112 protein-coding genes, 4 tRNA genes and 1 riboswitch (2 of these 117 running past the window's edge) are annotated in these 110046 nt (G+C 70.9%); of the genes, 62 read left to right on the top strand and 54 right to left on the bottom strand.

The window, feature by feature from the left end; all coding sequences use genetic code 11:
• The 5 genes in view from RFN52_RS15245 to RFN52_RS15225 are tightly spaced (at most 18 nt apart) and all read right to left on the bottom strand, a layout consistent with a single transcriptional unit that may run on beyond the window.
• Positions 1-565, bottom strand: the 5' portion of a protein-coding gene (locus RFN52_RS15245; RefSeq protein WP_184846890.1) for a glycine betaine ABC transporter substrate-binding protein. 401 nt of this gene lie to the left of the window's left edge; only the first 565 of its 966 coding nucleotides appear in the window; its start codon is at positions 563-565; its stop codon lies beyond the left edge, outside the window.
• On the bottom strand, positions 562-1368 hold the full coding sequence (locus RFN52_RS15240) for an ABC transporter permease (protein ID WP_184846887.1): 807 nt from the start codon (positions 1366-1368) through the stop codon (positions 562-564). The genes RFN52_RS15245 and RFN52_RS15240 overlap by 4 nt, the downstream gene beginning before the upstream one ends.
• Positions 1365-2624 carry a betaine/proline/choline family ABC transporter ATP-binding protein gene (locus tag RFN52_RS15235; RefSeq protein ID WP_184846885.1) on the bottom strand — a complete coding sequence of 420 codons (1260 nt, stop codon included), beginning with the start codon at positions 2622-2624 and terminating at the stop codon, positions 1365-1367. The genes RFN52_RS15240 and RFN52_RS15235 overlap by 4 nt, the downstream gene beginning before the upstream one ends.
• Entirely contained in the window at positions 2617-3264 is a 648-nt protein-coding gene (locus tag RFN52_RS15230; RefSeq protein WP_102911187.1) for an ABC transporter permease, read from the bottom strand. Before RFN52_RS15230 ends, RFN52_RS15235 begins: the two co-directional genes overlap by 8 nt.
• An 18-nt stretch (positions 3265-3282) precedes the next feature.
• Positions 3283-3753: an Lrp/AsnC family transcriptional regulator gene (locus RFN52_RS15225; RefSeq protein WP_033308172.1), complete on the bottom strand. Its 471-nt coding sequence runs from the start codon at positions 3751-3753 to the stop codon at positions 3283-3285.
• A 123-nt stretch (positions 3754-3876) separates the two neighbouring features.
• Between RFN52_RS15225 and hppD the strand changes: the two genes are divergently transcribed.
• Positions 3877-5022 carry a 4-hydroxyphenylpyruvate dioxygenase gene (gene hppD, locus RFN52_RS15220; RefSeq protein WP_184846883.1) on the top strand — a complete coding sequence of 382 codons (1146 nt, stop codon included), beginning with the start codon at positions 3877-3879 and terminating at the stop codon, positions 5020-5022.
• Between the two features lie 751 nt (positions 5023-5773).
• Here hppD and RFN52_RS15215 read toward each other — a convergent pair.
• A complete protein-coding gene (locus RFN52_RS15215; protein WP_184846881.1) occupies positions 5774-7195 on the bottom strand; it encodes a tetratricopeptide repeat protein in 1422 nt (473 codons plus the stop codon).
• Positions 7196-7287: 92 nt separating this feature from the next.
• On the opposite strand from RFN52_RS15215, the gene RFN52_RS15210 reads away from it, so the two are divergent.
• The gene (locus tag RFN52_RS15210) at positions 7288-8703 is read left to right on the top strand and encodes an FAD-binding oxidoreductase (RefSeq protein WP_184846879.1); all 1416 of its coding nucleotides are present in this window, start codon (positions 7288-7290) and stop codon (positions 8701-8703) included.
• 11 nt (positions 8704-8714) lie between these two features.
• Here RFN52_RS15210 and RFN52_RS15205 read toward each other — a convergent pair whose 3' ends face one another.
• Positions 8715-9125 (bottom strand): SsgA family sporulation/cell division regulator, encoded by a 411-nt coding sequence (locus RFN52_RS15205; protein ID WP_184846877.1) that lies wholly within the window; start codon positions 9123-9125, stop codon positions 8715-8717.
• Positions 9126-9370: 245 nt separating this feature from the next.
• Between RFN52_RS15205 and RFN52_RS15200 the strand changes: the two genes are divergently transcribed.
• Both RFN52_RS15200 and RFN52_RS15195 read left to right on the top strand, forming a co-directional pair.
• Positions 9371-11119: an RDD family protein gene (locus RFN52_RS15200; protein ID WP_184846875.1), complete on the top strand. Its 1749-nt coding sequence runs from the start codon at positions 9371-9373 to the stop codon at positions 11117-11119.
• A gap of 59 nt (positions 11120-11178) precedes the next feature.
• The gene (locus RFN52_RS15195; protein WP_184846873.1) at positions 11179-11874 is read left to right on the top strand and encodes an RDD family protein; all 696 of its coding nucleotides are present in this window, start codon (positions 11179-11181) and stop codon (positions 11872-11874) included.
• Between the two features lie 34 nt (positions 11875-11908).
• Here the strand turns inward: RFN52_RS15195 and RFN52_RS15190 are convergent, their stop codons facing one another.
• Entirely contained in the window at positions 11909-12187 is a 279-nt protein-coding gene (locus RFN52_RS15190; RefSeq protein WP_184853900.1) for a hypothetical protein, read from the bottom strand.
• Between the two features lie 415 nt (positions 12188-12602).
• Between RFN52_RS15190 and RFN52_RS15185 the strand changes: the two genes are divergently transcribed.
• Together RFN52_RS15185 and RFN52_RS15180 are read left to right on the top strand one after the other, a co-directional pair.
• A complete protein-coding gene (locus RFN52_RS15185; RefSeq protein WP_184846871.1) occupies positions 12603-14951 on the top strand; it encodes an immune inhibitor A domain-containing protein in 2349 nt (782 codons plus the stop codon).
• Positions 14952-15073: 122 nt separating this feature from the next.
• The gene (locus tag RFN52_RS15180; protein WP_107455229.1) at positions 15074-15418 is read left to right on the top strand and encodes a hypothetical protein; all 345 of its coding nucleotides are present in this window, start codon (positions 15074-15076) and stop codon (positions 15416-15418) included.
• Between the two features lie 28 nt (positions 15419-15446).
• Here RFN52_RS15180 and RFN52_RS15175 read toward each other — a convergent pair whose 3' ends face one another.
• Complete coding sequence (locus RFN52_RS15175; protein WP_184846869.1) at positions 15447-16037, bottom strand: nicotinamidase; 591 nt, start codon at positions 16035-16037, stop codon at positions 15447-15449.
• A gap of 114 nt (positions 16038-16151) precedes the next feature.
• On the bottom strand, positions 16152-17498 hold the full coding sequence (locus RFN52_RS15170) for a nicotinate phosphoribosyltransferase (protein WP_184846868.1): 1347 nt from the start codon (positions 17496-17498) through the stop codon (positions 16152-16154).
• A gap of 185 nt (positions 17499-17683) precedes the next feature.
• Between RFN52_RS15170 and clpS the strand changes: the two genes are divergently transcribed.
• The 7 genes from clpS (at position 17684) to RFN52_RS15135 (ending at position 22531) form a co-directional block, all read left to right on the top strand.
• Positions 17684-18001, top strand: a complete 318-nt coding sequence (clpS, locus tag RFN52_RS15165; protein ID WP_031102986.1) for an ATP-dependent Clp protease adapter ClpS — start codon at positions 17684-17686, stop codon at positions 17999-18001.
• 32 nt (positions 18002-18033) lie between these two features.
• Positions 18034-18639, top strand: coding sequence for a DUF2017 domain-containing protein (locus RFN52_RS15160; RefSeq protein WP_184846867.1), 606 nt, complete (start codon positions 18034-18036; stop codon positions 18637-18639).
• A 364-nt stretch (positions 18640-19003) separates the two neighbouring features.
• Positions 19004-20431 carry an amino acid permease gene (locus RFN52_RS15155; protein WP_184846866.1) on the top strand — a complete coding sequence of 476 codons (1428 nt, stop codon included), beginning with the start codon at positions 19004-19006 and terminating at the stop codon, positions 20429-20431.
• A 131-nt stretch (positions 20432-20562) separates the two neighbouring features.
• Entirely contained in the window at positions 20563-20985 is a 423-nt protein-coding gene (locus tag RFN52_RS15150) for a M67 family metallopeptidase (protein ID WP_184846865.1), read from the top strand.
• A gap of 98 nt (positions 20986-21083) precedes the next feature.
• The gene (locus tag RFN52_RS15145) at positions 21084-21179 is read left to right on the top strand and encodes a putative leader peptide (protein ID WP_311125941.1); all 96 of its coding nucleotides are present in this window, start codon (positions 21084-21086) and stop codon (positions 21177-21179) included.
• 116 nt (positions 21180-21295) lie between these two features.
• Complete coding sequence (locus RFN52_RS15140; RefSeq protein ID WP_184846864.1) at positions 21296-21574, top strand: MoaD/ThiS family protein; 279 nt, start codon at positions 21296-21298, stop codon at positions 21572-21574.
• Between the two features lie 6 nt (positions 21575-21580).
• Entirely contained in the window at positions 21581-22531 is a 951-nt protein-coding gene (locus tag RFN52_RS15135) for a PLP-dependent cysteine synthase family protein (RefSeq protein ID WP_161366201.1), read from the top strand.
• A 60-nt stretch (positions 22532-22591) separates the two neighbouring features.
• On the opposite strand, the gene RFN52_RS15130 is transcribed toward RFN52_RS15135, so the two are convergent.
• Positions 22592-23041, bottom strand: coding sequence for a type II toxin-antitoxin system PemK/MazF family toxin (locus tag RFN52_RS15130; RefSeq protein ID WP_184846863.1), 450 nt, complete (start codon positions 23039-23041; stop codon positions 22592-22594).
• A 214-nt stretch (positions 23042-23255) separates the two neighbouring features.
• On the opposite strand from RFN52_RS15130, the gene RFN52_RS15125 reads away from it, so the two are divergent.
• Positions 23256-24008, top strand: a complete 753-nt coding sequence (locus tag RFN52_RS15125; RefSeq protein WP_184846862.1) for an MBL fold metallo-hydrolase — start codon at positions 23256-23258, stop codon at positions 24006-24008.
• Positions 24009-24078: 70 nt separating this feature from the next.
• Here RFN52_RS15125 and RFN52_RS15120 read toward each other — a convergent pair whose 3' ends face one another.
• The gene (locus RFN52_RS15120) at positions 24079-25341 is read right to left on the bottom strand and encodes a PTS transporter subunit EIIC (RefSeq protein WP_184846860.1); all 1263 of its coding nucleotides are present in this window, start codon (positions 25339-25341) and stop codon (positions 24079-24081) included.
• Between the two features lie 174 nt (positions 25342-25515).
• On the bottom strand, positions 25516-26829 hold the full coding sequence (locus RFN52_RS15115; RefSeq protein ID WP_184846858.1) for a PTS transporter subunit EIIC: 1314 nt from the start codon (positions 26827-26829) through the stop codon (positions 25516-25518).
• A gap of 160 nt (positions 26830-26989) precedes the next feature.
• On the opposite strand from RFN52_RS15115, the gene RFN52_RS15110 reads away from it, so the two are divergent.
• The 4 genes from RFN52_RS15110 to rdgB all read left to right on the top strand — a co-directional run bounded on the left by RFN52_RS15110 (position 26990) and on the right by rdgB (position 29359).
• Positions 26990-27223, top strand: coding sequence for a PTS sugar transporter subunit IIB (locus RFN52_RS15110; protein WP_033308152.1), 234 nt, complete (start codon positions 26990-26992; stop codon positions 27221-27223).
• 105 nt (positions 27224-27328) lie between these two features.
• Positions 27329-28066, top strand: a complete 738-nt coding sequence (gene rph, locus RFN52_RS15105) for a ribonuclease PH (RefSeq protein WP_033308151.1) — start codon at positions 27329-27331, stop codon at positions 28064-28066.
• Positions 28067-28227: 161 nt separating this feature from the next.
• Complete coding sequence (locus RFN52_RS15100) at positions 28228-28626, top strand: hypothetical protein (RefSeq protein ID WP_184846856.1); 399 nt, start codon at positions 28228-28230, stop codon at positions 28624-28626.
• A gap of 130 nt (positions 28627-28756) precedes the next feature.
• A complete protein-coding gene (rdgB, locus tag RFN52_RS15095) occupies positions 28757-29359 on the top strand; it encodes an RdgB/HAM1 family non-canonical purine NTP pyrophosphatase (protein WP_184846853.1) in 603 nt (200 codons plus the stop codon).
• 4 nt (positions 29360-29363) lie between these two features.
• Here rdgB and RFN52_RS15090 read toward each other — a convergent pair.
• Both RFN52_RS15090 and bcp read right to left on the bottom strand, forming a co-directional pair.
• Positions 29364-29450 (bottom strand) — tRNA-Leu (locus RFN52_RS15090).
• A 39-nt stretch (positions 29451-29489) separates the two neighbouring features.
• Positions 29490-29957, bottom strand: a complete 468-nt coding sequence (gene bcp / locus RFN52_RS15085; protein WP_184846852.1) for a thioredoxin-dependent thiol peroxidase — start codon at positions 29955-29957, stop codon at positions 29490-29492.
• 95 nt (positions 29958-30052) lie between these two features.
• Here bcp and RFN52_RS15080 point away from each other — a divergent pair, with 95 nt between their 5' ends.
• The 3 genes from RFN52_RS15080 (at position 30053) to RFN52_RS15070 (ending at position 31273) form a co-directional block, all read left to right on the top strand.
• Positions 30053-30382, top strand: a complete 330-nt coding sequence (locus tag RFN52_RS15080) for a DUF3618 domain-containing protein (protein ID WP_033308145.1) — start codon at positions 30053-30055, stop codon at positions 30380-30382.
• A 44-nt stretch (positions 30383-30426) separates the two neighbouring features.
• Positions 30427-30783 (top strand): GroES family chaperonin, encoded by a 357-nt coding sequence (locus tag RFN52_RS15075; protein WP_097216896.1) that lies wholly within the window; start codon positions 30427-30429, stop codon positions 30781-30783.
• A gap of 67 nt (positions 30784-30850) precedes the next feature.
• Positions 30851-30918: riboswitch (guanidine-III (ykkC-III) riboswitch) on the top strand.
• Positions 30919-30952: 34 nt separating this feature from the next.
• A complete protein-coding gene (locus RFN52_RS15070; RefSeq protein WP_033308144.1) occupies positions 30953-31273 on the top strand; it encodes a DMT family transporter in 321 nt (106 codons plus the stop codon).
• A gap of 22 nt (positions 31274-31295) precedes the next feature.
• Here the strand turns inward: RFN52_RS15070 and RFN52_RS15065 are convergent, their stop codons facing one another.
• Entirely contained in the window at positions 31296-33722 is a 2427-nt protein-coding gene (locus RFN52_RS15065) for a transglycosylase domain-containing protein (RefSeq protein WP_184846850.1), read from the bottom strand.
• A 478-nt stretch (positions 33723-34200) separates the two neighbouring features.
• On the opposite strand from RFN52_RS15065, the gene RFN52_RS15060 reads away from it, so the two are divergent.
• The 4 genes from RFN52_RS15060 to RFN52_RS15045 are packed head-to-tail and all read left to right on the top strand — an operon-like array spanning position 34201 to position 37568.
• Positions 34201-35001 carry an ABC transporter permease gene (locus RFN52_RS15060; protein WP_184846848.1) on the top strand — a complete coding sequence of 267 codons (801 nt, stop codon included), beginning with the start codon at positions 34201-34203 and terminating at the stop codon, positions 34999-35001.
• The gene (locus tag RFN52_RS15055; RefSeq protein WP_184846846.1) at positions 34994-35815 is read left to right on the top strand and encodes an ABC transporter permease; all 822 of its coding nucleotides are present in this window, start codon (positions 34994-34996) and stop codon (positions 35813-35815) included. The genes RFN52_RS15060 and RFN52_RS15055 overlap by 8 nt, the downstream gene beginning before the upstream one ends.
• Position 35816: 1 nt before the next feature.
• Positions 35817-36833 carry an ABC transporter ATP-binding protein gene (locus RFN52_RS15050; protein ID WP_184846844.1) on the top strand — a complete coding sequence of 339 codons (1017 nt, stop codon included), beginning with the start codon at positions 35817-35819 and terminating at the stop codon, positions 36831-36833.
• Between the two features lie 33 nt (positions 36834-36866).
• Entirely contained in the window at positions 36867-37568 is a 702-nt protein-coding gene (locus RFN52_RS15045; RefSeq protein WP_184846842.1) for a DUF1707 SHOCT-like domain-containing protein, read from the top strand.
• Between the two features lie 60 nt (positions 37569-37628).
• On the opposite strand, the gene RFN52_RS15040 is transcribed toward RFN52_RS15045, so the two are convergent.
• Positions 37629-38963, bottom strand: coding sequence for an SGNH/GDSL hydrolase family protein (locus RFN52_RS15040; RefSeq protein ID WP_184846840.1), 1335 nt, complete (start codon positions 38961-38963; stop codon positions 37629-37631).
• Between the two features lie 194 nt (positions 38964-39157).
• Here RFN52_RS15040 and RFN52_RS15035 point away from each other — a divergent pair, with 194 nt between their 5' ends.
• Positions 39158-40501: a DUF445 domain-containing protein gene (locus RFN52_RS15035; RefSeq protein ID WP_373308487.1), complete on the top strand. Its 1344-nt coding sequence runs from the start codon at positions 39158-39160 to the stop codon at positions 40499-40501.
• 67 nt (positions 40502-40568) lie between these two features.
• The gene (locus RFN52_RS15030; protein WP_184846836.1) at positions 40569-42089 is read left to right on the top strand and encodes an MFS transporter; all 1521 of its coding nucleotides are present in this window, start codon (positions 40569-40571) and stop codon (positions 42087-42089) included.
• 121 nt (positions 42090-42210) lie between these two features.
• On the opposite strand, the gene RFN52_RS15025 is transcribed toward RFN52_RS15030, so the two are convergent.
• The 3 genes from RFN52_RS15025 to RFN52_RS15015 form a co-directional block, all read right to left on the bottom strand.
• A complete protein-coding gene (locus RFN52_RS15025; protein ID WP_184846834.1) occupies positions 42211-42639 on the bottom strand; it encodes a hypothetical protein in 429 nt (142 codons plus the stop codon).
• 321 nt (positions 42640-42960) lie between these two features.
• Entirely contained in the window at positions 42961-44370 is a 1410-nt protein-coding gene (locus tag RFN52_RS15020) for an alginate lyase family protein (RefSeq protein WP_184853899.1), read from the bottom strand.
• Positions 44371-44652: 282 nt separating this feature from the next.
• Complete coding sequence (locus tag RFN52_RS15015) at positions 44653-44964, bottom strand: hypothetical protein (protein ID WP_184846832.1); 312 nt, start codon at positions 44962-44964, stop codon at positions 44653-44655.
• A 181-nt stretch (positions 44965-45145) separates the two neighbouring features.
• Between RFN52_RS15015 and RFN52_RS15010 the strand changes: the two genes are divergently transcribed.
• The 5 genes from RFN52_RS15010 to RFN52_RS14990 all read left to right on the top strand — a co-directional run bounded on the left by RFN52_RS15010 (position 45146) and on the right by RFN52_RS14990 (position 47715).
• The gene (locus RFN52_RS15010; RefSeq protein WP_184846830.1) at positions 45146-45571 is read left to right on the top strand and encodes an Hsp20/alpha crystallin family protein; all 426 of its coding nucleotides are present in this window, start codon (positions 45146-45148) and stop codon (positions 45569-45571) included.
• Positions 45572-45685: 114 nt separating this feature from the next.
• Positions 45686-46144, top strand: coding sequence for a DUF2267 domain-containing protein (locus RFN52_RS15005; protein WP_184846828.1), 459 nt, complete (start codon positions 45686-45688; stop codon positions 46142-46144).
• Between the two features lie 114 nt (positions 46145-46258).
• A complete protein-coding gene (locus tag RFN52_RS15000; RefSeq protein WP_184846826.1) occupies positions 46259-46744 on the top strand; it encodes a winged helix DNA-binding protein in 486 nt (161 codons plus the stop codon).
• 72 nt (positions 46745-46816) lie between these two features.
• Entirely contained in the window at positions 46817-47203 is a 387-nt protein-coding gene (locus RFN52_RS14995) for a VOC family protein (RefSeq protein WP_184846824.1), read from the top strand.
• Between the two features lie 161 nt (positions 47204-47364).
• Positions 47365-47715 carry a hypothetical protein gene (locus RFN52_RS14990; RefSeq protein WP_184846822.1) on the top strand — a complete coding sequence of 117 codons (351 nt, stop codon included), beginning with the start codon at positions 47365-47367 and terminating at the stop codon, positions 47713-47715.
• A 12-nt stretch (positions 47716-47727) separates the two neighbouring features.
• On the opposite strand, the gene RFN52_RS14985 is transcribed toward RFN52_RS14990, so the two are convergent.
• Entirely contained in the window at positions 47728-47937 is a 210-nt protein-coding gene (locus RFN52_RS14985; protein WP_184846820.1) for a DUF397 domain-containing protein, read from the bottom strand.
• A gap of 5 nt (positions 47938-47942) precedes the next feature.
• Entirely contained in the window at positions 47943-48788 is an 846-nt protein-coding gene (locus tag RFN52_RS14980) for a helix-turn-helix domain-containing protein (protein ID WP_191845964.1), read from the bottom strand.
• A 214-nt stretch (positions 48789-49002) separates the two neighbouring features.
• On the opposite strand from RFN52_RS14980, the gene RFN52_RS14975 reads away from it, so the two are divergent.
• Positions 49003-49650, top strand: coding sequence for an ATP-binding protein (locus RFN52_RS14975; protein WP_184846815.1), 648 nt, complete (start codon positions 49003-49005; stop codon positions 49648-49650).
• Positions 49651-49654: 4 nt separating this feature from the next.
• On the opposite strand, the gene RFN52_RS14970 is transcribed toward RFN52_RS14975, so the two are convergent.
• Positions 49655-52825: a DEAD/DEAH box helicase gene (locus RFN52_RS14970; RefSeq protein ID WP_184846813.1), complete on the bottom strand. Its 3171-nt coding sequence runs from the start codon at positions 52823-52825 to the stop codon at positions 49655-49657.
• Between the two features lie 276 nt (positions 52826-53101).
• On the opposite strand from RFN52_RS14970, the gene RFN52_RS14965 reads away from it, so the two are divergent.
• Together RFN52_RS14965 and RFN52_RS14960 are read left to right on the top strand one after the other, a co-directional pair.
• Positions 53102-54109 carry an MrcB family domain-containing protein gene (locus RFN52_RS14965; RefSeq protein ID WP_184846811.1) on the top strand — a complete coding sequence of 336 codons (1008 nt, stop codon included), beginning with the start codon at positions 53102-53104 and terminating at the stop codon, positions 54107-54109.
• 167 nt (positions 54110-54276) lie between these two features.
• Positions 54277-54636 (top strand): DUF6193 family natural product biosynthesis protein, encoded by a 360-nt coding sequence (locus RFN52_RS14960; RefSeq protein WP_184846809.1) that lies wholly within the window; start codon positions 54277-54279, stop codon positions 54634-54636.
• 36 nt (positions 54637-54672) lie between these two features.
• Here RFN52_RS14960 and RFN52_RS14955 read toward each other — a convergent pair whose 3' ends face one another.
• Both RFN52_RS14955 and RFN52_RS14950 read right to left on the bottom strand, forming a co-directional pair.
• Positions 54673-55689: an SEC-C domain-containing protein gene (locus RFN52_RS14955; protein WP_184846808.1), complete on the bottom strand. Its 1017-nt coding sequence runs from the start codon at positions 55687-55689 to the stop codon at positions 54673-54675.
• Between the two features lie 123 nt (positions 55690-55812).
• The gene (locus RFN52_RS14950; protein ID WP_184846806.1) at positions 55813-57288 is read right to left on the bottom strand and encodes a glycoside hydrolase; all 1476 of its coding nucleotides are present in this window, start codon (positions 57286-57288) and stop codon (positions 55813-55815) included.
• A gap of 223 nt (positions 57289-57511) precedes the next feature.
• Here RFN52_RS14950 and RFN52_RS14945 point away from each other — a divergent pair, with 223 nt between their 5' ends.
• From RFN52_RS14945 to RFN52_RS14935, 3 genes are all read left to right on the top strand, one after another.
• Positions 57512-57823: a DUF6412 domain-containing protein gene (locus RFN52_RS14945; protein ID WP_184846804.1), complete on the top strand. Its 312-nt coding sequence runs from the start codon at positions 57512-57514 to the stop codon at positions 57821-57823.
• 111 nt (positions 57824-57934) lie between these two features.
• Entirely contained in the window at positions 57935-58645 is a 711-nt protein-coding gene (locus RFN52_RS14940; RefSeq protein WP_184846802.1) for a YidC/Oxa1 family membrane protein insertase, read from the top strand.
• Between the two features lie 143 nt (positions 58646-58788).
• Positions 58789-59646: a fumarylacetoacetate hydrolase family protein gene (locus tag RFN52_RS14935; protein WP_184846800.1), complete on the top strand. Its 858-nt coding sequence runs from the start codon at positions 58789-58791 to the stop codon at positions 59644-59646.
• Between the two features lie 328 nt (positions 59647-59974).
• On the opposite strand, the gene RFN52_RS14930 is transcribed toward RFN52_RS14935, so the two are convergent.
• Positions 59975-60352 (bottom strand): MerR family transcriptional regulator, encoded by a 378-nt coding sequence (locus RFN52_RS14930; RefSeq protein ID WP_184846798.1) that lies wholly within the window; start codon positions 60350-60352, stop codon positions 59975-59977.
• Positions 60353-60426: 74 nt separating this feature from the next.
• Between RFN52_RS14930 and RFN52_RS14925 the strand changes: the two genes are divergently transcribed.
• Positions 60427-61155 carry an SDR family oxidoreductase gene (locus RFN52_RS14925; protein WP_184846796.1) on the top strand — a complete coding sequence of 243 codons (729 nt, stop codon included), beginning with the start codon at positions 60427-60429 and terminating at the stop codon, positions 61153-61155.
• Positions 61156-61327: 172 nt separating this feature from the next.
• Here the strand turns inward: RFN52_RS14925 and RFN52_RS14920 are convergent, their stop codons facing one another.
• The 3 genes from RFN52_RS14920 to RFN52_RS14910 form a co-directional block, all read right to left on the bottom strand.
• On the bottom strand, positions 61328-62194 hold the full coding sequence (locus tag RFN52_RS14920) for an LLM class F420-dependent oxidoreductase (RefSeq protein WP_184846794.1): 867 nt from the start codon (positions 62192-62194) through the stop codon (positions 61328-61330).
• An 89-nt stretch (positions 62195-62283) separates the two neighbouring features.
• Positions 62284-62805, bottom strand: coding sequence for a heme-degrading domain-containing protein (locus tag RFN52_RS14915; protein ID WP_184846792.1), 522 nt, complete (start codon positions 62803-62805; stop codon positions 62284-62286).
• Positions 62802-63869: a Gfo/Idh/MocA family oxidoreductase gene (locus tag RFN52_RS14910; protein ID WP_184846790.1), complete on the bottom strand. Its 1068-nt coding sequence runs from the start codon at positions 63867-63869 to the stop codon at positions 62802-62804. The genes RFN52_RS14915 and RFN52_RS14910 overlap by 4 nt, the downstream gene beginning before the upstream one ends.
• Positions 63870-63964: 95 nt before the next feature.
• On the opposite strand from RFN52_RS14910, the gene RFN52_RS14905 reads away from it, so the two are divergent.
• Positions 63965-65146: an ROK family transcriptional regulator gene (locus RFN52_RS14905; protein ID WP_184846788.1), complete on the top strand. Its 1182-nt coding sequence runs from the start codon at positions 63965-63967 to the stop codon at positions 65144-65146.
• Between the two features lie 53 nt (positions 65147-65199).
• Here the strand turns inward: RFN52_RS14905 and RFN52_RS14900 are convergent, their stop codons facing one another.
• Positions 65200-66027 carry a TetR/AcrR family transcriptional regulator gene (locus RFN52_RS14900; protein ID WP_229856314.1) on the bottom strand — a complete coding sequence of 276 codons (828 nt, stop codon included), beginning with the start codon at positions 66025-66027 and terminating at the stop codon, positions 65200-65202.
• Positions 66028-66150: 123 nt separating this feature from the next.
• Between RFN52_RS14900 and RFN52_RS14895 the strand changes: the two genes are divergently transcribed.
• From RFN52_RS14895 to RFN52_RS14870, 6 genes are all read left to right on the top strand, one after another.
• The gene (locus tag RFN52_RS14895) at positions 66151-66369 is read left to right on the top strand and encodes a hypothetical protein (protein ID WP_184846786.1); all 219 of its coding nucleotides are present in this window, start codon (positions 66151-66153) and stop codon (positions 66367-66369) included.
• 96 nt (positions 66370-66465) lie between these two features.
• Positions 66466-67266 carry an LPXTG cell wall anchor domain-containing protein gene (locus tag RFN52_RS14890; protein WP_184846784.1) on the top strand — a complete coding sequence of 267 codons (801 nt, stop codon included), beginning with the start codon at positions 66466-66468 and terminating at the stop codon, positions 67264-67266.
• Between the two features lie 108 nt (positions 67267-67374).
• Complete coding sequence (locus tag RFN52_RS14885; RefSeq protein WP_184846782.1) at positions 67375-68154, top strand: HAD-IIA family hydrolase; 780 nt, start codon at positions 67375-67377, stop codon at positions 68152-68154.
• A gap of 121 nt (positions 68155-68275) precedes the next feature.
• A complete protein-coding gene (locus RFN52_RS14880) occupies positions 68276-69073 on the top strand; it encodes a hypothetical protein (RefSeq protein WP_184846780.1) in 798 nt (265 codons plus the stop codon).
• Positions 69074-69093: 20 nt separating this feature from the next.
• A complete protein-coding gene (locus RFN52_RS14875) occupies positions 69094-69753 on the top strand; it encodes a class F sortase (protein ID WP_229856313.1) in 660 nt (219 codons plus the stop codon).
• Between the two features lie 182 nt (positions 69754-69935).
• Positions 69936-70973 (top strand): glycoside hydrolase family 6 protein, encoded by a 1038-nt coding sequence (locus RFN52_RS14870; protein WP_184846776.1) that lies wholly within the window; start codon positions 69936-69938, stop codon positions 70971-70973.
• Between the two features lie 71 nt (positions 70974-71044).
• Here the strand turns inward: RFN52_RS14870 and glxA are convergent, their stop codons facing one another.
• From glxA to RFN52_RS14850, 4 genes are all read right to left on the bottom strand, one after another.
• Complete coding sequence (gene glxA / locus RFN52_RS14865; protein ID WP_184846774.1) at positions 71045-72985, bottom strand: radical copper oxidase GlxA; 1941 nt, start codon at positions 72983-72985, stop codon at positions 71045-71047.
• Complete coding sequence (locus RFN52_RS14860) at positions 72982-74982, bottom strand: glycosyltransferase family 2 protein (RefSeq protein ID WP_184846772.1); 2001 nt, start codon at positions 74980-74982, stop codon at positions 72982-72984. Before RFN52_RS14860 ends, glxA begins: the two co-directional genes overlap by 4 nt.
• A 325-nt stretch (positions 74983-75307) precedes the next feature.
• Positions 75308-76021, bottom strand: a complete 714-nt coding sequence (locus RFN52_RS14855) for a FadR/GntR family transcriptional regulator (protein ID WP_184846769.1) — start codon at positions 76019-76021, stop codon at positions 75308-75310.
• 86 nt (positions 76022-76107) lie between these two features.
• Positions 76108-76181, bottom strand: a tRNA-Lys gene (locus RFN52_RS14850).
• A gap of 200 nt (positions 76182-76381) precedes the next feature.
• On the opposite strand from RFN52_RS14850, the gene RFN52_RS14845 reads away from it, so the two are divergent.
• The 5 genes from RFN52_RS14845 to RFN52_RS14825 all read left to right on the top strand — a co-directional run bounded on the left by RFN52_RS14845 (position 76382) and on the right by RFN52_RS14825 (position 81878).
• Positions 76382-77692 carry a peptidoglycan-binding protein gene (locus tag RFN52_RS14845; protein ID WP_184846766.1) on the top strand — a complete coding sequence of 437 codons (1311 nt, stop codon included), beginning with the start codon at positions 76382-76384 and terminating at the stop codon, positions 77690-77692.
• Positions 77693-77773: 81 nt separating this feature from the next.
• Entirely contained in the window at positions 77774-78895 is a 1122-nt protein-coding gene (locus tag RFN52_RS14840; RefSeq protein WP_184846764.1) for an SPFH domain-containing protein, read from the top strand.
• Positions 78896-78996: 101 nt separating this feature from the next.
• Positions 78997-79602, top strand: a complete 606-nt coding sequence (locus RFN52_RS14835; protein ID WP_184846762.1) for a lytic polysaccharide monooxygenase auxiliary activity family 9 protein — start codon at positions 78997-78999, stop codon at positions 79600-79602.
• Positions 79603-79708: 106 nt separating this feature from the next.
• On the top strand, positions 79709-80173 hold the full coding sequence (locus RFN52_RS14830) for a DUF3592 domain-containing protein (RefSeq protein ID WP_184846760.1): 465 nt from the start codon (positions 79709-79711) through the stop codon (positions 80171-80173).
• A 40-nt stretch (positions 80174-80213) separates the two neighbouring features.
• The gene (locus RFN52_RS14825) at positions 80214-81878 is read left to right on the top strand and encodes a long-chain-fatty-acid--CoA ligase (protein WP_184846758.1); all 1665 of its coding nucleotides are present in this window, start codon (positions 80214-80216) and stop codon (positions 81876-81878) included.
• Here the strand turns inward: RFN52_RS14825 and RFN52_RS14820 are convergent.
• The 6 genes from RFN52_RS14820 to ehuB form a co-directional block, all read right to left on the bottom strand.
• Positions 81844-81917: transfer RNA gene (locus RFN52_RS14820), tRNA-Lys, on the bottom strand. The two genes, RFN52_RS14825 and RFN52_RS14820, sit on opposite strands and share 35 nt — an antisense overlap.
• Before the next feature lie 305 nt (positions 81918-82222).
• A complete protein-coding gene (locus RFN52_RS14815; RefSeq protein WP_184846756.1) occupies positions 82223-82981 on the bottom strand; it encodes an IclR family transcriptional regulator in 759 nt (252 codons plus the stop codon).
• A 208-nt stretch (positions 82982-83189) separates the two neighbouring features.
• Entirely contained in the window at positions 83190-83987 is a 798-nt protein-coding gene (gene ehuA, locus RFN52_RS14810; protein WP_184846754.1) for an ectoine/hydroxyectoine ABC transporter ATP-binding protein EhuA, read from the bottom strand.
• Positions 83977-84627, bottom strand: coding sequence for an ectoine/hydroxyectoine ABC transporter permease subunit EhuD (ehuD, locus tag RFN52_RS14805; RefSeq protein ID WP_184846752.1), 651 nt, complete (start codon positions 84625-84627; stop codon positions 83977-83979). Before ehuD ends, ehuA begins: the two co-directional genes overlap by 11 nt.
• Positions 84624-85340 (bottom strand): ectoine/hydroxyectoine ABC transporter permease subunit EhuC, encoded by a 717-nt coding sequence (gene ehuC, locus RFN52_RS14800; RefSeq protein ID WP_107455166.1) that lies wholly within the window; start codon positions 85338-85340, stop codon positions 84624-84626. The genes ehuD and ehuC overlap by 4 nt, the downstream gene beginning before the upstream one ends.
• Positions 85337-86278, bottom strand: coding sequence for an ectoine/hydroxyectoine ABC transporter substrate-binding protein EhuB (gene ehuB, locus RFN52_RS14795; RefSeq protein ID WP_373308479.1), 942 nt, complete (start codon positions 86276-86278; stop codon positions 85337-85339). The genes ehuC and ehuB overlap by 4 nt, the downstream gene beginning before the upstream one ends.
• Before the next feature lie 107 nt (positions 86279-86385).
• On the opposite strand from ehuB, the gene RFN52_RS14790 reads away from it, so the two are divergent.
• The gene (locus tag RFN52_RS14790; protein ID WP_184846750.1) at positions 86386-86880 is read left to right on the top strand and encodes a DUF3830 family protein; all 495 of its coding nucleotides are present in this window, start codon (positions 86386-86388) and stop codon (positions 86878-86880) included.
• On the opposite strand, the gene RFN52_RS14785 is transcribed toward RFN52_RS14790, so the two are convergent.
• Together RFN52_RS14785 and RFN52_RS14780 are read right to left on the bottom strand one after the other, a co-directional pair.
• Complete coding sequence (locus RFN52_RS14785; protein ID WP_184846748.1) at positions 86861-88273, bottom strand: amidase; 1413 nt, start codon at positions 88271-88273, stop codon at positions 86861-86863. The genes RFN52_RS14790 and RFN52_RS14785 overlap by 20 nt on opposite strands.
• Before the next feature lie 17 nt (positions 88274-88290).
• Positions 88291-89238, bottom strand: a complete 948-nt coding sequence (locus RFN52_RS14780) for a D-2-hydroxyacid dehydrogenase (protein ID WP_184846746.1) — start codon at positions 89236-89238, stop codon at positions 88291-88293.
• A gap of 197 nt (positions 89239-89435) precedes the next feature.
• On the opposite strand from RFN52_RS14780, the gene RFN52_RS14775 reads away from it, so the two are divergent.
• Both RFN52_RS14775 and RFN52_RS14770 read left to right on the top strand, forming a co-directional pair.
• The gene (locus RFN52_RS14775) at positions 89436-90251 is read left to right on the top strand and encodes a maleate cis-trans isomerase family protein (protein WP_184846744.1); all 816 of its coding nucleotides are present in this window, start codon (positions 89436-89438) and stop codon (positions 90249-90251) included.
• On the top strand, positions 90248-90979 hold the full coding sequence (locus RFN52_RS14770; protein WP_184846742.1) for a maleate cis-trans isomerase family protein: 732 nt from the start codon (positions 90248-90250) through the stop codon (positions 90977-90979). Before RFN52_RS14775 ends, RFN52_RS14770 begins: the two co-directional genes overlap by 4 nt.
• Positions 90980-91040: 61 nt before the next feature.
• On the opposite strand, the gene RFN52_RS14765 is transcribed toward RFN52_RS14770, so the two are convergent.
• Complete coding sequence (locus RFN52_RS14765) at positions 91041-91304, bottom strand: hypothetical protein (protein WP_184846740.1); 264 nt, start codon at positions 91302-91304, stop codon at positions 91041-91043.
• Positions 91301-91522 carry a hypothetical protein gene (locus RFN52_RS14760; RefSeq protein ID WP_184846738.1) on the bottom strand — a complete coding sequence of 74 codons (222 nt, stop codon included), beginning with the start codon at positions 91520-91522 and terminating at the stop codon, positions 91301-91303. The genes RFN52_RS14765 and RFN52_RS14760 overlap by 4 nt, the downstream gene beginning before the upstream one ends.
• Before the next feature lie 260 nt (positions 91523-91782).
• Here RFN52_RS14760 and RFN52_RS14755 point away from each other — a divergent pair, with 260 nt between their 5' ends.
• Both RFN52_RS14755 and RFN52_RS14750 read left to right on the top strand, forming a co-directional pair.
• Complete coding sequence (locus tag RFN52_RS14755) at positions 91783-92052, top strand: hypothetical protein (protein ID WP_184846736.1); 270 nt, start codon at positions 91783-91785, stop codon at positions 92050-92052.
• A gap of 91 nt (positions 92053-92143) precedes the next feature.
• A complete protein-coding gene (locus tag RFN52_RS14750) occupies positions 92144-93262 on the top strand; it encodes an LLM class flavin-dependent oxidoreductase (protein ID WP_184846734.1) in 1119 nt (372 codons plus the stop codon).
• On the opposite strand, the gene RFN52_RS14745 is transcribed toward RFN52_RS14750, so the two are convergent.
• Positions 93232-95097 (bottom strand): putative bifunctional diguanylate cyclase/phosphodiesterase, encoded by a 1866-nt coding sequence (locus RFN52_RS14745; protein ID WP_184846732.1) that lies wholly within the window; start codon positions 95095-95097, stop codon positions 93232-93234. The genes RFN52_RS14750 and RFN52_RS14745 overlap by 31 nt on opposite strands.
• Before the next feature lie 307 nt (positions 95098-95404).
• Here RFN52_RS14745 and RFN52_RS14740 point away from each other — a divergent pair, with 307 nt between their 5' ends.
• Entirely contained in the window at positions 95405-96670 is a 1266-nt protein-coding gene (locus RFN52_RS14740; protein ID WP_184846730.1) for a M6 family metalloprotease domain-containing protein, read from the top strand.
• 114 nt (positions 96671-96784) lie between these two features.
• Here RFN52_RS14740 and RFN52_RS14735 read toward each other — a convergent pair.
• The 7 genes from RFN52_RS14735 to RFN52_RS14705 form a co-directional block, all read right to left on the bottom strand.
• Positions 96785-96858 (bottom strand) — tRNA-Lys (locus tag RFN52_RS14735).
• Entirely contained in the window at positions 96849-97442 is a 594-nt protein-coding gene (locus RFN52_RS14730) for a bifunctional DNA primase/polymerase (protein WP_184846728.1), read from the bottom strand. Before RFN52_RS14730 ends, RFN52_RS14735 begins: the two co-directional genes overlap by 10 nt.
• A 124-nt stretch (positions 97443-97566) precedes the next feature.
• Positions 97567-97935 (bottom strand): DUF8844 domain-containing protein, encoded by a 369-nt coding sequence (locus RFN52_RS14725; protein WP_184846726.1) that lies wholly within the window; start codon positions 97933-97935, stop codon positions 97567-97569.
• Positions 97936-98316: 381 nt separating this feature from the next.
• Entirely contained in the window at positions 98317-99651 is a 1335-nt protein-coding gene (locus RFN52_RS14720) for an AAA family ATPase (RefSeq protein ID WP_184846724.1), read from the bottom strand.
• On the bottom strand, positions 99648-101240 hold the full coding sequence (locus tag RFN52_RS14715; RefSeq protein WP_184846722.1) for a cytochrome c oxidase assembly protein: 1593 nt from the start codon (positions 101238-101240) through the stop codon (positions 99648-99650). Before RFN52_RS14715 ends, RFN52_RS14720 begins: the two co-directional genes overlap by 4 nt.
• Positions 101231-102364, bottom strand: coding sequence for a hypothetical protein (locus tag RFN52_RS14710; protein ID WP_184853896.1), 1134 nt, complete (start codon positions 102362-102364; stop codon positions 101231-101233). The genes RFN52_RS14715 and RFN52_RS14710 overlap by 10 nt, the downstream gene beginning before the upstream one ends.
• Complete coding sequence (locus RFN52_RS14705) at positions 102315-103307, bottom strand: phosphatase PAP2 family protein (RefSeq protein WP_184846720.1); 993 nt, start codon at positions 103305-103307, stop codon at positions 102315-102317. The genes RFN52_RS14710 and RFN52_RS14705 overlap by 50 nt, the downstream gene beginning before the upstream one ends.
• A 201-nt stretch (positions 103308-103508) precedes the next feature.
• On the opposite strand from RFN52_RS14705, the gene RFN52_RS14700 reads away from it, so the two are divergent.
• Positions 103509-104132, top strand: a complete 624-nt coding sequence (locus RFN52_RS14700; protein WP_184846718.1) for a histidine phosphatase family protein — start codon at positions 103509-103511, stop codon at positions 104130-104132.
• A 16-nt stretch (positions 104133-104148) separates the two neighbouring features.
• On the opposite strand, the gene RFN52_RS14695 is transcribed toward RFN52_RS14700, so the two are convergent.
• Complete coding sequence (locus RFN52_RS14695) at positions 104149-105600, bottom strand: NsdA family TPR-like regulatory protein (protein ID WP_184846716.1); 1452 nt, start codon at positions 105598-105600, stop codon at positions 104149-104151.
• Positions 105601-105897: 297 nt separating this feature from the next.
• Between RFN52_RS14695 and RFN52_RS14690 the strand changes: the two genes are divergently transcribed.
• Together RFN52_RS14690 and RFN52_RS14685 are read left to right on the top strand one after the other, a co-directional pair.
• Positions 105898-106293, top strand: coding sequence for a hypothetical protein (locus RFN52_RS14690; protein ID WP_184846714.1), 396 nt, complete (start codon positions 105898-105900; stop codon positions 106291-106293).
• A gap of 232 nt (positions 106294-106525) precedes the next feature.
• On the top strand, positions 106526-107395 hold the full coding sequence (locus RFN52_RS14685; RefSeq protein WP_184846712.1) for a spermidine synthase: 870 nt from the start codon (positions 106526-106528) through the stop codon (positions 107393-107395).
• Positions 107396-107444: 49 nt separating this feature from the next.
• Here the strand turns inward: RFN52_RS14685 and RFN52_RS14680 are convergent, their stop codons facing one another.
• A complete protein-coding gene (locus RFN52_RS14680; protein ID WP_184846710.1) occupies positions 107445-107957 on the bottom strand; it encodes a hypothetical protein in 513 nt (170 codons plus the stop codon).
• 140 nt (positions 107958-108097) lie between these two features.
• Between RFN52_RS14680 and RFN52_RS14675 the strand changes: the two genes are divergently transcribed.
• Together RFN52_RS14675 and RFN52_RS14670 are read left to right on the top strand one after the other, a co-directional pair.
• Positions 108098-108802: a response regulator transcription factor gene (locus RFN52_RS14675; protein ID WP_184846708.1), complete on the top strand. Its 705-nt coding sequence runs from the start codon at positions 108098-108100 to the stop codon at positions 108800-108802.
• Positions 108799-110046, top strand: partial view of a sensor histidine kinase gene (locus tag RFN52_RS14670; RefSeq protein WP_184846706.1) — the 5' portion only. It continues 150 nt past the right edge of the window; only the first 1248 of its 1398 coding nucleotides appear in the window; its start codon is at positions 108799-108801; its stop codon lies off the right edge, out of view. The genes RFN52_RS14675 and RFN52_RS14670 overlap by 4 nt, the downstream gene beginning before the upstream one ends.

The following is a 110046-nucleotide window of genomic DNA, read 5'->3' as shown; positions in this document are numbered from 1 at the left end:
TCGCGAACTCGACCTCCACGCAGAGCTTCACGGCCTCCGGATCGGACTTCGCCAGCTTCGCCACCTCCGACATGGTCTTGGTGCCGTACTTCTTCGCGTTCTCCTGGTTCATCGCCAGCGCGTACGTGTTGTCGAGCTTCGACGGCGACAGCCAGACCAGCCCGTTGCCCGCGTCCTCCTTCTTCACCGCCTCCCACTGCTCCTGCGGATCGGTGATCGGCTTGCTGTGCCCGAGGTAGGTGATCCAGGCCGTGCCCGTGTACTCGTACCCGGCGTCCGCGTCGCCCTTGCGGACCGCCTCGCGGCTGCCGATGGAACCCTGGATGCCGGTGCGGTCGATCACGTCCGCCCCGGCCGCCTCGAACGCGATGCCCATGATCGAGCCGAGGATCAGCTGCTCGGTGAACGACTTCGACGTCACCGTCAGATGCGCGCCCTTCAGCGGCTCACCCCGGCCGATCGACCCCGGCTCCACGTCGTCCGTCAGCGGGGAGCCGCTGGTCAGGCCGCAACCGGCCGCCGCCAGCAGCAGGCCGGCCGCCGCCAGGCACGTACGCCGCCTCATGGCTGCAACCCCCGCGGCCGCAGCAGCAGTTCGGCGAGCGACGCCAGCCAGTCCACCAGCAGCGCCAGCACCACCGTGAGGATCGAGCCCAGCACCAGCACCGGCATCCGCTGGTTGGTGATCCCGGTCGTGATCAGCACGCCGAGGCCGCCGCCCCCGCCGAAGACCGCCAGGGTCGCCGTACCCACGTTCAGGACGAGCGCCGTGCGCACGCCCGCCAGGATCAGCGGGACCGCCAGCGGGAGTTCGACGCGGGTCAGCACCCCCGTCGGGGACATGCCGATGCCGCGGGCCGCCTCCAGCAGGGTCGGGTCGTTCGCCTTCAGGCCGGTGATCGTGTTGGAGAGCACGGGCAGGATGGCGTAGACGATGATGCCGATCAGGGCGGCCCTGCGGCCGATGCCCAGCCAGATCACCAGGAGGGCGAGCAGGCCGATCGCCGGGGTCGCCTGGCCCATGTTGGCGAACGCCATCGCCACCGGGGTGGCCCTGCTCATCGCCCCGCGGGTCAGCAGGATGCCCAGCGGGATCGCGATGATCAGCACGAAGAACGTGGAGATCACGGTCAGCTGGATGTGCTGCCACAGCGCCTTGGTGACCTGGCCGCCCGACAGGGCGTTGCGGGTGAGCGCGTCCAGGTCGGCCTGCCGGAACCACAGCCAGGTGGCGAGCAGCACGGCGATCAGCGTCACCGGCAGGAACGTCAGCTTCTGCCAGGTGAGGCGGGACGGCCGGCGCTCTGGCGGGGGCGCCTCGGACTCGTCGAGGGGTTCGGAGGTCTCCTCGATCTCCGTGGCGGTCACTGCCGCCCTCCCGGGCCGCTCACGCCCGCCGGACCCGCGGCCCCCTCCTGCTCCGCGTGCGTCTGCGAGGCCCGCAGCGACTCCAGTTCGTGCTGGTGCTCCATCGCGTCGAGCCGGTCGGCCTCCAGCATCTCGTGCACGGAGTTCATGAGCGTCTCCATGTCGACGACGCCCGTGTACTCGCCGCGCCGCCCGGTCACCGCCACCCGCCCCGCGTTGTCGGTGAGCACCGCCTCCAGCGCGTCCCGCAGGGTCGCGTCCCGGGTGACCGTGTCGCTCACCAGCGTTCCGGCGCGGGCCAGTGTGCCCCGGGCCCGCATGAGGTCGCCGCGCCGCAGCCACTTGTAGGGGCGGCGGCGCCGGTCGAGCAGCAGGATCTCGTTGCTGCCGCTGGTCCGCAGCAGGTTGAAGATCTGCTGCAGCGGGTCGTCGACCGTGACCGTCGGATAGTCGGTGATCTCCACGTCCCGTACGCGGGTCAGGTTCAGCCGCTTCAGCGCCGCACCGGCGCCCACGAAACCGGACACGAAGTCGTCGGCCGGGTTGGTCAGGATCGCCTCCGGGGTGTCGAACTGCGCGATGTGCGACCGCTCGCGCAGCACGGCGATCCGGTCGCCGATCTTGATGGCCTCGTCGAAGTCGTGGGTGACGAAGACGATCGTCTTGTGCAGCTCGTGCTGGAGCCGGATCAGCTCGTCCTGGAGGTGGTCCCGGGTGATCGGGTCCACCGCACCGAACGGCTCGTCCATCAGCAGCACCGGGGGATCGGCGGCCAGGGCCCGGGCCACGCCCACGCGCTGCTGCTGTCCACCGGAGAGCTGACGCGGGTAGCGGCCGTGGAACTCCCCGGGGTCCAGGCCCACGAGGTCGAGCAGCTCCTCGGTCCGTTCCCTGATGCGGGGCTTCGGCCAGCCGATCATCTTCGGGACGATCCCGATGTTCTGCGCGACCGTCATGTGCGGGAAGAGCCCGGCGGACTGGATGGCGTAGCCGACCGTGCGGCGCAGCTTGACCGGGTCCATGTCGGTGACGTCCTCGCCGCCGATGCGGATGCGGCCGCCGGTCGGCTCGATCAGCCGGTTGATCATCTTGAGCGTGGTCGACTTGCCGCAGCCCGAGGGGCCGACGAAGACGACGACCTCGCCCGCCTTGATCTCCATGCTCACGTTGTCCACGGCCGGCTGGGGACTGCCCGGGTAGCGCTTGGTCAGGCTCTCCAGCGCGATGGACGCGCCGTGGTCGCCGGTCTCAGGCACGGATCCCCCTGGGGATGGTCAGCCGTCCGATCAGGACGTACGCGGCGTCGAACAGCAGGGCCAGGACGATGATGCCGAGCGTGCCCGCGAGGACCTGGTTGAGCGCGTTGGCGCTGCCCAGCGAGGCCAGGCCGCGGAAGATGACGTTGCCCAGGCCCGGCCCCGAGGCGTACGCGGCGATGGCGGCGATGCCCATCAGCATCTGGGTGGACACCCGGATGCCGGTCAGGATCGGCGGCCAGGCCAGCGGCAGCTCGACCCTCAGCAGCCGGGCCGGGCGGGACATCCCGATGCCCGTGGCCGCGTCCACCAGCGTCGGGTCGACCCCGCGCAGCCCGACGATCGCGTTGCGCACGACCGGCAGCAGCCCGTACAGCGTCAGCGCGATCACCGTGGGCGGCACGCCGAGACCCACCAGGGGGATGAGCAGACCGATCAGGGCGAGCGCCGGCACGGTCAGGATGGTGGCGGTGGTCGTGGTCGCGAGGTTCCCGGCCCACTCGCTGCGGTACGTGGCGACGCCGATCAGCACCCCGAGCAGGGTCGCCACCACCATGCACTGGAAGACGGCGCTCGCGTGCTGGTAGGCGTCCGTGAGCAGCTGCTGGTGCCGGTTGACCAGGTACTCCCAGAAGTTCACACGCGCTCACCCCACGACTCAGGTCTCCTCCGCGGCCTGCTCCACGAGCGGGATGATCCGCAGCGGAACGGGGTTCTCCATGACGATCGCCGTGGAGGCCCGGACGATGCCATCAAAACCGACGACCCGGTCGATCACACGCTGGAGATCGGCGTTGGAACGGGCCACGAGCCGGCACAGCATGTCCCCGGTGCCGGTGGTCGTGTGCAGCTCCAGCACTTCCGGCACGGTCGCCAAGTGGGCCCGTACGTCCGGCCCTTGCCCCTGCCGGATCTGCAGCGTGGCGAACGCCGTGACCGGGTATCCGAGCGCGGCCGGATCCACCTGCGGGCCGAATCCGCTGATGACTCCGTTCGACTGAAGCCGGTCCAGCCGCGCCTGCGCGGTGCCGCGGGCCACCCCCAGCCGCCGGGACATCTCCAGCACCCCGATCCGCGGCTCGCGGGCGAGCAGCAGGATGATCCGGCCGTCCAGATGATCGATCGCCACAGCAGCCTCCCGGCATGGTCATCCTGTACAGAAGGGCCGCTGATACGGCCGTAATGCTGAACAGATTGCCCAGTCAAAATACAAACTATTGCGCACCTTGCCGAGCGGGGAGACCCTGCGGCTATGACGCAGACCACACACCACACTCCCGACACCGCCCGGCAGGCCGACCCCTTCCCGGTCAAGGGAATGGACGCGGTCGTCTTCGCCGTGGGCAACGCCAAGCAGGCGGCGCACTACTACTCCACCGCCTTCGGCATGAAGCTGGTCGCCTACTCCGGACCGGAGAACGGCAGCCGCGAGACCGCTGCGTACGTCCTGGAGAACGGCTCCGCCCGCTTCGTCCTCACCTCGGTCATCAAGCCCACCACCGAGTGGGGCCACTTCCTCGCGAAGCACGTGGCCGAGCACGGCGACGGCGTCGTCGACCTCGCCATCGAGGTCCCGGACGCGCGCGCCGCCTACGCCTACGCCCTGGAGCACGGGGCCCGCTCGGTCGCCGAGCCGTACGAGCGGAAGGACGAGCACGGCACGGTCGTCCTGGCGGCCATCGCCACGTACGGCGAGACCCGCCACACCCTCGTCGAGCGCACCGGTTACGACGGCCCGTACCTGCCGGGTTACGTCGCGGCCCAGCCCATCGTGGAACCGCCCGCGCAGCGCACCTTCCAGGCGATCGACCACTGCGTCGGCAACGTCGAGCTCGGCCGGATGAACGAGTGGGTCGGCTTCTACAACAAGGTGATGGGCTTCACGAACATGAAGGAGTTCGTGGGCGACGACATCGCCACCGAGTACAGCGCGCTGATGTCGAAGGTCGTCGCCGACGGCACGCTCAAGGTCAAGTTCCCGATCAACGAGCCGGCCATCGCCAAGAAGAAGTCCCAGATCGACGAGTACCTGGAGTTCTACGGCGGCGCGGGCGTGCAGCACATCGCGCTCAACACGGGCGACATCGTCCAGACGGTCCGTACGATGCGGGCGGCCGGTGTCGAGTTCCTCAACACGCCCGACTCCTACTACGACACGCTGGGGGAGTGGGTCGGCGAGACCCGCGTCCCGATCGACACCCTGCGCGAACTGAAGATCCTCGCCGACCGCGACGAGGACGGCTACCTGCTGCAGATCTTCACCAAGCCGGTCCAGGACCGTCCGACCGTCTTCTTCGAGATCATCGAGCGCCACGGCTCGATGGGCTTCGGCAAGGGCAACTTCAAGGCCCTGTTCGAGGCGATCGAGCGCGAGCAGGACCGCCGCGGCAACCTGTAGCCGCCGGCGGGCGCGGGTCGCGGGGGTGCGGGTCGCGGGGGTGCGGGTGTCACGGGGCACCCGCACCCCCGCGACCGCTGCGCATGCCCGCCGCACTGCGCTACCGCCGCGCGGCGACGAAGACGCCCTGGGGCCGCCGCCCCTGTTCGCGGGGGCGTTGCCGCAGGGCGAGCCCGCGCGTCGCCGGGCGACCGGCGGAGGCCTCCGTACCCGCCGCGCACCGGGTAGGGCGAGTTGGTTCCTCGCCGGGGGGCAGTCGTCGTGCCGCCGTCCCGGCGTGCGGCCACGATCGCGCCCCTGGGGCGCTCGGGTCTGCGCCCTGCCCGGGGGCCCGCCGGCGCGTAGTGCGGGCCCGTGCCTCGCCGGGTGGTCGGCGGCAGCCGCGGCGGGGTTCCCGGCCACCCCGCCCCGTCGTGCAGATCCGGCCCTTTCGTCCGCCGGCTCGTCCAGCGCCTCGACGGCCGTCCGCGTGCTGCGGGCACCTGCTCGGCGGGTTCGTTCCCCCGCCTGGTGGCAGTCGTCGGGCCTGCCATACCGGCGTGCTGTGACGGCGCCTCACGACCGCACGGGGATTTCGGTGCAGTACGGCGAGTTCGTTCCTCGCCGAGAGGCAGTCGTGTTCGCCGTACCGGCGTGCGGCACGACCGCGCCCTGGGGCGCCCCGGGGCGCCGCACCGCCGGGGCCCGTTGGCCTGCTGTGGGCCCGCTGCCCCGCCGGGTGGCCGACGGCAGACGCGGCGGGCCGTAGCGCCTACCGCGCCCCGGCGTCCATCTCCGGCACTCCCTCGTCCGGCGGCTCGCCCAGGGCCTCGACCGCGGCCCGCGCCGCGGGCGCGTGCAGCGGAGAGAAGTGCGGGTTGATCCGCAGGGCCTCCGTGAGGTGTCGTCGGGCGGCGCCGTGGTGTTCCAGGTCTTGTTCGATCATGCCCCGGTGGTACATGTACAGCGCGTCGCCCAGCCCGCCGCCGCGTTCGGGGTCCGTCGCCCGCAGGGCGAACCACAACGCCTGCGCGGGCTCCCCGGCCCGGTACAGCGCCCATCCCAGCGCGTCGGCGACCTCCGGGGCGGGCCGGCGCCGCCACTCCGCCCGCAACCGCCGTACCGCCGCCGCCGGATCGCCGTGATCGGCCTCCAGCCGACCCAGCACCAGCCCCTCGTCGGCCCCGCCCGCGGCAGCGCCCCGCACCCGCTCCCGCAGCAGGCCGTACTGGGCCCGGGCCGCATCCGGCATGCCCAGCGACTCGTACAACTCGCCCAGTTGCAGGGCGTACTGCGGACACGGCTGCCCGGCGAGGGCCACCCGGTAGGCCTTCAGGGCCTGCGCCGTCCGGCCGAGGGCCGCCAGTGCCCGGCCTTGCCCGGCCTGCGCGGCCCGCTGGTCGGGGTCGAGGCGGGCCGCCTCCCGGAAGTGCCGCAGCGCGGCATCGGGATCGCCGCGTTCGAAGGCGAGGCGCCCGGCCTGCTCCAGATAGGCCGCCCGCTCCACGGGAGCCCGCGCGCCCGCCGCCGCGTCCGCCAGCGAGGCCGCCGCGTCCTCCGGCCGGCCCCGGTCGCGGTGCACCGCCGCGGCCCGCGCGAGCACGGCGGGGCCGGAGCGCAGCTCCGTGAGCCGGTCCAGCGTCCGCTTGGCCGCCCTGTGCTCGCCGAGCCCGGTGTAGGCGTCGATGAGCAGCGGATACGTCGTCCACCGCCGCGGCTCCAGCTTCAGCGCCGCCTCGCCCCACCGGCGCCCGGCGCGGAAGTCCCGCCGGGCGTTCGCCAGCGCGGCGAGCCCCGCCACGGCCCGGGTGTTGCGCTGCGGCTGTGCCTCCAGCGACGCACGCAACGCCTTCTCCGCTCGCGGGTAGTACGCCGGATCCGCGAGCCGCCGCCCCCGCTCCACGTAGGCCGCCCCGAGCACCGCCCAGGACGCCGCGTCCCCGGGCCGGGCCCGTACGGCCTTCTCCCGCTCGCCGATCAGCTCCGCCAGGCCGGGCAGCGTGGCCGGCACCCCACTGCCCACCGCAGCCATGGCCACCGCCCCGGGCGACGGGCGAGCGGGCCCGGCGGGCTCCCGCGGCAGCAGCACCAGCACCCCGCCCAGCACGGCACACCCCGCCACGGAGGCGATCAGCACCCGGCGGCGTCTCACGCTTGCCTCCTGCCGCACCGGGCCCTCCTGCTGCTTCTCCATGGCGCTCACTGTGCGTCAGTACGACGACCGCACCCGGGCAGCCGAAGGGCCCGGCCGACGGGGTTCACACCGATGGCCCCGGGTGCGAACCTGTGATCATGAGCCGTATCGAAGCGCCCAGCTCCGAGGACACCGCAGCGACCGGCGACCTCGTGGACCTGCTGCTCAGCGGCCTCCCGGCCGAAGCGGTCCTCACCGACCCCGACGTCACGGCCTCCTACGCCAACGACATGGCGAGCTTCTGCCCGGCCGGCGCCCCGGCCGTGGTCGTGCTGCCCCGCACGACCGAGCAGGTCCAGCACGTGATGCGCACCGCCACCGCCCTGCGCGTCCCCGTCGTCCCGCAGGGCGCCCGCACCGGGCTGTCCGGCGCCGCCAACGCCTCCGACGGCTGCATCGTGCTCTCCCTGACGAAGATGGACCGGATCCTGGAGATCAACCCGGTCGACCGCATCGCCGTGTGCGAACCGGGCGTGGTCAACGCCGCCCTGTCCCGCGCCGTCGGCGAACACGGCCTGTACTACCCGCCGGACCCCTCCAGCTGGGAGATGTGCACCATCGGCGGCAACATCGGCACCGCCTCCGGCGGCCTGTGCTGCGTGAAGTACGGGGTCACCGCCGAGTACGTCCTCGGACTGGACGTGGTGCTCGCCGACGGGCGCCTCATGTCCACCGGCCGCCGCACCGCCAAAGGCGTCGCCGGCTACGACCTCACCCGCCTGTTCGTCGGCTCCGAGGGCTCGCTCGGCATCGTCGTGCGGGCCGTCCTCGGGCTGCGCCCCAAGCCGCCCGAGCAACTGGTGCTGGCCGCCGAGTTCGCCTCCGCCGCCGCGGCCTGCGACGCCGTCTGCCGGATCATGGAGGGCGGCCATGTGCCGTCACTCCTCGAACTCATGGACCGTACGACGGTCAAGGCCGTCAACGACATGGCGCAGATGGGCCTCCCCGAGAGCACCGAGGCCCTGCTCCTGGCCGCGTTCGACACCACCGCCCCCGCCGCCGACCTCGCAGCCGTCGGCGCCCTGTGCGAGGCGGCCGGGGCCACCCAGGTCGTCCCCGCCGACGATGTGACCGAGTCCGAACTGCTCCTCCAGGCGCGGCGGTTGTCGCTCACCGCGCTGGAGGCGGTCAAGGGCGTGACGATGATCGACGACGTGTGCGTGCCGCGCTCCCGGCTCGCCGAGATGCTCGAAGGCGTCGACAGGATCGCCGGAAAGTACCAGCTCACCATCGGTGTCGTCGCCCATGCGGGAGACGGCAACACCCATCCGACGGTCTGCTTCGACCCGGCCGACCCCGACGAGTCCCGGCGCGCCCGCGAGTCCTTCGACGAGATCATGGCCCTCGGCCTGGACCTGGGCGGCACCATCACCGGCGAACACGGCGTCGGCATCCTGAAGAAGGAGTGGCTCGCGCGCGAGATCGGCCCCGTGGGCATGGAGATGCAGCGGGCCGTCAAGCAGGCGTTCGACCCGCTGAACATCCTGAACCCGGGCAAGCTCTTCTGAGCCCCGGGCCCTCACTGGGCGAGCAACTGGGCCAGTTCGTCGTCGAGGCCCAGCTGTTCGCCCTCCGTCCCCGGCGGCACCACCCGCAGCGTCCGCTCCAGCCAGGCCGACACCGCCGCCGCGGGGGCCTCCAGCAGGGCGTCCCCGGCGGGTGAACTCAGCGCCATCAGCACGACGCTGCGCCCCTCGGTCTTCGTCGGCCACACCCGCACGTCCCCCTGCCCGCACGGCCGGAACACGCCCTCGACCAGCAGCTCCCGGGCGAACGTCCAGTACACCGGGTGCTCGGTGTCGATGTGGAAGGTGACGTGGACGGCGTAGGGGTCGTCCGTGAGGTACCCGAGCCGGGCCGGCACGGGGATCCTGCGCTCCGGCGACAGGACGAGTTTCAGCTCCACTTCCCGCTCCACCACGGTGTGCACGGCGGTCTCCCTTCTCCTGACGGCTGCCCGCGAGGGCCGGTCAGGAGGAGAGAGCGGGCGGGGGCCGCGGCATTACGCGCCTTCCCGGAAGTTTTTTTCGCACGGGGATCCGCCGGAGCGGCGCGGCGCGTAGCACATCGGTGCTCGAAAGGGGTGGGTCCGGTGGGAGCGCCGGTGGGGCTTGCGCACGTCTGATAGATGTGGAGGCCCCCATTTGGCCCCCGAGCAGATACGGGACGACGGACATGAGCGCCCCAACCCCGGCCCCCGGTGACGACAGGCCCCGCGAAGGGTATTACCCGGACCCGTCCATTCCTGGATATGTCCGGTACTGGAACGGTGCCTCCTGGGTGCCGGGCACCAGCCGTCCGGCACCCCGGGACGGCGAGTCGCTCGCGCCGCCGCCCGGAGCGGGGACGGCGCAGCCCGCCTCGGTCGAGGAGACCGGCCCGCACTTCTTCGACGAGGACCCGGTCGAGGAGCCCGAGCCGCCGTCCGCCGCCGACGCCCAGCACGGCAGCCGTCCCGAACCGGCCTCCGCCTGGGGCGCGGACCGCTCGCGCCAGTCCGGCTTCGGCGGCGACCAGGACCGCCGTGTCTCGTGGGGCGCGCCGCAGGGGGCGCAGGGCGCCGACCCGAGGGTGTCGCCCGCAGGCCGGCGCCCCGACGGGGAGGCCGCCCGCACCGACGGCACGGCGAACGTCACGCCGTCCGACCAGGAGGCGAACGCGGCGGCGGAGGGCAGCACGTTCGTGTTCCGCCGCCCGACGGGGCAGACGGGACAGCCCGGGGGAGGGGCCCCGGCCGATGCCCCCGACGACGGCACGATGACGTTCCGCGCGGTGTCCCCGCGCACGGGCCCGGCCGGCGGCGGCTCGAAACCGGCCGGGGGGCCGGGGGGTCCGGACCGCGGGGCGACGGCTTCCGGCGGCAACTCCGGCGGCGCAGGCTTTGGTCCGGCGGGATCGGGCGGCGGCGCGGCGGCGTCCGGCTTCGGTCCGGCGGGACCGGGCGGCGACCCGGCCGCTTCCGGTTCCGGCGGGCAAGGCGGAGCAGCAGGTTCCGGCTTCGGTCCGGCCGGCCCGGGCAGCGGCACGGCGGCAGCCGCCTTCGGCGGCCCGCCGGGAGCGGCGGGCGCGGGCCCGTCGGGACCGGCGTTCGGCGCGCAGGCCGGGCCGAGCGGGTCCGGGAACGCTTCCGCAGGGCCCGGCTTCGGCGCGGGCAAGGCGGTCGCCGCCCGCGCCTCCGCCGGGCAGGCCGGGGCCGCCCCGACGGCGCTGTCCGGACCCCAGGCGGCGCCCACCGTCCCCGCGCAGTCCGGCGGGCCCGGCAGCGCCCAGCCCGGCGCCGCGGCCTCCTCCGGTACGCCCCTCAGCGCGGGCCCCGGCGGCGGCCAGTCCTCCTGGGCGCAGCAGGTACACCGGCTCGCCGGAGCCGGTGACGAGCAGCCCGTCACACCCTGGAAGCCGCCGGTCGAGGACGTGTTCCAGGCAGCCGCCCGGCGCCAGGCGGAGGCCCGCCCGGCCGGACTCGGCAAGCGGCTGGTGGCCCGGCTGCTGGACACCGTCGTGCTCGCCGCGCTCACCGCCGCGGCCGCCGTCCCGCTCGGCACCAAGGCGATCGACCACGTCAACGAGAAGATCGACGCGGCCAAGCTCTCCGGCGAGACCGTCACGGTCTGGCTGCTCGACGGCACCACCTCGGTCTACCTCGGCATCATCCTGGCCGTGCTGCTGCTCGCCGGCGTGCTCTGCGAGGTGCTGCCCACCGCCAAGTGGGGCCGCACCCTCGGCAAGAAGCTGATGGGCCTCGACGTCCGCGACATCGAGGGCCACGACTCGCCCGGTTTCGGTGCGGCCCTGCGCCGCTGGCTGGTCTACAGCGTGCCCGGGCTCCTCGTGGTGGGGATCGTCGGCGTCGCCTGGTGCCTCTTCGACCGGCCCTGGCGCCAGTGCTGGCACGACAAGGCCGCACACACCTTCGTGGCGGGCTGACCTCCCTCGGACGGCCGTCCCTGGGTGCGGAGGCCGGGGGTTCGCGGTCGACTCGGGCCATGAGCAGCGAACCGCCCTCCGGCCCCGGTCAGCAGCCCCCGGAAGACGACCCGTTCCGCAAGCGCCCCCCGAACGAGCCACCCGGCCAGGGCGGGGGCTCGCCCTACGGCAGCGAACCCCCGCCGTACGAGGGCGGCGGTCCCGGAGGCCCGGGCGGTCCCGGTGGTCCGGGCGACGGCTTCGGAGGCGGCCCCTACGGCGGCGATCCGTACGGCGGTGGTTCCTACCCCACCGACCCCCTCGCCGGCATGCCCCCGCTGGCCGACAGCGGCAAGCGCACGCTCGCGCGCATCATCGACATGATCCTGGTGGGTGTCGTCGTCTGGCTGATCACGTGGGGCTTCGACGTCAACGAGTACGACGTGGACAGCGACCGCATCGAGGTCAGCAAGTCGTTCTGGCAGTCGGGGGTCGCCGCCGTCCTCTACATCGCCTACGACACCGTTCTGACCGCGCGGACCGGCCAGACCCTCGGCAAGAAGCTGCTGCGGATGCGGGTGGCCAACCTGGACAACGGTGCGACGCCCTCCGTGCAGAACGCGCTGGCGCGTGCCGCGGTGCTGTGGATCCCGTTCGCCTTCTGCTGCGCGTGCGTGTGGACCGCGATCTGCGGCGGCTGGAGCTTCTTCGACCGGCCCTACAAGCAGGGCCTGCACGACAAGGCGGCCAAAACGGTCGTGGTCAGCACCGATTGAGGCGCAGAGGGGTCGACCGGGGTGCAGCGGGCGGTCAGGAGGCCGCCCGTTCGCGTACCGGTTCCGGGGCCGGCGCCGGGATCGAGGCCCGTACCGGTTCCTGGGGTGCGGGCTGTTCCACCGCGGCGGGGCGCTTCTGGGACAGCGGCACCGTCATGGCGACCAGCAGCCCGAGGGCGAGCGCCGCGACGGCGATGACCGCGATCCCCGCGCCCGAACTCGTCTGAGACAGCAGCAGCATGGCGAAGGTCGAGAAGATCACGGTGCACGCACCGTAGGCGAGCTGTGCGGCAGTCGGACGGGGCATGGCCATCATGTCCTCGAAGTGGGGGTCCACGGCGGTGTCGGCCTGGCATTGCGCCGGTTTCCGGGCGTTCGGCCTTCCGACATTCTCACCGGCAGGGTGCCCGACCGGAACCGGCGGTAAGCGTGACCTAATCAACAAGGGCGGTGCACAGGGGGCGCACGGAGTCATGACGTCCACGTAGTGGACATATGCACGCGCCCGCACGGCCGATGGGGAGTGCCTCGGGACAACCGTTTGGTTGTCCGTAAAACGAACGTTGCCTCCGCATAGTGCACTTGACTTGTGCAAGTCAAGGTCTGTCTTTTCTTCTAAACCTCTAGTCAAATGTCGTCACTTGACTACACGCGTTGATCACGCGCGCGCGGACTTCCACGACCGGGACCCTGCCTGCCGCGCGCCCGAACGCGGGGGAGGATCTCAAGTGACCAGTAGACCCTGGACGTTCAGAGCGGCCGCCATAAGCGTGGCGCTCGCGGCGGCCACTGCCACCGCCTCGACCTACGCGGTGGCCGACGACGCCCCGGCTCCCCGGCCCACCACCGTGGACCGGCACGACCCGGCGGAACGTCACCATGACGAGCACGACCTCGAAGGCCCCCTGAGCAAGACGCAGGACGCCCAGCGCCAGGAGGCCCTGAACCAGGTCCTGTCGGGCAAGAGCAAGGTCAAGAACCGCGAGGGCTCGAAGGTCGTCCAGCTCAAGAGCAAGAAGGGCGACGCCAAGTACGTCGAGCTCGGCCGCGAGAAGACCGACAAGATCTTCACGATCCTGGTCGAGTTCGGCGACCAGGTCGACAGCCGCTACGGCGGCACCCCGGGCCCGCTGCACAACGCGATACCCAAGCCCGACCGCAAGAAGGACAACTCCACGGCCTGGCGGGCCGACTACGACCGGGACTACTTCCAGGACCTGTACTTCGGTTCCGGCAAGGGCGTCGACTCCGTCAAGACCTACTACGAGAAGCAGTCCTCGGGCCGCTACTCGGTCGACGGCGAGGTCTCGGACTGGGTCAAGGTCCCCTACAACGAGGCGCGCTACGGCAACAACGCCTGCGGTGACACCAACTGCTCCAGTGTGTGGAACGTCGTCAGCGACGGTCTGAACGCCTGGGTCTCCCAGCAGAAGGCAGCGGGGAGGACCGACGCGCAGATCAAGGCGGACGTCGCGCGCTTCGACGAGTGGGACCGCTACGACTTCGACGGCGACGGCGACTTCAACGAGTCCGACGGCTACATCGACCACTTCCAGATCGTGCACGCCGGCGAGGACGAGTCCGCGGGCGGCGGCGCCCAGGGCACCGACGCGATCTGGGCCCACCGCTGGTACGCCTTCGGCACCGACGCCGGCGCCACCGGCCCCGAGAACAACAAGCTCGGCGGCGCGAAGATCGGCGACACCGGCATCTGGGTCGGCGACTACACCGTCCAGCCCGAGAACGGCGGACTCGGCGTCTACGCCCACGAGTACGGCCACGACCTCGGCCTGCCGGACCACTACGACACCGCGGGCGGCGAGAACTCCACCGGCTTCTGGACGCTGATGTCGTCCGGTTCCTGGCTCGGCACCGGCAAGAACGAGATCGGTGACCTGCCCGGCGACATGACCGCCTGGGACAAGCTGCAGCTCGGCTGGCTGAACTTCGACAAGGCCAAGGCCGGCGTCAACTCCTGGCACAAGCTGGGCGTGGCGGAGTACAACACCAAGCACAAGCAGGCCCTGGTCGTCGACCTCCCCAAGAAGGCGGTCACCACCGAGGTCGTCGCCCCCGCCGAGGGCAAGACCCAGTGGTGGAGCGGCAGCGGTGACAACCTCAAGAACACCCTGACGCGTGTCGTCGACCTGACCGGCAAGTCGAAGGCGCAGCTGACCCTCGACGGCTGGTACGACATCGAGGCCAACTACGACTTCCTCTACACCGAGGTCTCGACCGACGGCGGCGCCAACTGGACCGCTGTCGACGGCACGGTGGACGGCCAGCCGATCCAGCGCGACGCCAGCGACAAGCCGGTCCTGACCGGCACGGTCGACGGTTACAAGAAGCTCGCCTTCCCGCTCGACGCCTACGCGGGCAAGAAGATCGACCTCCGCTTCCGCTACCAGACCGACGGCGGCGTGGCCCAGAAGGGCTTCGCGGCCGACGCGATCACGGTGACGGCCGACGGCGCGCCCGTCTTCTCCGACAACGCCGAGAGCGCGGACGCCGCGTGGAAGGCCACCGGCTTCTCCCGCATCGGCGCGTCCTTCACCAAGGACTACGCGCAGTACTACATCGCCGAGAACCGGCAGTACGTGTCGTACGACAAGACGCTGAAGACCGGCCCGTACAACTTCGGCTTCACGGCGCGTCCGGACTGGGTGGAGCACTACGCGTACCAGAACGGCCTGCTGATCTGGAAGTGGGACACCTCCCAGGTCGACAACAACACCAGCCAGCACAAGGGCACCGGTCTGGTCCTGCCGATCGACTCGCACCCGGACCAGCTGAAGTGGGCCGACGGCACGCTGATGCGCAACCGCATCCAGGCCTACGACTCGCCGTTCAGCCTCTACCGCACCGACGGCATGACGCTGCACAAGGCGGACGTGGCGAAGTACATCCCGGGGTCGAAGGGCGTCTCGGTCTTCAACGACCGGAAGAACACCTACTACGACGAGTCGAACCCCACCGCGGGCGTCAAGATCACTGACACCAACACGAAGATCAAGATCCTCAAGGAAGCCAAGGACGGCTCGACGATCGAGCTGGAGGTCGGCGCCGCGGGTAGGTAATCCGCATCCTTGCAGGTCAGAACATGATCGGCGGTGACCCACTGGCGGGTCACCGCCGATCCGTGTTTAGGTGCGTCCTGTGGCTCTCTTATTGACACCGACCGACACGGGGGGATGAGCGCATGGCCGCAGGAGGCTTCTGCAAGCTGCCGAACGGCACGGTGGTGGTGGCACTGAACCTGCCCAGCCCCGCCGCCGACGGCCCCGGCGCCGTCCGCGTCCTCGTCCACTCCGTGAACCGCGCCCGGGCCCTGACCAGGCTCCGCAACCTCGGTCTGCGGTCGGTCTACCTGCGCGGCAACGCGGCCCCGCCGACCCCCGACGAGATCACCGCGGTCCTGCACCACCCGGACGGCCTCATATGGCGCACGGCCCCCGACAACGGTGTCGCGTCGAGCCCGGACCTGGCCCAGGAACTGTGGCGGCCGATCAGAGCGCTCCTCAGGCGCCCGACGGCCCAGACCTGACCGGCGGACGCCCCTCTGGACGCCGGGGCTACTGCACGACCGGCTTGCCCGACAGCTCCACGCCCGCCTGGCGCAGCTCCTCCAGGGCCCGCTCGGTGCTCTCCTGGGCCACCCCGGCCGTCAGGTCCAGCAGGACCTGCGTACGGAAGCCCTCCCGGGCGGCGTCGAGGGCCGTGGCGCGCACGCAGTGGTCCGTGGCGATGCCGACCACGTCGACCTCGGTGACGTCGCGGGAGCGCAGCCAGTCGGCCAGGGGCGTGCCGTTCTCGTCCGCGCCCTCGAAACCGCTGTATGCCGCCGAGTACGCCCCCTTGTCGAACACCGCGTCGATCGAGCCGGAGGCGACGGCGGGGGCGAAGTTCGGGTGGAAGCCGACGCCCTCCGTGCCGGCGACGCAGTGCGCGGGCCAGGAGCGGGCGTAGTCCGGGTTGGCGGAGAAGTGGCCGCCGGGGGCGATGTGGTGGTCGCGGGTGGCCACGACGTGCTGGTAGCCGGACCCGGCCGCCTGCCCGATCAGCTCCGTGACGGCGGCGGCCACGTCGGCACCGCCGGACACCGCGAGGCTGCCCCCCTCGCAGAAGTCGTTCTGCACATCGACGACGATCAAGGCGCGGCGCATGGTCGGTGTCCTTCGGCTATGAGGTCGGCAAGCCCGGCCGTTGAACCACCGAGCCTATTGACAGAGGGGAGCGGACGGGAGGGGGTACGGGTCGGCGCGTCACGGCACACGCAATTAGCTACCCGAGCTCTCGTGCAGGTACTCCGTGGGAAGGACGGGCTCCCCGCGCGAGAGCTGCGTGGCCGACATCGGGAGACCCGCGCGCGCCCTCGTGTGCCGCTCGCGCGCCGCGTCCAGGGGCTCGCGCGCCACCACCTCGCCGCCCTTGACCAGCTCCACCTGCAGCTGCCGGTCCGCGAGGCCGGACGGCACCGGCCCGGTCCCGATCACCTCGGCCTCGGCGACCCCGTAGGAGTCCAGCCGCCGCGCGGCCCACTTGCGTCCGCCGACCGACGTCTTGCCGCCCGTGGACTTCTTCGCCACCGGCACCAGCGGCGCCTTCGGGCCCGTGGACTCGGCCCGCGCGACCAGCTTGTAGACCATCGAGGACGTGGGGTGGCCGGAGCCCGTCACCAGCTGCGTACCGACGCCGTAGGCGTCCACCGGCGCCGCGGCCAGCGAGGCGATCGCGTACTCGTCCAGGTCGGAGGTCACGACGATCTTCGTATCGGTTGCGCCCAGCTCGTCGAGCTGCTGGCGCACCCGGTGCGCCACGAGCAGCAGGTCACCGGAGTCGATCCGCACCGCGCCCAGCTCGGTGCCGGCGACCTCGACGGCCGTGCGGACCGCCTCGGCGACGTCGTAGGTGTCCACCAGCAGTGTGGTGCCCCGGCCCAGCGTGTTCACCTGGGCCTGGAAGGCGTCCCGCTCGCTGTCGTGCAGCAGGGTGAAGGCGTGCGCGGAGGTGCCGACGGTCGGGATGCCGTAGCGGAAGCCGGCCGCCAGGTCGGAGGTGGTCGCGAAGCCGCCGACGTACGCGGCCCGGGAGGCCGCCACCGCCGCCAGCTCGTGGGTGCGCCGGGCGCCCATCTCGATCAGCGGCCGGTCACCGGCGGCCGCCGACATGCGCGAGGCGGCCGCGGCGATCGCCGAGTCGTGGTTGAGGATCGACAGGATCACGGTCTCCAGCAGCACGCACTCGGCGAAGGTGCCCTCGACCCGCATGATCGGCGAGCCCGGGAAGTACACCTCGCCCTCGGGGTAGCCCCAGATGTCGCCGCGGAACCGGTAGCCCGCCAGCCAGTCCAGGGTCTCCTCGTCGACGATCTCCCGCTCGCGCAGGAAGCTCAGCACGGCCGTGTCGAAGCGGAAGTTCTCCACCGCGTCCAGCACCCGTCCGGTGCCGCCCACGACGCCGTAGCGGCGCCCGTTCGGCAGCCTCCGGGTGAAGACCTCGAACACGCTCCGCCGCTCGGCCGTGCCCGACGCCAGGGCGGCCCGCAGCATCGTCAGCTCGTACTGGTCCGTGAAGAGCGCCGTCGAGGGAACGTCCACCGGCAGCCCAAGGTCCGCTACGTCCACGTCAGCTCTCCTCGCCATTTCTCGCCGTGTGGTGTGTCGGCCGGGGGTCCGGGGGTTGTCCCCCGGTGTCCGCAGCATGGTGAGGAGCGTACCCCCATTTCGTCAATCTGACGATTGCGGTCCGCGGACACGCGATCGCCTTGCGGCCAGGCCCGTTTGTGCGACTACCCCCCTCGGGTGGCAGCATGGGCAGTGTGACGTCACCCGCGCCCCTGGAGATCGAACGCACCGAGTCGGCGGAGGAGGTCTTCGCCGTACCCGAGCCGGACGTCCCGTGGGTCACCATCGTCCACAACGACCCGGTCAACCTCATGAGCTATGTGACGTACGTCTTCCAGTCGTACTTCGGCTACTCCAAGGACAAGGCCACCAAGCTCATGCTCGACGTCCACCACAAGGGCCGGGCGGTCGTCTCCAGCGGCAGCCGCGAGGAGATGGAACGCGACGTGCAGGCCATGCACGGCTACGGCCTGTGGGCCACTCTCCAGCAGGACCGCAAGTAGCCAGCTCCCCGCCCAGCAGCGAAAAGGCGTTCATGCCCGGAACCTTCGAACCGCTCCCCGGCGGCGGCGCGGCCGTCGCCCTCGACGACGTCGAGATCTCCATCATCCGGTCGCTGGCCGTCCAGCTCCTGGAGCTCATCGGCCCCGGCCCCGCCGAGGACAGCGGCGACCCCCTCGCCGATCTGTTCGCCGAGGGCCCCAGCGAACCGCCCAGCGACCCGGTCCTGAGGCGGCTGTTCCCGGACGCCTACAGCGACCCGGAGGAGCCCGCCTCGCCGCGGGACGCCGAGGAGCAGAAGGCGTACTCCGCGGAGTTCCGGCGCTACACCGAGAACGATCTGCGGGCCGGCAAGCGGGACAGCGCCCTCGCGGTGATCCGCTCCCTCGACGCGCTCTCCTCCGCCTCGGCCGGCGAGGGCGGCGCGGTGCTGAAGCTGTCGCCGGCGGAGTCCCAGCAGTGGCTGGGAGCCCTGAACGACCTACGGCTCGCGATCGGCTCGCGGCTGGAGATCACCGAGGACGAGGACACCGACCTCCTCTACCGCCTCCCGGACGACGACCCCCGCAAGCCGATGGTGATGGCCTACCTCTGGCTGGGTGGACTCCAGGAGACGCTGGTCGGAACCCTTATGGCCTGATCAGTGCAGGTTGTGTGACCGGCAGGTGACCGAAGAGTGTTCGCTCAGAGGACACTCAAATCCGGATAACGATCCCGTCACCGCACCCGCCTCCTATGGCCCCCTCGAAAGCATTTTGTCCGCTTTTCCCTGTGCGGTGTGCCACATCCCCTCCCTGTGATCAGTGTTGCGGCCGTGATAAATCTTCACGACCGCCCGGCAGAACACCACCCGAATGTTCGGCCGGGTGCGCCACCGAGCCGGCAACCGCCGGCCAGGCACGAGCGGGCTTCCGGGCCCGCTCAGCTCCATCATTCCGGGGGGATCGAAACCCGATCCGAGGCCGACGAGGGCCCGGATCGGCATGGAGAAAGGCGCACCACACATGACCTCTGCGCAGGTCGACACGGAAAACGTGCCCGAGGAGGGCTACGAGCGGGGACTCGGCAGTCGCCAGGTCCAGATGATCGCGATCGGTGGCGCCATCGGCGTCGGCCTGTTCATGGGCGCCGGTGCGAACATCGCCAAGGCCGGCCCCAGCATCATCCTCATGTACGCCCTCGCCGGCGTCGTGATCTTCTTCATCATGCGGGCCCTGGGCGAGCTGCTCCTCTACCGGCCCGTCTCCGGCTCCTTCGCCGAGTACGCCCGCGAGTTCCTCGGCCCGTTCTTCGGGTTCGTCACGGGCTGGACGTACTGGCTCATGTGGGTGGTCACCGGCATGGCCGAACTGACGGCCGCCGCGATCTACATCCACTTCTGGTTCCCGGAGATCCCCCAGTGGGTCAGCGCCCTGGTGTTCCTGGTGGTGCTCTTCGGCGTCAACCTGATCTCCGTCAAGATCTTCGGCGAGGTCGAGTTCTGGTTCTCGATGATCAAGGTCACGGCCATCATCGGCATGATCGTCATCGGTCTCGGCGTGCTCACCCTCGGCTTCTCCGACGCCGGTGACACCGCCACCGTCTCCAACCTCTGGGCGCACGACGGCTTCTTCCCGAACGGCATCGGCTCCAGCCTGATGACGCTCCAGGGCGTCATGTTCGCCTACCTCGCCGTCGAGCTCGTCGGCGTCACCGCGGGCGAGTCCGAGAACCCCGAGAAGACCCTGCCCAAGGCCATCAACACCCTGCCCTGGCGCATCATCGTCTTCTACGTCGGCGCCCTGCTGGTGATCCTCTCCGTCGTGAAGTGGACCGAGTTCTCCGCCGGTGAGAGCCCGTTCGTGCACGCCTTCGGCAAGATCGGCATCCCGCTCGCCGCGGGCATCGTGAACTTCGTGGTGCTCACCGCGGCCCTGTCGTCCTGCAACTCGGGCATGTACTCCACCGGCCGGATGCTGCGCGACCTGGCGTCCAACAGTGAGGCGCCGCAGGCGTTCGGCAAGCTCAACGCCCGCAAGACGCCCGCCGTCGGCATCACCGTCTCCGTCGCGCTCATGGGCATCGGCGTCGTCCTGAACTACGTCGTCCCGGAGAAGGCGTTCCTCTACGTCACCTCCGTCGCCACCGCCGCCGGCATCTGGACCTGGATGATGATCCTCGTCAGCCACATCCGCTACCGCGCCGCGGTCGACGCGGGCCGGCTGCGCGCCTCGTCCTTCCCCGCTCCCGGCGGTGCGCTCTTCAGCTGGGTCGCGCTGCTCTTCCTCATCGGCGTGACCTGCATGATCGCGTACGACAAGGACGCGCGGGTCTGCCTGTACGTCGCGGCCGGCTGGGCCGTCGCCCTCGGCGTCGGCTGGGCGGTCCTCAAGCGCCGCAACCCGCAGCTCACCGAGCGCCGCGGCGACGCGGAGTTCGAGAAGGTCGGCTGACCACCCCAGGACGTCCAGCCGCAGGGAGTACTCGTGGCACCCCCTGCGGCTGCCGCTCAGGGCGTCCGGCATATGGGCCGTTCCGTACCAACCCTCGGTACGGAACGGCCCTTCTGCTTATCCTGACGAGCATGCTGACCATCACCCAGGCCCTCGTCGACCAGATCGTCGCCCACGCGCGCAAGGACCACCCCGACGAGGCGTGCGGCGTCGTCGCCGGCCCGGCGGGCTCGGACCGCCCCGAGCGCTTCATCCCCATGCTCAACGCGGCCATGTCGCCCACGTTCTACGAGTTCGACTCCGGCGACCTGCTCAAGCTCTACCGCGAGATGGACGACCGCGACGAGGAGCCGGTGGTCATCTACCACTCCCACACCGCGACCGAGGCCTACCCCTCGCGCACCGACATCTCCTACGCCAACGAGCCCGGCGCCCACTACGTCCTCGTCTCCACCGCCGACACCGACGGCGCCGGCGAGTTCCAGTTCCGCTCCTTCCGGATCGTCGAGGGCGAGGTCACGGAGGAGGAGGTCCAGGTCATCGAGGCATACTGAGGACGCCTGAACAGCGCGGTCTCACTCCCCGGCCCGGAAACGTCCGCCATGTGGGATCACATTCCAGAACCCGGACCGGGAATCGATACGATGAGCCCATGGTTTTCCACGACGTGAGCGACAAGACGCCGGGCGAGCTGCTCGTGGCGCGGCTGCACGTCGACCTGTGCAGGCTCGCCAGCGCCATCTGTTGACGCAGGTCCCTGCCGCCGTACGGCCGTGAGCCGCGGCGCCGCACACACGCACCACCCCGCCGTTCCTGCGCTGCCGCGCGCCCCGACCGACTACTCCCGACAGGAGCCCTGAAGCCATGGCCATCGAGGTCCGCATCCCGACCATCCTCCGCACCTACACCGACGGTCAGAAGGCGGTGGAGGGCAGCGGTGACACCCTCGCCGACCTGTTCACCGACCTCGAAACCCGCCACGCCGGCATCCAGGCCCGCATCGTGGACGGCGACAGCCTGCGCCGCTTCGTCAACGTCTACCTGAACGACGAGGACGTCCGCTTCCTCGACGGCATCAACACCAAGCTGTCGGACGGCGACAACGTCACGATCCTGCCGGCCGTGGCCGGCGGCATGGTCTGATCACCGATGCGTTACGACTCCCCCCTGGCCGCGGTCGGCAACACCCCTCTGGTGCGCCTGCCGCGGCTGTCGCCGTCCGCCGACGTCCGCATCTGGGCGAAGCTGGAGGACCGCAACCCGACGGGATCGGTCAAGGACCGTCCGGCCCTGCACATGATCGAGCAGGCGGAGAAGGACGGCCGCCTGACCCCGGGCTGCACCATCCTGGAGCCGACGTCGGGCAACACCGGCATCTCCCTGGCCATGGCGGCGAAACTCAAGGGCTACCGCATCGTCTGCGTGATGCCGGAGAACACCTCGCAGGAACGCCGGGACCTGCTGGGCATGTGGGGCGCGGAGATCATCTCCTCCCCGGCGGCGGGCGGCTCCAACACCGCCGTGCGCGTCGCCAAGGAGCTCTCGGCCGAGCACCCCGACTGGGTGATGCTCTACCAGTACGGCAACCCGGACAACGCGGGCGCCCACTACGCCACCACCGGCCCCGAGATCCTCGCCGACCTGCCGTCCGTCACGCACTTCGTGGCCGGCCTCGGCACCACCGGCACCCTCATGGGCGTGGGCCGCTTCCTGCGCGAGCACAAGCCGGACGTCCAGATCGTCGCCGCCGAACCGCGCTATGACGACCTGGTCTACGGCCTGCGCAACCTCGACGAGGGTTTCGTCCCCGAGCTGTACGACGCGTCCGTCCTCACCAGCCGCTTCTCGGTCGGCTCGGCGGACGCGGTCACCCGCACCCGCGAGCTGCTCCAGCAGGAGGGCATCTTCGCCGGCGTGTCCACGGGCGCCGCGCTGCACGCCGCGATCGGCGTCGGCAAGAAGGCCGTCAAGGCGGGGGAGAGCGCCGACATCGTCTTCGTCGTCGCCGACGGCGGCTGGAAGTACCTCTCGACGGGCGTCTACACGGCGGCCACCACGGAGGAGGCCATCGACACCGTCCAGGGCCAGCTCTGGGCGTAGCCGACGGCGAACACCGACACGACGAAGGGCCGGAGTCACGACTCCGGCCCTTCGTCGTGCTCAGCCCGCCAGGTACCGCACCCGGTCCCACAGCGCCGGATCCACCACGCCGATCCGCCGCCGGAATCCCCACACCGGGACCTCCCGCAGCTCGTCCGTCTCCAGGAAACTCGCCCGGGCCCGGACGTCGCCCACCGAGCCGGGCGGCAGCGGGATCACCCCGGCGCGATCGCCCCGGAACCGGGTGGTGATCTTCGCGACCGTCGCCCGCTCCCCGCGCACCGCCAGCACCAGACAGGGGCGGTCCTTCGTACGGGTCTCGTCCTCGTAGGGGACGTCCGCCCACCAGATCTCCGCCGGCTGCGGCCGGCTCTCCGGCGCGGCGGCCGGTGCCGCCGTCCGCACCCGCCGGGCGGACGGCCGCCGGCCCCGGCCCCAGCCGTCGACGAGCGTGGCGACGAGCGCGAGCAGTACCACCGCGGCGAGCGCCAGCCACCAGGACGTGTCCATACTGAGACGTTACCGGCGCCGCCCCTGCCGCGCGCCCCCCTCACGAGGATCACCTGCCGGCCCTGCCAGCCGAACCGGTGACAGCACAGGTGAGTTCGCCCACAACAGGCCTTTGTGGAGGAGCTACCGGAGGTTTTGCGCCTTACGCTCGACGGACCGCACGACCCCCCGACGCCCCTCTCAGACTTATCCCGCCAGCGGAGGTTTCTGCTTCATGAAGCTCACCGTCGTCGGCTGCTCGGGGTCGTTCCCGTCCGCGGAATCGGCCTGCTCGAGCTACCTCGTCGAGGCCGACGGCTTCCGGCTGCTTCTCGACATGGGCAACGGTGCCCTGGGCGAGCTGCAGCGCCACTGCGGTCTCTACGACCTCGACGCGATCTTCCTCAGCCATCTGCACGCCGACCACTGCATCGACATGTGCGCGTACTTCGTCGCGCGCTACTACCGCCACGACGGCGGCCGCTGCGATCCACTCCCCGTCTTCGGCCCCGAAGGCACGGAACACCGGCTGACCACCGCCTACGCGGACACCCCCTCCGCCTCCTCCATGAGCGAGGTCTTCGACTTCCACACGGTCAAGCCGTCCACCTTCGAGATCGGCCCGTTCACGGTGCACACCGAGCGCGTCGCCCATCCCGTGGAGGCCTACGGCATCCGGATCGAGCACGGCGGCAAGGTCCTGACGTACTCCGGTGACACCGGCGTGAGCCCCGCGCTGGACGAACTCGCCCGGGACGCCGACCTGTTCCTGTGCGAGGCGGCCTTCACGCACGGCAAGGAGAACATCCCCGACCTGCACCTCAACGGCCGCGAGGCGGGTGAGACGGCGGCCCGGGCCGGAGCACGCCGCCTGGTCCTCACCCACGTCCCGCCGTGGACGGACCCCCAGGTCAACCTCGCCGACGCCCGCGAGGTGTACGACGGTCCGGTGGACCTCGCGGCGCCCCGGCAGGCGTACGAGATCTAGGCCCCGGCGCCCGCACACGCGAAGGCCCCGGAACCCGCTCGGGTTCCGGGGCCTCCTGCGTGGCGCTGGCCTACTTGGCCTCGGCCTTCTGCAGCTCGGCGAGTTCCTCGTCGGACTCGCGGCCCGGCGTCGGCAGGTTGAACTTGGTGATCGCGAAGCGGAACACCACGTAGTAGACCGCCGCGAAGCACAGACCGACCAGGGCCAGGCCCCACGGGTTGGTCGCGATGCCGAGGTTCAGAGCGAAGTCGATCGCACCGGCCGAGAAGCCGAAGCCGTCCTTCATTCCCAGGGCCCAGGTCAGCGCCATCGAGACACCGGTGAGCACGGCGTGGATCGCGTACAGCACCGGCGCGATGAACATGAAGGTGAACTCGATCGGCTCGGTGACGCCGGTGACGAACGAGGTCAGCGCGAGGGACAACATCATGCCGCCGACGACCTTGCGACGCTCTGGCCGCGCGCAGTGCACGATCGCGAGGCAGGCGGCTGGCAGGGCGAACATCATGATCGGGAAGAAGCCGGTCATGAACTGCCCGGCGGTCGGGTCGCCGGCGAGGAAGCGGGCGATGTCACCGTTCTTGCCCTCGTACTCGCCGGCCTGGAGCCACGGGAACGAGTTCAGCAGGTGGTGCATGCCGACCGGGATCAGCGCGCGGTTGGCGAGACCGAAGATGCCCGCGCCCACCGCGCCGGAACCGACCAGCCACTCACCGAAGTTGTGCAGGCCCGCGCCGAGGACCGGCCAGATGTATCCGAAGACGATGCCGATGATCAGACCCGCGAAGGCCGACAGGATCGGGACCAGCCGGCGTCCGCCGAAGAAGCCGGCCCAGTCCGGCAGCTTGGTGCGGTAGAAGCGCTGGTAGAGCAGGGCGACGACGATGCCCATGACCACGCCGCCGAGGACTCCGGCGTTGACCGCCTTCTCCACCATGACGACCTTGCCGTCGACGGCGGTCGGCACCTTCGGCTGGTTCGGGTCGGTGAAGGTGGCGAGCACCCGCTGGAAGACCAGGTAGCCGGTGACGGCGGCGAGCGCCGTGGAGCCGTCCGACTTCTTGGCGAAGCCGATCGCGATACCCACGGCGAACAGCAGCGCCATGTTGTCCAGGATCGCGTTGCCGCCCGCGGCCATGAAACTGGCGATCTTCGTCAGGAAGGCGGGGAACTCAGGGCGGCCCAGCATGTCGTCGTTGCCCAGCCGGACGAGCAGGGCGGCGGCGGGCAGTACGGCGACCGGCAGCATCAGGCTGCGGCCGATCCGCTGCATGACGGCCATCACGGCCGAGCCCTTCTTCGGGCTCGCGGGCGCGGCAGTGTCTGTGGACATGATCTTCCTCCAGGGGGCACGGCGCCGACCAGGAAGCATGCGAAGGGGGACGGCGGCGTCTCAAAGAAAGGGGAACGCGGTCATCGCCGCGCGACCTCCACCAAGTGGTGTAGACCAGTTGTAGCACGGTAGGCCGAACGAGTGGAACCCGCCAATTCCACCCCGCTGTGACGATCACGCCTTGGCGCTGTCCTCGACCTCTTCGGCCGGCTCACGCCCCGGGGTCCTCAGGTCGAACTTCGTGATCGCGAACCGGAAGATCACGTAGTAGAGGAGCGCGAACCCCAGCCCGATCGGGACGATCAGCCACGGTCTGGTCGCCAGATTCCAGTTGATGACGTAGTCGATCAGCCCTGCCGAGAAGCTGAACCCGTCGTGCACCCCCAGCCCCCACGTCACCGCCATCGACACCCCCGTCAGCAGCGCGTGCACCACGTACAGCGCCGGCGCGACGAACAGGAACGAGTACTCGATCGGCTCCGTGATGCCCGTGACGAACGACGTCAGCGCCACCGACAGCATCAGGCCACCGACCTCCTTACGCCGGTCCGGCCGCGCACAGTGCGTGATCGCCAGCGCCGCCGCCGGCAGGGCGAACATCATGATCGGGAAGAACCCCGAGGTGAACTGGCCGGCGTCCGGATCCCCCGCCAGGAACATGTTGATGTCACCGTGCACCACCGTCCCGTCCGGCTTGGTGAACGAGCCGAACTGGAACCAGATGGGCACGTTCAGGAACTGGTGCAGCCCCACCACCAGCAACGCCCGGTTCGCCACCCCGAACACGCCCGCGCCCCACGCGTCCAGCCCGTCCATCCAGTCGCTGAAACTCTCCAGCGCGTCACCGACCGGCGGCCACACCCACAGGCACAGCGCGGCGAACGCGATCGCCACGAACGCCATGATGATCGGCACCAGCCGCCGCCCGTTGAAGAACCCCAGCCAGTCCACCAGCCGCGTCCGGTGGAACCGGGCCCAGAAGAACGCCGTGAGCAGCCCCATCACGATCCCGCCGAACACCCCCGGATTCTGGAACGCGAACGCCGTGACCTCCCGGCCCCCGTCGGTCACCTGACACCCGACGTTCGGCACGGCCACCGACCCCTCGGGACAGCCCTCGGGGAACTGCCGCAGCACCGTGAAGTACACGAGGAACCCCGCCACGGCCGCCAGCGCCGTCGAACCGTCCGACTTCTTCGCCATCCCGATCGCAACGCCCACACAGAACAGCAGCGGCAGCCCCAGCGAACCGTCCAGCAGCGCTCCGCCCGCCCCCACCATCACCTTCGAGACGTTCGTCCAGCCCAGGCCGTCATCCCCGAACACGTCCGGCTGCCCCAGCCGGTTGAGGATCCCCGCCGCCGGCAGCACCGCGATCGGCAGTTGCAGACTGCGGCCCATCTTCTGCAGCCCCTGGAACAGCCGGTTCCAGCGAACACGGGCGGGGCTGACGGCGGCCTCGGCGCCGGCGGGGCTGTCGGCACTCATTCCGGTCCCTTTGTCGGGAGGCCTACTCGTGGTGTAGACCAGTCGTTCGACGGTCGCGCTGATGTGACGCCATCCTTCGGCACACACGACATGGCCGCTCGCGAAGTTGGGCCAACTGTGGGTTACTGCGACAAAGCGGTTCGGATCAGGGAGAACGAACATGGCCAGCAAGGCTGAGAAGATCGTTGCCGGGCTCGGTGGCATCGACAACATCGAAGAGGTCGAAGGCTGCATCACCCGCCTGCGGACCGAGGTCGTCGACCCCGCCAAGGTCGACGAGGCCGCCCTGAAGGCCGCCGGCGCCCACGGCGTCGTCAAGATGGGCACCGCGATCCAGGTCGTCATCGGCACCGACGCCGACCCCATCGCCGCGGACATCGAAGACATGATGTGAAGAGCGGGGATCGTCCCGGGCTACATCCCCTGACACACCCCCGGCACACCAAGGCCCCTCCCACCGCGGGAGGGGCCTTCGGCACGTACGGATAGGCTCAGCCGCATGTCTCGAATCGACGGCCGCACCCCCCAACAGCTCCGCCCCATCACCATCGAGCGCGGCTGGAGCAAGCACGCCGAAGGCTCCGTCCTGGTCTCCTTCGGCGACACCAAGGTCTTCTGCACCGCCTCCGTCACCGAAGGCGTCCCGCGCTGGCGCAAGGGCAGCGGCGAAGGCTGGGTCACCGCCGAGTACTCCATGCTGCCCCGCGCCACCAACACCCGCGGCGACCGTGAGTCCGTCAAGGGCCGCATCGGCGGACGCACCCACGAGATCAGCCGCCTCATCGGCCGCTCCCTGCGCGCCGTCATCGACTACAAGGCGCTCGGCGAGAACACGATCGTCCTCGACTGCGACGTCCTCCAGGCCGACGGCGGCACCCGCACGGCCGCGATCACCGGCGCCTACGTGGCACTGGCCGACGCCGTCGCCTGGGCCCAGGGCAGGAAGCTCATCAAGGCCGGCCGTAAGCCCCTCACCGGCACCGTCTCCGCCGTCTCCGTCGGCATCGTCGGCGGCGTCCCCCTCCTCGACCTCTGCTACGAGGAAGACGTCAAGGCCGACACGGACATGAACGTCGTCTGCACCGGCGACGGCCGCTTCGTCGAGGTCCAGGGCACCGCCGAAGCCGAGCCCTTCGCCCGCGACGAACTGAACGCCCTCCTCGACCTCGCCGTCGCCGGCTGCGCCGATCTCGCCGCCCACCAGCGCACCGCACTCGACGCCGTCCTCGAAAAGTAAGCCGCCCTCGAAAAGTAAAGGGCACACCAAGACGGGTGCTCGGCTCGGGCAACCGAGCGGAGCCCACTGGCGTCTGAAGGAGTACGGGCGCACGGCTCATCCCTGTGCGCCCGGCCAGCCACGCGGGCCCGACCGGCCCGCCGAACGAGAGGGACCGCTCCATGGCCGCGAGCCGCCGACGCCGCACCGCAGCCGTCGCCGCCACCCTGGCGGCCGTCGCGCTGACCGCCGGACTGACCACCGGCTGCGCCGCCGTCGACAAGGCGCTGGACTGCGTCCAGACCGCCGACGCCATCGCCGACAGCGTCACGGAACTCCAGCAGGCGGTCGACAGCGCGGCGAACGACCCGACGCAGCTCAACGAGTCCCTCGACTCCATCGACAAGAACCTCGGCGAGATCGGCGACAAGACCGACAACGCGGATGTCAGCAAGGCCGTCGACGACCTGAACAAGGCGGTCGACAACGTCCGCACGTCGATCGAGAACGGCGACGAGACGCCCGACATCAGCCCGGTCACGGACGCGGCGGGCGAACTGACGAAGGTCTGCACGCCGTGACGCCGCGCTAGCTGAGCCTGGCCTCCTCGTCTGCCGGGTTCCGCTCGGTGGCGGGCAGCGGGTTCGTGGTGGTCGCTCGCGCAGTTCCCCGCGCCCCTGCCGGGGCGCGCTCCCGGCCATACTGGTGGCCATGAGTCGCCTGATCCTCGCCACCCGTAACGCCGGGAAGATCACCGAACTTCGCGCGATCCTCGCCGAAGCCGGGCTGCCCCATGAACTCGTCGGCGCCGACGCCTACCCGGACATCCCCGACGTCAAGGAGACCGGGGTGACGTTCGCCGAGAACGCGCTTCTCAAGGCCCACGCCCTCGCCCGGGCGACGGGCCTCCCGGCCGTCGCCGACGACTCGGGCCTCTGCGTGGACGTCCTCAACGGCGCCCCCGGCATCTTCTCCGCCCGCTGGGCCGGCCGGCACGGCGACGACAAGGCCAACCTGGACCTCCTCCTCGCCCAGCTCTCGGACATCGCCGACGGGCACCGCGGCGCCCACTTCGCCTGCGCGGCGGCCCTCGCCCTGCCCGACGGCACGGAGAGGGTGGTCGAGGGACAGCTCCGCGGCACCCTCCGTCACGAGCCGACGGGCACGGGCGGCTTCGGCTACGACCCGGTCCTCCAGCCGGAGGGCGAGCAGCGCACGTGCGCCGAACTGACCCCCCAGGAGAAGAACGCGATCAGCCACCGGGGGAAGGCGTTCCGGGCGCTGGTGCCCGTCGTGCGCGAGCTGCTCGGCTGAACTCTGGTGCGGCCGGAGGGACTCGAACCCTCACGGGAGTTACCCCACTGGGACCTAAACCCAGCGTGACTGCCAGTTCCACCACGGCCGCCTGGCGTTGCCCGGCCATGCTACTGGTCGGGCAACGTCCTCAGACTCCCAGATCCTTGATGATCTTGGCGACGTGGCCGGTGGCCTTGACGTTGTACAGGGCGCGTTCGACCTTGCCCTCCTCGTCCACCACGATCGTGGAGCGGATGACGCCGACGACCGTCTTGCCGTATAGCTTCTTCTCGCCAAAGGCGCCGTAGGACTCCAGGACCTGCTTGTCCGGGTCGCCGAGCAGCGTGACCTTCAGGGACTCCTTGTCGCGGAACTTGGCCAGCTTCTCCGGCTTGTCGGGGGAGATGCCGATGACGTCGTAGCCCGCGCCCGCCAGCAGCTCCAGGTTGTCCGTGAAGTCGCAGGCCTGCTTCGTGCAGCCGGGCGTGAGGGCCGCCGGGTAGAAGTACACGATGACCTTGCGGCCCTTGTGGTCCGACAGGGACACCTCGGTGCCGTCGGCGTCGGGCAGGGTGAAGGCGGGGGCCACGTCCCCCGGCTGGAGTCGCTCGCTCATCTGGCCAGCGTAACCGGGGGTGCTGACAGTGTGATGACCCGTGGAGCTGACAGACTGTCCTGCACAGGCTTCACACCGACTTCGGAGGCGACACGGTGGCGGACACGGCGGACTCCAGGACCCCGGCGCAGATCGAGGCGGACATCAGGCGCCGCCGCGCGACCCTGGCCGAGACCCTCGACGAGATCGGGGTGCGGGTGCACCCCAAGACGATCGTCGGGGATGCCAAGGCCAAGGTCGCTTCCAACATCGACCACACCCTCGGACGGGCTTACGTGGGGGTGAACCGGGCCGTCACCGATGTGCGCGCCCGGTTCGTGGACGAGGACGGCGCGCCCCGGCTGGAGCGTGTCGTGCCCGTCGCGCTCGTCGTCGTGGGCGTGGTCGGGCTGCTCGCGGTCAGCACGCGGCGGCGCAAGGGCTGACCCGACTGCGTACGTTTGCGGGGGAGACAGGTAGGTTTCAGGGCGTGAGCGCCAAGAGAAACGAGCACAGTACCCATCCGGACAAGCTGCCGATCCGGATGCTGCACGACCGCGTACTCGTGCGGCAGGACACCAGCGAGGGCGAGCGGCGTTCCGGCGGCGGCATCCTGATCCCCGCCACGGCCGCGGTCGGCCGGCGCCTGGCGTGGGCCGAGGTCGTCGCGGTGGGGCAGAACGTGCGGACCGTGGAGACGGGCGACCGGGTGCTGTACGACCCGGAGGACCGTGCCGAGGTCGAGGTGCGGGGAGTCGCGTACGTGCTCATGCGCGAGCGTGATCTGCACGCCGTGGCCGCGGACCGCTTCGAGGGCGCCGAGGACTCGACGGGCCTGTACCTGTAGGTCCGGCGGCGGTAGCGCGAAAAGGGGCCGGTGACAGTGGTCACCGGCCCCTTCGCCGTGTCGTGGGGCTTTGCTACGTTGGAGGGACCCCGACGAGACGCGCCGTACCGGGATCAAGGGCAAAGACGACGCACCGACACCGTCAGCCCGTATCCCGGAGGTGCCCGTCATGGCCTGGGTTCTGCTCGTCGTCGCCGGTCTGCTGGAGGTGGGCTGGTCCGTCGGCATGAAGTACACCGATGGCTTCACCCGCCCGCTGCCCAGCCTGCTCACCGGCGCCGGCATCGTCGCCAGCATGCTGCTGCTGTCGCAGGCCGCCAAGACCCTCCCCATCGGTACCGCCTACGGCGTGTGGGTGGGGATCGGTGCGGCCGGGGCGGCGGTGTTCGGCATGGCGGTGCTGGGTGAGCCGGCGACCGCCGCCCGGATCTTCTTCGTGTGCCTGCTGCTGGTCGCCGTGGTGGGGCTGAAGGCGACCAGCGGTCACTGAGGGGTCCTGGGGGCTCGGGGCGCTACTCGCGGCGGGCGGTCTGCGGCACCACACCCCAGCCGGGGCCGGTCGGGCCGCCCGTCGCGCCGCCGTCGCTCGTGTCGCCGCCGCCACCGCCCTCCGTGGTGCCGCCGTCGGCCGTACCGCCGTCCGTGGTGCCGCCGTCGGTCGTGCCGCCGTCCGCGGTGCCGCCGCCCGTGGGCGACTCGCCGCCGGTGCCGCCGTCCGTGGTGCCGCCGTCGGTCTGCCCCTCGGTCTGCCCCTCGGTCTGCCCCTCGGGGGCGCTGGGGCTCTGGCCGGGCGTCTCGGTGGCGGTGTCCTCGCCGCCGGTGGTCGTGCCGCCGTCGGCGGTGCCGCCGGTGGTCGGGTCGGCGGGGGCCTCGCTGCTGGGGGCCTGCGAGACGTCGGAGCCCGGCTGGAGCCTGAGGTCGAACTCCTTGACGGGCTTGCCCTTGAGGGCGTCCTGCGTGAACTGCGTCCAGATCTCCGCCGGCGCCCCGCCGCCGTTGATGCGCGGCAGGCCCATCGCGCCGTACAGCGACTTGTGCGCGGCGGTGACCGGGTCCTGGCCCATGACGGAGACGACGGTGGCGAGGTCGGGGGTGTAGCCCGCGAACCAGGCCGCCGTGTCCTCCTCGGCGGTGCCGGTCTTGCCGGCGACCGGGCGGCCCGCGGCCTGCGCGGCGGAGGCCGTGCCGTTCTGGACGACGCTGCGCAGCATGGAGGTGGTGGTGTCGGCGGCCTCGCGGCTCACGGCCTGCCGGGTGCGCCGCTCGGGCAGCTCGATCGGCGTGCCCTCCTTGGTGACCTTCTCGACCACCGTGTAGGTGCCGTGCCGCCCGTGGTTGGCGAGCGTGGCGTAGGCCTCCGCCATGTCGAGGACGCTGGCGGTGGCGGTGCCCAGCGCGATGGCGGGGCCGTCGGCGAGGTCGGGGGTGGCCTCGGGGACGCCCAGGTCGATCGCGGTCTGCTTGACCTTCGCGGGGCCGACGTCGGCGGCCATCTGCGCGTACACCGAGTTCACGGAGCTGTCGGTGGCCTCGGTGACGGTGATGTCGCCGTAGGAGCGCTGGTCCTCGTTCTCGGGGTTGTACGGCTCGCCGGCCCAGCCCTGGACCACGCGCTTGTTGGTGCCGTCGTAGATCGTGTTCGGGGTGATGACGCGGCCGTCCTGGGTCTCCGAGTGGTTCTCGACGGCCGAGGTGAACACGAACGGCTTGAACGTGGAGCCGACCTGGAAGTCCCTGCGGGTGGCGTTCGGGGTGTACTGCTTGACGTAGTCGACGCCGTTGTACATCGCCACGACCTTGCCGGTCTTCGGGTCGACGGAGGCGCCGCCGGCGCGGACGTAGCCGTCGACCTTGTTGTCCTTCTTGTCGAGCTTGGACATCAGCTTGTCGTTGACGGCCTTCACGAACGCGTCCTGCTTGCCCTTCTGCAGGGTGGTCGTGATGCGGTAGCCGCCGGCGTCGAGCTTGCTCTCGTCGATGATCTTGTTGTCGGTGAGGTAGTCCTTGACGATCCGGACGATGTAGCCGCGCTGCCCGGACATGCCGGTGGAGAGGGTGGACTCCTTCGGCATGGGGAACTTCATGCCGGCCCGCTTCGACTCGCTGAGCCAGCCCTTCTTGACCATGCCGTCCAGGACGTAGTTCCAGCGGGACTCGGCGGCCTTGCGGTTCTCCGGGTGGGCGACGACGTCGTACTGGCTGGGGGCGTTGACGAGCGCGGCGAGGTAGGCGGAGCGGGCCGGGTCGAGGTCCTTGGCGTCCATGCCGTAGTAGGCCTGGGCGGCGGCCTGGATGCCGTAGGCGTTGCGGCCGAAGTAGCTGGTGTTGAGGTAGCCCTCCAGGATGTGGTCCTTGCTGACCTCGCGGTCCAGCTTGATCGCGATGAAGAACTCCTTGGCCTTGCGCGTGACGGTCTGTTCCTGGCGCAGGTAGTAGTTCTTCACGTACTGCTGGGTGATCGTGGAGCCGGACTGCTTGCCCTTGCCGAGGGCGGTGTTCCAGGCGGCGCGGACCATGGCCTTGGGGTCGACGGCGGACTCGGTGTAGAAGTCGCGGTCCTCGGCGGCCAGGATCGCGTGCCGGGCGGGCTTGGAGATCTGCGGGAGGGTGACGTTCTCCCGGTTGACCTCGCCGTCGCGGGCGATCACCGAGCCGTCCGCGTAGAGGTAGACGTTGGCCTGCTTGGTGGCGAGCGCGTTGGCCGGGGGGATCTTCACGAGGGAGTAGCCCAGGAAGAACCCGCCGACCAGCAGCAGGACGACGATGACGAAGCCGCCGAGCGTCATGCGCCAGGTCGGGATCGCCCGGCGCCAGCCGGTCCGCTTCGGTTTCCCGGCCGCCGTGGCCGCGGGCGTGCCCGGGTCGCCGTCGGCGTGCGCCTGCGGCTGGCTCGCTGCCCAGCCCGGATTCGGCTGCTGCGGCTGAGGCTCGTCACTCATGTCGTGCACGGACTCCTGTTTCGCGTCGTACGTCGTTCCCGTACGTCTCTGCTCGCTCTTGCGCCCCTGTGATGAAGACTGTCCCATCCGTTGATCAGTTCCCTGATCGAGGGCCGGGTCGTGTGCCGTGTGGTGAGGCGGGCCGCGTGCGGGCGGGTGCGCGGGCGGGCACGGGGTCAAACGCGTTGCTCCGCACGCCTGCCCGAATCGTGATCTCGCCTGCGCGACATTCGCCCGAAGGGGGACACGGCCGTGGATCGCGACGGCTCGTACGCTCCGCCCGGCCGGCACCGCCGCCACGCTGCTCGCCCTGGCCACGGGCGCCTCGGCCCACGCGGACGCAACGGATCGTACCGTCTGGGCAGGTGCGCACTCGCCCCGCGGCACCCCCGCCGCTCCCCGAAAATGCGTGGCACGCCCGATCACCGGACCACTAGGCTCCTGCGCTTCGGTGCCGGTGGCGAGGAGGGCTGTGGATGTGGGCTCGGGACGGTTGTACGCGGCCGTCGCGGCGGGAGGCTTCCGGCGGTACGCGACCTATCGGGCGGCCACGGTGGCCGGGGTGTTCACCAACACCGTCTTCGGCGTCATCCTCGTCTACACGTATCTGGCGCTCTGGCACGAGAAACCGCACCTCGGGGGGTACGACCAGGCGCAGGCCGTGACCTACGTCTGGCTGGGGCAGTGCCTCTACGCGACCCTCGCGATCCAGGGCGGCGGCGCCGAGAAGGACCTGATGGAGCGCATCCGCACCGGTGAGATCGCCGTCGACCTGTACCGGCCGGCCGATCTCCAACTGTGGTGGCTGGCGGGCGACGTGGGGCGGGCGCTGTTCCAGATGCTGGGGCGGGGGGTGGTGCCGTTCGTGTTCGGCGCGGTCTTCTTCCCGATGGCGCTGCCGACGGACGTCACCCCGTGGGCGGCCTTCGGGGTGACGCTGCTGCTGGCGACGGTCGTGAGCTTCGCCCTCCGCTACCTGGCGGCACTGAGCGTGTTCTGGCTGATGGACGGCATGGGCGTGAACCAGGTCCTGACGGTCACGGGGATCTTCTTCTCGGGCATGGTGCTGCCGCTGAACGCCTTCCCGGGCACGCTCGGCGAGGTGGTGCGGGTGCTGCCGTGGGCGGCGCAGATCCAGATGCCGGCGGACGTGCTGATGGGGGAGACCGACCCGCTCGGGGCGTTCGCCTTCCAGGCGGCGTGGGCGGTGGCGCTGCTGGCGGCGGGGCGGCTGTTGCAGTCGGCCGCGACGCGCAGGGTGGTGGTGCAGGGTGGGTGAGCGCAGTGCCGTGGCCGAGGGGCTGCGGGCCTACCGGCTGATCGCCGGGATGTGGATCCGGTCGAGCATGACCTACCGCACCTCCTTCGTCGTCACGGTGCTCGGGAACCTGACGGTGACCGGCCTGGACTTCGTGGGGATCCTGCTGATGTTCTCGCAGGTGGACTCGCTGGGCGGCTGGTCGCTGCCCGAGGTCGCCTTCCTGTACGGGCTGTCCGTGACGTCGTTCGGGATCGCCGATCTGGCGCTCGGCTCGATGGACGTCCTGGGCGCCCGGATGCGCGACGGCTCCTTCGACACGCTGCTGGTGCGTCCGGCGCCGGTGCTCGCCCAGGTCGGCGCCGACCGCTTCGCGCTACGGCGGCTGGGCCGGATCACCCAGGGGACGGTGGTGCTGGGCTGGGCGCTGGCGTCGGTGGACGTCGACTGGAGTGCGTCCAAGGTGCTGCTGGTGCCGGTGATGGTGGTCAGCGGCGCGGCGATCTTCTCGGCGGTGTTCGTGGCGGGCGCGTCCTTCCAGATCTACGCCCAGGACGCCGCCGAGGTGCAGAACGCGTTCACCTACGGCGGGACGACGCTGCTGCAGTATCCGCCGACGGTGTTCGGCAAGGACCTGGTGCGGGGCGTGACCTTCATGCTGCCGCTGGCCTTCGTCAACTGGGTGCCCGCCACCTACGTGCTGGGGCGGCCGTACCCGGTCGGGCTGCCCGGGTGGACGGCGTTCGCCTCGCCGCTGGTGGCGGCGGTCTGCTGCGTCCTGGCCGGGATGGCGTGGCGGACGGGGCTTCGTTCGTACCGGAGTACAGGGAGTTGAGTTGACCGGGTCGGAGAGCGGGTCCAGCAGGGAAGGCGGACCGGAAGGCGCCTTCATCGAACTCCACGGCGTGGAGAAGGTCTTCGAGGTGCGCAAGAAGACCGGCTTCATGAAGCGGGAGCGGCGGCGGGTGAGGGCCGTCGACTCGATCTCCTTCCGGGTGGAACGCGGCGAGATGGTCGGCTACATCGGCCCCAACGGCGCCGGCAAGTCCACCACGATCAAGATGCTGACCGGCATCCTCACGCCCAGCGCGGGCCGGCTCAGGGTGGCCGGCATCGACCCCTCCCGGGAGCGGACGCGGCTCGCGCACCGCATCGGCGTGGTGTTCGGGCAGCGCACGACGCTGTGGTGGGACCTGCCGCTGCTCGCCTCCTACCGGCTGATGCACCGCATGTACCGGATCCCGGACGCCCGTTACCGGGAGAACCTCGCCCGTCTGGTCGACCTCCTCGACCTGGGCGACCTGCTGGACGTGCCGGTACGGCAACTCTCCCTCGGGCAGCGGATGCGCGGCGACATCGCGGCGGCGCTGCTGCACGACCCGGAGGTGCTGTACCTGGACGAGCCGACCATCGGGCTGGACGTCGTGTCGAAGTCCAAGGTGCGCGAGTTCCTGCGGGAGTTGAACACCGAGCGCGGCACCACGGTGCTGCTCACCACGCACGACCTCCAGGACATCGAGCAGTTGTGCAAGCGGGTGATGGTCATCGACCACGGGCGTCTGATGTACGACGGCCCGCTCGCCGGGCTGCACGAGGCGGGGGAGAGCGAGCGGACCCTGGTCGTGGACCTGGAGCGGGAACTGCCGCCGATCGAGGCACCGGCGCCGGCCCGGGTCGTCCGGGTGGACGGTCCGCGGCAGTGGCTCGCGTTCCCGGCGGGGGAGTCGGCGGCGCCGCTGGTGGCGCGGATCGCCGCCGAGTACCCGCTGGTGGACCTGTCGGTGCGGGAGCCGGACATCGAGGCGGTGATCGCCAAGATGTACGTGGAACAGGCCGAGCGGGCGATCTCGTAGCCCCCGGCGGGGTGAACTCGTAATCTGCTGTGTATGACCGACGACGCCCTCCCGGACCTCCGCGCCTCCGACGCCGACCGTGAACGGGTCGCCGAGATCCTGCGGGACGCCCTCGCCGAGGGCCGTCTCGACATGGCGGAGTTCGAGGAGCGGCTCGACGCGACGTACCAGGCCCGGACGTATGGGGAACTGGCGCCGATCACCCGGGACCTGCCGGCCGCGGGCGTGACGGTCCCCGCGGTGTCCCTGACGAAGGACCCGGCGGCCGGCCCGGACTGGTCCGGGCGGATCACCGGCGGCGAGGGGTCCTCCACGTGGGCCGTCGCCGTGATGTCCGGCTTCCAGCGCAAGGGGCACTGGACGATGCCCCGGCGGTTCACCTGCTTCGCCTTCTGGGGCGGCGGGGAGATCGACCTGCGCGAGGCGAACTTCGCCGACCGCGAGGTCGAGATCAACGCCATCGCGATCATGGGCGGGGTGGACGTGATCGTGCCGCCCGGCGTCGAGGTCGTCGTCCGCGGCATCGGCATCATGGGCGGCTTCGACCACCGCGAGGAGGGCGTGCCGGGTGAACCGGGCGCCCCGCGGGTCGTCGTCACGGGCTTCGCGTTCTGGGGCGGCGTCGGGGTGCAGCGGAAGCTGACCCGGGCGGAGAAGCTGCGCATCCGCGAGGAACGCCGCCAGGAGAAGCTGGAGCGCAGGGCGGGGCGGCGGGAGCTGGACGGGGAGCGCTGAGCAGCGGTGTGCCCGCCGCCCGAGACCGGGCAGCGGGCACAGGACGGGACGAGCCGGGGACTACAGTTCCGCCGGCGCCGAACCCTTCAGCGTCTCCAGGTCGAAGGACTCCGCCATCCGCGCGTACCCCTTGTCGCTGGGGTGCAGATGGTCGCCGGAGTCGTAGTCGGCCCGCAGCCGCCGCGGGTCGTACGGGTCCCGCAGCGCCTGGTCGAAGTCGGCCACGGCGTCGAACACCCGCCCGGCGCGGATCTCCGCGTTGATCGTCTGGCGGACCGCCTCCCGGGCCTCCGTGTACCCGCGGTGCCCGTAGAACGGCATCAGGGTCGCGCCGACGACCTTCACCCCGCGCGCGTGGGCCTGCCCGACCATCGTGCGCAGGCCGTTCAGGATCGCGTTCGGGTCGGCGAGCCGCGGGTTGCGCAGGATGTCGTTGACGCCGAGGTCGATGACGACGACCTTGACGTTCGTCCGCTCCATGACGTCCCGCCCGAAGCGGTTCAGACCGCTGGGGTTGTCCGCGGGGCGGCCCAGCCCGTCGGCGAGGACCTGGTTGCCGCTGATGCCCTGGTTGACGACGCTGTAGCGGGGCAGGTCACGCCCGGCCGCGATCTGAGCGCGCAGCCGGTCGGAGAGCACGTCGGTCCACCGGCTGTTGGTGTCCGGCGTCGAGGTGATGCCGTCGGTCAGCGAGTCGCCGAGGGCGACGATCGTGCCGTCGGACTCGTTGCTCAGCACGTCCAGCGCGGTCAGGTACCGCCAGGAGCCGGTCCGCTCGGTGTACGGCGTGCCGGTCGCGTCCTGCGTGTGGTCGCCCTGGGCGACGTAGGAGACCTGCCGGGCGTGCCGGTGGTAGGTCACCGGGCCGGAGCTGGTCGGCGTGTAGGTGGTGATCAGGACGTCGGAGTCGTGCGGGACGACGACCCGTACCGCGTCGCTCATGACCTGCCGGCCGGGCGGGATGACGACCGTGGGGCCACCGCCGAAGGTCAGCTGCCGCATGGTGTCCGCGAGTGCCGCCGCCGTGCCGCTGCCCGCGGACACGGCGATCGTCGCCCGCGTGATGTTCAGCGGCGACTGGCCGTAGAGATTGGACAGCGTCACGCGGGCACCCGTACCCCCGACGCTGGTGTGGACGACGTTGCGTACCGAACGGTCCGCCATGCCGGTCGTCTCGGTGCCGGGTTCGGCGGCGGAGGGGGACGTGGACCAGGTGCCGACCCAGGTGCCGGTGGAGGCGGGGGCGGCGGAGTTGTGGGGGGCGCGGCCGTCGCCGAGGGCGTTCCGGTTGCGCAGGCCGTCGTCGGACGCCACGCCGACGTATATGGCGGTGGAAAGGGCCACGATCGCTGCGACGACCAGGGCCAGGAGGGCGTAGCCACGTCCTCGGGTCATGCTGTTCAGTTCTCCTCGGGCGATGGGAGCCCAAGGCTCCGATCTGATGTGCCCATGATGCGGCATGGGCCGGGGGGAGCTCACAGGACCCCATGGCATTACCCCCTCCCGACAGACGCCGGGAACTCCTGTTCCGTTCCAGGAGTCGGTCAGGAAGGGACAATGTGTGCGGGATCACCGAGCGGGTGGAGCGGATGGAACGGACGAAAGCAGTAGAAAAGGGCGCCGGCGCCGGAGGGCAGCATGCCCGGCCCGGCGGCGCGGTGAACCGTGCGATGACGACCTTCAGCCCGGCGGACGAGGAAAAGCAGCGCGGCGTGCGGCAGATGAAGCTCACCGCCACCGGTCTGCTGTTGTTCGTCGCCCTGGTCTACGTCCTCGCCAAGTGGGCGCAGAACTCCGGCGCCGGCCCCTGGGCGGGCTACGTCGCCGCGGCCGCCGAGGCGGGCATGGTCGGCGCGCTCGCCGACTGGTTCGCCGTCACCGCCCTCTTCCGGCACCCCCTCGGCATCCCCATCCCGCACACCGCGATCATCCCCACCAAGAAGGACCAGCTCGGCGTCTCCCTGGGCGAGTTCGTCGGGGAGAACTTCCTCTCCGAGGACGTCGTACGGCAGCGGCTGCGCGCCGTCGGCATCGGCAGCCGCCTCGGCGCCTGGCTCGCCGTCCCCGAGCACGCCGACCGGGTCACCGCCGAGCTGTCCACCGCCCTGCGCGGCGCCCTGACGGTCCTGCGCGACTCCGACGTCCAGGCGGTGGTCGGCGAGGCCATCACCCGCCGGGCGAACGCCCAGGAGATCGGGCCCGGCATCGGCAAGATGCTGGAGAAGGTCGTCGCCGACGGCGGCCACAAACGGGTCGTCGACCTCGTCGTCAACCGCGCGCACGACTGGCTGGTGCTGCACCGCGACGAGGTGATGGACGCCGTGGAGGGCGGCGCCCCCGGCTGGACGCCGAAGTTCGTCGACCGCAAGGTCGGCGAGCGGGTCTACCGGGAGCTGCTGCGCTTCGCCACGGAGATGCGCGACATGCCCGGTCACCCCGCCCGCGGCGCCCTCGACCGCTTCCTCACCGACTTCGCCTCAGACCTCCAGTCCGACACCGACACCCGGGCCCGCATCGAGCGGCTCAAGGGCGAGGTGCTGGGCCGCGGCGAGGTCCAGGACCTCATCGCCAGCGCCTGGATGGCCGTACGGTCCATGATCGTCGCCGCCGCCGAGGACGAACGCAGCGAGCTGCGGCTGCGCGTGCGGGCGTCCCTGCTGTCGCTGGGCTCCCGGATGGCGGCCGAGCGCAAGGTCCAGGACAAGGTCGACCGGTGGGTGGAGGACGCGGCCGTCTACGTCGTCACCACCTACCGCAAGGAGATCACCTCCCTGATCACGGACACGGTGGCGAGCTGGGACGCCGAGCACACCACGAGGAAGATCGAGGCCAACATCGGCCGAGACCTGCAGTTCATCCGCATCAACGGCACGGTCGTCGGCTCCCTGGCCGGCCTGCTGATCTACACGGTGTCGCGCGCGCTGGGGGCGTGAGTCTTCGGGCGTAAGAGAAGCCGGTCAGGGCACTCGATCGCGGTTCCGCTCGAAGAGGAGGGGGCCCATGACGACCGCCCAGGCCGACACCGGCCGCACCGTGACCACCGACATCCCAGCCCGCCTCGACCGCCTCCCGTGGTCGCGCTGGCACTGGACTATCGTCATCGGTCTCGGCACCGTGTGGATTCTCGACGGACTCGAAGTCACCGTCGTCGGCAACATCGCGAGCCGCCTGTCGGAACCCGGCAGCGGTCTGCCCATCACCTCCGGTGAGGTCACCGGCATGGCGGCCGCCCTGTACGTGGCGGGCGCCTGCCTGGGCGCGCTCTTCTGGGGCCGTCTGACCGACAAGTGGGGCCGCAAGAAGCTCTTCATGATCACCCTGGCGGTCTACCTGGGAGCCACGGCCCTCACCGCGATCTCCTTCGACACCTGGTGGTTCTTCCTCTTCCGCTTCCTCACCGGCTTCGGCATCGGCGGCGAGTACGCGGCCATCAACTCCGCGATCGACGAACTGATCCCCAAGGAGTACCGCGGCCGCACCGACCTGATGATCAACGGCAGCTTCTGGCTGGGAGCCGTCTTCGGCTCGCTGCTGTCGATCGTCGCGCTGGACACGGACATCTTCGCGGCGGACGTCGGCTGGCGCCTCACCTTCGCCCTCGGCGCGGTCCTCGCCCTGGTGATCCTCCTCGTCCGCCGGCACGTCCCCGAAAGCCCGCGCTGGCTCCTGATCCACGGCCGCGACGACGAAGCGGAACGCATCGTCTCCTCCATCGAACGCAAGATCGAGGAGGAGAGGGGTGAGCCGCTGCCGCGCCCCGAGGGCGAGATCACCATCCGCCAGCGCCGCAGCGTCTCCTTCATCGAGATCGGCCGCACGGTCTTCTCCGACTACCGCAGGCGCGCCATCCTCGGCTTCTCCCTCTTCATCGGCCAGGCCTTCCTCTACAACGCCATCACCTTCGGCTTCGGCGCGATCCTGACCACGTTCTTCGCCGTCCCGAGCGGCAACACCGGCTACTACTTCGCGGTCATCGCACTCGGCAACTTCTTCGGCCCGCTGCTGCTCGGCAAGCTCTTCGACACGGTCGGCCGCCGCATCATGATCTCCGGCACGTACATCCTGTCCGGCCTGCTCCTCTTCGGCACGGCCTGGCTCTTCGACCAGGGCTCCCTGAGCGCGGCCACGATGACGGCGTGCTGGTGCGCGGTCCTGTTCTTCGCCTCGGCCGGCGCGTCCAGCGCCTACCTCACGGTCTCCGAGGTCTTCCCCATGGAGACCCGCGCCATGTCGATCGCGTTTTTCTACGCCATCGGCACGGCAGCGGGCGGCATCAGCGGCCCGCTCCTCTTCGCCAAGCTCACGGAATCCGGCGTCGTCGGCGACACGGTCCTCGCCTTCTCGATCGGCGCGACGCTGATGTGCCTGGCGGGCCTGGTCGCGGCGCTCCTGGCGGTGAAGGCGGAACGCCGCTCCCTGGAGGACATCGCCACGCCGCTGACGGCGGCGGGGGGTGACGGGTCCGGCGACGGTTCCAAGGGTGGCCCCACCGGGGAGGAAACTCGGCCGGCGACGGCGTAGCGAGTCGTTCCGGCGTGGCATCGTCCGGCTCCGCGCTCACATGGCCCGGAGGATCGACGGGCAAGGGTCCCACCCCGCTCCCGGGACGGGACCCTTGCACAAAAATCAGCCGCCTTGGTGCTCAGGCTGTGACGGTGAGGCCGACGCCGCATTCGTCCTGCTCGTACCACGTGGAGCCCCACTTGATGGGGCACACTTTGTAGTACAGCTTGTAACCCTCGGTGAAGTCCTTGTTCTGGTAACGGCCTTCGCCGACACCTTCCGTCATCCAGATCGAACCGCCGCGCACGAGCGTTCCGCTGGTGTTTCTGAGCTCCCATTTGACAACGGCGGACTTATCGTCCTTCGCGTTGTCCTTGACCCAGAACCAGTCGCCGTCCTCGGCGTACCGTGCCGTCGCGTACGCGGTGACTTCACCGGACCACGGCGGACTTGCGGTCGTGGTCGTGGCGGTCGCAACGTCCTTCTCCCAGTCGATGGCGGACGCCTGGGAGGTGATGAGGGTGAACGCCGCCGCCGTAGCAGCGAGGACCGTGGCTGTGCGCTTCATCTGGACCTGTTTTTCTCGGAGTTGGCTTGACAAAACCAGGGGCACAGTAACACCAAGACTTCACAAATTCGGACGCTTGTAGGTGTCATTCGCGGAAGTCTGGGTAGTCGCAGTGATCCTAAGTGCGCGAAAGCGGAGCAAGTCGCCCTTTCTCATCGGTTGATGGGGTGCGAACGCGTTCAATTCTCGAGAACGGACGCGTTCGGGCCGGGAACGACTACGGCGGACACGCGTGCCCCCCATTCGGGGCCGGGCGCTGGTGGGCCATGCGCCCCAACCGCCCCCGTCGCACCCGCGGTACCTCCGCAACACCCCACGCCGCTATCCGCCCCACCCTCGCCGGCGCAGCAGCAGCAACCCACCCGCGACCGCGCCGACCCCCGCCGCCGCAGCCCAGCCCACGGCATCCCCGAAACCGGTGGCGGCAAGGTCGTCGCCCGGGACAGGGGTCGCTGAAGCATGCGGCCGGGCACCCCTGGCATCCGACGCGGCACCGGACGGACTCGGCGCCTCGGCCGCCGCCTCCACCCGGTCCCGCGTGAACGCCAGCGTCCCGAACCCCAACTGGTCGAACCCCCCGCTGTTGGGCCCGTAATCCCCGCCCCCGCCCTCCGGCGCGGCCTTGGCCGCCGCCCGCGTGAGGTACGACGCCGGCAGCCCCCGCCGCTTGGTGTAGTGGTTGGCGATCATCGCCCAGACGGGCCGGGTCATCGACGGATCCACGCCCGCGACGCCCGACGCGGTCTCGCTCCCCGACCAGCCCCCGATCGCCCCCTTCCGCCGCGTGTTGGCGGTGTACGGCACATCCCCGCCCAGGCTCCACTTGGCCACGTACTGCGCCCCCTTGAGGAACCGGCTGTCGTCGTAGCCGTACAGGTCGATCCCCTGGTTCCACGCCATCTCGCACACCGTGCCCATCAGCCCGACCCCGAGCAGCGCATGCCCCTGGTCCCGCCCGGCCTCCACCCACTCGCCGAGCCCGTCCTCGTGGACGACGGGAATGGCGTGCTTCACCGACCCCATGCCGTCCCCGTGCTTGAAGTACTCCACGGCCCGCTCGACCAAGGCCCGTTCGTCGCAGAAGATCCCGGTGGCGAGCACGCACGCGATGGCCGTCAGGTCCCAGTTGGGCCAGTAGTTGGTGACGACGGCGTTGTTGTGCCTGGTCAGGAAGTCGTCGCTCAGCGGATGGAAGACGTTGCGCATCAGCTCCCGTGCCCGCCCCAGGTCGAAGTCCCCGTGCTCCCGCACCAGTTCGGCGGCGTTCGCGAACTGGTAGCCGTACAGCCCCGCCGCAAGGAACCGGTCGGCACTGCCCTCCAGCCCGGTCAGCTTCCCCGACCAGGCGTTGAGGATCGCCACGGCGGTGTCGGCGTGCGCCTCCTCACCGGTGACGTGATAGCGCAGGGCGTTCTGGTACGCGGCGTGGATGTCGTTGTAGAGGATCCGGTAGTTCTCGGGCGTACCCGACCCCCGGTACACCACGGCCTGCGGATTCGGCCGCCACCCGCTCTGCGCATGCCGGTTGGCGGTGAGCTTGGCGAACCCGGCGGCGTACGGTCTGGCACCCGCCTTCACCTTGGCGGCCATACGGTCCAGATCGGCACGGGTGTGCAGCAGCCCGGGGTGAGCGAGAGGGGCGCCGGCGGCGTCGGCCGGGGTGGCGAGGGCGGTCGGGGTGGCGAGCGCGGTCGCACCGGCACCGATGCCGATGCCCGTCGCCTTGAGCATGCTCCGGCGGCTGAACTGTCGTGTCACGTCGTCGTACCTCGGCGTCGTAAGTCGCGTACCTGCGGGGGACGGTGAGGAGACGGCCCGGTGGTGCGGGCGATAACAGAAACTGCGCTATAGTTGATCTGCGTCCAGTCGCCGGAACTCCGGTGAGCGGACAGTGCGTTGGTGGTCCAAGGAAAGACGCCCCACTTCCTGTGGGGAAATGCAGGTGCAAGGCCTGCCCGGCGCTCCGAACAAGAACCCGGCCCTGGGATTCAGGGCCGGGTTCTTTGCTGTCGCCTACTCGCCGGGGCTCCGCCGATCCGCGACCGCCCACGACGCCAGCCCGACGGCCCCCGCCACCCCGAACACGGCAGGCCAGGCGCCCACCTTCTTGGCGAGCGGATGCGACCCGGCGAAGGCGGCGACATACGCGGCCGACAGCGCGCCCGCAGCCACTCCACCGGCCTGCTGCCGCCACTGCCGCGCGGCCACCACTCCGGCCGCGGCCAGTACGACCCCGCCGAGCGGTCGCTGCCTGGTCCAGCGGGCCACGCCGTACCCGCCCACGAGCCCGCTCGCGGCGACCACCGCACTCGGAACCTTCGCCATACCTGCCTCCTGCGTCCTGCACCCTGCTAGGGATCTCGGCTGGGGATCTTGAGGCTAGCCCGCAGGCTCCCGAAACCCGAACCTGAGCCCAGGCTTGTCAAGTTTCCTCCTCCGAGCTATATAAGAAGACGTAGACCGTAGGGCATCGCACCACTGCACCTGAAGAGAGGAGTGACCAGTGATGCTCATGCGCACGGACCCCTTCCGTGAACTCGACCGACTCACCCAGCAGGTCTTCGGCCCCGCCGCCACCCGCCCGTCGGCGATGGCGATGGACGCCTACCGCTCCGGGGACGACTTCTTCGTCCACTTCGACCTCCCCGGCATCGACCCCGAGACGATCGAACTGGACGTCGAGCGCAACGTCCTCAACGTGCGAGCCGAGCGCAGGCCCCCCGCCCCCGAGGGCGCGGAACCGCTCGTCGCCGAGCGCCCCACCGGCACCTTCACGCGCCAGCTCTTCCTCGGCGACACACTCGACACGGAGCGCATCGACGCCTCCTACGAGGCCGGCGTCCTGACCCTGCGCATCCCGGTGGCCGAGCAGGCCAAGCCCCGCCGCATCCAGATCTCGGGCGGCGACACCCGCAGGCAGCTCAGCGGCTGACCGCACCGCACCGCCCCGCTTACCGGTACGCCGCACCGCCGGCACGATCCGCCGGCGGCGCGGCACACCACCCGCACCCCCACCCACGCACACGCCCGGAGGAAAACCCCGCACATGAGCACGACGACGGTGCCCCGTGTGACTCCCAGCCGTGCCCCCCACACCACCGACGGCAACGGCTGGCCCCAGCTGATCGAAGCGGTCCGCGAGACGGGCCTGTACCCCACCCGGACGAAGGCGGAGCAGGTCACCCGCACCGTCCTGGCCGCCCTCGGCACCCATGTCACCGGCGACGAACGGGTCGACCTCGCCCGCGCCCTGCCCGGCGAGGCCGCCCGGCTGATCGCCGCCCAGATCCCGGCCACGCACCGGCTCACGGCCGCGCGCTTCGTCGACGAGGTCGCCTCACGCACCCCCGGAGCCACATCCGCCACGGCCCGCTGGGACGTCAGCTCGGTCCTCGGCACGCTGCCGCCCCTGATCGGCGACGACCTGGTCAACCGCATCCTGGCCCAGCTCCCCGCGGGCTACGCCCTCCTGTTCGGCCGAGCCGACCTGACCCCGGCGTCGTAGGCCCGCGCAGCGCGCAAGGCGGCCACCCCTTGAGGCGCGGGGGTGGCCATTCCTTGAGGCGTATGGGCAGCCATTCCTTGACCTCAAGTTCCCTTGAGGTCCTACGTTGACCGCATGAGCGCACAGACGGAGAACCTCAAGGAGTACTCCCCGGAGGAACTGGCCGCCCAGCCGATCGGCGCCTGGACCGGCGAGGCCTGCCGCAGAGTGGTGGGTGCCCTCCGCGCCCAACTGGCCGTGGAGAACCTCACCCAGCCCCACTGGTGGACCCTCAACCACGCCTCCGGCGCCCCCGGCCACTGGACCCGCGCGACCCTCACCGACCGCCTGACCCCCTACGACGACCAGCACACCGACTTCGACGCGGTCTACGACGACCTCATCGCCCGGGGCTGGCTCACCCAGGACGCGACGGGCGTCATGACCCTCACCGAGGAGGGCGAGGCCGGCCGCCTCCGCGCCCGGGAACGCAACCTCCGCGTCCACGACCGGGCCCACGACGGCATCACCCAGGCCGACTTCATCACGACGATCAACGTCCTGCGCCGCATGGTCGCCAACCTGGGCGGCAACGGAAACCTCCCCGAGAACCCCAAATAGTTCGACAGACCCCGGCCTCCCCACGCATCCTGCGAGGCGCACCTCGCAGAACACCCCTGAGGGAGAAGGCCGTTGAACCCGACCATCCGCCACATCACCTTCGACTGCACCGGCGAGCCCTATGAACTGGCCCGCTTCTGGTCCGAGTTCCTGGGCCACCCGATCTCCGACATCGACAAGCCCGGCGACGACGAGGTCCTGCTCGAACTCCCCGACGGATCACCCGGCCTCCTCTTCGTCAGAGTCGAGGAGGCCAAGACGGCGAAGAACCGCATCCACTTCGACCTGGGCCCCACCGGCCGCACCCGCGCCGAGGAGGTCGAACGCGCGGTCTCCCTAGGCGCCCGCATCCTGACGGACCGCACCCTCCCGAACGGCCGCGGCTGGGTGGTGATGGCGGACCCGGAGGGCAATGAATTCTGCGTCGAGCGGGGGGAACGGGATCGAGTGGAGCCCTGACCGGCTCCGCCACTCTCGGTGGAGCCGGGAGGTCGTGAGTAGCTCCCGGCCAACCGGTGGTCAACACCCCTGGCGACGACAGCCGAGCCAAATAACCCGATTGCGCAGGCGCACGGCGACACCTACGGTCGGAACCCGCCGAGCCGAACCAGGAGGGACGCTTGTCACCGGCCGACGACCAACCACGCGTGTACGAGATCCGCATCGCCGGACACCCGAGCACGGAGGAGGCGCTCGCCCTCCAGGACCCGATCCAACGCCTCCTGTGCCCGGACCCGGACCATGCGCCCCCATGCGAAGTCCCCTGGAGCTTCACCGTCGCCGACGACGGGCCCGACCACTCCACGGCTCTGGTCCTGGGCGTGTATACGTCCGAGGGGCAGGCCAAGCGGCTGGCGGCCCAGGTGCGCACCCTCGTGGGCGAGGGGAGGGACGTGGCTGTGAGTGAGGGCGATGCCGGGGAGTGGGAGGAACTGGTGGAGCAGTATCGGTTCGAGCAGGGGCTGCGCTAGGTCTTGTCCTGGTTAGGGGCGTGTGCTTGCACGCCTCAGGCCCACGACGAAGGAACGCCACGCGTCGCCGCTCACAGCGATCATGTGCGTGTCCGTCGTCTTCGAGTCGCGAATGAGAGCGCCGTCACCGGTGAGTGCACACTCGACGCACTCGCCTCCGGCACCGTTGCTGTAGGACGACGTGAACCACACCAGAGGGCTGCTGGCGCCGGACTCGGGCATTATCACTACGTGTAATCCTTCAAGATCGACTCGATCAACAGGGCCGAGCGTTGAGGGCTTAGGGCTGCCGCTCGCAGGCCGTCGAACGCCCTCGTGTACTCACGTACATGATGCTCGCCCTCCAGGTACACGGCATCCGTAATGCCGTCCCGGTAAACGATGTCCGGATCCTCCGGGGCCGGAAAGCCCAGCATGGTGAACGAACCGGTCGTCGGACGGGTCCCTGAGTCGAAGGGGAGCACCTGCAGCGTCACAGTCGGCAGATCAGCCGTCTCCAAGACTCGTTCCAACTGCTCGCGCATCAAAGCGCGATCACCGATGACGTGGCGCAGAGCGCCCTCGTTCACGATGAACCAGGCGTCCGGAGCCTCCGCCTGCCGCAGCATGGCTTGGCGCTCCATTCGTACACGCACCGCCTTTGCGATGTCCTCTACGGACATATGCGCCCCAGCCTTGTGAAGCTCGGACGCATACACCTCAGTCTGCATGAGGCCGGGCACCACCTCGCACTGGTACTGGCGGAAGGTCGAAGCATCTTGCTCCAGGCCGATGTAGATGTTGAACCACTCGGGCACGCCCGCGCCGTGGACCTGCCACCAGCCGCGCACTTTCGCTTGCCGCGCCAGTGTCTTGAGGAACTCTCGCAGTTCATTGCTCGTGTCGTAGAAGCGGCACAGGGCGTCGATGTCCGAGGGCTGGACGCGTCCGCTGCCCGTCTCCATCCGGTTGACCTTGGAGCCGCTCCAATCCAGGGCCTCGCCGACCTGGGCACAGGTGAGGGCGCTCTTCTCGCGGAGCTTCTTCAACTCGATCGAGAGGCGCCGTCGGCGTGCCGTGGGTGATCCGGCCATCTCAACCCTCTTTCCAATAGCGAGCGTTCAGTCTCGCGCCAAGGGGTGGGCTTGCCAATCACTCAGAAGTGGGAATCCCTTCGTGCACATTGCAGAACGGGATGCGATCCCAGCACTCTGTTACCAGCGCAACTCACCGTGAGCATCCGTGACGTTGTGCTGCCGATGTGGTGCCAACTGCAACGAAAGGGGTCGCGTGAGTCAGGGAGCCTGCATGCCGCGCAAACCATGGGACATCGCCTTTACGGCCGAACCTGCGGAAGTGGCGGCCTTGCGTCGGATCATGCGGCTGCACCTCGGGATCTGGGGATTGCAGCACCTGGTCGATGGAGCCCAACTGTGCGTCAGCGAGCTGGTGTCCAACGTCATCACTCACGTGGGACCCGGCACGCCCGCCACGCTGTCTGTCTCCATGAAGGGCACGCACCTGCGCATCGAGGTGCACGACCCGGACACACGCGCCCTGCCCACCCTGCGCGACGCCGGCACGGAGTCCGAGGAGGGGCGAGGGATGGCCCTCGTGGATGCCGTCGCCGATTGCTGGGGTGTTTTGCTACACCCGGATCGCAAGGTCACGTGGTGCGAGCTGACGACACAGCTCCCCACGGCTGACGGCCATGGGGAGGCTTCCAGTGTGATGCGGGCCGAGGCCCTTCTACGTCACTACGCCGCCGCTGTGCAGCCAGGGCGCAGGGCGGGAGCGGGCAGATTGGCCTCGACCGTGGCGGAAGAGACCGTGATCGCGGCGATCACCGACCTTCTTCACTGGTTCCGAGCGCACGGCCGAGACGCGGACGACATGCTCGACCGGGCGCAGATGCGCTTCGAGGCCGAGTACGCCGTCCCGCGTCAAGGGTTGTGAGGCACTACCCGGCGGCGATCGCTGAGTACGTCCAGACGTCGGCCGGAATCGGGTGCTTCAACTGCCATGTGATGGCCATGGGCTTGCTGCCCGTGTGCTCCACATACTCGGCAGGGCCGAGCAGCATCCACGGCTGGGCGCCGCCGATGTCCGTGGTCTTGTAGCGCCGCACGAAGAGCAGCACGTGACTGCCGTCAGTGGCGTGGCGCTGGTACCGCAAACCTGTGGGAGACGTTTCCGAGGTCTGGTTCTGAGACTCCCAGTGGAAACGGGTCTCGCTGAGGGCGTAGTCGTGGTAGCGGGTCTGTGGGGAGAAGTCCTTCTCATCCTTCTCCAGGGTGATGAGGAGGGCGTCGGTCCTGATGGACTCGCACCACTTCACACCCTCGCGGAAATCGCTGGACATGAAGCCGCCGATCGTGGACTGACCCAGTGCAGGCAGGATCTCCTCGCGGCTGTACGAGGCGTGGACGGTCAGCGGGATGCCCGAGGCAGCTCCGATCCCGAGGAGCGGAATGGGGACGTGTTCCGTGTGGGCGAGGTTGTACGCCAACATCTGACGGAGTTCATCCCGTACGGCCTGCTGCTTGCGTAGTGCCGCGAAGCCGGAGTCGTAGCTGGCGAAGCCCTTGCGAATCACACCGCCGAGGGGCCAGAGCTGGAAGAAGAGCATGCGGGCATACGCCTGTCCCTGCTCATCTAGCTCACCATAGGAAGGCGCGTCATCTTCCAACATTCTGGTGTATGCGGCTACCCGCAGTGGATCGTCCACGTGCAAGAACGCAGGAATACGTTTGAGGAGCGTCGCTTCACCTTCAGGTGCCTCGCCCTTTAGGAGCCCTGCGCGGCGCAGTAGGCCCGTCCAGGAGTTGCCATTGCCCCGGTAGAGCTCCTTGATTTCACGGCCGCTCTCCTCCAGATAGCGGCTGAGCCTCGGTTCGGCATAGTCCGCGACTTCGCGCGCGAGCGCCGTGACGTTGACACCGATCTGATCCTTGATGTTGGCGATGATCGCCTTCTTCGCCTTCTCTTCAAGGATGATCTGGCAGCCGGAGGGGAGCTGGGGGAAGTCATGCTCGATGTGGTCCAGCAGCCGCTTGCGGGTCAGGTTGGTGAGCGCTCGGAACTGGGTCTCGAAACGGAATTCCTTGCGATGCTGTCCGATGAAGTCCAGTACGGTGAGCACCGCCTTGCCTTCGGACCGCCGAAGCCCCCGGCCTAGCTGCTGCAAGAACACCGTGGCGCTGGACGTGGGACGCAGGAGCAGCAGCGTGTCCACGTCTGGGATGTCGAGGCCTTCGTTGAAGAGGTCGACTGAGAAGATCACCTGCCGCCTGCCCGATGCCAGGTCCTTCAGTGCCTGCTTGCGCTGCTCGGCCGGCGTTTCCCCAGACAGAGCTATGGCCTCAAGGCCGGCTGTCCGGAAGACCTCAGCCATGAAGTGGGCATGGGCTACTGACACGCAGAAGCCCAACGCTCGCATGGTGCTGGGATCGGATAGCTTCTCCCGCACGGCCTTCACCACAAGGCGGGCGCGCCTGGCATTGCTGGACAACACATTGCTCAGTGCGGCTGGGTCATATGTCCCGCGCTTCCACTCCACCGTGCTGAGGTCCGTGGCGTCGCTGATGCCGAAGTAGTGGAAGGGGCTGAGTAGATCGTTTTCGAGCGCTTCCCATAGGCGCATTTCGGCTGCGATCCGCCCGTCGAAGAACTCGTCCTGAATGTTCTTCCCGTCCATGCGCTCAGGCGTGGCGGTAAGTCCTAGGAGCTCCAACGGCTGGAAGTGATCGAGGATCTTGCGGTACGTAGGCGAGGTCCCGTGATGGAACTCGTCGATAACGATCACATCAAAGTGATCCGGAGCGAGGCGATCCAGGCCCTTCGCGCTCAGCGACTGCACGCTGGCGAAGACGTGCGACCAACGCTCGGGGATTTCGCCGCTGTGGAGGGATTCGCCGAAATTCGCGTCCACCAGGACGTCTTGGTAGGTCCTCATCGACTGATCGAGGATCTCCTTGCGGTGGGCAACGAAGAGTATCCGCAGGTCACGGCCGTGCTTCTTGCGCAGTTGCTTGTAGTCGAGCGCTGCCATCACGGTCTTGCCCGTGCCCGTTGCCGCCACGAGCAGATTGCGGTGCCTGTCGTGTACTTCCCGCTCCACTTCGAGCCGCTCAAGCATGTCGCGCTGGTGGGGATACGGCCGTACCTCCAGACCGGACAGAGTGATCCCGCGCTGAGTTGGGGATGTTGACGAAGTTCCGCCCGCAATCGCCAGGGCTTCCTGAAGACGTTCGCCGTCAGCCTGAGGGTCGTAGGTCTCGAAGGACGGGTCGCTCCAGTAGGCGTCGAAGGTAGCTTCGAATTTGCGCATCACGTCGGGCGTGGCGACAGAGGAGAGCCGGACGTTCCACTCCAAGCCGTCGAGAAGCGCCGCCTTGGACAGGTTGGAGCTCCCCACGTATGCCGTGTCGTATCCGCTCTTGCGACGGAACAGCCACGCCTTGGCGTGCAACCGCGTCGAGCGGGTCTCGTAGTTGACCTTGACCTGCGCGTTGAACTCTTCCACTAGCCGGTCCAGCGCGCGCCGCTCGGTAGCACCGATGTAGGTCGTCGTGATGACCCGGATCGGTACCCCTCGCGCATGGGCTGCCTTCAGTGACTGCTCTATGATCCGCAGGCCATGCCACTTCACGAAGGCGCACAGCAGGTCCACACGGTCGGCGGTGGCGAGTTCCGTGCGCAGTTCGAAGCCGAGGCTCGGGTCTTCCGGCGAGTTGGTGATCAGAGCGGCGTCGGAGAGTGGGATACCCGGGCGTACGGCAAAGACGCCCGGTGCCTCTTGCTTGGTGACCGCTAGGAGTTGGCGTGGTCCCTCGGCGACCAGGTCCACCCACTCCTTGGCGCCGTGCAGTGTGCTGAGGGACTCCAAGATGTGGTTCGCCGCGTAGACCCGTTCCTCTGCTGGAAGGTTCTGCAACACCTGCCGAACCGTTCCCCCGATGTGCCGAGCTAGGACGTGTGGCACGGACTCAGTCCCCACGACCTCGCTGATGGGATGCCATCCGAGGCTGACCAGCTCTTTGAGCTGCTGTTCAAAGCGGAGCGTGATCAGCTGCTCGTACAGTCCATCGGCCGGGATGGAGACATCGGTGCGGCTCTCAGACACAGGCATGCTCCCCCGATTGATCGCGGCGCTCGACGATGAGGCAGTTCTATCAAGAGGCACTGACAGGGCCTCGGGAGTAGTCAGTCGGTGTCACGAGCTGGGCACGGTCGGTCTTCAGTCTGAGCGATGTAGATCTCCTCGGCGACATAACTGATCGCGTGGAGTTAGGTTCTGAGTGTGCACTTACGTGACCTGCTCATACGCATAGCGGAGACCTACGATCCCAAGGCTGGTACGGCTAGCGGCGTGTCAGCCCAAGACCTCCTTCGGGAGGTTGAAGGGATGTCCGATCTGCCGTTACCCCACGGCTTCGTCGCTTCGGGGTACGGAGGCAAGGGGTCTGCGAGCAGTACTCCGTGGATCGGCGTGTTCGGCAAGGCGATCAATACGCAGGCCCAAGAGGGCCTGTACCTCGCCTACATCTTCGACGCGACTTTGGCTTCGGTGACCCTCACGTTGCAGCAGGGTGTAACGAAGCTCTCGGATGAGTACCCCAAACTGGGCGACCGGCTCAAGGAACTGAAGCGGAGAGCAAGGCGCCTCAGGGCAGGTATCGAACCCGAGCTGGCCTTGCATTGGGCCCACACGCCGGCCTTCCGATCCAAGCTCGAACGCCCCCGTGCGTACGAGGCAGCGAGCGTGGCAGCCCGCCGGTACGAGATTGCGAGCATGCCAGAAGAGGAAGTCCTCGCAGGAGATCTCCTCGTTGCGTCTCTGCTGCTCCGCGACGCTGCAGCAGGCCATCGTGTCTGGCTTCAGCAGCCAACAGAGAACGAGCCCATCGTTTACGAGAGGGAGATTCATCTCCCCGCTGATGACCCCCTCGACCGTTTTCGTCCCAACGACAGCAGCGACTACTACGTCCACATCAAAGGTGGCCGTCGGCGCAGGGAGCGGCGCCATGAGGAACTCATCAAGGACTACGGCCTTCATGTCGTCACGCGCGGATATCAACCGATCACGCAAGGCATGCACCCGAGGGACCTGGTCCTGCGCCGTCCCGCAGTGGATCGGCAGCGCTCCTGGCTCGTGGAGGGCAAGGCCGTGAAGAGAGGCAATACGACGCAGGCCGTACGTGAGGCAGTGGGGCAGCTCTACGAGTACAGCTACTACTGGCACGAGAAGCGCAGCGAGCCGAAGCCGCACCTTGTGGCCCTCTTCACGGAGGACATAGGGCATTACGCCGAGTACTTAGAGGAACGCGGCATTGCGTCGATCTGGCGCACCGAGGGCGGGGGTTGGGCGGGTTCTCCCACCGCCGTGTCGTGGGATTTGACTTCAGCAGCCTGAGCAAGGGACAGGAATGCTGGGCGCCAGTCCGGTGTGCATGTGCCCGGCGTGACGGGCGCGTCAGCGGGTCCGCGCACGCCGGGTTGGCCTAGCGGCGTGCGGCCTGGGCCGGGGTCAAGCAGCTGAGCCTGTTGTGGGCGGGTCCCGGTGCGCTGAGGATGAGGCGCATGTCTGAAGCCCCCGATGTTGCTACGGCCTGGTCCTGGCTCTTGGAGCGCAAGCCTGGAACGCGAGGAGCTGCGCATGCCTCTCTGACCGTCGTCGTCGAAGCCGCGTATGCCGAGCCGTGCCTGCGCAGCCTCTACCCGTTCCCGACGCACGGGGCACTGCACTTTCTGCGCGGCGCCCCGCCGTGGTGTGAACCGGGCTACGACGACCTCCCCTTCATCTTGTACGGCGGGCCCCCGTACCAGGTCTACTCCTCGGGCTACGCCGACCTGCTCGGGGAGGTCGCTACGCCGGAGGCAGCCGCCGCTCTCGCGGTGAGCCACCTGCCGGGGCAGGTGGCCACGGAGAGCGGCGAGTGATGCGGCGAGCCGCCCGTGGGGGCTCCGGCCTGTCGGCTAAGCCGCCGAACCGTGGCACTGGCCATACGCCGTACCCGACCCACACCAGCAAGCCGCCCCCTGCTGCGGCGGCCAAGCCACCGCCCGCCCCCGCGCCGCCAATGTCGTCGCGTACTGCGGCAGCAGCGTCGTGTCGTCCGGGGAGGAGAGTTCCGACGCGGCGAAGGCCTCGTAGGACGGGACCGTGCCGGTGACGATGCCCAGGTTGGGGGTGCCGGAGGCGGACAGTTCGCGTAGGGCCGTCTCTATGGTCGCGAGGTGTTCCTCGTGGGTCGGGTATTCCGACGCGAGGGTCGGGTACGCCTCCAGGAGTTCCGAGAGTTCCGTCGCCGGCCAGTGCAGGACCGCTACCGGGAAGGGTCGGGAGAGGGCCTCCCGGTAGGCGCCCAGTTCTGCTCGGAGGCGGAGGATCTCCGCCTCCAGTTCCGCGGGGTTCTCCGAGCCCAGGGACCAGACACGCTTGGGGTCGTGGAGTTCGTCCAGGGTGATCGGGAGGGAGTGGACGGTGTCCGCCAGGGCGTCCCACTCGTCGTGGGACCTGCCCAGCATGCGCCGTACGCGGTGGCGGCCGAAGAGGAGGGGGTGGGTGGCGTAGGGGGGCTCCTCGACGTTGCTCAGGAGGCGCTGTACGGCCTCCGTGAACGTGTCGTGGGCCGCTTCCAGCTCGTCGTGGGACTCCAGGGACTCCGCCACGATCACCCAGGGCGCCGGGTCCCTGGGGGACGCCACCCGGACGCCCTCGATGATCGCGCGGGCCTCGGCCTCGTGGCCGTACTCCCAGAGGTTGGAGGCCTTGAGCGCCCGTACCAGGTGGGGGTTCTCCAGGCCGTCGGGGGAGGACAGCAGGCGGTCGTAGAGCGTGGACGCGGTGGGGCGGTCGCCGGCGAGTTCCAGGTGGGCCGCTGCCCGCAGCAGCAGGGCCTCGGCGTCCTCGGGATACAGGCCGGCGGTCCGCTCCAGGCGTGCCGCCTCGGCGGTGTGGTCGACGTTTTCGGCAGGCGTGTCGGGGCGCATGGGGGACACCGTACTGCCGGGAGGTGACGAGCGTGAGAGATGCGCAGGCCAGACCACCCGGCCTCCCGACTTCCCATGCTCGCCCCCCAGGCTTCACGGTCGCCCCGAACCGCCGCCGCGGACTTACAGCGTCACGCCGTCTATTTGGAGGGTTTGGACCGACTTTGCGGCGAATGGGACGCTTACCGATTTGCCTGACAGGCGGATGTCCGAGCGGGCCGTGTAGAGGTCGCCGCCGCCCGTCGTGACCGTGTTCCAGCGGGGGACCAGGCCGCCCGAGCCGCCCGTGACCGTCGAGAAGCGGGAGAGGTCGAAGGTGAGGGTCTGGGCTGAGGTGGAGGTGTTCACCGCGACGATCACCAGGCGGCGGGCCGTCGCGTCGTAGGCCGCCACCGCGTAGCCCACGCCCGTGTCCAGGATCGTCATGCCGGGGCGGATGTGGCGGCTGAACTGGGCCATCACGTAGTGCTTGGTCTGGACGGTGGTCGGCTGCAGGGTGTTCGCGTCGTAGGCGATCATCGCCCAGCCCGACGACGGGTCCATGACCTGCCAGTAGCACCAGGCCGTGGGGTGCAGCCAGCGGAAGTCGAGGCACAGGTTCGAGGCCATCGTCAGGCCCGTGCCGTCGCTGTCGCCCGTCTCGGAGTTCCACAGCTTCTTGCGGGAGGTGGTGACCACGTCCGTGTAGAGGAGGTCGCGGCGGCCGCCCGAGCCCTGGTAGCCGTGCACGTTGACCTGGGAAACCAGGCCCTTGGTGGTGGAGTTGAAGGACGACCAGGTGGAGCGGGCCGTGTCGTAGTTCGTCTCGTCCGAGGCCGCGATGCGCAGGCCCGTGAGGCCGCGCTTGTCCAACTCGCTGCGCATGTAGGGGAGGACTGCCGCCTGGACCGCCGGGTCCATGTGGCAGCCCTCCTGGGTGCCCGTCGCGGTCCACCAGGTGGAGGCCGGCTCGTTGAAGGGGTCGACCGTCGCGAAGTTCACGCCCCAGTTGTTCTTCGCGTACAGGGCCGTCGCCGCCAAGTGGCTCGCGTGCTGGCGGTAGTTCCAGGTCTGGAGGTTGTTGCCGCCGCCCGACGCGCCCGAGGGGTTGTGGTTGGAGCACATCCACCACATGGGGGAGTTGGCGAAGAGTTCGGTGATCGCGCCGCGCTGGGTCGCCTTCACCAGCATCGCGCGCTGGTTGGCGTCCGCCGTCCACTTCCAGGCCGAGGAGGTGGGGTCCTCGTTGTTCCAGTCCTGCCAGAAGCCCTCGATCTGCTTGAAGGCGGGGATGTTGGGCGACTTCACCATGGTCTCGCCGCCGACGCTGTTCCAGCTGCACGCGCCGAGGTTGTAGCGGGCGATGTTGAGGCCCAGGCCGGGGAGGGAACGGCCGTTGTACGTGACGGACTTGGTGGTGAAGAACAGGTCGGCGAAGTCGTCCCGGGCGCCGAAGACGTTGGCCCACCAGGCGAGGGAGGTGCCCCAGCCCTCCCAGGTGCCGTACGTCGTCGACGGGTTGACGGCGATCGTGGCGTCCGCGTGCGCGGTGCCCGTCGCCAGGGCGCTGCCGAGGAACGTACCGCCTGCTGCTGCCAGCAGACTCCTGCGTCGGATCACGGCTCCTCCGTAAGGGAGATGGGGGCAGACGCCGGTCCCCGGCCCGGCGTCACAGGGGTGTCCCCGTGGTTGGTGACGAGAAGCATCGGGTGTGGCGGGTGGGTTGTCGAGAGTTCTGACGAACCTTTCTCAAACCCGTGTACGAAGTCGTGGGCCCGGCTGGAAGGGTGGTCCTGTATAACGGACGGCAGGGCATACACACGTACGAGGGGAGGGGCAGTCGATGAACCGGAGCTGGGCGACGCTGCGTCCCGCCCTCGCGTTGTTCTTCCTGCTCGTCGAGGTGGTGCTGCTCGACACCGGCAGCCTCTCCGCCACCGTCGCCCTCGCCGCGACCACCGCGGCCTCCGCCGCCCTCGCGCTCTGCGCCGTCGTCGCCTCCCGCTGCGCGCCCACCGTGCCGCGCACGCGGGTGCGGACGGCCATCCGTGACCGGGATCGGCGTACGGCCTTCCTGCCCCAGCGCGATCCCGACGCCCGGGGGCGCACCCGGCCCCGGGCACCCGGTCACGCCCTCCGGGCGACCGTCGCGTAGGGGCGTATCCACACCAGGCTGAGGGCGTAGCCACACCTGAGGTGACCCCGCGCGGGTCGTCATGCCGCCATGACCTGTTCCGGCACGACGAGACCCCCGGAGGGCTCACCCATGTCCGTCTTCGCCAACCTGGTCGAGCACCTTGCCGACCTGCTCCAGCCGCTGTTCGGCGCCTCGGCCGCCGCCGCGGCGATCGTCCTGTTCACCGCGCTCGTACGACTCCTCGTCCACCCCCTGTCCCGGGCCGCCGCGCGCGGCCAGAAGGCCCGCACCGCGCTCCAGCCGAAGATCGCCGAGCTGCGGAAGAAGCACGGCAAGAGCCCCGAGAAGCTCCAGAAGGCCGTGCTGGAGCTGCACGCCGAGGAGAAGGTGTCGCCGCTGGCCGGCTGCCTGCCCGGGATGCTCCAGATCCCCGCGTTCTTCCTGCTCTACCACCTGTTCTCCAGCGACACGATCGGCGGCGAGCCCAACGGGCTGCTCGGCCACCAGCTGCTGGCGGCGCCGCTGGGGGAGCGGTGGGCGGACGCGCTCCAGGGCGGTGTCCTCAGCGGGGCGGGGCTCGTCTACGCCGGGCTGTTCGTGGTCGTGGCCTGCGTCGCCGCGTTCAGCTACCGGCTCAGCAAGCGCATGATGGCCGCCAACCCGGCCGCCCGTGCCGACGGCGGGGAGCAGCTGCCCGGGCTGGGGGCGGTGACGAAGGTGATGCCGTTCATGTCGTTCTTCACGCTGGTCACCGTGGCCGTCGTGCCACTGGCCGCCGCGCTGTACGTCGTGACCAGTACGACGTGGAGTGCCGTCGAACGGGCCGCGCTGTACAGGTGACCGGGCGGCCGGGGTCCAGTACGTGAACGGGGTATTGCGGAGTGCACGCCCAGCTTGGAGGATCGACCAGTCCTCCGATGGCTGTCCCGCCGCATCCGGGTCGCGCGCATCGGCCGGGCGCCCGCGATCGAGGGAGACTGATCATGAAGCTGCTGCGAGTGGGTACGGCGGGAGCGGAGCGGCCCGCGCTGCTCGACGCCGAGGGGACCCTGCGGGACCTGTCGGGCGTCGTCGCGGACATCGACGGCGCGCTGCTCGCCGACGCCGAGGCACTCGGCCGGATCCGGGCCGCTGCCGACGCCGGTGACCTGCCGGCCCTGGACGCCACCGGGCTGCGGGTCGGGCCGCCGCTGGCGCGGATCGGCAAGATCGTCTGCATCGGGCTGAACTACCACGACCACGCGCGCGAGACCGGCGCCGAGCCGCCCGCCGAGCCGGTCGTCTTCATGAAGGCCCCGGACACCGTCGTCGGGCCGAACGACACGGTCCTCGTGCCGCGGCGGTCCCTCAAGACCGACTGGGAGGTCGAGCTGGCCGTCGTCATCGGGCGTACGGCCCGGTATCTCGGGTCCACGGAGGAGGCGCTGGCGCATGTCGCCGGGTACGCCGTGGCCCACGACGTGTCCGAGCGGGAGTTCCAGATCGAGCGCGGCGGGACCTGGGACAAGGGGAAGAACTGCGAGACGTTCAATCCGCTGGGGCCCTGGCTCGTCACGGCGGACGAGGTGCGGGACCCGCAGGGCCTGTCCCTGAAGCTCTGGGTCAACGGGGAGCTCAAGCAGGACGGGACGACGGCCGAGCAGATCTTCCCGGTCGGGGAGGTCGTGCGGTACCTCAGCCAGTTCATGACGCTCTACCCGGGCGATGTGATCAACACCGGGACGCCGGCGGGGGTGGCCCTGGGTGCGCCCGAGCCTAAGCCGTTCCTGCGGGCCGGGGATGTCGTGGAGCTGGAGATCGAGGGGCTCGGGCGGCAGCGGCAGGAGTTCAAGGACGCTTAGCCTCGCCGTTGCGCGAGGCGGGCTGCCCCCACGGGTGGTCGCGACGTGCAGAAAGTGCCTCTGACCTGCGAGAATGAGGATCGTTGAGGTCCTTGTTCCCGTCACCGTCGGAGGCACTTTCCAGGTGTGGGTGCGAACTGCGCCGCCAGGTCGGCTCACTCTTCGATGTCGACCACGACCCAGTCGCTGGTCTCCTTCCACTGGGCGGATCGCCTGCTGATGGAAGGGGTGGACCAGTGTCCCAGCAGCCCGGAGTTCCCGTCGTCAGCCTGCCGCTTGAGGACCGGATCAGCCGTAGATCGCTGGTGCGATGTCCGGTCGAGCGCGCCTACGGGTGGGTGTCCGTGATCGCGATGACCTCGTCGAGGCGGTCCAGGGCGGCTTGCAAGTCGTCGACCTTGGCCTGGATGCGGTCCCGCTCGGCGCGCAGCATGGCTCGTTGCTCGGCGTCGGTGTGCCCGGCGTCCCAGCACGGAAGGAGTTCCATGATCCTTCGGCTGGTCAGGCCGGCGGCGAACATCTGCTGGAAGAAGCGGACCAGGGTGACGGCGTCCTGCCGGTAGAGGCGCTGGCCGGACGGGCTGCGCTCCGCGACGAGCAGTCCCTGCTGCTCGTAGTAGCGCACGGCGCGTACCGAGACGCCGGCACCCCGCGCCACCTCGCCGATGCGGATCAGCCGCTCGGCCGCGGGCTCCGTGACGGTCATGGCGATTCCTCTCCCCCGGCCCTGATGATCAGCACTTGCCTCTGACGTTAGCGTCAGGTTTTAGCGTACGGGGCATGGACATCACCAACTCAGTTGCCCTTGTCACCGGAGCCAACCGCGGCCTGGGCCGCGCCTTCGCCCAGCGCCTGCTCGAACGGGGCGCCCGCAAGGTCTATGCGACGGCCCGCCGGCCCGAGACCGTGGACCTGCCCGGGGTCGAGGTGCTGCCTCTCGACATCGCCGATCCCGCATCCGTGCGGGCCGCCGCCGAGGCCGCCCCGGACGTCTCGCTGCTCGTCAACAACGCGGGGATCCAGACGGGGACCGACCTGGTGACCGGTTCGCTGGACGCGGTACGGCACGAGCTGGAGACCAACATGTTCGGCCACTTGTCAATGATCAGGGAGTTCGCGCCGGCGCTCGCCGGGAACGGCGGGGGCGCGATCGTCAACGTCCTCTCCGCCATGTCGTGGTTCGGGGGCAAGGGCGCCAATGCCTACCACCTGACCAAGGCCGCCGCCTGGGCCATGACCAACGGCGTCCGCCTGGAACTCGCCGAGCAGGGCACGCTCGTGACAGCGGTGCACCTCGGCCTGGCCGACACGGACATGGCCGCGGGCTGGCCCGTGGCCAAGATCGCGCCGTCGGACCTGGCCGACGCGGCGCTCGACGGTGTCGAGGCGGGCTCCGCCGAGGTCCTCGCCGATCAGTGGAGTCGGGACGTCAAGTCCCGGCTGCCGCTGACGCCGGAAGAATTCAACGCCGCGATGGACCGCGCCCTGGCGGCACTGACGGTGGCATGAGGGGGCCCCTCGGGCCGTACCGGCTTCGGTCGGTTGCTGCCTGAGCGGGCTCGCCCGCCGCACCGTGGACGGCAAGGCGGACATCCCCCTGGGACACGTGAACGGTGCCGCACCCGTCGGCACCGCCTCACCCTCCAAGGTCCACAACTACGCCTGGAGTACTAGGTCGTTCTCATGCGAGGAGACCTGCCAGATCCCGCCAGGCCTTCCTCGGGAGGGCGTCGCGGGGCTCGCCGGTCAGGACCTGGAGGGCGAGGTGGTCCGCGCCCGCCTCGACGAAGGCGTCGATCTTCGTGCGGATCGCCTGGTCGTCGCCCCAGGCGAACAGGGCGTCGACCAGGCGGTCGCTGCCGCCGTCCAACAGGTCGTCCTCGGTGAAGCCGTGCCGGAGGAAGTTGTTGGTGTAGTTCGGCAGGGGGAGGTAGATCTCCAGGAACTCCCGGGCCAGGGCGCGGGCACGGACCGGGTCCGTCTCCGGGACGACGCCCAGCTCCGGCGCCAGCAACGGGGCTTCGCCCAGGATCTCGCGGGCGTGCGCCGTGTGCTCCGGGGTGACCAGGTACGGGATCGAGCCCGCCGCCCGGTCGCGGGCCAGCCGCAGCGACTTCGGGCCCAGGGCGGCCAGCAGCCGGCGCTCCGCCGGAACGCCCGCGGTGTCCAGGCCGTCGAGGTGGCCGACCAGCGCCGAGTAGGGGCGGGCGTACTGCTCCACCCGCTTGGCGTGGCTGACCCCGAGGCCCAGCAGGAAGCGCCCGGGGTGGGCCGACTCCAGTTCCGCGAAGGCCGTTGCGGCGGCGTCCGGTTCGTGCTGCCAGATGCTCTGGATGCTGGTGCCGACCGTGAGCGTCGAGGTCGCCTCGATCAGCGGGGCGGCGTTGGCGGCGGAGCTGTTGCCGCCCAGCCAGACGGCGCCGTAGCCGAGTTCCTCCAGTTCGGCGGCGGCCTCGGCGAGTTCGCCGCGCCGGTCCGGGTCCTCCGAGCGCAGGCCTACGCTCCAGATGCCGTACCGGCCGACGGTCTCCTTCAGGGGGGTGGTCATGGGGTGGGGTCCCTCCGGTGGGCGCCGTTGTCGATCACGCGTACGCAGGTGCCAACCGGAGAGGGTCCCCGCTCATTCCGGGAACGGAGTCAGCGGTCCAGGAACCGCTCCAGCGCCTCCACCACCAGCCGGTGGTCCTGGAGTTGCGGCAGCCCGGACACCGTCACCGCGCCGATGACGCCCACGCCCTCGACGGTGATCGGGAACGAGCCGCCGTGGGCCGCGTAGCTGTCGGGGTCGAGGCGCGAGGACTCCTCGAAGGTGCTGCCCTTGGCGCGGAAGCGGGCGCCCACCAGGTAGGAGGCGGAGCCGTAGCGCTCGACGACGCGGCGCTTGCGGGCGATCCAGGCGTCGTTGTCCGGGGTGGAGCCCGGCAGGGCCGCGTGGAACAGCTGCTGGCCGGCGCGGTGGATGTCGATGGCGACCGGGGCCTGCCGCTCCCGGGCCAGCTCGACGAGGAGCGAGCCGAGCGCCCAGGCGTCGTCGTACGTGAACTGGCGGAACACCAGGTGGCGTTCCTGCTTCTCCAGCTCCTCCAGGCTCGGGGTGAGCTCCGGGTGGAACTTCGGGGTGAGCCCCTGGCTGTGGGAGGGGTTGCTCTTGTGGGTCACAGCGTCACCGTCACCTTCTCGCGGGCCGAACGACGGGCGGCCTCCAGTACGTCCAGGGCGGCGGCCGCCTCCCGTGCGGTCACCGGGTTCGGGGCGCCCTCCAGCAGGGCCTTCGCCACGGCCGCATAGTAAGCCGGGTAGTCGCCCGGGAGGGTGGGTTCGGCGCGGCCGCCGCCGGTCACCGGGGACTCGCCGGAGCCGACGCGGCCCCACAGCGACTCGTCCTCCGTACCCCAGCCGGGGCCGGGGCGCAGGCCGTCCCGGAGCGCCGCCTCCTGGGGGTCGAGGCCGTACTTGACGTAACCGGCGGAGGAGCCCAGGACGCGGAAGCGGGGGCCGAGTTGGGCGGTCGTCGCGGAGACGTAGAGGTGGGAGCGGACTCCACTGGTGTGCGTGATCGCGATGAACGTGTCGTCGTCCGTCTCGGCGCCCGGGCGGCGGATGTCCGTCTCCGCGTGGACGGAGGCCGCCGGGCCGAACAGGACCAGGGCCTGGTCGACGACATGACTGCCGAGGTCGTAGAGCAGACCTCCGATCTCTGCGGGGTCGCCGGACTCCCGCCAGCCGCCCTTCGGCTTCGGACGCCAGCGCTCGAAGCGGGACTCGAACCGCCACACGTCGCCCAGCTCGCCCTCGTTCAGCAGCTTGCGCAGGGTGAGGAAGTCGTTGTCCCAGCGGCGGTTCTGGAAGACGGAGAGGAGCAGCTCGCGTTCCTCGGCCATGGCGGCCAGCTCGCGGGCCTCGGCCGCGGTGCCCGCGACGGGCTTGTCGACGACGACCGGCAGGCCGGCCTTCAGCGCGGTCGTCGCGAGCGGCACGTGCGTCTTGTTCGGGGACGCCACGACGATCAGGTCCAGCTCGGCGGCCCGGGCGAACAGCTCCTCCGGTGTGGCGGCGAGGCGTACGTCCGGGAACCCGGCGCGGGCCTGCTGCTGCCGCTCCGGGTTCGAGGTGACCACCGTGTCGAGGGCGAGGCCCTCCGTGGCGGCGATCAGCGGGGCGTGGAAGACGGAGCCGGCGAGGCCGTAGCCGACGAGGCCGACGCGGAGGGGTGTGCCAGTCATGCCACCCACTTTGGCAACGCTGTTGCCAAAGTGCAAGCGCCGGTGACAATGGGGGTGTGAACAGGGCGGACGACCGTAGGGGCGGAGTGGGTGGCATGCGCGGGGCGGGAGGACCGGGGACACCCGGCCCGGCTGGGCCGGGCGGCGGCGGGGTGAACCTGCTCGCCCTGCGCAGCCACAACGCCGCGCTGGTGCTCGACCTGTTGCGGGCGGCCGGGGACGAGGGCATCAGCCGGCTCGAACTCGCCGAGCGCACCGGGCTCACCCCGCAGGCGGTCAGCAAGATCACGGCCCGGCTGCGGGAGGACGGCCTCGCGGCGGAGGCCGGGCGCCGGGCATCGACCGGGGGCAAGCCGCGCACGGTACTCCGGCTGGTGCCGGAGGCCGGACACGCGGTCGGGGTCCACCTGGACCGGGACGAGGTGCGGGCCGTACTCGTGGACCTGCGGGGCACGGTGGTGGGGGAGCGGCGGGCCGCACTGGACCTGGGGGCGGGGGCGGAGGCCGTTCTGGGGGCGGTACGGGAGACGGTGACCGGGGTGCCGGCGGCCGGGATGGGCGGGGAGGGCAACGCATCCCCGCTGGGCCCCGCCCGGCCGGGCCAGGCCCGGCCGGACCCCACCCTGCTCGGCGTGGGCGTCGCGTTGCCCGGCCCGCTTGATCACTCCCGGGGAGTCCTGCACCGGGTGACCGGGTTTCCCGAGTGGGACGGCTTCCCGCTGCGGGAGGTGCTCGCGGAGCGGCTCGGCGTGCCGGTCGTGGTCGACAAGGACACCAACGCGGCGGCGCTGGGCCTCGCCGCCGGGGGCCAGGGCGGCTCCTTCGCGTACCTGCACCTCGGCACGGGACTGGGAGCAGGGCTGGTCATCGGCGGCAGCGTGCACCGCGGCGCCAGGACCGGGGCCGGGGAGTTCGGCCACCAAGTGATCCAGCTCGACGGCCCGAACTGCACCTGCGGGAACCGGGGCTGTGTGGAAGCCCTGTGCCTCCACGCGGTGGAGCGCGGTGATCTGCGGGAGGCGGCACGGGTCCTGGGGGCCGGGGCGGCGAACCTCGTCGGACTGCTCGACATCGACGTCGTCCTGCTCGGCGGCCGGACGGTGGCGGCGGCCCCGGAGACCTTTACGGACGGGGTCGGGGCGGTGCTGGAGGCCTGGGCCAGGCGCACGGGCCAGGACGCCGTGCCGGTGCGCGTCGCGGCCGGTGGCGGCGGGGCCGTGGCGGTGGGGGCGGCTGAGCTGGTGCTGGGACCGGTGTTCGGACGCGGGGGCGGCTGATGCGCGGGGAGCGGCGCTGAGCCGGTGCTGGGGCCGTTGCCAAGGCCCGGTACTCAGGGCCCGGTGCCCGGCCCTTGTCGGGGCGGTGACGGTCGATGTCCGGGCACATGCCCACGCCCAGGCCCGGTGGCTTCGGCGGGGAAGATCCTCGCCAGGTGGTACTCCAGTACCGTCCGCACCCCCGCGAGGGACCGGCGTTCGTGTACGACGTCCAGGCCCAGCCCGACGGCTCCCGACACCAGCAGGTCGGCCTCGTGCGCCCGGTCGATGCCCGGGGCCGTGCTCCCCGCCGCCTGACCGGCCCCGATGATGTCCGCGACGAGGTGTTCCAGCGGCTGCTCGGCCGCCAGGAAGACCGCCGCGAGCTCGGGATCGGTCAGGCTGCGCGCGTAGTACGCCGTGAACACGCGCAGCGCGAAGGCGCGTTGCTCGTCCAGCGGCAGGAACTCGTCCAGCACCGCCCGCAGCAGCGCGCACGGGTCCGTCATGTCGTACGGGATGCGCGCCCGGGCCAGCCGCTCGTTTTCCTCGTGCAGCAGGCGCAGCGCGTCCACCAGGAGGGCGTGCTTGGACTCGAAGTGGTACTGCACGACCCGCAGTGACACCCCCGCCTCCACCGCGATCCTGCGCATGCTGGCCGCGTCCAGGCCCTGCCCGGCCGCGATCCGCCACACCGCCTCGGCGATCCGGCGCCGCTGCCGCGCCCGGACGTCCCTCGGCGGGGAGGCGGGCGGCGTGCCTGGCTCGGGCAGCGGCTGCCTGCGCCTGCGGTACGCCCGGGCCTGACAGCTCCGGGAGCAGTACACGGCCGGACGGCCCCGGCTGGGACGGGCCAGCCCCGCACCGCAGACCCGGCACGTCCGCTTCTTTTCGTCACGCACCTCTTCACGATAGCGCGTCCGAGAAAGTGTGACGTAAGCAGGAGATTGCCAGCTGCACAAGGCCTGAGCACCCGCATCGATTGATACGTTCGTAACGTAGCCCTCATCGCGGAAAGGAAGGCCATGAAGTACGACGTCTTTCAGGTTCTCGGCATGCTGCTGCTGGCGGTGTGCGTCCAGGGGCTCGTGCGGCTCCTCATCGACGACAGTGAGCGCGGGGTGCTGGGAGGGCTGCCCGGCGGCTTCGTCCCGCTGCTGCTGACCTACGCCTCCCTCACCGCCGTCGGCGTCCTCCTCGCCGGCTGGGCCCACACACGCGCGAAGTCCCTGGGACGCAGGTAGATCTGTCCGCCGACCGGGCGGATCCGTGCCGCCGTTCGGGGACGGTTCGCGGCGGCGCCGTGTCGCGACCCTTGGCGGTCGGAATGTCACATCATCATGCGACTCTGCACGCCCGCTCATCTCTGCCTGGCGGCGGCAGCGGCGGCCGCCGTCCTGCTGCCCGGTGCTCATCCGGCTCGCGCGGACGCCCCGGCGCCCGCTTGTGCCGCGCCCGACGACCACACCTTCCCGCTCACCACCCGCATCCACGGCGGGCCGGACTCCTACACGACCGGGGGCGGGTTCGGGACCTGGTACGTCGACCTGACCAACACGACCGACCGGACCTGCACCGGCATCCATCCCGTCGTCGTGCTCGTCGACGACAAGCGCGCCCTGGAACCGTCCCAGCCGCGCCTCGAATTCTTCGAGGGGCCGCGGGCCCACCCCGTGCGGTTCGAGAAGACCGGCGAGGACGAGCTCGTCGGGGCCTTCGCCGACGAGGAGGACCGGTTCGCCGGGTTCACCGTCGGGCCGGGCAGGACCGTCACCGTGAAGGTGCGGCTCATGCTCACCTCGGACGCCGTGCCCAACGACGTCACGGCCAACGCCGCGGTGGTGCAGCGGCACGACGACGACGGCGACTGGGTCGGGCAGTCGAACGACTACCGGTTCGGTATCGACGGCGGGGACGCGGGGACCGGCACCGGCACCGACACCGACACCCACACCGACCCGGGCACCGGTAAGGAGACCCGCCCCGGCACCGACCCCGACGCCTCCGTCCCGCCCCGCGAGGACCGGCTCCCCTTCGCGGAGGAACTGGCCCGGACGGGCACCGGCACGCAGGTCGCCGCCGCCGCGGCCCTGCTGCTCACCGGGGGCGGGGTACTGCTCGTCGCCCGCCGTCGCCGCTGAGCAGGGCGTCCCGCCAGTCGGGACGCCGCACGCGGGCCATTCCGCAAGATCCCGCCACTGTCTAGGCTGGGTCGCACGCTGGACCGCGTACGGCAGGAGATCCCGCACATGGCAGACCGCAAGCCCATCGAATCGTGGCTCACCGACATGGACGGTGTGCTCATCCACGAGGGCGTACCGATCCCCGGCGCCGACGCCTTCCTGAAGAAGCTCACCGAGTCCGGGAAGCCCTTCCTGGTCCTCACCAACAACTCGATGTACACCCCGCGCGACCTGCACGCCCGGCTGCGCCGCATGGGCCTGGAGGTGCCGATCGAGAGCATCTGGACCTCGGCCCTGGCCACCGCCCAGTTCCTGGACGACCAGCGGCCGGGCGGCTCGGCGTACGTCATCGGCGAGGCCGGCCTGACCACCGCGCTGCACGACATCGGCTACATCCTGACCGACCACGAGCCGGACTACGTCGTCCTCGGCGAGACCCGCACGTACTCCTTCGAGGCCATGACGAAGGCCGTGCGGCTCATCCTCGGCGGCGCCCGGTTCATCTGCACCAACCCCGACGAGACGGGCCCCTCCACCGAGGGCCCGCTGCCCGCGACCGGCGCCGTGGCCGCGCTGATCACCCAGGCGACCGGCAAGAAGCCGTACTTCGCGGGCAAGCCGAACCCGCTGATGATGCGGACCGGGCTGAACGCCATCGGGGCCCACTCCGAGACCAGCGCGATGATCGGCGACCGCATGGACACCGACGTGCTGGCCGGCATGGAGGCCGGGATGCAGACGTTCCTGGTGCTCACCGGCCTGACCCGGCCCGAACAGGTCGAGGACTTCCCGTACCGGCCGTCGCAGGTCGTGGACTCGATCGCGGACCTCGTCGACCGGGTCTGAGCCCGGGCGGCGGCACACGCGGGACTCAAACCCGTCGTCACCCGCACGGAGCAGCCGCCGCGTCCCTGAGGATGCGGCGGCCCTTCGGGCGGGGGAAGCTCCAGGCGTCTGGAGGTTCACGATGGGTTCCCTGAGAGTCACTGTCTGTACGAGCGTCCTGGCCGTCGTCGCCCTCGCCCCCTCGGCGTACGCGGCGGACGAGGTGAGCGTCTCGGTGACCCCGGCGGCCCCCGCCCCCGGCAGTGACGTCACACTCCGCGTGACCGGCTGCGCGCAGCGGACGGCCGTGGCCGCCTCGGCGGCGTTCGTCGCGGACGCCCGCCTCACCGTCACCGGAGCGCGCGAGCTCGCCGGTGAGAGCCGCGTCCGCTCCACGGTCGAACCGGGTCCGTACGCCGTACGGATCACCTGCGGTGCCACGAAGCAGACCGGCACACTCACCGTCCGGGACGGCGCGGCGCGGCGGCCGGACGCCGCACCACTCCCCGTGCCCGGGGCCGGTGGACAGCAGCCCGTGCACGATGAGCCGGTGAACGGTGAGGCCGGACAGCCGCCCGCGCACAGTGAGCCGGTGAACGGTGAGGCCGGACAGCCGCCCGCGCACAGTGAGCCGGTGAATGGTGAGGCCGGACAGCGGCCCGCGCCCGGTCAGGGCGGACAGCAGCCCGCGCCGGAAGGGGGCGGGCAGCCGTCCGCTCCCGGCCGTGACGGGGAGGCGTTCCCCTCTCACCGGCCCGGCGCGCCGGCCTCGCCCGTCGCCCCCGTCCGGGCGGGCGGTGGCGGTGCCGCCGAGCTCATCGCCGCCGAGGAGCGGGGCGCCGGTCCCGGCGCGGCGCAGGGGGTGACCGGGCTGGTGCTCGCGGGGGCGGCCGCGGCGATCGCCCTGCTGCGACGCGGTGTCCGCCGGGGGACGGGCTGACCATGCAGGATCGCGATCACATGGAGAGACGCTTCTCCGGCACCGGCCGCCTGCTGACCGGCATGGCCTGGGTCGTGCTGCTGCTCGGGCTGTGGCTGTGGGGCCGCGAGGTCACCGAGATGCGGCACGGCATCTCCGCCCCCGCCACGGGCGACATGGCGGCGGCCGGGCGGCCCCCGGACATCAAGCTGCCGCCCGAGCACCGCCCGCTGGGGGACGCGCTGCCGCAGCGCGTCGACATCCCCGGGCTCGGCGTCCAGGCCCCCGTGGTGGCCCGCGGCCTCGACGCCGACGGGGCGCTCGACCCGCCGCCGTACGACCAGCCGGGCGTCGTCGGCTGGTACGCCGGCGGGGTCGCGCCCGGGGCGCCCGGCACCGCGCTGATGGTCGGTCATGTCGACACCGACTCCCGGCCGGCCGTCTTCTACAAGGTCAGTACCATGCGGCCCGGCCAGACGATCCGGGTGCTGCGGGCCGACGCCAAGGTTGCCGAGTTCACCGTCGAGTCCGTCCAGGTCCTCACCCGCGACCGCTTCGACGCCCACCAGGCCTACGGGCCCCGCGAGTCGGGGCGGGCCGAACTGCGGCTGGTCACCTGCGGCGGCAGCTTCGACCGTACGACCCGCAGCTACACGGCGAACGTGGTCGTCTCGGCGTACCTGACGGGGACCGGCCTCTGAGGGGCCGGGCCCGAGCGAAGAAGACTCCGGAACCACAGGGCCACCCCGGCCCAGAGGTTGCGTAACGCCCCGTCCCGGCACGGGGGCGCTGCGTCATCCGCGCAGGTGGGGTTCGCCTCGTGGGTGCCGCGGGACGTATGTCAGGATTGAGACTTGTCACGCTGCACCCAAGGGGGAGTTGGATGTACGGCAGCAGGGGGGCCGGGGTGTTCGCCGGGAGGCGGATGTCCGCAGTGGTGCTGGGGGCGGCACTGCTGATCACGGGGTGTTCCTCCTCCGACGGAGGAGACGGACCGGAGGAGCCCGCCGACGCGGGCGCCGGGATCACCCAACAGCCCAAGGAGAAAGCCCCGTTCTGGGTCAATCCGGACGGGACCGCGGCTCAGCAGGTCGCCGAGCTGGAGAAGTCGGGCAAGAAGCAGGAAGCCGAGGAGATCCGCAAGATCGCGGAGCAGCCGACCGCCGAATGGGTCGGCCCGGACGACCCGCAGCAGCAGACCCGCGGCCTCACCGAAGCCGCCGACAAGGCCGGCCGCACGGCCCTGCTGGTCCTCTACAACATTCCGCACCGCGACTGCGGCCAGTACTCGCAGGGCGGTGCCGCCGACGGCAACGCCTACCGCGACTGGGTCGACGGCGTGGCCGCGGGCATCGGAGACCGGCCCGCCACGATCGTCCTGGAACCGGACGCGCTGCTCCACCTCGTCGACGGCTGCACGCCCCAGCAGTTCCACGAGGAGCGCTACGACCTCCTCAAGGGCGCCGTGACCAAGCTGAAGTCCCTGAAGAACACGAAGGTCTACCTCGACGCGGGCAACGCCGGCTGGCAGAACCCCGACCAGATCTTCGAACCGCTGAACCGCGCGGGCATCGCACAGGCCGACGGCTTCTCGGTCAACGTCTCCAACTTCTACTCCACCGAAGACTCCATCGCCTACGGCAAGAAGCTCTCCGCCAAGGTCGGCGGCAAGCACTTCGTCATCGACACCAGCCGCAACGGCAAGGGCCCCTACAGCGACGGCAACCCCGACGAGCGCTGGTGCAACCCGCCGGGCCGCTCCCTGGGGGAGACCCCGACGACGAAGACGGCCGACCCGCTGGTCGACGCGTACCTGTGGGTGAAGCGGCCGGGCGAGTCGGACGGCGAGTGCAAGGGCGGACCCAAGGCGGGCCAGTGGTGGGCGGACTACGCCCTGAAGCTGGCGAAGGCCACCGGCTGACGACCGGTCCCTGCCGGACCAGACGAAAGGGGCGCTCTCCTCGCGGAGAGCGCCCCTTTTCCGGTTGCCTGTCAGGGCACCTTGACCCACTGCGCCTTGCTCGGGGTCCCGTCGGCGTCCGTCACGAACATCATGTACCAGCCCGCCTGGACCAGGTTCCGGTTCTCCGGCACGGTCACCGTCAGCTTGCTGCCGGACGCTTCGAAGTCCAGGGCGATCGACCGCTGGTCGACGTCGGTGACGTGCGTGGCGGCGCTCGGCCGGATCAGCCGGACCTTCTTGATCTTCGCCGCGTCCGACGAGGTGAACGTCCCCGTCCCGCCGCGCTCGATGGTCTGCGGCCCGCCCGACAGCGAGGGCCGGTCCCCGTCGCCGTAGAGGTACGGCGGCGTGTAGATCTCGATGCGCTGCTCGAACTCGCCCGGCTTGGTGTTGGCCGCGTCCGCGTAGAGCGAGTCGGAGCCGAAGAACATCACGCGGCCGTCGGGCAGCAGGATCGACCCGGAGTGGTAGTTGCGGCCCACGAGCGGGTCGGCGACGCGCTTGAGCTCGTTCTTCTCCGTGTCGTAGAGCCGCGCCTCGAAGATGTTGGAGTCACCGCGGCCGCGGTAGTCCTCCGAACCGCCGGATATCAGCACGCTGTCGTCGGGCAGGACCGAGGCGTTCGGGTAGCGCGTGCCCTTGTCCAGGGACGGGCCGTCCTCGAAGCGCGGGTCCGCCTTCTTCAGGTCGACGATCCGGGTCTTCTCGCTGGACTCCTCGGACTCGCCGACGCCGCCGCCGCCGACCACCATGTACTTCTCGTCCTGTGCCGGCGGCAGCAGCACCGTGCCCGACGTCTCCATCAGGGTGGGGTCGCTCAGGCCGGGTATCTTCGCGAACTTGTTGGTGTCGACGTCCCACACGCCCGGCTCACGGCCCACGTCGTCCGGCCCGTAGCCCGCGTTGGACCCGGAGTAGAAGACCTTGCCGTTCTGCATGAGGAACAGCGCCGGGTAGGTCGGGAACTGCCGGACCTTGTCGGTGTAGGTCCACTTCTTGGTCTTCGGGTCGAACACCTCGTTCTTGCCCGGGACCAGCTGGCCGATGTCGTCGAGGCCGGAGACGCTGAGGATCTTCCCGTCGCTCAGGGTGGTGAGCGTCGGGTACCAGCGGGCCTCCTTCATCGGGTCGACCTTGATGTACTTCTCGGCCACGGGGTCGAACTCGAAGGCGTCCCGGATGCCCTGGAAGTCCTTCTTGTCGAGGGCGAGCTTCTGCGCGATGCCGTAGGTGTTCTTGGCGTCGGCGCCGTTCAGGCCGTGCACGCGGTAGTTGTCCTGCGTGCCCGTCTCGTACTTCTTGCCCCGCTTCTGCGCCTCGACGTAGATCCGGCCGAGGCCGGGGTCGTTGCGCAGGAACTTGCCGGTCGCCTTGTCGAAGACCTTCTTTGCGCGCGGCACGAGGACCGGGTCCTTCGAGACGAAGATCTTGCCGTTCTGCTTGCCCGTGAACTTCGTGCCGGCGGGCAGCGTGATCGGCTTGTCCGGGTTCTCGTTGTGGACGATCATCAGGCCACCGGCCTTGGTGACGTCACCCTTGAGCTTCTCGTAGCGCTTGGTGCCGCCCGCGATCAGCAGGTTGCCGTTGGCGAGCTGGGTGTGGCCGGTGCAGAACAGGTCGGCCGGTGTGGGGACCTTCTTGATCGTGCCCTTGAGCGGGTCCCAGATCCGGGTGTCGAACCTCTTCGCGTCGAAGTTGTCCTGGTCGTTGCCCGACCCCGCGACGAGCAGCACCTTGCCGGTGCGCAGCAGCGCCGCGTGAATGGTGTTCTGCCGGTACTCCTCGGGGAAATCGACTATCTCCCACTTGCCGTTGGCGGCCTTGTACTCCGGTTTGTTGATGGTGTACTGGTGGTATTTCTCGGTGCTGAAGCGGTAGAGCCACGGCCCGTTCATCCCGGCCAGCGCGAGTACCACCGCCGTGCCGATCGCGAGTCGACGGGCCCGGCGGCGGCCTGCACGGTCGTTCATTCCTTACGTCCCCCAAGTCCACCAAGGGCGATCTGCATGGTCTGGTCGGATCCCCCGACCTCCCCGTGTGCGCCCGGGGTGGCGGCCCATGTGGGCTTCTGCTGCGGGACGTGCCCCGACGGCTGCTGCGGGATGGGCAGCGGCTGTGTCCGGTTCGGCCCGGCAGGGTCCTGCGGCTCTCCCGCGGCATGGGCGGGGGGCTTCTTCGCGTCCTGCCGCAGCTGCCAGCGCCAGGCGAACACCGGCGAGGCGGTGATCAGCAGCGCGAACGTCGCCCAGATGATCATCGCGGGGTGGGAGTGGCCGAAGACGAAACCGGCCGCGATCGACCCACCGAAGATCGCGACGAAGTACCAGTGGTAGCGGAACGTGCCGAACCAGCGGTCCGGGCTCGCCGAGTCGCCCTTGGGCGTGACCACGAACTTGCTCTTGCGCCGCAGCACGGAGTCGATCAGCGCCTTCGCGTACAGCGGGGCCGACAGCGCGGACATCACCATGCCGGCCACACCGCCGGAGCCCTCCGGCTCGTGCGGCGAGACGTTGTGCCGGCGGTTCCAGACGTACAGACCGATCTGCAGGGCGGAGGCGTTGCCGTAGAGCATCAGCCAGACCGCCGGGTCGATGTTCACACCCGAGGCGCCCAGGCCCAGGAACAGGCAGCAGCTCAGCGCCGCCAGGATCCAGTTGAGGGCCGACATCGGGTAGAAGATGATCATCATCGTGTAGTTGAAGAGCTTGCTCGGCGGCAGCGAGTACCAGCCCTTCCAGTACTGCCCGATGATCGTCTCGTACGTCCCCCGCGACCAGCGCATCTGCTGGGTGAAGAAGTCCGTCCAGGCGCTGGGGCCCTCACCGACCGCGAGCACGTCCGGCGTGTACACCGAGCGCCACTTCTTGCCCGTCGCCGGGTTCTTGTGGCGGTGCATCTCGAAGCCGGTCGCCATGTCCTCGGTGATCGAGTCGTACAGACCGCCGATCTGCTTCAGCGCCTTGATGCGCACGGCGTTGGACGTGCCGACGAACATCGGGGAGCCGTAGCGGTTGCCGGCGCGCTGGATCAGCGCGTGGAAGAGGAACTGCTGCGACTCGGCGGCCTTGGTGATGGGGTTGTCGTAGTTGCCGTAGACCTGCGGGCCGATGACGAAGCCGACGTCCGGGTCGCGGAAGAAGCCGAGCATCCGCTCCAGGTAGTTGGGCAGCGGAATGTGGTCGGTGTCGACCGAGGCGAAGAAGTCGTAGTCGTCGCCGTGCGCTTCCAGCCAGGCGTTGTAGTTGCCGTGCTTGGTCTTGGCGCGGTGCGGGCCCTTGGCCTGGTTCCACTTCGCGACGCCCTTGCGGGAGAAGTGGTGCACACCGAGGCGCTCGCAGACCGCCTTCACGTCGGGGTCGTCGCCCTCGTCGAGCAGCCAGACGTGCATCAGGCCCCGGTGGCGGATCTTGACGGCCGCCTCCAGGGTCTTCGTCACCATCTCCAGCGGCTCCTTGCCGGGCACGAAGGAGGTGAGGAAGGCCACTCTCGTTCCGGTCTCGGGCACCACCGGGATCGGGTCGCGGGCCACCAGCGTGGCGTGCGCGTTCGACAGCACGTTCATGCAGCGGAAGAACTCGATCAGGCCGATCGAGACGAGCATCACCATGTCGAGCGCGGGCAGCCAGTCGAAGGCCGGGTAGTCGCGCTCGGTCCAGTGCTCGGGCTGGAGCAGCCAGAACAGCAGCACCAGGGACAGCACCGGTGCCGCGGCCAGCATCAGGGCGACGCGGATGCGGTGCGGTTCCTGCGAGATGAGCGAGCGGTACTGCACCTTGTACGGCTTGCCCGGATCCGGCTGGGTGAGGGGACCCGCGAGCCGGCTGTAGTGCTCGTAGTCGTACCTCGGCAAGGTCTTCTTGATCCGCCGGAACGTCCCCGTCGTGCTCATCCGGTGTCCGGGCACCCTGAGCTGGGTGGTCTGGGACGGGTCGTGGTCCTGCCGGGCACCCGTCGGCCTCGACGTCATGAGTCATCCCCCCACACGCGGACAGCCGCGTGTTTCGTAGCTTCCTACCGTCTGCTCCAGGTCCCCCTCGACCTTCACAGACGTATCAGTGGTGGATCGCAGTCACCACGTCATCCACACCCTATAGACACGGCAACGCGACCTTCCGGTTGCATGATGCCCCCCACGGCATCGGTTCATGAACACGGGCCCCTACCCCCGCGCAGCCTGCAACCGGCCCTAAAGCCCCCCAACTGCCGCGAACCCGCAGCATCTTGTAAAACCAGATAGCCAGGGTCTACGGCGCTCCTCATGATCGCAAGATGCGAAACACGGTGGTTACCGGTCAAACGCGTTCATTGTGACGTGTGTGGGGGCCCTGTGGAGCCGTTGTGGACAGACGGGCGCGGATGTTGCCGAAGTGTTCTCTTATGGCCTCCTCCGCCCGCATCGCGTCGCCGGACCGCACCGCGTCGAGGATCTCCCGGTGCTGCCGGCAGGTCACCTTCGGGTCCTGCGGCTCGCCCCCGAGGTCCGTGCGGACCCGGTGGAAGGCGTCCCAGAACGCCTCCAGGACCTCGCACAGCAGTACGTTGTCCAGCCCCCGGTAGAGGGTGGCGTGGAAGGCCCGGTCGGTCTCGGCGAGGCCGGCTCCCTGTGCGGCCTCCTCTTCCATACGGTCGACGAGCGCGTTCAGTTCAACGAGGTCGGCTTCCGGTATCCGTCCGGCGAGCCGGGAGACCAGGCCCGTCTCCACCGCCTCCCTCAGCTCCAGCAGTTGCAGCAGGGAGTCCTCGCCCCGGTAGTGCCCGGCGACCGTGCGGAAGGCGAGGCCCTCGATCATCGGGGCCAGGGACATCGGGCCGACGTAGGTGCCGAAGCCGTGCCGGATCTCCACGATGCCCATCGCCTGGAGTGCCTTCAGCGCCTCCCGCACCGAGTTCCGGCTCGCGCCGAGGTACTCCATCAGCTCGGGCTCGGTCGGCAGCGGGGCCCCGGAGGCCAGCCGGCGGTCGATGATGAGCTTCTTGATCCGCTCCTGTAGGTCACGCGCTGCCATGGCGAGAGGGTATCCGGCCAGACCGCGGCAGGCTGCGCACAGGCATACAAAAGGCCCCCCGCTTCCGCGAGGGGCCTTCCGGTCGGTGCGCCGCCAGGGACTCGAACCCCGGACCCGCTGATTAAGAGTCAGCTGCTCTAACCAACTGAGCTAGCGGCGCCTGCTGACGTCGTCACTCTACAGGACGTGCGCAGGTGCTCCGGACCGCCCGGCCCGCGTCCGGGAGAGGGCCCGTGAGGCGCCCGCGTACATCATTCGGACCGTCAGCATGCGCGTGCAGAGGACAGTTGCGAGACTGGCGACGCACGCCCTCTGGTGCTCGGGCGCCGCATTTACCGCCGGAAGTGTGAGGGGAATCGCATGGAGTCTCCGGTATTCGAGGAAATCGACCCCGCGAGCGACTGCGACTGCCCCGGCTGCGTCCACTGGCGTCGTGCCCTGCCGCATTCCTGGTCCGGCCGGGCCGGCGCCCATCCGGCCGCGCACCGGGGCCTCGCCCTGGCCGCAGTGGCCTCCACCGCACTCGGGGCGGGTCACACCGTACCGGCCGCGGCCGCCCAGCACGCCCCCCACCGACCGGGCGTTTCCGCAGGTGAAGAGCTTGATAATCCCCAGGGCGGCTCGGCCCCGTTGTACGGCCCCGGCGGCCCCGCGCATCAGTCCGTCGCCCCCAAGCCCACCGCCATCACCCGCACGGAGATCATCAACCGGGCCAGGACCTGGGTCGCCGCGAAGGTGCCGTACAACATGAGCGCTTTCTGGTCCGACGGTTACCGGCAGGACTGCTCCGGCTATGTCTCGATGGCCTGGCGGCTTCCCGGAAACGAATGGACGGGCAGCCTCGCCCAGTACGGGGAGCGCATTTCCAAAGAAGAACTCCAGCCGGGCGACATTCTGCTGTTCCACAATGCATCGGACCCCGCGAACGGCTCGCACGTCACCATTTTCGGCGGCTGGACGGACGCCGCGCACAGCCACTACACGGCCTACGAGCTGACCCGTCCGCACACCCGCCGCCAGTCCACCCCGTACGCCTACTGGAACGACTCCGACCGGTATGTGCCCTACCGCTACAAGGGCGTCACCCCACAGGAGCCGGTCCCCGGGAAGGACGGCGGCCAGCCGGGCGCCCCGGCCGTCACGCCGTATCCGGGAGCGGCGTATTTCGGCCTCGGCGCGAACAACAGGTACGTCACGCTGCTCGGCCGGATGCTCGTCGCGCGCGGAGCCGGCGGCTCGTACGCCTCGGGCCCGGGCCCGCGCTGGACCGACGCCGACCGCCGGGCGACCCGGGCGTTCCAGCAGGCCCAGGGGTGGACGGGCGCGGAGGCCGACGGCCTGCCCGGCCCGCACACCTGGGAGCTGCTGGTCAACGGCAAGGGCAAGGACGTGGAGGACGGGGTCCTCGGCCCGCCTCCCGCTTCGCACGGCGTCCCCGGCTACCCGGGGCGGGCGCTGTTCCGCCCCGGCGCGAACAACGCCTATGTGACCCAGCTGGGCAGGCAGCTCGTGCGGAAGGGGTTCGGCAGGTTCTACAAGGTCGGGCCGGGGCCGCATTGGACCGAGGCGGACCGGCGCGCCGTCGAGGCCTTCCAGCGCGCCCAGGGCTGGCGGGGCGGCGCGGCGGACGGCTATCCGGGGCCGGAGACCTGGCGGCGCCTCTTCTCGTAAGGCCGTCGGCCCCCGGCGCTTCCGGGCGGTCCCTCACCGACCACTGTTGTGACGCATCTGGCGCGGAGGCTGGAGGCACGCATGAGTACGACCACTTCCCACCCGTCCGAGCCCGACGGGCCGGCCGACGGACCGGCCCGGCCCGCCCGGCTGATCCAGAACGAGGCCACCACCGAGATCCCCGTCCACCTGCTGTTCCGCGACGACCCCGCCCCGGCGACGGTGCCGCTGAAACTGGCGGTCCTCGGCCGCGGGCAGGGCACGGAGGAGCAGCCGCGCGTGAGGCGCCCGGCCGTCGCCCCGAAACGCCCGGTGCCGCAGGTGGATCCCGACCTGGTGGAGCGGCCCGCGCGGGTGCTGCCCGGCGCGGCCGGTGTACTGGCCGGGGCGTGCGGGGCGGCGGGCTGTGTGGCCACCTCCTGGTGGGCCGGGGTGCTGCCGCCGCTGGCGGTGGAGGCGCTGCGGCTGCCCGCGATCGCCGGAGCCGGGTTCGGTCCCGTGCAGTGGGCGGCGTACGCGGGGGCGGGGGCGCTCGGGCTGTTCGGGCTGGGCGGGCTGGCCCGGGGCCGGACCGGGCGGGCCTGGGTGCTGGATCTGTTCGGTCGCTACCGGGGGACGGTCCGGCGTTCCGGCCTGCTGTGGGTCAACCCGCTGCTGCTGCGCCGCCGGGTGGACGTGCGGCTGCGGCACTGGCGCAGCGAGCCCGTGCCCGCGTCCGACGGGAGCGGAGTCGCGCTGCGGGTGGTCGTCCTGGTGGTGTGGCGGGTGCGGGACACCGCCCGGGCCATGCTGGGCGTCGAGGATCACGAGGCGTATCTGCGCGAGTGCGTCGAGGCGGCGCTGGCCCGGGTGCCGGTGGAGACGCCGGGCGGGCCGAGGGGGGCCGGGGACGCGGCGGGCGAGACGCTGACCCGGCTGGTGGCGACGGACGCGGCCCCGGTCGGCCTGGAGGTGTTCTCCGTGCAGCCGGTCCGTGTGGAGTACGCCCCCGAGGTCGCCGCCGCGATGCACCGCCGCCGGATGGCCGCGCTGGACGCCCAGCACCGGGCGAGTGTGCTCACCTCGGTCGTGGACTCGGTGGAGGACACGGTGACCCGGCTGACCGTGCGGGGTCTGGTCGAACTCGACGACTACGAGCGCAAGGCGCTGGTGAAGGACCTGACGGTGGCGTTCTGCGCCGGCCGGGGCGAAACAGCTCCGTGATTGGTATGGACATGTTCAACAACCGCCCATAATCTCGAACTTGGTCTAGACCTACATGCACAGCTCACCGAACTTCCCCCACGTTCTCCAGGAGCGGCAGCATGCGTACAAGGACCAAGTTGTCCGCAGCCGCGGTGGGACTGGCCACGACCGGAGCCCTCGTGCTCTCCTCCGGCGGCGCCAGCGGCCACGGCTACACCGACCTCCCCATCAGCCGGCAGAAGCTCTGCCAGAACGGCACCGTGACCAACTGCGGCTCGATCCAGTGGGAGCCGCAGAGCGTCGAGGGCCCGAAGGGCTTCCCGGCCTCCGGCCCGGCCGACGGGCAGATATGCAACGCGGGGCTCGGCCACTTCGGCCAGCTCAGCGCGCCGCGCACACCGTCCGGCGGAGCCTGGCCCGCCACGAAGGTGACGGGCGGCCAGAACTACACGTTCCGGTGGCAGTTCACCGCGATGCACGCCACGACCGACTTCAAGTACTACGTCACCAAGCCCGGCTGGAACCAGAACCACAACCTGGCCCGGTCCGACCTCAACCTCACTCCGTTCTTCACCGTGCCGTACAACGGGCAGCGCCCGCCGTCCACGCTCTCCCACAGCGGCAGGCTGCCGTCCGGGCTGAGCGGGCGTCACGTCATCGTGGCCGTCTGGACGATCGCCGACACGGCCAACGCGTTCTACGCCTGCTCGGACGTGACGTTCTGAGCCCTTCGGAACCTCTGAGCTTCTCTTGAGTCACCGGTGCGGCCGGTGTGGGTAAGTTCCTGCCACGCCGGCCGCTCGAAGGCCGCTCAGGGCCTCGGGGGAGCTCATGGAAATCTTGTTCTACATCGTGCCCGCGCTCATGATCGCGGTTGCTTCCTGTGCCGTGGTCGTGGTGATCCGCCGCTCGGTGCGGGTCAGCCGCGCCTGGAGCGGCGGCCTGACCGCCGAGGCCCGCTGTCTGCGGACATACACCACGACGAGTGGGGGCGGCGACAGCTCGGTGCGCACCACTCTGCACCACGTGTACGAGTTCACCACGCGCGACGGCCGCGGCGTCCGCTTCGAGGAGCATGGCGGGCCGGGGACGACCATCGAGGGCGACATCGTCACCGTGCACTACGCGGCGGACCGCCCGGAGCACGCCACGGCAAGGCCCCCGGCGCAGGGGAAGCTCGTCGCGGGCACGGGATGTCTGCTCGCCTTCCTCGGCACCTTCATCCTCTTCGCCGTCGGCTTCATGGTGGTGACGTACACGATGTTCTCCGCCGTGGGCGACTTCCCGGGTCCGTAGCCCTCCACATCTGACGGGCCGTCAACTACCGTGCGCGCCCATGGACTCCAGGGCGAGCACGGTCGCGGAACTGATCACCGCCCGGTGGGGCGACGACCGCCCCGGTCTGCGCTGGGAGGACCGGACCCTCACGCACCACGAGGTGGCGGCGGGCGCGGCATCCCGGGCCGCAGTCCTCACGGACCTCCTCCCACCGGCCGCCGAACCCCACCTCGCCGTGCTGCTCGACAACACCCCCGAGTTCCCGCTGTGGCTGGGCGCGGCGGCCCTGGCCGGGGCGGCCGTCGCCGGGGTCAACCCCACCCGGCGGGGCGCCGAACTGGCCCGCGACATCCTCCACACCGAGTGCCGCGTCCTGGTCACCGAGCGGGCCCACCTGCCGCTGCTGGAGGGCCTGGACCTGCGGGGCGTACGCCTGCTGGTGACGGACACGGCGGAGTACACCGGACTCCTCTCCCGCTACGCGGACGCCCGCCCGGACCCCTCACGCGCCACTCCGCGCGACCGCTTCCTGCTCTACTTCACCTCCGGCTCGACGGGCGCCCCCAAGGCCGCACTCTGCTCCCAGGGCCGCCTGGCGTCCGCCGGCCGCTCCCTCGCGGACCGGTTCTCCCTGTCCGCGGACGACGTCCACTACGTCTGCATGCCGATGTTCCACGGCAACGCGGTGATCGCCGACTGGGCACCCGCGCTGGTGACCGGTGCGACGGTGGCGCTGCGCCGCCGCTTCTCGGCGTCCGGGTTCCTGCCGGACGTACGCCGGTACGGGGCGACGTACTTCACGTACGTGGGCCGGGCGATCCAGTACGTCCTGGCCACCGGGCCGCGCCCCGACGACCACGACCACACGCTCCGGCTGGGCTTCGGCACGGAGGCCGGCGCGGTGGACGCGGCGGCCTTCGAGCGGCGGTTCGGGGTGCGGCTGGTGGAGGGGTACGGCTCGTCGGAGGGCGGGGCGGCCGTGCAGTGGTCGCCGGGAACCCCGACGGGCGCGGTGGGCCGCGCGGCACCCGGGCTGGTCGTCCTCGACCGGGAGACCGGCCAGGAGTGTCCGGCGGCCGTCTTCGACGAGGCGGGGCGACTGCTCAACGGGGACGAGGCGATCGGCGAACTGGTCAACCAGGGCCCCAGCCCCTTCGAGGGCTACTGGCGCAATCCGCGGGCGGAGGCGGAACGCAGAAAGGACGGCTGGTACTGGACGGGCGACCTCTTCTACCGCGACCCCGACGGCTACCTCTACTTCGCCGGCCGCACCGACGACCGCCTCCGCGTCGACGGGGAGAACCTGGCGGCCGCGATGATCGAGAACATCCTGGCCCGTTACGAGGGGGCGGAGGCGGTCTGCGTGTACGCGGTGCCGGACCCGGTCACCGGCGACCAGGTGATGGCGACGATCGCCGGCTCCTTCGACCCGGAGACCTTCGCCGGGTTCCTCGCCGCTCAGCCTGATCTCGGGACGAAGATGGCGCCGCGGTTCGTGCGGGTGGTGGAGCGGATGCCGGTGACGGCCACCAACAAGATCCGCCGGGCGGAGCTGCGCAAGGAGGGCCTTGGCTGCCCGGACCCGGTGTGGTGGCGGAGGCCGGGGGAGTGCACGTACCGCAGGCTGACCGACGCCGACCCCGGAAACGCTGAGGGGCCCCTCGCTCCCACGAGAGGCCCCTCATCCGTGCGCCGCCAGGGACTCGAACCCCGGACCCGCTGATTAAGAGTCAGCTGCTCTAACCAACTGAGCTAGCGGCGCATGACTCTCGCCTGCCGCCGGAATCGTGTTCCGCGGCGGGCGACGGAGAAAATACTACCCAATGCCGGGGGGTGCTCCGGACCACCCGGCTGGGTCGACGGCGTACGTGATCGGCGGAGCTAGGGCCTGTCGTTTGGATCAGGCCGCAGGAAACCGACGGTGCTGGTCGATGCCGGTGAGCGGGGTCCGGTGCGTGCAGCTGCAAGGCGAAGGAGGGAGCCGATGCGGAGCATCGGCGAGTGACGACAACGCGGCAGATGTGCGTGCCGGACCCCGCGTCTGCGGCGTGATCCAAACGACAGGCCCTAGATCGCCATGGAGAGCAGCACCGGTGCCGCGTTGCGGTTGAGGGCGTCCGCGGCCTGGCGCAGGCGGTGGGCGTGCTCGACCGGGAGGGACAGGGCCAGGCAGCCGACGGAGGAGCCGGCCGTGATCGGGACGGCCGCGCAGACCGTGCCGACCGCGTACTCCTGGAGGTCCAGGACGGGCACGGTCGGCGGCTGGGCCTCCAGGCGGGAGAGCAGCAGCCGGTCGCTGGTGATGGTGCGCGAGGTGAGGCGGGCCATCTTGTGCCGGGCGAGGTGGTCGCGGCGGCCGGCGTGGTCGAGCTGGGTGAGCAGGCTCTTGCCGATGGCGGTGGCGTGGGCCGAGGAGCGGAAGTCGACCCACTCGTTGACCTTGGGCGTGGCTGGGCTGTCGGCGTACTGGGTGATGCTGATCTCGCCGTCGACGTACCGGCTCATGTAGACGGCGGCGCCGACGGAGTCGCGCAGCCGGTCGAGGGTGCGCTGAAGCTTGTCGCGCAGGGCCTGCTCGCGGTGGTGGGCGGACCCGAGGCGGGCCAGGGTCTCGCCCGTGACGTACGCGCCGTCGGTGATCTGCTCGACGTACCCCTCGCGGCGCAGCATGCGCAGGAGCGCGGTCAGTCGCTCCGGTGCGATGCCGGTGTGGCGGGCTATCTCGGCGTCGGTGACACCGCTGGAACCGCGCGCCACCGTCTCCAGGACGCGCAGGGCTTCCTGGGCCGAGTGGTACGGGGTGGTCGGCTCGTGCTTCAGCGCCACGGTGGTCTCCCCCTGCGCTTGCTGTAGGGCCGTAATCCGGTCAGTGAACCTCTTCCAGGTTAACCGGCAATGGGCTTGCGAGGAGCGGGGGTTGACAAGATTCCCGGGGCCCCGGACTGGGGCAATGGCACTCTGGCATATGCCAGAAGCATGCCCCAGTCGCGGCCCCGTTGAGGGGTCGGGCGTTCCGCCTGTTCACCGGCCGTAGTCAGAGAACTGCGCTGAGGAACTCCCGTGTCCGGTCAAGCTCCGGGTCGCTGAAGATTTTCTCCGGCGGACCCGCCTCGATGATCCGGCCCGAATCGAACATCAGGACCTGGTCGGAGATGTCCCGGGCGAAATTCATCTCGTGGGTCACACAGAGCATCGTGATGTCCGTGGAGCGGGCGATGTCCCTGAGAACGTCGAGCACGCCCGCGACCAGCTCGGGGTCGAGCGCGGACGTCACCTCGTCCAGGAGCAGCACCTGCGGGCGCATCGCCAGGGCCCGGGCGATCGCCACCCGCTGCTGCTGGCCTCCGGAGAGCTGGGCCGGGTGCGCGTCGCACTTGTCGGCCAGGCCCACCATGTCCAGCAGGCCCTTGGCCCGCTCCACCGCCTCGTCCTTCGACATGCCGAGGACCGTGACCGGTGCCTCGGTGATGTTCCGCAGCACCGTCATGTTCGGGAACAGGTTGAACTGCTGGAAGACCATCCCGATCTTCTTGCGGACCTCGCGGACCTGCTTGTCGGAGGCGGGGAACAGCTGCTGCCCGTCGACCGTGATCGTGCCCTCGTCGGGCTTGAGCAGGGTCATCAGCAGCCGCAGGATCGTCGTCTTGCCCGATCCGGACGGCCCGATCAGGGTCACGTGCTTGCCGGCGTCGACCGAGAAGTCCAGGTGGTCCAGGACCGTGTTGCTCCCGAACCGCTTGGTGACCTGCTCAAGACGGATCAGCTCGCCGGTGCTCTGTGCGGGATTCTTCTCGGGGTTGGTCCCGGGATTGGGGAGAGTGTCAGTGGGCAAGGCGTCGCTCCAGGGCTCGCAGGGCAAGGGAGGCCAGGTAGGAAATGACGATGAAGGCCACGCCGATCACCGTCAGCGGCTCGGTGAACTGGAAGTGCTCCTGCGAGTACAGGCGCGCCTGGCCGAGCATCTCCAGCACCGTGATCGCCATGACCATCGGCGTGTCCTTGAGCATGGAGATGACGTAGTTTCCGAGCGCGGGGACGACCCGGCGCACGGCCTGCGGCAGGATCACCGCGGACCACGTCCGGTGCAGCGGCAGGTTCAGCGCCGTCGCCGCCTCCCACTGGCCGACCGGCACGGCCTCGATACCGGCCCGGTAGACCTGCATCGTGTACGTCGAGTAGTGCAGCCCGATCGCGAAGACGCCGGTGGTCAGCGCCGAGAAGGTCAGGCCCCACTCGGGCAGCACGTAGAAGAGGAAGAACAGCTGCACCAGCAGCGGGGTGTTGCGGACGAACTCCGTGACCACGCCGACCGGCCAGGTCACCCAGCGCGAGGGCACCCGCATCAGCAGCGCCCACACCAGGCCCAGCACGAACGAGATCAGCGAACCGAGGGCCAGGATCTGCACGGTGACCAGCAGACCGTCCCAGAGGTGCGGCATGAAGCCGCTGACTGCGCTCCAGTCCCACTTCATGCGACAGCACCTCCCACACCGGTGGTCTGCGGACGGTCCAGCTCCTGGTCGGGCGTGCTCCCGACCGGCTTGCCGGTGCCGGTCTTGAGCTTGCGCTCCAGGCCGCGCATGCCGCGGGTCAGTACGAAGGCGATCACGAAGTAGATCAGCAGCACGATCGTGTAGATCTCCGCGCTCTCCTGGAGCGCCAGACGCACCAGGTTGCCGCTGAACGCCAGGTCACCCATGCCCATGATCGACACCAGGGCGGTGCCCTTGAGCAGTTCGACCAGCAGGTTGGAGAACGGCGGGATCATCTCCGGCACCGCCTGCGGCAGCAGGATCAGCCGCAGCCGCTGCCAGGGCGTGAAGCTGAGCGCGATCCCGCCCTCCTTCTGCGCCGGATCCACCGCGTTCAGCGCGCCGCGCACGATCTCGGAGCCGTACGCCCCGTAGGTCAGGCCGAGTGCGAGGGTGCCCGCCCACAGCGGCACCAGCTGCCAGCCGAAGGCGACGGGCAGCACGAAGTACACCCAGAAGATCATCACCAGCGCCGACGTGCCGCGGAACACCTCGGTGTAGACGCCCGCGAGGAAGCGGACGATCCACAGCCGGTGGGTGCGCGCCACGCCGACGACGAAGGACACCGCGGCGCCCAGCAGGGCGCTGCAGACGAGCAGCTGGATCGTGACCCAGACGCCCTTGAGTACGAGTTCCCAGAGTCCCGAGGTCATCCGCCGCAGAGCTCCTTCGCGGTCAGATCCGTCATCTCGGCCTCGGTGAAACCGAACGGCTTGAGGATGCGGAGCAGTTCGCCGCTCTTCTTGAGCTTGCGCAGCTCCACGTTGAAGGCGTCGCGCAGGTTCGACTCGGTCGGCCGGAACGCGAAGGCGCCTCCGTCGACGTGCGGCTTGCCGCCGACGATCGGCTTGAACGGGTCGGTGGCCTCCGCCTTGGCGGACTTCTTCACCACCTCGCGCACGGTGAGCGCCGTACCGGCGAACACGTCCACACGCCCCGCCTCGACCGCGTTCAGTCCCGCGACCTGGTCCGGGACGATCAGGATCTCGCTCTCCTTGTACCCCGCCTCGACGGCGTACTGGATCTCGGCGTAGCCGGTCCCGGTGGCGAACTTCGCCTTCTTCTCGACGACGTCCTTGTAGCTGCGCAGCCCCTTGGGGTTGCCCTTGCGCACGATGAACGCGTCGAGCATCTGGTAGTCGGGGTCGGCGAAGATGACCTGCTCGCAGCGCTCGGGGTTCACGTACATCCCGGCGGCCACGACGTCGAACTGCTGGGAGTTCAGGCCCGGGATGAGCGAGCCGAACTCGGTCGGCACGGGCTGCACCCGGTCGACACCGAGCCGCTTGAAGATCACCTTGGCCAGTTCCGGCGCCTCACCGGTCAGTTCGCCGTTGGTGTCGATGAAGCCGAACGGGATCTCACCGGCGATGCCGAGGCGGACGACGCCCGCCGCCCGGAGCCGGCCGAGCAGGTCACCCCCCTTGACGTCCGACGCGGTGGCGACCCGGCTGCATCCGGCGGCGCCCAGCGCACCGAGCGCCGCCACCCCCGCGAGCAGCGACCGGCGTGCGGGCCCTGACGCGGGCCGGGATATGAGTCCGGGACTTCGCAGTGTGCTTCTGTGTGGGCTTCTCTGTGGTGGAGCCATGGGCGCGCGGCTACCCGACCGCATCCGAGTTATTCCGGTCTTTTCAAGCCCCCCACTTGCCCGATGCGCCCTTGACCCGAGCGGCGGCGGGCACTCCCATGGAGGGTATGGCTGATCGCTACATCGAAGTCTCGCTGGTCAAGCGCGACGTGACCTGCACGGCCAGGCTGCTGGACGACCGCGCGCCGATCACCTGCGCGGCCGTCTGGGATTCCCTTCCGCTGGCCGGGGACGTCTACCACGCGAAGTACGCACGCAACGAGATCTACGCCCTTTTCCCACCCTTCGCCCAAACCGAGCCGCCCCTGGAAAACCCGACCATCACCCCCATTCCCGGTGACCTGTGCTATTTCACCTTCGCCGGGGCGGAGTTGGGGACCAAGGCGTACGGCTACGACCGCGAGGTCCGCGCCGGCACCACGCTCGTCGACCTGGCCCTGTTCTACGAGCGCAACAACCTGCTGCTGAACGGCGATGTCGGCTGGGTCCCCGGCATCGTCTGGGGCCAGGTCGTCGACGGCCTGGAGACCATGGCCGAGGCGTGCAACGACCTGTGGAGGTCGGGAGCGGCGGGGGAGTCGCTCAGCTTCCGGAGGGCGTAGGCCGGCCGGCCGAGGCCGCCCCCGCCTCGTACAGCGCGTGAGCCGCCCGCAGCACCAGATCGTCCCGGTGCCGGGCGGCCACGAGCTGGAGTCCGATCGGCAGACCGTCCGCGTCGGCGCCGACCGGCACGCTCGCCGCGGGCTGCTGCGTCATGTTGAACGGGTAGGTGAACGGGGTCCAGCCCGTCCACCGCCGGTGGCCGGACCCCTTCGGCACCTCGGCGCCCGCCTCGAACGCCGTGAGCGGCAGGGTCGGTGTGACGAGCAGGTCGTAGGTGTCGTGGAACCGGCCCATCCGGCGCCCCAGGTCCATGCGGACGTCCACCGCGGCCAGATAGTCCAGCGCCGAGTAGCGGGCACCCCGCGCGCAGATCTCCCGCAGGCCCGGGTCGAGCAACTCCCGCTGGTGCGGGCCCAGATGCTGGGTCACCCGGGCCGCCCCGCTGAACCACAGGGTGTGGAAGGCCTCCACCGGGTCGGTCAGGTCCGGGTCGGTCTCCGTGACGTACGCGCCGAGCTCCGCCAGCCGTTCCACCGCCCGCCGCACCGCCCGCGCGACCGCCGGCCGTACCGCCACCTGCCCGCCCAGCGACGGTGAGTACGCCACCCGCAGCCCGTGCACCCCGCCCGTCAGACCGTCGGTGTACGGACCGGCCGGGGCGGACAGTGCCGACCAGTCGCGCGAGTCCGGATGCCCGATCACGTCCATCAGCAGTGCCGCGTCGGCCGCGTCCCGGGTCATCGGCCCGACGTGCGCCAGCGTGCCGAACGCGCTCGCCGGGTAGAGCGGCACGCGCCCGTAGGTCGGCTTCAGCGCGAAGATCCCGCAGAACGACGCCGGGATGCGGACGCTGCCGCCGCCGTCCGTGCCCAGCGACAGCGGCCCCGCGCCCAGCGCCACGGCCGCCGCACTGCCGCCGCTCGATCCGCCGGCCGTGCGCGAGGGATCCCACGGGTTGCGCGTCACACCGCTGAGCGGCGAGTCCGTCACGCCCTTCCAGCCGTACTCGGGAGTCGTCGTCTTGCCGAGGAAGACCGCCCCGTGCTCCCGCAGCCGGGCCACGGAAGGGGCGTCCTCGTCCCAGCGCCCGGCCGCCGGGTCCACGGCCTTCGAGCCGCGCAGGGTCGGCGCGCCGCGCTGCAGCAGGATGTCCTTGACGGTGACCGGCACCCCGTCGAGCAGCCCGCGTGGCTCACCACGCCGCCATCGCTCCTCCGACCCCCGGGCCCGCTCCAGCGCCTCCTCGGCGGTCAGCCGGACGAAGGCGTTCACCTCCGGCTGGATCGCCTCGGCCCGCTCCAGCGCCGCCCGCGTCACCTCCACAGGACTCCACTCGCCCTTGCGGTACCCGTCGAGAAGCCGTACGGCGGTCAGGTCGGTGAGCTCGGTCATTCACCCTCCAGGGAACGTCAGTGACCAGGTACGTACCCACGCTGCTTGTCGACCACGTTCTTCAGCGGCTCCCCGGCCACCCATTGTTCGAACAGCTCCACGAACTGCGCTCCGAGTTCGTCGCGCCAGCCGATGGTGTCGCCGCTCATGTGCGGGGACACGATCAGGTCCGGCGCCTGCCACAACGGGCTGTCGGAGGGCAGGGGTTCGGCCTCGAAGACGTCCAGGGCGGCGCCCGCGATCCAGCGCTTGGCCAGGGCCTCGGCGAGCGCGTCCTCGACGACGAGCTGGCCGCGGCCGATGTTGACGAACCGGGCCGACGGCTGCATCAGGCCGAAGCGGCGGGCGTCGAACATCCCCTGCGTCTCGTCCGTGAGCGGCGCCGCCGCGATCACCCAGTCGGCGCGGGCCAGCAGCCGGTCCAGGTCCTCCGGGCCGTGCACGCCGGAGCGCGCCGAGCGGCCCACGAGCGCGGTCGTGATGCCCAGCGCCCCCAGCGTGTGCGCGATCGCCCGGCCGATCGGACCGGAGCCGACCACGACGGCCCTGGTTCCGGCGATCTTGTGCGACTCGCGGTGCCGCCAGGTCCGTTCCCGCTGGAGTTCCAGCGTCCGCGGCAGATCCTTGGCCATCGCCAGCACGAGCGCGGCGACGTACTCGGCGATCGGCTGGTCGAAGATGCCGCGTGCGTTCGTCACCACCGTGTCCGAAGCGGCGAGTTCCGGACACATCAGATGGTCCACACCGGCGCTGGCCGTATGCACCCAGCGTGGCCGCGGGCCCTCTCCCGGCCAGGCGTCCCGCACGGCGCGCGAGGTGAAGTCCCACACCAGGAGTACATCCGCACGCGGGAGGTGCGCGGCGAGCCCCGTCGCGTCGGTGTGCTCGATACGGGCGTGACCGGTGAGGCGGCCGAGGCGGGGGAGGGGTTCGGCGTCCAGGACGAGAAGCGTGGGGGTGGGCATGAGCAGCCGTTTCTCCAGCCGTTCGGCGGGGCCGGCCGGCCCCGGGGCGCCGGTCGGTGACGACGAGTTAACCCGGTGTTGACCAAGGAGTGATCCGGGCGGATTGACCACGCTCGCACCCGAACCTACCGTCGTCAACACGGGCGTTCCCACGATCCGTTGCACACTAGTTGCCCAGCGTGAGGCCGGTGCCTGCCATGGACGTCTCATTTCTCGGCGGGCCCAGCCCGCAGCGCGGGGTCGGCGTCGTCGCCCCCTTCGACTTCGCACTCGACCGCGAGCTGTGGCGCTGGGTGCCGGACGAGGTCTCCCTCCATGTGACCCGCACACCGTTCGTGCCGGTCGAGGTGAGTCTCGACCTGGCCCGCCTGGTCAGCGAGCACGAGACGCTCGGCGAGGCGGTCCGCACGCTCACCGCGATCGCCCCCGAGGTCGTGGCCTACGCCTGCACCTCCGGCAGCTTCGTCGGCGGCATGATGGGCGAGCGGGCGATGTGCGAGGCGATGAGCCGGGCCGGTGCCGTACCGGCGATCACCACCTCCGGCGCGCTGCTGGAGGCCCTCGTCGAGCTGGACGTACGCCGGGTGGCGCTGGTGACCCCGTACACGGTCTCGGTGACGCAGTCGCTGGAGGCCTACGTCGCCCAGGCCGGCGTCACGATCTCCGGCTGCGCCTTCATGGGGCTGACCCGGCACATCTGGAAGGTCCCCTACCGCGAGGTGGTGGACATGGCGCGGCAGGCCGTCCGCGACGACGCAGACGCGCTGTTCATCAGCTGCACCAACCTGCCCACGTACGACGTGATCCCCCAGCTGGAGGCCGAGCTGCGCATCCCGGTGATCTCGGCCAACCAAGTGACGATGTGGGCGGCACTGCGCCGACTGGGTACCCGTGCGGTGGGGCCGTACCAAGCGCTGATCAATCCGGCGGCGCGTTCCGGTCCCGCAGCGCCGGGGGCGGACCCCGGTCCCGTACTGCCGGAAGAAGAGCAGCAGCAGGAAGGCTGGACATGACAGCACTGGGATTTCTCTACCCGGGCCACTCCGCCGAGGACGACTATCCGCGCATCGAGCAGTTGCTGGGCAGCGACATCCGGGTGGACCTGGTGCACACCGACATCGGTGAGGACGCGCACCGGGTGGACGCGCTGCTGGAGATGGGCTCCGCCGGCCGGCTCGCGGCGGGCGTCCAGGAGCTGCGGCACGCCGGTGCGGACGCCGTGGTGTGGGCCTGCACGAGCGGCAGCTTCGTCTACGGCTGGGACGGCGCGCAGGAGCAGGTCCGCGCCCTGGCGCAGACGGCCGGCATGCCGGCGTCGTCCACGTCCTTCGCGTTCGCGCACGCGGTGCGGGAGCTGGGGGCGCGCAGGGTCGCGATCGGAGCGACGTACCCGGAGGACGTGGCGCAGCTCTTCGCCGAGTTCCTGCGCGCGGCCGGCGTGGAGGTCGTGTCGGTCAACAGCTCCGGCATCATCACGGCCGCCGAGGTCGGCACGTGGGGCGAGGCCGAACTCCTCGCTCTCGCCCGGAACTCCGACCACCCCGATGCCGAGGCCCTCCTCCTGCCCGACACGGCCCTGCACACGGCGGCCCACATCCCGGCCCTGGAGAAGGAACTCGGCAAGCCGATCCTCACCGCCAACCAGGTCACGGTCTGGGAGGGCCTGCGCCTGGCGGACCGCCGGGTGAACGCGCCGGAACTGGGGGCGCTGTTCACGAGGGAGCCGATCGTCCAGGCGTGAGCCGCGAGACCTGCTCCTCGCCGCCCGCGGCACCTGTCGCGGGCGGCGGAGGGACCGCGGTTCAGGCTCTCCGTTCCGGCGGCGGGGGCGGGGGATGCGGCGGTGGCGGGGCGGGGGGCCGCTCCCGGCGGCGGCGGGTGAGGACCGAGGGGAACGCGAAGCCGACGGCTCCGCCGGTGGCGGCCCCGACCGACAGGGCCAGCAGGAAGTCCCAGCCGGCACCTGAGTCGAGCAGCTCCTGCGGCCCGGCGACCACGGCTCCGAAGAAGCCCGCCGCGCCGGCGCCACGCAGGCGGTCGCGCAGGCCGGTCCTGTGCCTGTTCATGGACGTTCGCTCCTCGTGTGCCGCCACCGGAGCAGACGCAGCGCGACGTACGCGACGAGGGCGACGGTGAAGAGCGCGGAGGCTGCCAGTCGGACTGCCGTCCAGGCGAGTCCCCTCGGGTCCCAGACTGCTTCGGCCAGGTTCATGCCGACGGCCACCGCGAACGCAGCCTTGAGGAAGCCGGCCGCTCGCGCCACCCGGTACGCACCAGTGGTCATGAAGTCCGAGTGCCCCGGCGCGGTCGAGGAAAGGTGCCGTGCCCTCGAACACGCCTTCCATGGGGGCCGGAATCGGTCCTACCCCTTCTTCGGGGCAGACTGGGGCAAAGCCTCTCCGACTCCCCACCCTAAGCTGAGGAATGCTCAACTCCGCCGCATCGCACGGCCCTTGGGTTGACCGAAAGCGCGTTCCCCTTCAGCTGTCCATCCCGTGCACACTGACCACGTCCGCAGCCAGTCGTGCCGTGAAGGACTCCCCGATGGCCGAACCGGGCCCGTTCAGATCCCCCGCAAGCGCTGTCCAGCTGTCCGGGCGCCTGCTGTGCTGGTGCCTGGCCGCGGCCATGGCCTCCGCCGCCGTGGACGCGCTCCTTCATCCCGCGCCCGGGTGGTGGGGTGCCGTGTGGCTCCTGCCCTGGTGGCTCGCCTGCGCGACCGCCCTCGCCTGGGCCGTCCTGCGGGCCCGCGAGAAGGCCGACCGGCCACCCCCGCAGGGTGGCGCCCGGAGCGACTGGGAGCAGGCCGCCTGACGGTCCCGGCGCATGGCCGGGAATAACCGGAGACTGTCCCCTGTTAGAGCCGGAACGACAGCACACGGCCCACAGCAGGAGGCACCCCACCGTGGCGGCAGACAACACACGCGGCGCGGCAGACGAGATACGCGGCGCGGCACAGGGCGGCGCCCCCGTCCCCCTCTCCGTACTGGACCTGGTCACCGTGGGGGCCGGCCGCACAGCCTCCGACGCCCTGCGCACCAGCGTCGACCTGGCCCGCCTCGCGGAGCGCCGCGGCTTCCACCGCTACTGGGTCGCCGAGCACCACTCCATGCCGGGCGTCGCGTCGTCGTCCCCGGCCGTGATCCTGGCCCACCTCGCCGCCCACACCGACCGCATCCGGCTCGGCTCGGGTGGTGTGATGCTGCCCAACCACGCCCCGCTCGTGATCGCCGAGCAGTTCGGGACGCTGGAGGCCATGGCCCCGGGCCGGATCGACCTGGGCCTCGGCCGGGCCCCCGGCACGGACGGCGCCACGGCCGCCGCCCTGCGCCGCACGGAACGGCTGAACGAGGGCGCCGACGACTTCCCGCAGCAGCTCGCCGAGCTGACCCGCTTCCTCGACGACGACTTCCCCGACGGGCACCCCTACCGCCGCATCCACGCCGTACCGGGCCCCGTCCAGGCCACGTCCCCCGGCGGTGTCCAGTCCCCGCACCGCCCGCCGCTCTGGCTGCTCGGCTCCTCCGGCTTCAGCGCCCGCCTCGCCGGGACCCTGGGGCTGCCCTTCGCCTTCGCCCACCACTTCTCCGCGCAGAACACCGTCCCGGCCCTGGACCTGTACCGGGAGTCCTTCCGGCCGTCCGCCGTGCTCGACGAGCCCTACGCCCTCATCGGCGTCTCCGCGCTCGCCGCCGACGAGGAGAAGGAGGCCCGCCGGCAGGTGCTGGCCGCCGCCCTCAGCATGGTCCGGCTGCGCACCGGCCGCCCCGGCCTCGTGCCCAGCCCGGAGGAGGCGGAGACCTACGAGTTCAGCCCCATGGAGCGCGACTTCGTCGACTCCTGGAACGCCAACGTCGTCCACGGCACCCCCGACGAGGTCCGCTCGGGCCTCGACGACCTCGCCAAGCGCACCGGCGCCGACGAGCTGATGATCACGGCCAACGCGCACGGCGGTGACGTCCGGCTCCGCTCCTACGAACTCATCGCCGACGCCTACGGGTTGCCGACGCCCGCCTCCGCCTGAACGCCGGGCGTGCCCAGCAGCTCGGAGATGCGGTCCGGCGGCACCGGACGGGAGTAGAGCCAGCCCTGTCCGGTGTCGCAGCCGATGCTGCGCAGCCGGGTCGCCTGGGCCGAGGTCTCCACGCACTCGGCCGTGACGGTCAGCCCGAGCCGGTGCGCCAGCTGGATCATCGCCTCGACGACCACCTCGTCGGCCGGGTTGGCACGGGCGGTCGCCTCCCGGTCGTCGTACTGGAAGCCGCGCACGAACGATCCGTCCAGCTTCAGCACCGACACCGGCAGCCGGCTCAGGTACGCGAGGTTCGAGTAGCCGGTGCCGAAGTCGTCGATGGCGATGCGCACACCCATGTCGCTGAGCGCCTTCAGGGTCTGCAACGGGCGGCCCGCCGAGCCCATCACCGCCGACTCGGTCAGCTCCAGCTGGAGCAGATGCGGTGCCAGGCCCGTCCCGGCCAGGGTCTCCGCGACATCCGCCACCAGGTCGGAGTCCCACACCTGACGTACCGCCACGTTCACGCTGACGAAGATCGGCGGCTCGTCGGGGTGGTCGAGCTGCCAGCGGCGGGCCTGCTCACAGGCCGTGCGCAGCACCCAGCGGCCCAGCGGGACGATCGAACCGTCCTCCTCCGCCAGTCCGATGAACCGATTCGGCGTCAGGATGCCGAACTGCGGGTGGTTCCAGCGGATGAGCGCCTCGACGCCGTGCAGCCGGTCGTCCTCCATGCCGACCAGCGGCTGGTACTCCAGCCGGAACTCGCCCCGCTCGATGGCCGGCCGGAGCGTGGAGGCGAGGGCCTGGCGCGTCATGCGGTGCGCGTTGCGCTCCGGGTCGAACAGGGTCCAGCGGGCCTTGCCGTCGGTCTTCGCCCAGTACAGCGTCGTGTCCGCCGCCTGCATCAGCGCGGTGGGGGTGGTGCCGGCCGCGTGCCGTTCCACGACGCCGATCGACGCCGAGACCGACAGCCGCCGGCCGTCGATGTCGAACGGGTCCTGGATCGCCCGCAGCGCCGACTCGGCCAGCTCGGCCAGCTGTTCGGTGCCCGTGGAGTCCTCGACGAGCAGCGCGAACTCGTCCCCGCCGAGCCGGGCGACCAGCGGGCTGCTGGTGCGTGAGTGGCCGGCCTCGTCCGCGCAGCGCGTGAGGCGCTCGGCGACGGCGGCCAGCAGCCGGTCGCCGACGCGGTGGCCGAGGGTGTCGTTGATGGCCTTGAAACCGTCCAGGTCCAGGTAGCACAGCCCGATCCGGCCCGTGCCGCTCTGCTCGTAGGACTCCGCCTCCAGCGCGGCCGACAGCCGCTCGAAGAACAGGGTGCGGTTGGGCAGGCGGGTCACCGGGTCGTGCATCTGCAAGTGCCGCAGCCGGGCCTGGAGTTCCCGGCGGGCACTGATGTCGGCGACGGACAGCAGCACGCCGTCGTCCTCGGCGGCCAGCGGTGCGACCGTCACCTGCACCCACAGCGAGCGCCCGTCGGGGTGCTTGAGCCGGCGCGTGCAGCGCAGCCGGGACTGCCGTCCGCGCAGCACCTCGCGGTAGGCGTGCCAGGTACGGGCGTCGGAGGTGAGGTCGACCAGGTCGGCGGCGACCGCCCCGGCGAGCCCGTCCGGGCTGCCGCCGAGCAGCGCGGCGAGCGAGTCGTTGGCGCTGACGACCGTGCCCTCGCGGTCCACGACGGCCATGGCGAGCGGGGCGGCCGTGAAGACGGAGCGGTAGGGCAGCCCGGACGGCGGCCCGGTACGGGGAGACGTATCGATCTCACTCTCTGTGACGACCGGCCGGTCCAGGTCTGCCGCGGGCGCCGGCCCTTCGGAGGTTCCGCTCACCGCTCGCTCCCGCATGTATTCGATCTCTGTCCGTGCAGGAAAAGTCAGGAAAGTGTGCCGATCATAGAGGCTGGCCCGAGGGCCTTCCAGCCGGTGTCCAGTCTTCCCGGCCAATCGGCCCTTCTGCCAGATCGTTTCTGCATGCGCCTGGACGCCTTCTTCAGGCCGCCGACCAGTTGTGACGTTCTGTGAGTGCTTCGGGGGTGTCGACTTCCGCGATTTTTCGCCCCCTTCACCCGACCGGTGCAGGCAAACAGGACGCAGTACGACAAATCATCACAGGCTGGGTGCGGTGTCCCGCGATCCGCACCCGGAGGTACCCGTGCCGCGTCCGTTTCCGCGCGCCCGACTGCGCAGCACCGCGGCCGTGTTCACCACCATGTCGGCGCTCGCGGCCACCTCCCTCGGCGTCGGCCCCTCCGCCGCCGAGTCCGACTCGGCCGCGCCCTGCGCCCTGACCCGGACCGACGCCCACCACTCGGAGGGCCTGGACACCTGGAACGCCGCCTATCCGCGCCCGGCCCGGTCCCTGGACGCGGTGATGGTCTTCCTGTCCTTCCCGGACGTCCACCCGCTGACCACACCACAGGAGCTGACCGCCGACCACTTCCCGGCGACCACCCGCTTCTTCGAACGTGCTTCCTACGGCCGTTTCACCCTGCGCCCGCACTCGCTGCGGCACTGGATCCAGATGCCGCAGCCGTCCACCACGTACGACATACGGCGCGACTGGAGCCCCGGGCGCCGGGCCGCCTATCTGCGCGATGCCCTGTCCGTGGCCGACCCGCAGGTGGACTTCTCGCGCTATGACGTCGTGTACTTCGTCGCCGATCCGGACGCTCCCGGCGTGGACTCCGACGCCACCAAGGTGGTGAACCTGACGAGCCCGCTGCGGGCGGACGGCGCCGACCTGCGCCGGATCGTCACGGTGTTCGAACAGCACCCGCCGGACCGGCTCGTCCTCGCCCACGAGACCGGGCACGTGTTCGACCTGCCCGACCTGTACCACCGGCCCGTGGACGGCAAGGGCGACTGGGACACGCACGTCGGCGACTGGGACCTGATGGGCAGCCAGTTCGGACTCGCCCCGGACCTCTTCGCCTGGCACAAGTGGAAGCTGGGCTGGCTGGATCCGCGGCAGGTGCGGTGCGTGCAGGACGCCGGGCCCGCCCGGCTGACCCTGGAGCCGCTGGCGGCGGGGCCGGGGGTGCAGACGAGGGGGACCGCGGGGGCTCCGGCCTTCGGTCTCGGGCGGGGCACCAAGCTCGCCGTGGTGCGGACCGGGCCCGACAGTGTGCTCGCCTTCGAGGCGCGCGGGCCGGTGGGCAACGACGTGGCGGCATGCCGGCAGGGGGTGCTCGTGTACCGGGTGCGGGGCGGGGCGCAGTCCGGGGGCGGCCCCATCGAGGTGATCGACGCCCATCCGCGCACGGACGCGTGCTGGGAGGACTCCGTCTACCCGCCCCTGGCCGACGCGCCGATCGCCATCGGGGAGAGCTTCACGGTGCCGGGGGAGGACGTACGGGTGAAGGTGGAGGGGCGCACGGCTTCGGGGGCGTGGACGGTGAAGATCGCAGTGGGGCGCTGACGGGATCCGGGGCGCGGGGTCTGGGGGCGCGGGTTCCGGGCCACGGGTCCCGGGGCACGGGACCCGGGGCACGCGAAAGGCCCCTCGCTCTCGCGAGGGGCCTTTCACCGTCTGTGCGCCGCCAGGGACTCGAACCCCGGACCCGCTGATTAAGAGTCAGCTGCTCTAACCAACTGAGCTAGCGGCGCCTGCTGACGTCGTAGACCTTAGCATCCTGGTCGGCGGGAGGAAAAATCGAAATCCGCACCGCTGAGCGGGCCGCCCGGACGGCCGCCCAGAGCAGTACCTCGGGGCCGGGGAGCCAGGGCTGACGGGTGTCGGGGGCGACGAGCCAGCGGGAAGCGGAGCGGGTGGGGGAGGTGCTCTCCGACGGCGCCGGGACGGTCACGGCGTCGCCGGTGCCGTGGCACAGCAGCGGCGGCACCGCGCCCGTGCGGTTGGTCTCCCGGCCGTCCCGCGCGCCCCACTCCTCCCACTCCAGCAGGGCGGGGAGCCGCTGCGCCGTCCCCGGGGCGGCGAACAGCAGGATCCGCCCGCGGAACTCCGCGACCGGGCCCGAGCCCGGGCCGTCGTCCCACAGCCGGTCGAGCATCCGCCGGCCGAACATCGAGGGCGCGCTGACGACGTCGAAGACCGCCCCGCAGGGCAGCACGACCGGTGCGTCCGGCCGCTCCTCCCAGAGGGCGAGCGTGCTTCGCGGATACGTTCCTGCCGAGGCGAGCCAGGCGGTCCCGTCCGGGGTGACTTCGGAGGCGTTCCATGCGCTGCTCATGGCATCCAGGTCTACCCGCCGTGAGCGCCCGGTTCCCGAGGGTTGCGGGAAATCGGGACAGGAGGGGGTGGGAGGGAGTATCTTGCCCGCCTGGCATATGCCAGGTGATCGGGAAGGGCTTGTTCTACGCGGTCTCGCCGGGCCCCCGGCCCTCGGCGCCGCCACGCATCAGATCCCGCCCGAACTCGACCATCTTCCTGGCGTAGTCCTCGGTCCACTCGGCCCGCTCGGCGATGTCCGCCGTCGTCAGCCGGTCGAACCTCCGCGGGTCGGCGAGCTGTGCCGCGGCCATCGCCTGGAACTCCACCGCCCGGTCCGCCGCGGCCCGGAACGCCAGCGTCAGCTCCGTCGCCCGGGCCAGCAGGGCCCGGGGGTCGTCGATCGACTCGAGGTCGAAGAAGTGCTCAGGGTCGGAGGCCGCCTCCGCGGGCTCGAAGAGCAGGGGCGCGGGGCGTAGCCGCGGTTCGTTCCGACGCGGCGTGGGCTCCGCCATGTCTTCTCCTCCTCGTACGTCGCGCTGGCCCTCCCCCGCGGGCGGGGGACTCCCAGGTGGAGTGGGCCACCGTCCATTGTCTCGCGGGCGCGCAAGTGGGCATCGCGGTAGTGGGTACGGCCGCCCCACCACCCGGTGTTCGCAACGGCTGCGGGAGGCGCCGTGTTCCGGCCAGATCACGGCGAGTCGGGTGAGAGGGCCTGGCTGGTGGCTGGTGGCTGGTGGCTGGTGGCGTCACAGTCGCCAGGTCACGCGGTGTTCGGCCAGGTGTGCGAGCACCGCGTGGTTCGCTTCCCAGCCGTCCGGGCTGTGTTCATCGGCCGCCTCCGGCGGCGTGCCGGCCTCCGGCCGGCGGTGGGGAGGGTGTAGCGGGTGGTGGCGTCACGGGCGCCAGGTCACCCGGTGTTCGGCCAGGTGTGCGAGCACCGCGTGGTTCGCTTCCCAGCCGTCCGGGAACTTCACCACCGTCCCCAGTTGCACCGGCTCCGTCGACGGATAGTCGTCCAGCAGGTCGGTCACCCCCGCTCGGCAGACCACGATGCAGGCGTGCCGGTGGCGGGAGGCCAGGACGCAGAGGCGGCCCGTCTCCAGGTGGAAGGCCGTGGCGTCGGGGCGGCCGGAGAGGGGATGGAGGACCACCGTGACGTCGTACTCCCGGCCCTGCAGCCGGTTCGCCGTGTCCACGACCACGTCGGTGACGCCGAGGCCGGCCAGCGCCGAGCGGACCGCGGCCGCCTGGTCCCGGTGGGCCGTGCCGACGGCGATCCGGTCGGCGCTGAGAGGCGAGGGGGCCGGGGAGCGTTCCGAGGTCGCCGCCCCCGCCCGGTCGAGCAGGCGCCGTACGACCGTAGCCACCGCCCCGACCGCCTCCGGGTCCGTGCGCGGAGTGTGCCGGGCGGGCAGCTCCAGCAGGCCCCAGCCCGACGCGGCCGCCTCGTCGATCACCCGGTCGGGGCCCGAGCCGTCCGACGGCACGCCGAAGGCCAGGGTCCGGTCGCCGGGGCCGGTGCCGCTGCGGAACGGCGTGTACGGGTAGAACGCGTCCGAGACCAGGGGCGCCGCCGAGGCCGGAAGCCGCCAGGAGACCGGCAGCCGGTGCTGGGGCAGGTCCGGGTTGTGCGCGAGCAGGGTCGTCACCGCCGAGGCCGACGGGTCGTACGCCAGACCCGCCCACTGCTCGCTGCCCACGATCGCGAACGGATCCAGCTGCCCCGGATCGCCCACGAACAGCGCCCGCTCGAACAGCCCGGCCACCGCGAGCAGCGAGTCGGACCGCATCTGGTACGCCTCGTCGACGATCGCGTGCCGCCACGGCTCGTCGACCTTGACGTGCGCCCACTTCGCCGCCGTCGAGATCACCACGGCCAGCCCGGCCAGGTCGGCCGCCTTGGCCGACTTGCGTACGTTCTCCAGACCGTCGAGCGCCTTGTCGTACGGGTCGGAGTCGCTGCTGTGCAGCCGGCCCACCGGCAGCTCGGGGTTCTTCTCGGCGAGCCGCAGGACCAGATCGTCGACCTGGGCGTTGGTCTGCGCGACCACCATCAGCGGGTGACCCGCCTCGGCCAGTTCCAGGGCCGCCCGGACCACCAGCGTGGACTTGCCCGCGCCCGGCGGGGAGTCCACGACGACCCCGCGCGCGGTGCCGTGCAGCGTGTCGCGCAGGATCGCGTCGGTGGCCTGCCCCGCGGCGGCCGAGGGGTCGAACACCGTGGTCACAGCACATCCTCCTCGGTCACCGGGTCGGCTGCCTCCAGGGTCGCCTCACCGGGCGGCCCGCCGTGCGTCCACGGCGTCTCCTCCGGGTCGGGCAGCTTCGCGCCGCCCCGCTGCTCGTGCTCGAAGAGCGTGAAGCAGACCCGGTCGCCCTTCTCCGGCACCGAACCCGGCTCGGGCTCCTTGCCGCGGCCCATCTTGTCGAGGATCCGCAGCACGACGTACGCACCGTCCTCCTCGTCCGCCACGAACTCAGCCGACTGCGGCTTCCCGCCCAGCGACCGGTACACCTTCGTCCGCTCGCCGAGCTGCGGCCGGTCGTCCGTGCGCACCGTGACCAGGGGGCGCGGGCTGGGCCGCTTGCCGTCGCTGTACGCCATCACGACGTCGGTGACCTCACCCGCGAACGCCTCCCCGGACAGCCGCCGGCCCGCCATCACCAGCGGGTCGTCGAGGGCCTCCTGCGCCTCCAGCCGGGCCTGCTCGCGCTCGCGCGTGGCGAGCTTGTTCGCCGCGGTGACCGCGTCGTCGCGGCGCGGCTGCGGGGGCTCCCCGGCCAGCACCCGGTCGCGGTGGCCGGTGAACGACCAGCGGTCGCGCGTCCACCGCTCCTCGACCCGCGCCCCCTCGGGCAACTCCCGCAGCAGGTCCAGGCCCCGCCAGACCGCGTCCCAGGTGGGCCGGGTGCGGCTGAGCACCAGGTCGCGGATCTCCCGCTCGGCGGCGGTCAGCGCACCGAGCCGGTCGTCCGCCTCCAGGCCGTCCTCCGCGGCGGCGAGGGCGGTGCGGGCCCGGTCGTAGCGCTCGATGGCCGGGGCGAGCAGCTTGTTGTCGAACGCCGGGTCGGTGGCCGGACCGGCCGGCGGGCACGTCAGCTGACCCCGCTCGTCCCGCTCCAGCTCGGCCCGCAGCGCGGCCTCGGCGCCGGTGACGCCCTCCGGCGGGTCGATCCAGGCGAGCAGCGCGCCCAGGTGCTGGTCCTCCAGGGTGGACTGCCCGGTCACCCAGTGCCGGCCCAGGAGGTCGGTCATCGCCAGCAGCAGCGAGGAACCGGGCACCCGGGCCCGCTCCCCGAAGTGCGTCAGCCACCGCCCGAGCAGCGGCACCCGGGGCGGCGCCGGGTAGGGAGCCTCCGGATCCTGCTCCGCCGTACGCCGGAACCGCATCGAGCGCCCGAGCAGCCGCACCAGGTCGATGCCCGCGCGGCTGGGCACGATCAGCTGCGGCGCGTCCGCGCACAGATCGACCTCGACCTTGACGCGCTTGCCGGTCTCCGGGTCGGTCTCGGTGCGCTCGGCGGCCTCCACGGCCTCGGCGTAGGAGTCCACGTACGGCAGCACGACGCCGGCCAGTTCGGCCAGGAACGCGAACCTGAGGTCGCGGTCGCGGGGCTGCGGGACGGCCAGCAGACGCGGCGCGTCCCGGTCGGTGCCGATCAGTGCGCCCAGCGGGGCGCCGGCCTCACCGGCGGTGACCAGCGGCACCAGCACCAGCGGACGGTCGCCGAGATGCCGGTGCCGCACGGTGGCGGCAGGCTGGGCGCGGCCCGTGCTGACGGCTTCGAGGCGGGCCAGGGTGGAGATCAGCGACACGCCGCCTCCAGTGCCTCGGCCCGCAGGGCGGCCGCCCGCCGCAGGGCCGCCACGGCCGGGTCGCCGGGATCGCCCGCCTCGCCGCGCGCGGCTGCGAGGACCTCCTCCACGGTCGTCAGACCGCCCAGCTCCGCCCGGACCGGACGCCCGAGCGTCGTCACCGCGCCCTCCTCGCGGGACCGGGTCCGGCAGTGGAAGGCCAGCTCGCACGCGGACAGGCACTCGGGCGCGTACGTCGCCGGGACCGACTCCACGGCCGCCGTCAGCTCCTCGACCGGCAGCTCCGGCGAGAAGCAGGTGCCCTCGGGAAGCGCGTCGGCGATGTCCTCGATGCGGGTCAGCCGGGCCAGCTGACGGGCCGTGACCGCCCGCTGCTTGCGGATGTCGACGGCGGACGCGGCCGGCAGGTTGGAGAAGTCCCGGGGGCACACCAGCAGGACCCGGTGCCGCACCTGCGGGGCCGGGGCCCCTTCCGGGGCGAGACGGGCCGCGACCTCCTCCAGGGCCAGCACGTACACCGCCGCCTGCCGGGCCGCAGCCCCGACCTTCGCCGGGTCCGCCGAACCGTCCAGCAGGGGGAAGGACTTGATCTCCACGACCGTCCAGCCGCCGTCCGGATGGACCACCACCGCGTCCGGCTCCAGGAACGCGGGGGAGCCCGCGACGTCCAGCGCGAGCATCGGATGGTCGAGCAGCGTCCACACGCCCGGATGCGCGGTGGCCTCCCGCAGCTCCAGCTCCGTACGGGCCGTGCGCCCCTGGGGGCCGGACGCCGTCAGGTCGGGCACGCGCGCGTGGGAGGGCGGCTCGGCGGACCGGTCGAGCTTCTCGTGCACCAGCCGCAGCAGCTCCGCGCCGCCGTCGGCCTTGACCTTCGCCTCGAAGGCGTTGCCTCTGGTGAGCGCGAACTGCGACTGCCCGAACGCCGACGGCGAACCCAGCGCGCTCGCCAGGGCCGTCTTGTTCACCCCGGCGCCGTCGAGGATCGCGCGCCGCGCACAACCGGGGTTGGCGGCCAGCGCCGCCAAGGCACGCGCGTCCAGTGCCTTCGCGGGGACGTCGGGCCCGCGCAGCTCAGCGAGCTGCCGCTGGAGCGCCGTCCCCCGCGTCCTTGGGGGAGGCACCCGGCTCGGCTCCCGCTCCGTGCCGCGATTCGCGCTGCCGTGGAATTCGCTCACCCGCGGAAGTCTGGCATCCGGCACTGACAATCGAGGAACCTGCGGCGGAGGAGTCCGCCGCGACGGGGGCGGAAGCCGAGGCGGAGGAGTCCGCCGTGACCGGTGCGGCCGACGGCACGAACCGTGCCTTGAACCGGTCCGCGGTGCGCATCACGGCGGGGGTCAGCAGCAGTCCGGCACCCATGACGGCCGCGCCCGCCACCGCGTCGAGGAAGTAGTGGTTGGCGGTGCCCATGACCACGATCGTCGTGATCAGGGGGTAGGCGACGGCGGCCGTCTTCGTCATGCGCGTACCGCCGAAGCGCCACAGCATCACGCCGCACCACAGGGCCCAGCCCACGTGCAGACTCGGCATGGCCGCGTACTGGTTGGTCATGTCCCCCATGCCGCGCGGCGCGCTCGCGGCGCCGCCCCACCAGCCGTACGAGCTGTACTGCGCCATCGTGTCCACGAAGCCGTGGCTCGCGTCGAGGAGCCGGGGCGGGCAGGTCGGCAGCAGGGTGAAGCCGATCAGGCCGATGAGGGTGGACGTCATGAGCCAGGTGCGCGCGGCGCGGTAGCGCACGGCCCGGGAGCGGAAGAGCCACACCAGGACCGCCGGTGTGACCAGGTAGTGCAGCGACGCGTACCAGAAGTCGGCGGGTATGCCTATCCAGGCCTCGCGCGTGAAGAGGCGGTTGAGCGGGTGCTCGAAATTGAGGTACAGCGCCTTCTCGAAGCGCAGGAGCGCCAGACCGTGGTCGACGGCGCCGGAGACGTCGCCGCGGGCGAGGAGCCGGCCGGCCGAGTAGAACCCGTACACCAGAAGGATCAGCGGCAGCTCGGTCCACCAGCGCAGCCTGGGCGCGGGGGCCGCCGCCTCGGTGCCCGGTGTCTCGGTGTGCTGCATCCGATCGTCCTCCCCCTTCGTCGTCACGCGTAGCCCGTTCGGCCGTGCCACTTTACGGCGTGGACCCGCGCCCCGGGGGGCGCCTCCGGCCCTCAAAGACGCAGAGATCGCCCCCCGGGTTGCCTGCGGGGGGCGTGCGCGATGATGGGGGAGTTCCCCAAGCGTCGTTCTTCTCGCATTGTTCTTCCGGAAAGGTGCCCCATGCCCGCGCGCATCCTGCTGGCCCGCCACGGACAGACCGAGTGGTCCCTGTCCGGCAAGCACACGGGCAGGACGGACGTGCCGCTCCTGGAGGAAGGCCGGCGCGGCGCCGAGCGGCTGGGCGAGCGCCTGCACCGGGCGCCGCACGACGGTCTGGCCGGCGTCGAGATCCGCACCAGCCCGCTGGCACGCGCGCGTGAGACCTGCGAACTGGCCGGCTTCGGCGACCGCGCGCGCACCTGGGACGCCTTGCTGGAGTGGGACTACGGGGCGTACGAGGGCATGACCCCCGCGGACATCCAGGCCGTCCGGCCCGGCTGGCTGATCTGGCGCGACGGCGTGCCGGGCGGGGAGTCGCTCGCCGAGATCACGGCCCGGGCCGACGAGGTGGTCTCCTGGGCCCGCTCCGAGGACCGCGACGTCCTGGTCTTCGCCCACGGGCACATCCTGCGCTCCATCGGGGCGCGGTGGCTGGGCCTCCCGATCGACTTCGCGGCCCGGATCCGCCTGAACCCCACATCGCTGTCGGTGCTGGGCTGGGCCTACGGGGAGCCGGCGATCGAGAGCTGGAACGACCTGGGGCACCTCGCCCAGGACGTGCCGGACGTCGCGCGGCGGGCGTGACGTTCGCGACAGTCCCTCAGGCCGTCCGCGGCGCCGAGGCATGCCGCTCCAGGAACGCCGACACCCCGGAGGCCCTGCGGTGCGGCAGCAGCACGCGCGCCGTCGCCGCCAGCATCGTCTGCACCCGGGACGACTGAACCTCCTCCAGCAGATCCAGCACCCGCATCCCCGCCACCGCCGCCTCGTCCGGCCGGCCCCCGCGCGCGAGGTCGTCCGCCAGCTCCGCCGTGTAGAGGGCGATGTTCCGGGTGAAGTGCGGATCCTGCAGCGCGGCGGCCCGGCGCGCATGGCGCGCCGCCCGGGGCCAGTCGCCGAGCGTGGACCAGCACTGCGCCTCCAGGCCCTCCAGTTCGGCCTCCCCGTAGAAGCTCATCCACTCCGGGTCGGCGTCCGAGGGGCCCCGCTCGAAGAAGGCCTGCGCCCGGGCCAGTGCCTGTTCGCAGCCGACGCGGTCGGCGAGCCCCGCCCAGCCGCCCGCCTCGCGCAGCGCGAGCAGCGACATCAGCCGGGCCGAGCCCACCGGCCGGGCGACGCGTTGCGCGGCCTGGGCCGCCCGGACCGCCTCGCGCGGCCGGCCCGCGTCGCGCGCCAGGAACGCCGTGTTGCAGAAGGCGTGCGCCTCCAGGCCCGGGTCACCGGTCATGCGGGCGGTCGCGAGGGCCTCCGCGTAGTGCGAGCGGGCGTCGTCGAAGCGCCCCGAGTCGTGGGCCAGCCAGCCCACGGAGATGGCCAGTTCACCGGCGCCCGAATAGAGCCGGTCCGCCGTCGTCTGCCGGGTCGTGCCGGCGTCCAGCAGGGCGTAGGCCGCACGGAGCGGGGCGGCGGCGCGACGGTAGAGGCCGTCGGCCCCGTGCCGGTCGTCCAGCAGCCGGATCCGGCGGACGGCTTCTTCCAGGGCACCCGCGTCGCTCGCCCCGGCGCGGTGCACGGGGCGCTGCGCCGCCGTGGCGTCGAGGGCGAGGCCGACAGGCCCCAGTGAGGCGGCGGCCACCGTGGCGCCTCCGCCGGTCATGAACGCGCGACGTAGCACGTCGCTCTCCTCGTAGGTGTCGTGCGGGTGGTGCGGGTCGTACAGGTTCTGCGTTTCATACGGCTCGCCCGCCCCGCTGGTCTCACTCGCGGCGTTCGCCGGGTTCGCGGTGCGCGTCAGGGGCGCCCCGTCGGCTTCGCGCGCCCGGCGTCCGCGTACCGACGAGCGGGGCACGAACCCCAGGTCTGTGAGTGTGCGGCCTGGGAACATGTGCAGGAACACCCGTTCGTACGCGTAGTTGGGGCAGCGGATCTCGCCCGCCTCGACCCGGCCGATGTACCGCGCGTCACAGCTGACCTGCTCGCCGATCTCGAGCCCGGCCCGGCGGATCGCCGCGGCGAACTCGGCCGGTGAGCGCTGTCCGCGCAGTCGCCGGAAGACGAGGTTCGGCCGTGGCGGCCGGTGGGGTTGAGACGAGGTCAACGATGACGACGCCATGGCCGGGTCCTCCCGTGCGAACCGTCGAACCATGCCGGATGCAGGGCGACTTGTTACGTTATGCCTGCATCGTCTACCCAGTATCCGGCGAGCAAGAACGTACCTGCTGTGATGGAGTCACCACGCTGGGTTTTGCTACAAACCGGATATCTCATCCGTGATCTGCCATGAAGTGCCATCCTTTGCGGCCGACTTCCGCCGTAGCCCTTGACTGCCTGCCGCGTTTAACTCCGCGGACCGGGAGGGCCCCGACTCCCGACCGCTCGTCCAAGCAGGGCTTTTCGTGGTGGAGGCCGGATGGAGATCAGCCGGATCAGCGATCCTCGTACGCCGCCGGGCACACCGGCGGCCGGCTGCGATGTGGTGACGGTGCCGGCACGGCAGGGGCTGGAGGCGGTCGACATCCTGCGACGCGGACCGGGGGACGCGGTGGGACCCGTGCTGCACGACGACGGCGGTGACACCCTCGGCTTCCTGGTGCCGCCGGGGACGGCCGCCGCGTGGGACGTGCCGGGCAGCACCTGCACGGAGACCGACGGACGCGGACTGCCCCTGGCGCCCGAACCCCCCGGGGCGGGCCCGGACTGGCTGCTGCCGCCCGGCGAGGCCGACCTCGCGACGGACCCCGCGGCGCTGCGCGAGGCCCTGGGGGAGGCCGCCCGGATGATCAAGGCGGCCGACAGCTGCCGCTGAGGCGCCCGGACGCCGGGCCGCGGAGCATGCACCTGCCGGGCAATGAGAGCGGGCACCCGCCGGGCGGCGGAAGCACGCACTTGTCGGGTGGTGGGAGCGGGCACCCTCCGGGCCGCGGGAGCACGCACTTGTCGGGTGGTGGGAGCGGGCACCCTCCGGGCCGCGCGAGCACGCAGCCTCCGGGCCGCGGGAGCGTACGCCCTGCTTAACAGGCCACCCCGATAATGACCCCATGGGAAAGTCCAAGGGCGGCCGACGCAGACAGGCCGGTGCTGAGGCCGTCGTCGAGAGCGTCGACGGGGGGCTCGCCGAGCTGATCCCCGATCGCGAGCGGCCCCGGGCCTGGACGCTCGTGATCGACGGAGCCCCGCAGTCGCACGTCGACCTGGACGACCCGGCGTACCTGTCCTTCGAGTACCAGCGCCGCCTCGGGCACGTGATCGACCTCGTCGCCCCGCCCGGCCGGCCCGTCCACGCCGTGCACCTAGGCGGCGGCGCCCTCACCCTCGCCCGCTACGTCGCCGCCACCCGGCCCCGCTCCACCCAGCTGGTCGTCGAACGGGACGGCACCCTCGTCCAGCTGGTCCGCCGCGAACTGCCGCTGGATCCGAACGCGCGCATACGGGTGCGCTCCGCCGACGCCCGCGAGGGTCTCGCCAAGGTGCCGGACGGCTGGGCCGACCTCGTCATCACCGACGTGTTCAGCGGGGCCCGGACACCGGCCCACCTGACCTCGACCGAATTCCTCGACGACGTACGCAGGACCCTCAAGCCCGGCGGTGTCTACGCCGCCAACCTCGCAGACGGACCGCCGCTCGCCCACCTGCGCGGCCAGATCGCCACCGCCGCCGCCCGCTTCGGGCAGCTCGCGCTGGTCGCGGATCCGGCGGTGCTGCGCGGCAAGCGCTTCGGGAACGCCGTCCTGGTCGCCTCCGACCACCCGCTGCCGACAGCCGAACTGACCCGCCTCGCCGCCTCCGACCCGCATCCCGCCCGGGTCGAGCACGGCAGGACGCTCACGGACTTCACCGGAGGGGCCGCGCCCGTCACGGACACCGCGGCGGTGGCGTCGCCGGCGCCACCGGCGTCGGTGTTCAGATGACCGGCCACGGCGCCCGGCCGAGAGGGGCGCCGACGGCCGCCCGCGCCACTCAGTACGTCCCGATGTCCACCCGCGGCGGCCCGTCGTGCCACGTGCAGAACACCGACACCCGGTCCGCGCCCGAGGAGAACTCCACGCGGATCCACGACTCCGTCTTCCACACCTGCATCGACCAGTCCGCCCCGGGCGTCGCCGAGACGAGCGAGGCGGAGGTCTTCCCGAGATCGAAGACCGCCCGGCCGCCGTCGGTGTCATAGCTCTTCACCCGGCCCGAGGCGGCGGGGGCGGTGCTGGGCGAGGGCGTGGGAGCGGGGCTCGGCCTCCCGGCCGTGGAGGCCGGGGGCGTGCTCTGCTCCCGCCGCTTCGGCGGAGGCGTCCGCTCCGGCGGCGTGGCCAGTGCCTTCGGCTCCCGCGTGGCCGCGTCGGCGGCCTTGATGGGCAGAGCGCGCGGCGGATCGTAGGCCGTCCCCGCCATCACCGTGTGGACGCCCCACCACGACAGCGTGACCGCCGCGCCCGTGGCGAGCAGCCAGGCCAGTACGTGTACGAGTCCTCTGCGCATCGCGGGCCATACTGCCTCACGCGCCACGCATGCCCCACGCGATGTCTGCAAAAGGGGCCGTGCGGTGGTCCGTTGTCCCCAGCCGGGGAGTTGTCCACAGGCCCGCACCCGGCTGTTCGAGATGGCGTACGGTGCGGCGCATGGCAAGTGTGCTCGTGGTCGAGGACGACCAGTTCGTACGCTCGGCGCTGATCCGGCACCTGACCGACGCCTCGCACACCGTGCGCAGCGTCGGGACGGCGCTGGAGGCGCTGCGCGAGGTCGCCCATCTCCGTTTCGACGTGGTGATCCTGGACCTCGGACTGCCCGATCTCGACGGGTCCGAGGCCCTGAAGATGCTGCGCGGGATCACCGACGTGCCGGTGATCGTCGCCACGGCCCGGGACGACGAGACGGAGATCGTCCGGCTGCTGAACGCCGGGGCGGACGACTACCTGACCAAGCCCTTCTCGGTCGAACACCTCTCGGCCCGTATGGCGGCCGTACTGCGCCGCGCCCGCTCCGGCCCCGCGGAAGGGGAGCCGTCCCCCGTGATCCGGGTCGGCGGCCTGACCGTCGACCCGCTGCGCCGCCAGGCCGAGTTGGACGGCGCCCGACTCGACCTCACCCGCCGCGAGTTCGACCTGCTCGCCTTCCTGGCCCGCAGGCCCGGTGTCGTCGTGCCCCGCAAGGAGCTGCTGGCCGAGGTGTGGCAGCAGTCCTACGGCGATGACCAGACCATCGACGTCCATCTGTCCTGGCTGCGCAGGAAACTGGGTGAGACGGCGGCCAGCCCGCGCTATCTGCACACCCTCCGGGGCGTCGGTGTGAAGCTCGAACCCCCCGGGGCGGGTGCTCCGCGATGAGGTGGGCCCTGGTCAAGGTGTCACTGGCGGTGACCACCATGGTCGTGGTCGCCTTCGCGGTGCCGCTCGGACTCGTCATCCGCGAGCTGGCCCGCGACCGCGCCTTCTCCAACGCCGAGCGGGAGGCCGCGGCGGTCGCCCCCGCCCTGTCCATCACCACCGACCGCGACCAGCTGGAGCGGGTCGTCGCCTCCGCCGGTTCCGACACCGGGATGGCCGTGCACCTCCCGGCGGGCGACGGCCAGGAGGCCCTCGAACTGGGGCGCCGGCGCGCCGCCGAAGCCGACATCGCGGCCGTGCGGAAGCTGGGCCGCGCCTCCACCACCGGCGTCGCCGGCGGATCGACGCTGCTGCAGCCGGTCGCCCTCAGCACCGGCAAGATCGCGGTCGTCGAGGTGTACGTGCCGGAGTCCGACGTCACCAACGGCGTGGGCACGGCCTGGGCGGTGCTGGCCGCCGTCGGGGTGGCACTGATCCTCGGTTCGGTCGCGGTCGCCGACCGGCTGGGCGTCCGCATGGTCCGGCCCGCGCAGCGCCTGGTCGAGGGGGCGCACGACCTGGGGGAGGGCCGGCTCGGCGCCCGTGTGCCCGAGGAGGGCCCGAGCGAACTGCGGCTCGCGGCGGTCGCGTTCAACTCCATGGCCGACCAGGTCGTCCAGCTCCTGGCGAACGAGCGGGAGTTGGCGGCCGACCTGTCCCACCGGCTGCGGACGCCCCTGACCGTGCTGCGGCTCAACACCGCCTCGCTCGGCGAGGGACCGGCCGCCGACCAGACCCGCACCGCGGTCGAGCAGTTGGAGCGCGAGGTCGACACCATCATCCGTACGGCCCGGGAGGCCAAGCCGCAGACGGCCGCGGCCGGTCCGGGCGCCGGGTGCGACGCGGCCGAGGTGGTCCGGGAGCGGATGGCGTTCTGGTCGGCGCTCGCCGAGGACGAGGGCCGCAAGTGGCGGGTGGCCGGGGCCGACCGGCCGGTGCGCATACCCGTGGCCCGCGCCGACCTGGCCGCCGCGCTCGACGCGCTGCTCGGCAACGTCTTCCGGCACACCGCGGAGGGCACCGCCTTCGCCGTCGACGTGCACAACGGCGAGGACGCGGTGATCGTCCTCGTCTCCGACGCGGGCCCCGGCATACCCGACCCCGAGGCCGCGATGGCGCGGGGCCGCGGCTCCGGGAGCGACGGCTCGACCGGGCTCGGCCTGGACATCGTGCGCCGGCTGGCGGAGTCCACCGGCGGGGACGTA

It is taken from the genome of Streptomyces collinus (genome assembly GCF_031348265.1).
GTDB classification, from domain to species: Bacteria; Actinomycetota; Actinomycetes; order Streptomycetales; family Streptomycetaceae; genus Streptomyces; species Streptomyces collinus.
This window is presented reverse-complemented; position numbering and strand designations above follow the sequence as displayed.

Excerpts from the sequence above, each read along its gene's own strand:
- RFN52_RS15040 (WP_184846840.1), bottom strand. The coding sequence starts at position 38,963 with ATGACCCGAGGACGTGGCTACGCCCTCCTGGCCCTGGTCGTCGCAGCG.
- RFN52_RS15110 (WP_033308152.1), top strand. The coding sequence starts at position 26,990 with ATGGCCAGCAAGGCTGAGAAGATCGTTGCCGGGCTCGGTGGCATCGAC.
- RFN52_RS14965 (WP_184846811.1), top strand. The coding sequence starts at position 53,102 with ATGTCCGATCTGCCGTTACCCCACGGCTTCGTCGCTTCGGGGTACGGA.
- RFN52_RS15145 (WP_311125941.1), top strand. The coding sequence starts at position 21,084 with ATGGTTTTCCACGACGTGAGCGACAAGACGCCGGGCGAGCTGCTCGTG.
- RFN52_RS14985 (WP_184846820.1), bottom strand. The coding sequence starts at position 47,937 with ATGCCCGAGTCCGGCGCCAGCAGCCCTCTGGTGTGGTTCACGTCGTCC.
- RFN52_RS14730 (WP_184846728.1), bottom strand. The coding sequence starts at position 97,442 with ATGAGCAGCGCATGGAACGCCTCCGAAGTCACCCCGGACGGGACCGCC.
- RFN52_RS14875 (WP_229856313.1), top strand. The coding sequence starts at position 69,094 with ATGGAGAGACGCTTCTCCGGCACCGGCCGCCTGCTGACCGGCATGGCC.
- RFN52_RS14835 (WP_184846762.1), top strand. The coding sequence starts at position 78,997 with ATGCGTACAAGGACCAAGTTGTCCGCAGCCGCGGTGGGACTGGCCACG.
- RFN52_RS15120 (WP_184846860.1), bottom strand. The coding sequence starts at position 25,341 with ATGTCCACAGACACTGCCGCGCCCGCGAGCCCGAAGAAGGGCTCGGCC.
- RFN52_RS14860 (WP_184846772.1), bottom strand. The coding sequence starts at position 74,982 with ATGACGTCGAGGCCGACGGGTGCCCGGCAGGACCACGACCCGTCCCAG.
- clpS (WP_031102986.1), top strand. The coding sequence starts at position 17,684 with ATGGGCAGTGTGACGTCACCCGCGCCCCTGGAGATCGAACGCACCGAG.
- RFN52_RS15000 (WP_184846826.1), top strand. The coding sequence starts at position 46,259 with ATGAGCGCACAGACGGAGAACCTCAAGGAGTACTCCCCGGAGGAACTG.
- ehuD (WP_184846752.1), bottom strand. The coding sequence starts at position 84,627 with ATGAAGTGGGACTGGAGCGCAGTCAGCGGCTTCATGCCGCACCTCTGG.
- RFN52_RS14970 (WP_184846813.1), bottom strand. The coding sequence starts at position 52,825 with ATGCCTGTGTCTGAGAGCCGCACCGATGTCTCCATCCCGGCCGATGGA.
- RFN52_RS14690 (WP_184846714.1), top strand. The coding sequence starts at position 105,898 with ATGGAGATCAGCCGGATCAGCGATCCTCGTACGCCGCCGGGCACACCG.
- RFN52_RS14930 (WP_184846798.1), bottom strand. The coding sequence starts at position 60,352 with ATGACCGTCACGGAGCCCGCGGCCGAGCGGCTGATCCGCATCGGCGAG.
- RFN52_RS15010 (WP_184846830.1), top strand. The coding sequence starts at position 45,146 with ATGCTCATGCGCACGGACCCCTTCCGTGAACTCGACCGACTCACCCAG.
- RFN52_RS15155 (WP_184846866.1), top strand. The coding sequence starts at position 19,004 with ATGACCTCTGCGCAGGTCGACACGGAAAACGTGCCCGAGGAGGGCTAC.
- RFN52_RS15030 (WP_184846836.1), top strand. The coding sequence starts at position 40,569 with ATGACGACCGCCCAGGCCGACACCGGCCGCACCGTGACCACCGACATC.
- RFN52_RS14885 (WP_184846782.1), top strand. The coding sequence starts at position 67,375 with ATGGCAGACCGCAAGCCCATCGAATCGTGGCTCACCGACATGGACGGT.
- RFN52_RS15045 (WP_184846842.1), top strand. The coding sequence starts at position 36,867 with ATGACCGACGACGCCCTCCCGGACCTCCGCGCCTCCGACGCCGACCGT.
- RFN52_RS15200 (WP_184846875.1), top strand. The coding sequence starts at position 9,371 with ATGAGCGCCCCAACCCCGGCCCCCGGTGACGACAGGCCCCGCGAAGGG.
- RFN52_RS14870 (WP_184846776.1), top strand. The coding sequence starts at position 69,936 with ATGTACGGCAGCAGGGGGGCCGGGGTGTTCGCCGGGAGGCGGATGTCC.
- RFN52_RS14910 (WP_184846790.1), bottom strand. The coding sequence starts at position 63,869 with ATGACTGGCACACCCCTCCGCGTCGGCCTCGTCGGCTACGGCCTCGCC.
- RFN52_RS15160 (WP_184846867.1), top strand. The coding sequence starts at position 18,034 with ATGCCCGGAACCTTCGAACCGCTCCCCGGCGGCGGCGCGGCCGTCGCC.
- RFN52_RS15175 (WP_184846869.1), bottom strand. The coding sequence starts at position 16,037 with ATGCGCCGCGCCTTGATCGTCGTCGATGTGCAGAACGACTTCTGCGAG.
- bcp (WP_184846852.1), bottom strand. The coding sequence starts at position 29,957 with ATGAGCGAGCGACTCCAGCCGGGGGACGTGGCCCCCGCCTTCACCCTG.
- RFN52_RS15035 (WP_373308487.1), top strand. The coding sequence starts at position 39,158 with ATGGAACGGACGAAAGCAGTAGAAAAGGGCGCCGGCGCCGGAGGGCAG.
- RFN52_RS14770 (WP_184846742.1), top strand. The coding sequence starts at position 90,248 with ATGACAGCACTGGGATTTCTCTACCCGGGCCACTCCGCCGAGGACGAC.
- RFN52_RS14785 (WP_184846748.1), bottom strand. The coding sequence starts at position 88,273 with ATGACCGAGCTCACCGACCTGACCGCCGTACGGCTTCTCGACGGGTAC.
- RFN52_RS14755 (WP_184846736.1), top strand. The coding sequence starts at position 91,783 with ATGGCCGAACCGGGCCCGTTCAGATCCCCCGCAAGCGCTGTCCAGCTG.
- RFN52_RS14880 (WP_184846780.1), top strand. The coding sequence starts at position 68,276 with ATGGGTTCCCTGAGAGTCACTGTCTGTACGAGCGTCCTGGCCGTCGTC.
- RFN52_RS15140 (WP_184846864.1), top strand. The coding sequence starts at position 21,296 with ATGGCCATCGAGGTCCGCATCCCGACCATCCTCCGCACCTACACCGAC.
- RFN52_RS15020 (WP_184853899.1), bottom strand. The coding sequence starts at position 44,370 with ATGCTCAAGGCGACGGGCATCGGCATCGGTGCCGGTGCGACCGCGCTC.
- RFN52_RS14695 (WP_184846716.1), bottom strand. The coding sequence starts at position 105,600 with ATGGCGTCGTCATCGTTGACCTCGTCTCAACCCCACCGGCCGCCACGG.
- RFN52_RS14895 (WP_184846786.1), top strand. The coding sequence starts at position 66,151 with ATGAAGTACGACGTCTTTCAGGTTCTCGGCATGCTGCTGCTGGCGGTG.
- RFN52_RS14825 (WP_184846758.1), top strand. The coding sequence starts at position 80,214 with ATGGACTCCAGGGCGAGCACGGTCGCGGAACTGATCACCGCCCGGTGG.
- RFN52_RS14705 (WP_184846720.1), bottom strand. The coding sequence starts at position 103,307 with ATGCAGCACACCGAGACACCGGGCACCGAGGCGGCGGCCCCCGCGCCC.
- RFN52_RS14890 (WP_184846784.1), top strand. The coding sequence starts at position 66,466 with ATGCGACTCTGCACGCCCGCTCATCTCTGCCTGGCGGCGGCAGCGGCG.
- RFN52_RS15135 (WP_161366201.1), top strand. The coding sequence starts at position 21,581 with ATGCGTTACGACTCCCCCCTGGCCGCGGTCGGCAACACCCCTCTGGTG.
- RFN52_RS15195 (WP_184846873.1), top strand. The coding sequence starts at position 11,179 with ATGAGCAGCGAACCGCCCTCCGGCCCCGGTCAGCAGCCCCCGGAAGAC.
- RFN52_RS14700 (WP_184846718.1), top strand. The coding sequence starts at position 103,509 with ATGCCCGCGCGCATCCTGCTGGCCCGCCACGGACAGACCGAGTGGTCC.
- RFN52_RS15215 (WP_184846881.1), bottom strand. The coding sequence starts at position 7,195 with ATGGAGAAGCAGCAGGAGGGCCCGGTGCGGCAGGAGGCAAGCGTGAGA.
- hppD (WP_184846883.1), top strand. The coding sequence starts at position 3,877 with ATGACGCAGACCACACACCACACTCCCGACACCGCCCGGCAGGCCGAC.
- RFN52_RS15065 (WP_184846850.1), bottom strand. The coding sequence starts at position 33,722 with ATGAGTGACGAGCCTCAGCCGCAGCAGCCGAATCCGGGCTGGGCAGCG.
- RFN52_RS14685 (WP_184846712.1), top strand. The coding sequence starts at position 106,526 with ATGGGAAAGTCCAAGGGCGGCCGACGCAGACAGGCCGGTGCTGAGGCC.
- RFN52_RS14725 (WP_184846726.1), bottom strand. The coding sequence starts at position 97,935 with ATGGCGGAGCCCACGCCGCGTCGGAACGAACCGCGGCTACGCCCCGCG.
- RFN52_RS14905 (WP_184846788.1), top strand. The coding sequence starts at position 63,965 with ATGCGCGGGGCGGGAGGACCGGGGACACCCGGCCCGGCTGGGCCGGGC.
- rph (WP_033308151.1), top strand. The coding sequence starts at position 27,329 with ATGTCTCGAATCGACGGCCGCACCCCCCAACAGCTCCGCCCCATCACC.
- RFN52_RS15190 (WP_184853900.1), bottom strand. The coding sequence starts at position 12,187 with ATGGCCATGCCCCGTCCGACTGCCGCACAGCTCGCCTACGGTGCGTGC.
- RFN52_RS15125 (WP_184846862.1), top strand. The coding sequence starts at position 23,256 with ATGAAGCTCACCGTCGTCGGCTGCTCGGGGTCGTTCCCGTCCGCGGAA.
- RFN52_RS15025 (WP_184846834.1), bottom strand. The coding sequence starts at position 42,639 with ATGAAGCGCACAGCCACGGTCCTCGCTGCTACGGCGGCGGCGTTCACC.
- glxA (WP_184846774.1), bottom strand. The coding sequence starts at position 72,985 with ATGAACGACCGTGCAGGCCGCCGCCGGGCCCGTCGACTCGCGATCGGC.
- rdgB (WP_184846853.1), top strand. The coding sequence starts at position 28,757 with ATGAGTCGCCTGATCCTCGCCACCCGTAACGCCGGGAAGATCACCGAA.
- RFN52_RS15100 (WP_184846856.1), top strand. The coding sequence starts at position 28,228 with ATGGCCGCGAGCCGCCGACGCCGCACCGCAGCCGTCGCCGCCACCCTG.
- RFN52_RS14975 (WP_184846815.1), top strand. The coding sequence starts at position 49,003 with ATGCCGCGCAAACCATGGGACATCGCCTTTACGGCCGAACCTGCGGAA.
- RFN52_RS14845 (WP_184846766.1), top strand. The coding sequence starts at position 76,382 with ATGGAGTCTCCGGTATTCGAGGAAATCGACCCCGCGAGCGACTGCGAC.
- RFN52_RS14980 (WP_191845964.1), bottom strand. The coding sequence starts at position 48,788 with ATGGCCGGATCACCCACGGCACGCCGACGGCGCCTCTCGATCGAGTTG.
- RFN52_RS14830 (WP_184846760.1), top strand. The coding sequence starts at position 79,709 with ATGGAAATCTTGTTCTACATCGTGCCCGCGCTCATGATCGCGGTTGCT.
- RFN52_RS14790 (WP_184846750.1), top strand. The coding sequence starts at position 86,386 with ATGGCTGATCGCTACATCGAAGTCTCGCTGGTCAAGCGCGACGTGACC.
- RFN52_RS15070 (WP_033308144.1), top strand. The coding sequence starts at position 30,953 with ATGGCCTGGGTTCTGCTCGTCGTCGCCGGTCTGCTGGAGGTGGGCTGG.
- RFN52_RS15005 (WP_184846828.1), top strand. The coding sequence starts at position 45,686 with ATGAGCACGACGACGGTGCCCCGTGTGACTCCCAGCCGTGCCCCCCAC.
- RFN52_RS14940 (WP_184846802.1), top strand. The coding sequence starts at position 57,935 with ATGTCCGTCTTCGCCAACCTGGTCGAGCACCTTGCCGACCTGCTCCAG.
- RFN52_RS14675 (WP_184846708.1), top strand. The coding sequence starts at position 108,098 with ATGGCAAGTGTGCTCGTGGTCGAGGACGACCAGTTCGTACGCTCGGCG.
- RFN52_RS14780 (WP_184846746.1), bottom strand. The coding sequence starts at position 89,238 with ATGCCCACCCCCACGCTTCTCGTCCTGGACGCCGAACCCCTCCCCCGC.
- RFN52_RS14945 (WP_184846804.1), top strand. The coding sequence starts at position 57,512 with ATGAACCGGAGCTGGGCGACGCTGCGTCCCGCCCTCGCGTTGTTCTTC.
- RFN52_RS15015 (WP_184846832.1), bottom strand. The coding sequence starts at position 44,964 with ATGGCGAAGGTTCCGAGTGCGGTGGTCGCCGCGAGCGGGCTCGTGGGC.
- RFN52_RS14765 (WP_184846740.1), bottom strand. The coding sequence starts at position 91,304 with ATGAACAGGCACAGGACCGGCCTGCGCGACCGCCTGCGTGGCGCCGGC.
- RFN52_RS14960 (WP_184846809.1), top strand. The coding sequence starts at position 54,277 with ATGTCTGAAGCCCCCGATGTTGCTACGGCCTGGTCCTGGCTCTTGGAG.
- RFN52_RS15115 (WP_184846858.1), bottom strand. The coding sequence starts at position 26,829 with ATGAGTGCCGACAGCCCCGCCGGCGCCGAGGCCGCCGTCAGCCCCGCC.
- RFN52_RS14840 (WP_184846764.1), top strand. The coding sequence starts at position 77,774 with ATGAGTACGACCACTTCCCACCCGTCCGAGCCCGACGGGCCGGCCGAC.
- RFN52_RS15130 (WP_184846863.1), bottom strand. The coding sequence starts at position 23,041 with ATGGACACGTCCTGGTGGCTGGCGCTCGCCGCGGTGGTACTGCTCGCG.
- RFN52_RS14775 (WP_184846744.1), top strand. The coding sequence starts at position 89,436 with ATGGACGTCTCATTTCTCGGCGGGCCCAGCCCGCAGCGCGGGGTCGGC.
- ehuC (WP_107455166.1), bottom strand. The coding sequence starts at position 85,340 with ATGACCTCGGGACTCTGGGAACTCGTACTCAAGGGCGTCTGGGTCACG.
- RFN52_RS15150 (WP_184846865.1), top strand. The coding sequence starts at position 20,563 with ATGCTGACCATCACCCAGGCCCTCGTCGACCAGATCGTCGCCCACGCG.
- RFN52_RS14855 (WP_184846769.1), bottom strand. The coding sequence starts at position 76,021 with ATGGCAGCGCGTGACCTACAGGAGCGGATCAAGAAGCTCATCATCGAC.
- RFN52_RS15180 (WP_107455229.1), top strand. The coding sequence starts at position 15,074 with ATGGCCGCAGGAGGCTTCTGCAAGCTGCCGAACGGCACGGTGGTGGTG.
- RFN52_RS14760 (WP_184846738.1), bottom strand. The coding sequence starts at position 91,522 with ATGACCACTGGTGCGTACCGGGTGGCGCGAGCGGCCGGCTTCCTCAAG.
- RFN52_RS14935 (WP_184846800.1), top strand. The coding sequence starts at position 58,789 with ATGAAGCTGCTGCGAGTGGGTACGGCGGGAGCGGAGCGGCCCGCGCTG.
- RFN52_RS14745 (WP_184846732.1), bottom strand. The coding sequence starts at position 95,097 with ATGCGGGAGCGAGCGGTGAGCGGAACCTCCGAAGGGCCGGCGCCCGCG.
- RFN52_RS14925 (WP_184846796.1), top strand. The coding sequence starts at position 60,427 with ATGGACATCACCAACTCAGTTGCCCTTGTCACCGGAGCCAACCGCGGC.
- RFN52_RS14920 (WP_184846794.1), bottom strand. The coding sequence starts at position 62,194 with ATGACCACCCCCCTGAAGGAGACCGTCGGCCGGTACGGCATCTGGAGC.
- ehuB (WP_373308479.1), bottom strand. The coding sequence starts at position 86,278 with ATGGCTCCACCACAGAGAAGCCCACACAGAAGCACACTGCGAAGTCCC.
- RFN52_RS14680 (WP_184846710.1), bottom strand. The coding sequence starts at position 107,957 with ATGCGCAGAGGACTCGTACACGTACTGGCCTGGCTGCTCGCCACGGGC.
- RFN52_RS14955 (WP_184846808.1), bottom strand. The coding sequence starts at position 55,689 with ATGCGCCCCGACACGCCTGCCGAAAACGTCGACCACACCGCCGAGGCG.